Raw genomic sequence first — 115,343 nt, forward strand, 5'->3', positions numbered from 1 at the left:
GGCATTGGTTTCATGCCCCACCAGCCTGTCAATTCAGGTGCGGCTGTAGATAACAGAATGTATGTGGAATAATCAGCAACGCCGATTGGCATCTCTCCAGAACGGAAACGGTTATAGAAATCCGCTTGTTTCTGCAGCTTGTAGTTCGTAAAGAGTCCCGTCCACATTTTCATAGCTGTCAGTGCTTCTGGTGAATCCAGATCAGACAACATCCCATTATTCTTATAGAAATCCCCGCCATACTGGAATAAGAACGGCGCAAACTCATTAATTGCTAGACTTGGATTGTTCGGGGCATGTGGATAATAGAAGTCCATCCCGTTTTGTTGCAGCACAGGAATCAGTTCCATAACCTCTTGCCACGTATCCGGAATATCCTTCTCGCTAATGCCCAGCTGTGCCATAATATCTTTCCGGTAAAAGAGCATCGTGAAGTTCTGATTCTCAGGTAAGGCAAAATCTCCGTTATCATACTTATAAGGAATCAGTGCACCCGCTCTGAAACGTTCAGCAACCTCTTGATAATCTGAGAATTCATTCAGATTCACGAGTGAATTCCGCACCGCGAAGTCAATCGGCACTTCACCCTCAACCCCCAGTGCCACATCGGGAGCAAGTCCGGCAGTATTGGCTAATAACAGAATCTGCTTCTGATCCGCTGCAAGCGTAGGAATAATATTGACGTTCACCTTGATGCCCGTGTTTGGTGTAAAGTCCTCATCCACCATTTGCTTAATGATCTCCGCCCAATCACGTCCACGAGAGATCCAGACATCCAGCACCTTTTCATTTTTGTACGTATTTCCTATGCCGCTGTAATCCTTTGTAAAAGAACTAAAGAAGTCATACGTCATCGTCCCTACACGGGTATACCAAGGAGCCGCGTCTTTAGGCCATGGCTGATCTTCCGACTTCACTTCAATATAGTCCATTACAATACTCTGCTTCATTAATCCGTTGACCCATAAGCCCAGCGATGACTGCAGATCCGTAAATTGCTGAAGACGACCTGGAATACTTGAGGTATCCTTCGCCATTTCCAGGAACCGGTCACGTGCTTCATAAAGCGTACTCAGCTCAGAGCTTCCATCAGCAACGCCAAAAGCATACATATCCTGCACGGCATCATCCAACGTCCGCGCCATCAAATGTAAACGTGGCACAAGATTAGGAATGTTCTGCTCCAGCTGCCAATCCCCGTTTGGATCGGGGTTCGTTCCCGTTACCTGCGTGATTTCACGTCCCAAAAGAGACATTTTATGTGTAGTGTTCAGCACAGCTTCAATCATTCCGCCTACACCCGATACTTGAACCTCCATCCGCAACGTATGCTTGCCTTGTTCGAGATAAAAGAAGTATTCTCCGTCCTCATTCCCCAGCTTGTTTACTTGCCATTCCGCTTTGTAAGGGAATTTCAAGGCATTCAGCTCTTGGAACGGTACCTCGCCATCAATCATAATCCGGCGTTCCACCGGTATCCCGTTTAGGAACCACTGGCCGTAACGAATTGCGATATTGTAGAGCCCTGACTCAGGAATCTCGAAATCCCATTCCGCCCATTGTCCACCCGTACGCCACCCGACACCCCCAAAACTATTAAGCACAATAGCATCTTTGTTAAAAGGTTCGGTGAGTGGCTCCCGGTCCTCGATCCGCTTCAGCGTTGGATCTGAACGAAGGGAGGATTCTTCTGCCTGAATTTTAATCACTTGATTCTGAACAGGCTTGTAACCCTTATTCTCATACTCCTGCTTCACTTCCGCATAAGTCGGGAGCGGTTCTGGAGAAAATATTCTCAGTTCACTAAGTGCAGCCGGTTCCCGGATGGCTTCCAGCTTCACCGTATGCTCCCCTTTGGTCAGATAAAAGCGAAAGGGATCCGCAGTTCTGGCCTCGGCATCTCGAAACTCCCGATATTGCCAGCCTGTTACCTCTTCCCGCTTGGGATTAAATTCATTCCCTTGATTGTCCAGCCATGGCTCTGCACTTTCCTTCCACATCCGCTGGAATTCCATTTTTTTTACTTGAGAGAATAAATACTCCCCATCAATCTTTACGCTTCGAATGATCGAGGATCGTTTACCAGGAAGGGCATAATACTCCATCCCCATCTGATACAACCCATCTGCCGGAACCGTAAATTTATATTCCACCCAGCTATCCTCTGCTTTAAGCGCTAGTACCTTGCCGGGTTTTCCACCAAGATCCGTCATTACCTCTGTACCTTCAGAACTAATGGCCTTATAATCCCCCGAAGGAATAGCAAGCGTAAAATCCGATGAGTCCTTTGCTCCATCCTGCTGTTTTTCCTCGTAATAGCTTAAGTAAGAGGCTTCGAGTTTTGAATTCACACTATCGCTTTCTAAAATAGAGCTTTCATCAACATCCGCATAAACGGGGATGCCATCCATCGCTGAATTATCAAACCCTCGTGATTGATTCCACCACACTAGGGAGACTCCTAAAAGTACCAGTAACAACAAACTAATCTTATATTTTCGCAGTATGCGTAACACGCATCGGTCTCCTCCCATCTTTACGGGCCTCTCGGACTTAAGTGAATACAAGCAGGGCAGCTCTGGCAATTGCAGGCTGCCCCTCCTGTTATTAGATTTCCTTACGGCTGCATTCCCATTGCCTTTTTAAAGGCAGCAATTTCTTTGGAAGCTTGCTTCAAGACATCATCACCAATTTTTTGAATAGCCGTCTTGGAATCTGTGTTCTTAGCCAGTGCATCACCGATCGCCGTTATAAAGATTTCCCAGCCCTTGTTATCTACTGGTGTAAGGTGTTTGACAGGAATATCATTGCTTAATTGTTCATATAGTTTAAATTCCTCTTGCCCACCCAGATATTCATTTTTAGTGTTTGCGTACCAATCAAGACTGGAAATATCCTTGTAACCTGGCTGAATGGAATGTTTTGTCCAAATTTTCCAAGCATTTTCACTTCTCATGCTCCATTGAATGTAAGCCCATGCTGCTTCTTTATTTTTGCTTTGCGAAGGGATAACAAAGCTTGATCCGCCCATTCCCACGTTAATGCCTACTGGCAAACGGGTTACTTTCCACTTTCCGGAAAGCTCAGGGAATGTTTCTTGAAGTCCGCGCGCTCCGAATGAACCCGATACGACACCAACCAAATCACCTTTTAGAACTAGCTGTTTACCTTCGTCTGAGCCATAACCGATATGTGGTGCCCAGCCCAGCTGTTGTCCACGTTTTGTAATATCGAGAACCTTCACCATTTTGTCCGTATTACGTGTCCAGTTCATATCCTTATCAAAGTAACCGACTTCATCTCCTGCCCATACGATCGGGCCATCGCTCCACTCCATAAAATATTTACCGTTAGCTTTCAAAATTTGAGCCAGGTTCAAGAGATTCTCTTCATCTTGCATGTATTCACCGAGCTCAGCAGGATCACTTGGCAATCCAAGCTCTTCAAAAATGTCTGCACGGTAGTAATAAACCCCCGGGGTCATATCCCAAGGCATACCAAGCAGCTGTGAGCTGTCCGGTGTCATCCAACGTTCCCAGTTATACGGAACAACCAGATCTTTATATTTTCCAGCGTTATAAGGCTCTTCCAAAAGATTCTCCAAAACATTTCCCGCCATATAACGGTTCAACTGGTACATCTCTACTTCTGCTACGTCCGGTGCCCCGCTACCTGCGGCGATTGTGGTTTGCAGCTTGTCATGCAGGTCGCCAAAGGGCATAACTACCGTCTTCAGCTTAATACCAGGATATTCAGCCATAAATGCAGCGCCGACTTCATCAAATACTTTTTCATTAAAGGCCCAAACCGTAACCTCACCTTGAATATCTTTGCTTGGCAGGTCGTTGGCAGGATCTGTTGCTTCCGTGCCCTCTGTAGCTGTTGCATTGGTTGGCTCACTAGCATTATTGGTTTTTTCAGTGTTCGTTTTCCCGTTGTTAGCTGCATTTTGATTCGTTGTTGAGCTTCCAGCGCTGCTACAGGCTGACAGAATAAGCACAAAAACCATTAACATACATACGACTAAACTGCTCGTTTTTCTTTTCGAAATCATAACCTAACCTCCCTCTTAAATTGAACAAATAAATGCTTGTTTATAGTGAAGGAGTGAACCTCCCTCCATGACCGGCTATTTCCCCCCTTCCTTTAGTCTTAACACGGTCACGGAATATTTCGGGAATTCAAACTCCAGACTACCTTTGTCTACACTTACCTTTTGAGTTACAGGTGCCACCTTGTCAGGTTCAGCGAAGCTATTCTCAGCATTTAAATCGTCCGACTGAAGTACGGTAGCTGTTCCTCCCAGGCTTGATGTGGCAAGTCCGGCAAAAGAAACATCCGTGCGCTGAGCAGTGTCACCCGCATTAACGACTTTAACGATCAGCTCACCTGTGGCAAGATCACGGCTTGCAGTTTGGAACAGCGGCCCTGCTGGACTTTCATCGTTCACCTCTTGTATAAGCTCATCGTCGAGATAGAGCCGGATATTAGCACCTGATAATTCAATGCGGATATCATACAATTTCCCAGTCTCAATCCTTACAGGAACCGTTCTTCCGATGACTGCTCTTGTTCCACCTACTGATTTTTCAATCGCGCTCTGCGTATTTCCCCAGCCGCCAAGATTCCACCAATAGAAATTGCCTTCATCTTTAGAGCCGAACATAATGAGCATGCCTTCTGCTCCGCCAGTCTTTTTCGCCTTAAGAGAAAGTGTATAATCACTCCATGAAGCCTCACCGGCAACTGCGCGAATATCAATATCATTAGAAGTCTGCTTAAAAGTACCCTTGGATTGTTCCCAGTCCCCATTGTTTAGAGTCCAGGCTCCGGAATCCTTCTTGAAATGATCTTCAAAAAGAACGTCATCACCTTTCGCTACTCGTATATCGCTGTACTCTACCTGGGTGGCCCAAGTCCCCAAACCAATTCCACCTTGAATGGATTGCTTACCGGAGGTTTCTTCTTGTCCTAGAGCCACAAGTGAGGTTGGAAGAACTACATCCCCCTTATTGCTTCCGAACATCTGCTGCACATGATAAGAAGGTGTTCCGTAGCTAGTCGATGAATCAAATACAATAGCGTCCGGGTTCCAAGTACGATCCTTCGTATTCACAAACAACGGAGCATAGGAGGACATTTTCACGATATCAGAATTCCGTTCCATACCCATCATAAAAGCGGCCTCGCCGATTGCAGCGTTCAGATTGCCTTCTCCGGCACCCTTGGTCACCGCATACTCACCAACATAAATCTCAGGACCACTACGGTCATAAGTATCGTATCTGTTCGAGTTGCTGAGGAACCATTCAGAGGTTTCATAGTAATGCTCATCAACCAGTTCGATAGGCTCCCCTTCAACTGCCGCATTGGCAATGAGATGAATCTCTGGATACTGCTCTTTAATTGCCTTATAAAACAAGCCATAACGCTTAATATATTCACTCATCTGGAAATTGTTTTCGTTACCAATCTCTACATATTTCATATTAAAAGGCTCCGGATGACCATTGGCGGCTCTTTGTGCCCCCCATTTGCTAGTAACCGGTCCGTTTGCATATTCAATGGCGTCCAGCGCATCTTGTATCCACGGCTGAATTTCACTGACTGGAACGGTATTCTGCTTGGCTATAGGATCTCCGTTATGTGAAATCCCGATATAAGCTACATATAATGGTTCCGCTTTCAGATCTTCAGCCCATTGCAGATATTCGTGGAAGCCCAGCCCATCTGAGGAGCGATAATCCCAATATCCCTTATGACCGGGACGCGTCTCAATCGGTCCAATGGTATTCTTCCATTGATAAGCATCTGTTGGCGTTTTTCCTTCCACAAAACATCCCCCCGGAAAACGAACGAATGCGGGTTTCATCGCAGCTACCTTTTCAGCCAAATCGATGCGAAGTCCATTCTCCCTGTTGTTCCAAGTCTCAGGAAACAAAGACACCATATCGAGATAAACAGTACCTACATTTGCAGCAGAGATTACAATTCGTGCGTTTGCTACAGTACCTGTAGAAGTCAGTGTGTATGTATATGGGTTCCATCCTTCTTTTAACTTATCAACGGTCTGTTCTGCATATAGCTCTTTGCCATCCGGGCTTTCTAACGTTATACGCAGTGGCATAATGTTCCCTGGCTCTGGCCGCGCATAGAAAGACAACTTGTAACTGGCATCCTTCGTCAAAGCGATCCCCCAGTAACCGTTATTCACAGCAGATACCGAACCGCCCTCGGCAGCAGATGATACTGTTAAAGCCATTGCCTGGGTCTGAGCCTCGTTCAAAAGCTTAGTGCCGGTCAGAGCAAGCTTCCCTTTACTGCCTCCTTTTTCATCAATCCACCAATTGAACAATGTGACCGAACTATCCTCAAAGGAACGATTGGAAATCAGCTCTGCATATAGCCCTCCATCTCCCGCATGATTAATCTCTTCGAAAAAGGCTCCGTACAACATCGGGCTTATCTTAGCTCCCGGATTTTCCGTATCCACGGTCAACGTATACGCGGGTCCACTACTTGTATTAGCTGCTGTCGCCGGTGGAACAGTTTCCTTTCCCGCTTCACCCGTTGCTTCTACGGCAGATTCCTTAGACTGAGACAGTGGCGCGGTGTTTTCTCCCTTAGAAGCCCAATAATACGTCAGACCGCCAACTACAATCACGAAAATCAGCACCGTAAGCCATAGTTTTCGTCCATATTTATTCAAAGATATTTACCCCCAACTTTTTATTAGCATTTTCATTTTCTTATGAAGCGAACAAATCCTTCCATTCGTAAAAACTTAAAATCATTCCGTAAAACCTAAATGAATCCGTTTCCATTGATAAAATACCATACTAAAATCTGGTTGTAAATAAATTAAACTAAACCTTTTTATACTTTTATGAATATAATTTCCAATAGATTTGCAAGAAATTAAGAGATTTATTAGTTTTTTTAAAATAAATTCCCTCTTTTCATCTCACCATCTTTATATTCCTCTAAAATAAACGGGGGTTTACAGCTATAAGTAAGTTTATTTTTCATTTTTTCCTCCATTTATTTTACTGTTTTATTTTTCCATTCAAATAATAATGAAATTAAAATTAATTTTATTCTCACCAAAAAATCATATAAAAAAAGCTCCCCTTTGCCTAAACTCGGGCAAAGGAAAGCTATAGTTATATCTCAACTAAATTTAATTCCGCCACTTCATAAACTTGTAATCAAGAAAATCAACAAGCAAGAAGAGAATAAAACCGACCAAGCTGAACAACATAATTCCCGCATACATCTCCGGATAATCTAATCTTAACCACGCATCCATGATGAAAAAGCCCATGCCGTGCTCTGTTCCATAAATCTCCGTAAAAAACAGTACAGATATCGCTGTCCCTAGCGAAATACGAATCGTACTCAGAATCACTGACAATGCACCCGGCAGTGTCACATGCCAGAACTTCTGCACAGCGCTGGCACCTATACTAGTTAAGACATCATAGGTATTGTCCGGAATAGCCTTAACCCCATCCCTTACAGAGATGATGATCTGAAACAATAGAATCAGCATGATCATTAGGATTTTGGACGTTTCCCCAAGCCCGAAGAACAGCATCACTACTGGAAGCAGGGCAATTTTGGGAACCGGATAGGTCAAGTAAACCACAGGGTCCAGCAGTTTGTTCCAGGTCAACGAACGTCCCATTAGAAGACCTATGAGCAGTCCAATAATTAACGCCAGCACCACACCCGCAAAAATTCTGAACAAGCTATACCCCACATTTATAGCAATATCCTGCACCCCTAACTGAAACATCGCTTTATATACAGCAAAGGGACTTGGCAAAATCGAATGATTCATAAGTAAAAATGCGATATACCAGACTACATTCATACAGACAAATACAAATAGAAGCCTTACTAGATGATGAAGTCGACGTTTGTTTACCATATCTCCTGCATTACCTTTCTAATCCGCTTAGTCTGCTCAAAGAAATCTACACTGTCCCGCTTATCCTCATGCTTCATATGAAACACCAACTGATTATCAATAATTTCAGGTGTAGTTTCTTTGTTGGAAGGCATGACAATAATCTTTTGCCCCAGCAGAATCGCTTCTTCCACATCATGAGTGACAAATAACGTAGTCGTAGGGTTAGCCAGCCAGTTATCTAAAAAGAGGACCTGCAGCGTTTCCCTTGTTATCGCATCGAGTGCAGAGAATGGCTCGTCCAGCAACAGAATAGTAGGCAAAATGGCAAAAGCTCTGGCAATCGCCACTCTTTGCTGCTGGCCTCCACTAAGGGATAAGGGATAACGTTCTGCTAAATCAGAGATCGCCATCGACGAAAGCCACTGCTTAATCTGCGTCTCCCGTTCTTGCTTGGATGAACTTGCCGTATGCGTAATCTTCATCGCTATCTGAATATTATCATGTACAGTCTTCCAAGGAAGAAGCCCGTAGTTCTGCGGCACCAGCCCGATTAACGTTTCTTTCTCATGCACAGATTTCTCATTAAAAAGAATGTGTCCCTGATAGCTAGGCAGCAAACCCGCAATCGCCCGTAATAAAGTTGATTTCCCGCTGCCGGAGGGTCCGATAATGGTGTAAATCCCGTGCTCCGGCAAAGTTAAATCTACCTGACCCAAGGCCAATTGTCCGCTCTTATATTCTACTTTCAGATCCTTTATAACGAGTCCTTTATTTCTTGAATTGGACATCAGAAATCACATCTTCAGCCGAGATATTTTTGCTGAGCAAACCTTTTTCCCGTGCCCAAGCAAATGCGGCCTCTACTTCCTTCACATCCACTTGATAAGCTGGTACATAATCTGGTACCTTGATTTCATCTTTTAATGTTTCCGGATATCCTACTTCTTTGATTACAAGATCGATATATTCGGATTGCTCATGGGATTTCATATAAGCTACTGCTTCATCATATGCAGCATACATACTGCGGATAGCCTCTGCTTTGGCATCAATTGCAGTTTGCGGGAAAGCTAAAACGAACGGATTTACTCCCGCAGTTAGCGTTGAGCTCAGTACACGCAACCCTGAGGTTTTGCCCATAGTTACAAAAGGTTCCGGCAAAATAGCCGCATCCGCCTTATTATTCTTAAGCAATTCTAAACGGGTCGGAATCTGTGGAACCTCTGTGACTGTAATATCATCTTCGGTCAGGCCCGCTTGTTTCAGCATCATTGCCACTGTATATTGTGTGGAGGTATTTTTGGACAAAATCACGGTTTTACCCTTCAAATCCTTCACATCCTGGATGGATTCATTTCCAGTCAGCAAATCAAACTCTCCAAAAGTTGTACTGGCGATCTTCACATCCAGTCCAGCCTCATTGTAAATGGAGATCGCAACCAGGTCAGCGCTTAGACCATCCAGCTTGCCTGCTTGAAAAGCTACATCCCGATCTTTGGCGCTTTTAAATGTTTGGATATCCAGCTCCACACCGTGGTTTTTATCGAAACCTTGTTCATGTGCGATGATAAAAGGAATAGCATCAATCGAGGGCAATAAACCTAGCGACAAGGAGGTAACTTCTTTTGCAGCTTCTGGAGCAGCTCCCTCTGACGATTCTGTATTTGTATTATTTTTCGAACCACAACCGACTGCAAGTGCAGCGATGACAACAACCATCATAGATAACAACAACATTCTCTTTAGACCTTTATTCTTCATTTAACTCTCCTGCCTCCATTATTCTTTCTATAGTGTAATTCTCTGTAATATTCTTTGCTCACTCATAAATGTGCATGCAAAAAAATCCTTAAGCTCTACAAAAAAAGCTTTAGGCATGTTAAGTTTACCACCAATCTTTATATTTTGTATATTTATAAATTTAGATATAAGTAAATAGAAGCGACGCAAAAAAAGCTGACAGCGGAATGGTTCCGCTACCAGCCTCAATTTCAATGTTATGGAGTTAGTAGATTTGTGTGGATTTTAATGACAGCTTTTTTAATCTGCTGCCCCGGTTGACCCATACCCGGTCTGTGAACATCATGAGGGAAAAAGACCGCGAACATGCCAGGCTTCAAAGATAACAATATTTCATCTGCTGATGGGGGATAAAGCGCATATTCTCCTTCGGCATCGTAAGGCTTAATGGGTTCGATCCCTTCTTGCAGGGTTGCCCAGCCAATCGTTTCTTCACCTTCGATCAGATAATGCACATCAATATAGGCCTCATGCTTCTCTGCGACTTGTTCCTCCAGCGATTTTGCCTCAAGAGCCATAATCGAAGCATACATTTCGTTCCCGCGAATTTCGATTCGTCCAAGATCAGGATCATGTTGTAAGATTACTTTCAATTCCTCGATAGCCTCAACAATGACAGGATTCTCATACTTGATATGCTCTTCCCAAGATGACAAAGAACCTAAGATCATAGCTTTCCATTCCCCTCACATCTTAATGTACTAAACCAGTTTCTCACTGACTGCTGAAGCTGTTGTTTCTTTATTAATTATGGATTGCTCACTAGTCTTCTTGAAATATTCTACATATAAAATATCAAGCAGATAGAGCTGCGATATCTTTGCAGATAATGAACCCCCTTGCAGCGGTCCTTCATTAGCACCACATAGCAGGGTCAGATCGGAGTACGAGGTTAGCGGTGACTTTTCAAACCTAGTAATGGATATTACTTTGGCTCCTCTTTCCTTTGCTTTTCTCGCAACCTCAATGCTATCCTTGGTCGAGCCGGAATAAGAAATCACAACAGCGACATCCCGGTTAGACATCAGTGCTGCCGACATCATCTGCAGATGTGAATCCATTAAACATTCCGTTTTGTTCGTAATGCGCATAAATTTAATTTTGGCTTCCATAGCTGTGACTAGAGAAGAGCCCACACCGAAAAATAATACACGTTCTGCATTAATCAAATACTCAATAGCCTCACTGATCTTCTGTATATCAATTAAATTATAGGTCTCGTTGAGTGCACTTACATTCGTGGTCAGCACTTTAGAAGCAACAGCTTCAATCGTATCATCCATCAGAATTTGATCGGTAAGCTGCGGGATCTCATTCTCCACAGTGATGCTATGTGCCAATGCAATCTTGAACTCTTGATACCCTTTATAACTTAAAGATTTGCAAAATCGAAATATACTTGACTCCCCAACATCACATGCATCTGCAAGATCAGTAATCGACATGTAGACTACACTTCTCGTGTTCTCCAGTACGTAGTCCGCTACCTTCTTCTCCGTATTCGTCAAATTATTGTATTTAGAATGAATTGAAGAAAAAATACTGATTGTCCGCAAAAAAGCCCCTCCTTTTCAATAAATTAATGTACGAATAAGGAGGAAGCTCCCAGCAGACCTGCCTTATTCCCTAATGAGGCTTTAACAATTCTCACTCCCGCAAAGCTTTCCATAAGCAAAGACTTCGTGCGTTCTTCTACCCTTCGAACCAAATCTTCTTGTTCCATTACGCCGCCACCAATAATAATCGCGGATGGATTGAAGATATGAGTGATAGAAGCTAAACCAACAGCCACTTCAGTAATCCATAGATCTAAAATACGTTCAAGCTGCTCATTTCCGCTCTGTATTTTATCAAATAAGGCTTTTCCATCCGTGCATTCGGGATCTGCCAGTTGAGCCATCTTGACTAAAGCTGTGGTTGAAGCGTATTTTTCATAATATGGCAGTCCTTCTACTCCGGATGTGGCCGACAATGGGTGAGTAAAGATATGGCCAAATTCAGCCGCTACCCCATTAGCCCCTTTGTAGATTTGGCGATTAATGACGATTGCACCGCCAATGCCTGTGCCAAAGGTTAGACATAAGAAATTGTTAAAGCTCTGAGCAGCTCCATAATAAGCTTCGCCTAATGCAGCTGAATTCACATCGTTCTCTACCATAACAGGTTTATGAAAATGATGGGTGACAATATCCTTAATTTTCATTCCAGTATATCTAGGTATATTTTCGTTAGCATAGACAATAAATCCTTCTTCTGCATTAACTTGGCCCGCGGTGCTTATGGCAATGGCATCAAAATGATCGTATTCTGCAATCTTTTCCAGCATTCTTGAGATTACATGAGGTCCCCCCAAGTAGCTTTCTGTTGCATACTCCTTGAAGTCATGTACATTCCCCTGTTTATCGCATATACACATCTTGGTATTGGTACCGCCAATATCTACGGCTACAATCCTCATTTCCATCTACCCTCTCTGGCGTTCTACTGAATAGCGTTCACAAACCGTTTCGTAATCTCCATCGGTCTCGTGATCGCAGAGCCAACCACTGCTGAATACACACCTAAATCAAACATGGTCTTTAATTCTTCAGGAGTGGAAACCCCACCTTCAGCTATAACGGGAACAGAGAAGTTGTTGACGATTTGTTGAACCAATTCAAAATCTGGCAAGTTGCGCCCTTTAGTAGCCTCTGTATAACCGCTCAAGGTAGTTCCAATCAGATCAAATCCCAGCTCAACAGCCTTCGCAGCTTCCGCAAATGTAGAACAATCCGCCATAAACAGTTGATCTTTGTAAGTCTCTTTTAAAAGTGGAAAAAGTTCAGAAATAGTAGATCCGTCCGGGCGAATACGGTCTGTAGCATCCATAGCAATGATATCTACCCCTTCGCGGTACAGCTCATCGACTTCCTTTTGAGTGGGTGTAATAAAGACTTCAGAGCCTTCATACACCTTTTTGATTATCCCAATGATCGGCAGATCCACTTGCTTTTTGATTTCTTGAATATCCGCTACGCTGTTTGCCCGAATTCCAGAAGCCCCGCCTAAGTAAGCAGCATAAGCCATTCTCCCCATAATAAACGGGCTATGCAGCGGTTCTTCTGGTAAGGCTTGACTGGAGACGACTAATTTATGTTTTATTTTTTTAAGTACATTATTTTCAGTATTCATCAGTAACCCACTCCACATTTTTATTTATTCTTTAACTGCTCCTGCCGTAATCCCATTGGTGAAGAACCGTTGGAATAACATGAACACTAGCAACATCGGAATTGCAGCGATGGTAGCTCCGGCCATTTTATAAGCGAAATTAGGATTCAAATCCTGCATTAAGGTCGCAGTACCAACCATTAATGTTTTCATTTTGTTCTCTTGGCCTATAACCAGCTGCCACAAATAATCATTCCAGACTTGCACGAAATTTAGAATAAATAAGGCTCCAATACCAGGTTTGACAATAGGCAACATGATGCGCGTGAAGATTCTCCATTCATTTGCACCATCTATTCTCCCGGCTTCTCTTAAGGCATTAGGGGTTAAGTCGAAGAATCCCTTTAATAGGAACACTCCAAATGCACCCGCCACGTTCGGCCAAATCATACCGTTATAACTATTTACCATTCCAAATTGTTGGGTGATCCGGAATAAGGGTACAATCATAATTTCTTTAGGAATCATCAAGCTTGATATAAAGATAATGAAGATTATATTTTTACCTTTAAAATTAATCTTTGAGAATGCATAGGCGGCCATAGAGCCTACAACAATAACCAAAATAGTAGAAACACCTGATACATAAATACTATTAAACGTCCATCTTAAAGCCGGCTGGTTCTGAAATACATCCACATAGTTGGAGAATGTAATCGATTTGGGCCACCAGTCTGGAGGCATCTTCACAACATCCGAGCTGTTCTTGAGTGAACTTGTGAATAACCAATATAGTGGAAAAAGATTAAGGAGTGCGAAGAGGATAATGATCACATTCGATATCACATCAAACTTCTCTCTCTTTTTCTTGTTTTTAATCTTCGACATGTTGTATTCCCCCTCACTTCACCTTAATCATGCTTCGTAGCTGTGGCACAGACAATATCAATGTAATCACGAACATGATAACCCCTACCGCAGAAGCTACGCCGAGTTGGTTATATTTAAAGGCATTATTATAAAGGTAGTACATCAGTGTTACGGAGGAATTGTTCGGTCCGCCACCGGTCAGTAACTGAATGACTACAAAGATTTTTAATACGGCAATAATATTGATAATCGTAATATAAGTTGTTGTAGGTCCTACCGAAGGAATCAGGATCTTTGATATCACTTGCCATCTGCTAGCACCGTCGATTTCGGCTGCTTCAAAAAGCTCTTTCGAGACACCAATCATCGCAGCTATATACAGAATAATTGCCTGGCCCACGTTAGTTGCGAAGGTTACAAATATCACGACTGGCAGAACCGTCTTTGGATTTCCCAGCAGATTAATCGTCCCTAGCCCCATATCTTTATATAGATAAGAGATAAGTCCGTTAGCCGGATTCAGCAAAAAGCTCCAGACCATACTCATAACCACCATGGACACCATTACCGGGATATAATAACTTCCTCTAATAAAGGAAACGTACTTAGCATTTTTATCAAATACCGCAGAGGCTACGAACAATGCAAACCCCACTGTAAGTAGAACGATAAATATTACGAACACAACGGTGTTGATGGTAGCCTTAAAAAATACCGGATCATTAAACAATGTGGTGTAATTGGCAAAACCCACAAATTTCTCACTGTCATAATTAATCTGGTATAGACTCAGCCGCATCCCTTCTAAGATCGGATAGACAAGAAAGGCTAAGAATACTATCATCTGAGGTAAAATAAACAGATAACCTGTAATATTCTCTTTTAGGTAATTACTACGTAGTTTCATATCGTTTACCTTTCTAATTAACAGCCCCAGAGTCTCTTCAGACCCTAAAGGCTGTCAATCGTGTATTGTTTATCTGGTCTTAGATTATTGGAAAATTACAGAGCCAGCTTTATTGGTCTCAATCACCTTGTTGCCACTTGCCTGATAATCTTGCACAAACTGTTCCGGTGTCTTAGCTCCCATGTAAAGTGCTTGTAGCTCTGGATATAAGACCTCTCTTAATTGGCTGTATCCTGGAACGTTGCCTGTGAAGTTGAACAAATATTTAGAGTTGGCATCGTAAGCTGCAAACAGTGGATTCTCCGCTTTAAGTGCTTCGGCTACAGAACTTCTTACAGGAATACCATTCTTAGAGGATTTAACTAACTCAGGATCGCTTGAGAAGAACTTCACGAAATCTTTAGCTACTTCAGTCTTCTTAGCATCTTTGGACTTGAATACACTAGCGCCTACTACATAAGTAAAGGATAGAGGATCGCCGCTTTCCGACGGAATATTAGCAAGTCTCATATCAAATTTCGCTGCCGTACCATCCGCCATATTAGCTTTCGTACCATTAAACAGAATCGGATTAGTGAAACTGATCGCTAATTGCTGATTTTGGAACATAGCATTGGCATCATTAGAAGAAACAGATTCTGCTCCTGGATTTGTATATCCGCCGTCATATAGGTTTTTCAGCCAAGTTGCAGCTTTAACTCCGTTCTCATCGTTCAGGACAATGTTGCCTTGATCATCAAAGAACTTATTGCCGAACATTCTCATATAGGCAAGGTTCCATGTATCGCCCTGATTATTTACAGCGAATAATGCCATTGGATATGCATTCGAATACTTATCCTTCGGCAGATTGTTTTTCAGACCCTCAAGAATTTGTTGATATTCATCCAAGTTCCAAGTTTTGATTTCGGATTCTTCACCCACAAACTTTTCTAAGCCTGCTGCTTTAAACATGTCCGCGTTGTAAACCAAGGTGCCTGGGTTGTGCTGGAATGGATAGAAATAAATATCTTCTCCGAACGTTACAGCGTCCCAGTAGTTTTGAGCAATATCGCTTTTCGCGTCTTCATCAATGATGTCGGTCAAAGGAACCAATGCTCCACGGTGAACGTAATCCCCCATCGGGAATACACTCTCAAAGAACACATCTGGAGGTGTTCCTCCGCTTAAGTTAACGTTAAGCAATTGATCGCGCTGATCTCCAGCAATGACCTCTATTTGAATATCCGCATCATATTTATCATATTGTGCTTTGAATTTCTCAGCGGCGTGCTTTAGGAAGCTATCATAGTCCGCGCCTGCCTCCGTGGCATCCACAACACCCTTCCACTGTGGAGTCAGCCATACTCTGATCGCCACTTTTTCCTTCCCAGATGCAGAAGAATTATCGGATGTATTAGAGCTAGCAGCATTGTTACCTGAGCAACCTGAAATTAAAGAAATAATCACCATTAGCGCAACCATTGTCGAGAGTAAACGTTTTTTCTTCATTTATAAACCTCCCTAAAAGTTTTGTAAGCATTAACCTCTCTGAATCGCGTCGTACAAAACTCGCTTCGAAAGCATACGCTTAAAGTTTTGTAAGCATTATCTTCTCTGAATCGCTTCGTACAAAACTTGCTTCGAAAGCATAGAACCCTTAATTTAAAATCCGTCTGGCATGGTATTGCACCAAATCGGCCATGTTGCGATGTCCTCGCGGATCAAGATGCATATAATCAATTTCATTCATCGATACATGATCTCTGGAATCTACAAAGTGGATGCCGGTTCCCGTTAGCAAAGCTACAAGATGCTCAGCGAGCTCCGTAGACTTCTCACTACATCCGCTACCCATTGGTTTGCCAATAGGGGTATGAATATACTCTGCTCCAATCGGAGGGGGCGCGATTACTAGAACCTCTGGAGCCTTCCCCTCGGGTCCAGCACCGCTACCTTTAGCTTTAAGAGCCAACCTAACAACACCTTGTGCGATGTTATAAGAAGTTAGTCCAAACCTTTCTTTTGTATCATTGGTCCCAAGCATGATCACAACCAAGTCTAATGGCGAATGTGACATCAGGCAGGGATAGATATAGGAGATTCCAGAAAGTCCTTCAAATAGAGGGTCCTCACTGACACTTGTTCTGCCGGGAAGCCCTTCTTCGATCATTCGGTAGGCGTCACCCAATTCTGTATGAAGAATTCCCGTCCAACGAATATCATCCTTAAATCTGCGGTCTGTCTCTGCGTCGTAGCCCCAAGTATTAGAATCGCCAAAGCATACGATGGATTTCTTCATTATCTTAACCGCAATATCTTTCAATAGCTTGATCAATCAATTTCATAATGTCTGCGATCGGACCAGCATCCTCAGCGGCTACTGCCTCAAGCGGTGCTCTTACGCTGCCAATGTTTACGCCTCTTAATTTTAGAATCTCTTTTATTCCGGCATACATGGCACCTTTGAGTGAACAAAGGGCGATGATAATATCGTTGATATCGCTTTGGATTTGTCCAGCTTCTTCGAACTTACCAGCCTTAACAAATTCATTTGCTTGGAGGAACAGCTCAGGCATAACCGCATAGGTTCCACCGATTCCCGCATCCGCTCCCATGATTCTTCCCGCAACATATTGTTCATCTGGTCCATTAAATACCACTACATCTTTTCCACCCACTCTTTTGAATCTTTCAATATCCATAGTCGGCATGGAGGAGTTCTTCACACCAATCACCTTTTTGTTCGCAAGCAGCTTCTCGAATAGGGAAGGAGTCAGTGTATATCCAGTAGTCTGAGGAATGTTGTAGATAATGAAGCTAAGAGGGGTTGCCTCCATAATCTCGCTCCAATATTTATAGACTGCACTATCAGGTAATTTGAAATATATAGGCGGGATTGCGGATAATGCATCATACCCTAAGGTTGCAGCATGTTTCGCTAACTCAATACTATCTCTAGTGGAAGGGGCACCCACGTGGGCAATCAGTGTCATTTTACCTTTCAGGTTACTAGCTACGTAGCTTAGTACCGCTTTGCGTTCGTCGAGACTCTGGTAAATACATTCTCCTGAGCTGCCTCCCACATATACACCTTGAACTCCTTTTTCAAATAAGTAATCACATAAAGCATGCGTCCGGGATTCCGAAATATTTCCTTGATCGTCATAGCAGGCATAAAAGGCAGGTATAATTCCGTGGAACTTTGTGAGTGTCATTGTTAATCCCCCTTAAGTTGTGAGCGGTTTCTTTTCTACATAAACAAAATATCATTATATTTTGGTTTTGTAAATTATTTTCTCTATTTTTAGAAAAATAAAATTTATTTCCACCAATCTTATTTATGATTAGCAAAATAATGGTTTTCAGTGCAACTCGCAGCTAATAATCATTTATTTTTCCATATTCATTAGAAAATAATCCTGTAAATATTCCACCCTAAATTTATTTCTTCAGGGTAGTATTTGTTGGATATACGGATGTAAAAAAAATTAAAAAAGTGGTACTAATGAGTATCCTTTCAGCTCCACTAAAAATGTCTCCTACAGGGAGACACTTTTCTCCAGATGAAGCACAAAACCTAAATAACACACAATGTTCACTGAATAATCTGTGTTTTTCAGACGGACACACCTTTTAAAAAATGGAGTTTAGGATTATAATGAAAGCGTAAACAAAGAACTACAAAATCTATTTTGTTTCTTCGCCAAAGGAGGCTGGAGGAAATGCTAGCAGGACTTAAGGAACTTAAAAATTGGGTGACAGAAAACTGGAATCCAACATTGAATACAGGTAATGAGGACTACCGGAAAATGGAGTACTCCGTGGAGCGTCATCTGCACACTCCGCAATCTCCGAAACCACTTAGCTATGAAGAAGAGGCTCGCATCAAGACCGTTAAATTTCATTAACTAACCCTTTCAGATAAAGATTGATTCATAACGAAGACATCAGACCGCCAGATCCGGAAGCAATTCCAGTGGATGCGGTCTTTTATTATGCCTTGTAGTTGTATAACGAAAAAACCTCCCCCACCCTAAAGGGTGAAGAAGGCTAATAGGTTACTTTCGAGGACATGGCAGTAGGTTATCAATCCAAACGCCTTGTTTAGTTCATCCTTCGATAAACCTCAGCGCGCGTTCCGATTGATAATCAGCTAGGCCTTGGGCGAATTGTTGGTCAGGAAATCCTCTATGCAGCAGCTTTAATCCACCTGAAGTTAAGGAGACATGATGGTGGAATTGATAAAATAACAGCCTATCATGATCCAGAGCATCGTTCTTTAAGTACCGATAGAAATCCCCAAATCTCATCTGTAAAAAACTATGTTCATGCTCAATGTCATAGTACATTGCCCCTTCAATATCTATCAGAAAGGGCTCCAGTTTATCATTAACCATAACATGGTCAGGTCCCAGCTCCCCGTGAATAAACCCATATTGCTGTCTGGGTTGAATTTTTGATTCAAGCTCGTACAACTTATCGAGCAGTTTGCTTTGATTAGACCTGATCTTCTCAATATGTTGGGAGGCATAGGCTAGCTGCACTTTCGCATTTTCCATTTGTAATAAATGACATTCGCTCATGCTGCTCTCGTTAGCATTTGCTTTCCCAAAAACATGCCTCTCGTTGGTATGCATAGCAGTAAGCATTTCCCCCACACGCTGAAAAACTTTATCTTGAACACGTGAATCGGGATGATAAAAATAGGTTTCTGCCATTCTTCCATCTATATATTCAACTAGAGCATAATCGAAAGAGTAACGATCTCTTTCCTTATTCAGATCATAAAGAGCAGGGGTCTGAACTCCATGTTGTGTTAAGTACCTGTTATTTAATTCGAATAAATGACTTCCATAGGATTGTTCATTTATATCTTCATTTGCTTTTTCTTCTTTAAAATAATTCATAGAAAGATCCCACACATACAAAACGCAGGAAAATCCATTACTGCACTCAATCTTGTAGACCACCTTTTGTGCGCCGCCATGCATGCGCGAAACACGAGCAACGAAATAACTGCTGCCAAACACCCTACTAATATAATCCTGTAAGTCAGCCTTATCGAGATGACAAGTAACGTCCATTAACAACACTCCATTTATTAGGTTTTGCCGGCTTCACAATAGTAAATAAAATCCAGCCGAAAGTATAGACTTATTCTTTCTGATCAATTATGATGTTGAATAAGGTCTTGAAAAAAACAAGCATACAAAAAGCCGTTGGAATCAATTTCAACGGCTTTTTTTTATGAAATATCTAAACAAATATAGAGGAGTACTTTCACAACATGTTCAAACGACTAACTGCACTATTTTCGATTCCCTCTTATGGCTTACTCTTTTTATGTATGTTACTGCAGGGGATGGGGATTTCACTCAGCGCACCCTTTTTATCCATTTATTTTACGGAACAGCTTGGAGTATCTGTCGGGCTGTTTGGTGTTTTTCTGGCCACCACGTTAATTGCCGGGATATGGATCAGTACACTAATCGGAAGACGCTCTGACCTCGGCTTAAATCGAAGAAATATTTACCTTGTCTCCACGCTCTGTAATGCTCTGGCTTATAGCGGATACTTGCTCATTGGGGATTTTACGATCTTATTCATCTACATGATTGTGTTCACCGCCCTCGGTGCACCAGGGATGCCTCAATTGTTCGCCATAGCTAGAGAAGCAGTGAATAAGAGCGATTTTACGGATACTGCGTTTGCAAATTCTACCTTGCGTTCTGCTTTCTCTCTCGGCTTTATTACAGGTCCTTTAATCGGTACTCTGCTAATTGCTGCTGTTGGGTTTAAGGGGATTTTCTCGGGCACCATCGGAGTATTCCTGCTGGTTGCCTTACTTATTTCACTATTCCTGAAATCAAATACAGAAGTGAAAAGCAGTACTGCAGAAGTAAAAGTAAAAAGTTTCCGGTTGGGTCAGAACCGTAATGTTATGCTTCCTTTTCTGATTATGATACTCATGTATGTAGCCCACTGGACGAGTAGCATCAATACTGCCCTCTTTATTACCAACAATCTAGGGGGAACAACAAGCGATGTCGGTTTAGTCAGCAGTATTTGTGCTGCGCTGGAAATTCCATTTATGATCATGCTGGGACTGCTCAGTGCGAAATACAGTAACCGAATCCTGATGATGTGCGGAGCCATTTTCGGAGGAGCTTATTATCTCGTTGTTATTACTTCAGGCGCGATGTGGCAGATGCTTGCAGCCCAAATTTTGCTTGCCTTTTTTGTTGCCGTTATTTCAGCGATTGGCATTAGCTACATTCAGGATCTGCTTCCAAACATGCCTGGGTATGCATCCACGCTCTACTCTAATTCATCCACGATTGGCAGACTGATTGGCAGTCTTGTTGGCGGGTTATTAGCTAGTGTTGTTGGGTACCGGTATTCATTTGTGCTCTGTTTCATACTCGTCATTATTTCTACAATCATGCTTGCGGTAAGCGGACGTTACTCTGTAGATGATCCACAAAAACTAGCGATTTAATCTAGCGGTTTAATCCGCTTTTTCGGGCTTCATTCAGCCCTTGAAACTTCTCCATATCTTCTCGCGACTAACTAACATATCCTCAAAAAAAAGGTAGGGGTTAGATGTTAAAAACTATTGCAAGAATGGTCATGTTGATGTCTTTAATCTTTCTGGCAGCATGTGCAGGGGACGTTAAACCAATCGAGGAGCCGAGCACAGGAGCAAATACGCCAACCCAAAGTCCAGTGATTAATACGCAGAAGCCGCAAAACACAGAACCCCAGCAGCCAAATGAAACCAGCTTTAAAGCAGAATTGTCGATAAATCTGAAATCATATTCAGATCAATTGACAGAGAATGATCTCCCCGCACTTGAAGTGCTGGAAAAAAACCTAACTGCTTTGGTTGAGCATGACCACACACTTTATCAATCCGGGTTCGTAAACAAAAAACTAGCAGATGCTATGGAGCCTTATTATGACGAACATTATCAGTACAAATTCACAGACATCGAAAGCATCGATTCCATGTTACCCAACGAACATCAGGTGAATATAACGGTAATCGGACAACGCTTGGATATGGCAGCAAAGACAGTTGAAAATGTAAAAATGCTATACGCTATTCGGCCAAACGATCAAGGGGAATGGGTCATTTATATTATTGATTGATTGACTGACTGACTAGCTTATGAAAAATCGTCGTCCGATTCCTGACAGGGAATTTGAACGGCGATTTTTTTGTGAAAAAAACCAATTTCTCACCTTGCTAGCTTTGCGAGATGAGGAGAATAGAATCATGTTTGTGGTAACCTTCTAGCTACCTACCCGATCTAATATTTAAGTAACGTTACGAACATCCTAAGACTTCTAGTCAAGAAAGCAGGTAAATCTTATAGATCCTATTGTCGTCAAAGCCAAAGCTGGGGACTCTGAAGCATTCGTGCAGTTGATGCAGGAGATAGAGTTACCTTTATACAGAACTGCAAGGTCCATCGTCAACAAAGAAGAAGATTGTGCAGATGCCCTGCAGGAGACGATGCTTAAAGCCTTTAAGAACATCCATACACTCAGAGAGCCCGCTTTTTTCAAAACGTGGATCTTCCGGATTCTGATTAATGAATGCAATAAAATGCTCAAAAACAACGCAAGAGCCCTCCCTTATGGAGAGCTTCCCGAAGTCCCTTCCACTTCCAAGGATTATGAGAAAATCGAATTATGGGATGCCGTTCAACATCTTGAGGAGAACCTCCGGATTGTCATTCACCTTCATTACCTACAGGACATGCCGATCCGTCAAATTTCCGACATTCTCGAAATTTCTACGGTTGCCGTGAAGACCCGGCTGCATCGCGCCCGCAAAAAGCTAAAGCATTCATCTCAATTCAATCAAGAAATGGAGTTGCGACATGGTAAACACTAAGTTAGAAGAACAATTAAAGAACTGCCAAAGCCTACTTCCCGCTCAGTTATCGGATATTGCCCGCTCCAAGCTGAATGAGACTTACCAAATCATCAGGGATACCGATAATTCCATTTCCCCCGTTCAGAGAAAGATAGATGTATCCAAAACTTTTAATAAATGGTGGGTTTCCACTGCAGCCGCTGCAATCCTTGGAGTTACAGTCCTTGCTTCCGGCTTTGTATCGCCCGCAATGGCTGATACACTCAAGCAAATTCCGGTTTTGGGACAATTCTATTCATTATGGGGCGAAAAAAACTTAGATCCCGGTGTTCAACAAGCCGAGGATTTCATCACAAACGTAAACCAAAGCGTGACCCATGGCGATGTGACTATGAATATTCCAACGTTGTTATTTGACGGAACCCGAATTCTTATGAATATAACCACTCCTGGAAACCGTCTGGCTTCGGAGCCCAATTCGCCGCCTTCCGATGCCAATAAAGGGGCGGTGGATAAGTTTGAGGTTCTCTATAAAGGCCAACCTCTGCTCTGGAGTTACGAACACATGGATGGTGAGACTGCTTCCAGCATAATGGTTCAGGTTTTGAACACTTATTATGAGCCGAGCACAACAACACAGACTGTCCAGTTCCCTGATCAGTTTGACTTGACTGTAAATGTAACGTTAAAGGGTTACGATGTCCCGTTCGAATTCGTTCTGCCCGTTACCACATCAACGCCTGTTACCGCCCTAACTTCAGAGGAGACCAAGCATCACGATAACATTAACTTGCAGATCAGTAAGGTAGAAATCACCCCAATCACAACGCAGGTATCCATTGAGTACAAAACCAAACCGGGCCAGAGCGTAGAAGAAATGCTCACTTCTATCCCTTCGAAATATAAGGGTGCTAACGGGGGTATCGCTCTTCAGTTTGATATTGTGGATGAACGTGGCGTTCAACTGAAGCCCGTTGGTGCTCACCCCTTAAGCGAATCTTATAATATTCGTTTTGAACCCTTCAAGACTATACCGAGTACCGTAACCATCAAACCGTATTTAGTCGTTTCCGAAGGTCAAGCCCCAGCTGGGACTAAAGGACTGTGGGAAGACAACAATATGGTCAAGGAATATATCCCTGAGTTGGAGACTGTACTTTCGGTCCAATAGTTCATTTGTAAAAGGGACCTTATTTTCTAGGATGAAAAGGGTATGCAAAACTACAAAAGACGAAGCCATAATAGGCTTCGTCTTTTATTTAGATGACTTCAGGTAGGTTCAATCCAATAAGGTTATTTTGATGAAGCCAGCTTCGATAATTTGTCGGCAATATCTTCAGCTTGTAACAAGGAGGAGTATGAATCTGCTGCAAAATATTTTTCCATATCAATCTCAATAATTCGATTGTTTTTGACCGCATCCAACATCTTCCATGTTTTGTAAAATGATAGGTGGCTTGTCGAACACATTTGAATGGATCAAATCTGATGCCCCCGGAGAGTCTCCAACCAAGTCGATATAGCCAAGCCACCTCAGCTCTTATCTGCGGGATTTATCCCGTACATTTCACCGTCCCAGCCACTTCAGCTCTTTTCTACGGGATTTATACCGTACATTCCAGCATCTCAACCACCTCAACTCATTTGTACGGGATTTATACCGTACATTTCACCGTCCCAGCCACTTCAGCTCTTTTCTACGGGATTTATACCGTACATTTCACTATTCCAGCCACCTCAGCTCTTTTCTACGGGATTTATACCGTACATTCCAGCATCTCAGCCACCTCAGCTCTTTTCTACGGGATTTATACCGTACATTCCACTATTCCAGCTACCTCAGCTCTTTTCTACGGGATTTATCCCGTACATTCCAGCATCTCAGCCACCTCAACTCATTTGTACGGGATTTATACCGTACATTCCAGCATCTCAGCCACCTCAACTCATTTGTACGGGATTTATACCGTACATTCCAGCATCTCAGCCACCTCAACTCATTTGTACGGGATTTATACCGTACATTCTACCGTTCCAGCCACCTCAGCTCTTTTCTACGGGATTTATACCGTACATTCCAGCATCTCAGCCACCTCAGCTCTTTTCTACGGGATTTATACCGTACATTCCAGCATCTCAGCCACCTCAACTCATTTCTACGGGATTTATCCCGTACATTCCAGCATCTCAGCCACCTCAACTCATTTCTACGGGATTTATCCCGTACATTTCACTATTCCAGCTACCTCAGCTCTTATCTGCGGGATTTATACCGTACATTCCAGCATCTCAGCTACTCATGCAAAATAATTGTGAAGTAGGCACGCTACTCCAGTTTTCGTTGCTCTATATAATAAATTCGGCCTCTTGAATGGGAGTCCATTCCCATAGATAACCTACGCAAATTATCTATACCGAAAAGATTTAGGGCCATCCTTTTATAGGATGGCCCTCTCATTGATTAAGTTGCAATTTTGCTTACCTTAATACTCTCCTTTAATTACAAAAAACGAACCCCGAATTGTTCCAGCTAGCTTGGACTTCTGCCTAGCAAACTTAAACTTCTCTTCTAGCTCCTTTGGGATTTCCATCCCCTCAGAAAGCTTAAAACCAACGGCCCGCTTCTTAGGGTCATCAACCGTATACATAACGTTGACCGCAAGGCCATCCTCATAAAAGACATAGGCATATTTAATATTTTCCACTTGAAAACGCGACGTTTCTAAAGGATTGGCCGCAAACTCAATATCACGTTCTTCTTTTAAAATTCGGTTCACATAATCAAGGGTCTCCTGGCTTTCGCTGGCTTGTACAACCGTAAATTCATGCTTGTATTTGTTCATAAAGTAACGGGCCTCATTAGCACGCAGACCAGCAAGCGCATCTACTACAGGAGAAGACTCTAAACCAACCGTAGACACATTTTTAAAATCAACGATATAGGACATTTCCATCTCTCCTTTTCTCTCATTATTCCCAAAAAAACTTATCGTTACTTAGGATACAGTTCGCGTGCTGTCTGTAACGGCAAGTTTCTGTGTTAACTGCTGTGCTCTTTTTCTATTAAAGTGACCATCTCACGCTTCCACTTTTCTCGCTCCTGTGGCGGTATCGGCTCCCCTTTGTCATACAGAAATCTAATCATATAGAACCCATCCTTCGTAAGCAGGCTGGTAACAAGTTCATGCTCTAATACATTATTGTTCATCAACTGCGTCTCCACTACAGAGCTATTATCAGTCTGATGCAATACTTGAGCGGTCAATAAGGTCTCTTGAGAGATATAATCCGCTGTATGCTTCTCTACAGAAGATGCCTCTATCTTATCAAAATAATTAATCGTGAACGTATGCGAAGGTTCGTACCGATGGCATTCTCCTAGCGGATAATATCCGATAAATTGACTGTTACTGTAGATATGGAAGGTTGCAGGTACATAGCTATTAAGCTGAAAATACGGGATGAATCGCGCAATGCCTGAATTGATCTCTTCTCCAGGAGGAATGACCGCATCCACACCACTAAGGAAATCACCCTTCTTATCTACAAAAATCGTGCTATAAGGGCTGTACCTCGTAATCCAAATTGAACCATTCTCCTTCACAGCCTCAACGTAATAACTGATAATTTGATTTCTTTTTTCCTCACGTTCATCGGCGGGGTTGATACAGGTATGAATATGCTTCCGAGTGTATGTAAAGACTGCTTTAGTAGCATCCATTGACAGCAATTCAAATTCGAGAATTTCAGATTTTATATTATAGATTTGAAATGTCATCATTAATTGAAAGTGATTTAAAAAGGAAATTCCCCTCTTATCTGGATGAAATCTTTTGCTCAAACCTTCTTCATCCTTATCCATATAAGCCTGCTCCAAGCCTTCAACCAGGGCCTGCAGTTCCTCTTTTGTGATGCCTTTATTTTTCTTAAAGAAAAACATGTCTTCTCTCCCCTCATCATCAGTCTACTTCCAATTACTTACTCCTATTTATTATACGGGCACACCTGTGTACTTTTCTAGGAATGGTTTCTTTGAGTAGGTATACCTTACAGTCATCCCTACATTTTAAAATGTTCACGAACTAACCTAAATTGTTCTTCTACGCTCATATTTAGTGTTCTTTCTATGGTTTTGATGCCCAGCTTAGTGCAAGCGTTCTTTATTTCATTGGAGAACTTAATCATAGATTTATTACTGTGTTTAATTGTTTCTTCTGGATTTAACGTATAAGCGTTAATGCAGTCCAGAATCATCTTATGGTCTTCTCTAAAGTAATATAATCTCTCTATCTCCGCATCGGACGTATAAAAACATATCATTCTCTTTTCCGGGATAAACGGTATCTCTTCGACCACTTGAAATAACCATTGGCAATGTTCATCTACAGGTTTATTAAACCACTTATTCCCATCTAAACTAGGATTAGGGAATTGAAGGGCAGGATATTCAATAGGACTAGAGAATGGTCTATATTTTAAGAGATCATCCCCTAATGTTTGAAAACCTAATTCCTCTACAAACTTCTTGGTCATAGTAGTCTTTCCAGCACAAGGTCCACCATTTAGCCAATATACATGTTTTAATTGTTCTTTCAAATAATTATTATTTATCTTCATCCAACACACCCCGTTTATATTTAAAAAGCTTACTCTGACACGTTGGTTGTGAGGGGTTGGCGGATTCTTATCTTTCTAGACAAAAAAAGCCTTCCCCACCCTAAAGGGTGAAGAAAGCTTAAATGTGTATCCCCAAATTATGGGCAGCTATATTAGGTTTTCGTACCCGAGGGTGCCTTAGCCAACTGCTCCTCCAGCCACCTTATCGCCTCAGCCTCTCCGGAGAAAGCACCTCCGGGGCAGCCGTAGGTTCTTTTAGTGGACAACGCTGTAACTGGCTTGTAGACAGCAAGCAACTTAGCATTCTGCATTACGACCGCGATGCCTGAACAATATTGGGCGATTTCCCGCTTGTTCATCTTGCACCAGTTCATATACAGCTGTGTGACCGCACGCTCTGGACGTGTGTTTTTCTCAGCAGAATGCACCATCAGCAGGCCGAAGGCAGATCGGCGCGCGAGCAGTTCTTCCCAATAAGCGATATATTCTTCTACTGTCTCCTGATCAAACGCCTCCCCCAAACTAAGGCTTATGATCGGCCAAGCGGATTCATCCTTTGTTATAGGCATACGTTTCCCTCCTAAAATGTGCTGAGCATTGCCTAAGATGTGATGCGGAATCCAACGGACTGCTGTTGCAGCTTCCAGAGCCGGTCGTACAATCCGCCGCGCAGCAGTAAGGCATCATGTCGTCCCTGCTCTACCAGCTGACCGTCTTCCAGTACGATAATGTTGTCCGCACCGCGTATGGTTTTCAGCCGGTGAGCGATAACAATGACGGTCCTGCCCGTAATCAACGCATCAATTCCTTTCTGGATTTCGGCCTCATTCTGCGGGTCAAGCGATGCAGTAGCTTCATCCAACAGCACAATTGGAGCGTTCTTGAGAATCGCACGGGCAATGGAGATCCGCTGCTTCTCCCCTCCGGAGAGCGTGCTTCCGCCTTCGCCTACCGGCGTATCATAACCAAGCGGTAATTTCATGATGAAACCATGGCAGTGAGCCATTTCCGCTGCCTGCTGAATATCCCGCTGCGACGCCCCCGGCCGCCCAAAAGCAATATTGTTCCCAATGGTATCTTGAAACAGGTACACATCCTGAAACACCACCGATACGGATCCTAGCAGATGTTCTGGATCAATCTCCTTGATGTTGCGCCCACCTAGCAGAACACTCCCTTTTTCAGGATCATAGAAACGTGAGATCAGGCGCAGCACTGTACTCTTGCCGCTGCCTGACGGACCCACAATCGCAGTCAGTGAACCTTGCGGCATTTCCAGACTTAAATTTTTGAGAACAGGCTCCCCTCCATAGCTGAAGGTAACATTATCAAACCGAATGGTACTGCTCTTAGGAAGAGGACTCGTATTTCCTGTCATTACCGGCTGGCGCAGCAGGTCTACTATACGTTCACCCGCTTGTTCGTTGTAGCGGAATTCGGCATAATTGGCTAGCGCCGTGGTCAATGGATCATAGATTCGTGTGCCGACAATAAGGAATACTGCCAACTGCAAAATACCGAGCTCCCCGCCTAATAATAGATGAACACCTACGTATATCATTAAGGTCAGCCCCGCACGGAGAAGAGCCATAGCGGTTAGAATAACCGGACCGAACATCCCTTCCAGCTTCACACTTTCCTTCATCAAAGTTTTAAAAGAGTTATCCAAACGGACAAATCGTTCTCCCGTCAGGTTATAGGCTTTCATCACCCGTATGCCGTTCAAGTATTCTTGCAATCGGTTCGCAGCGTTCAGCTTGGCCTTCATATGATCCGCTCCGAGTCTCCGCCGCAGCTTGCCCGATAGATACATGATCAGAAGAGCAACCGGCAGCGCTACGAACATGGAAATCGCCATCCGCCAGTCCAGAAACAGTAAACCAGCAAGTGCAAATATCGGCAGTACAAAAGCCCCCGCAAGCTGTGGCAGCAGATGTGAAATGCCCGTCTCAACGAGCGTGAAATCGCCCATCATCATATTGGCTAAATCACCTGGGTCCCGGCGAGTCAGGTAACCCAGCGGAAGCTTCCGCAGATGTTCTGCTAATTCCGCACGTCCCTGTGCAGCAACATTGTATGCCCCGCGGTAAGCGGTGCGATAGGCGGGAATCTCACTTAGGAACATAAGCACCATGACGGCGACAAGCCCTGCGCAGATCCACCAAAGCCGTTCTGTCTGAAGTTCTGCGCCCACAGTAATATAAGGAGCAAAAATCAACCGCACCGCCTCAATTACAAGCGCGAACGGAAGCACACTAACTAGATTAGCCAGCAAGGAAAAAAGTACAGGCTTCAGCAACTGCTGCGGTTTGCCGGCAGTAATATTATGCAATACCTTCATAGCTGATCCCCTCCTTTTTCCATATGCCAATCTCCGGCGTCACTGTAGGCATGCCACATTTTTGCGTAAAGCCCGTCCGCCTCAATCAAACCTGCGTGCTCTCCACGTTCCACGATTTCTCCATCCCTCAGCACTAGAATTTGTGCAGCTTCACGTATAGAGGAGAGTCGGTGAGCAATGACAATAACCGTCTTGCCGCGCATAAGCTCCGTAAGTGCTAACTGCATATGAAACTCATTTTCTGGGTCGGCAAAAGCGGTCGCTTCGTCGAGCACGAGCACTGGTGCATTTTTGAGGATAGCCCGAGCTACCGCAATGCGCTGCTCCTCACCACCCGAGAGATAGACACCGCCTTCACCAATTAACGTATCGTATCCCTGCGGCAGCCGAGTAATGAACTCGTCGCATTGTGCCGCTCTGGCTGCAGCCTGGACTTCCTCCAGAGTCGCTCCCGGTTTGCCGACAGCAATATTCTCATACAAAGTGTCATAGAACAGGAAGGTTTCCTGAAATACAAAAGCAACTGTATTCATTAATTCATGGATCGCCATATGGCGAATATCGACTCCACCGATGCGGATTGCACCCACTTGCGGGTCCCAAAACCGCGGCACCAAGCTGGCCACCGTCGATTTCCCCGAACCTGACGGCCCTACCAGCGCTGTAACCTTCCCTTGTTCCGCACGGAATGAGACTTCGCTGAGCGCCGCTGCAGTCCCTGCATCTTCACTGTAGGAGAAGGTTACATCCACAAATTCAACGTCAAAAGTATGCGGGCATAGCGGTACAGCTATTTCCGGTACAGGCTGCTGTGCCAAGAGACGGTCCATCCGCTCCACGCCTTCGCCAATATCCCGAGTGCTTGAAGCCAGCAGAAGTAGCTTGTAGAGCGGAGATGAAACGCCGGGCGCCATAATCAGAAAGAACAACAGCACAAGCGCAAAAGACATGGAATCCGGTCGACCGCTTAGCATGAAGACGCCCACCGGCAAAATAAAGGTAAACGGTGACGCCAGCAATGTTTTGAATAAGATATAACCTGTTTGATAACGGTCCGTATACTCCAGACAATAATCGCGGTAGCTGGTCATATCACTGTAGAACTTTCTGAAAGAATGCACCGTCTGCCCAAACACCTTAACCGCCGGCATCCCCCGTACATACTGCACCGCCGAAGTATTGATCTGCTCCAACGAATCATGATACTGCTTCACACTGGCCTTGCCTCTGCTGCTCATCATAAGCGCTGACTGCACACCTAATCCTATAATTATCGGCAGCAGGCAAGCTACCGCCAACGGCGGACTAAGCCAAAACATCGCCACGATCATCAGCACCGTAGAAGCCAGCACGCTGACTAAATCGGGAAGCTGATGCGCTACGAAATTTTCCACCTTGTCGACATTCTGCTCTAGCGTTTTCTTGACCACGCCAGTTGATGTCCCATTCAGGAAACCGAGCGGCAATCTGCCCAAATGCTCGGTCATTCGCACACGCAAATTATATTGAATTCGAAAAGCCGCAATATGCGAGCACATAATACCACAATACGAAGTCACCAGCCCTCCGATTAACCCTCCAAGTGCAATCCACCCCCAGCGGATCATATACGTACCGTCGACCTGTCCAGGCGATGAAGCATGGCGCAGCAGCTCTGCCAAAATGAAATAAACAGACAAAAACGGAATCAGCATTAATACAGCGCTGACAGATGACAATATTCCGGACAAGAGCAGCAAACCTCGCTTCTCTCCGGCGATCTCCAGCAGCCTTGGCATGCCGGTTTTGGTTTTACTCACAGCTGTTCCCCCACTCTTGGTAATTACGCACAAAAAAAAGTGCACTGAGAATGATTCTCTGTGCACTAGTGTATAGGAACGTTGTTCACGATTGCTACCGTTTAAGGGATTATAATTAACCAAATCAGGAGCATCTGTGCAGAATACGGACTTACATCTTAATACCGAAGAGACGCTGCCTGCCGCTGATCAGATATTCTCCTGGACGCACACCGAACTTTTTGCGGAAGGCTGCCGAGAAATGACTCACATTACCGTATCCAACCCTGGAGGCTGCTTCACTTACAGTCATACTCCCTTGTTCCAGCAGCTGCTGCGCTCTCTGCATCCGTTGTTCGATAACGTAAGCATGCACGGTATAACCAAACATTTCCTTAAAGCCCTTTTTCAGCTTAAACTCATTGAGGCATATAATGCGAGAAAGGCCTGCAAGCGTTGGCGGGTGCAAATAATCACGCTGCAAAATCTCCTTAGCGAGCCGCAGGCTCTCCATATCCTCTCTGGACAGCTTGACCGAGCACGGAATCCGCTCTGCTTCATATAAAGATTCATTGAGATAGACAGCCATTAGCTCCAGCATTTTGCCCTCCAGATAAAGTTCACGCATGCCATGGCTATAGGAACAATCCGCAATCTGCGACAGAATGAAGCGGATGGATGGTGTGATGTTATTTTTTCCAAAAAACAAACCCGCACCAGCTCCAATGCGAAGCCGTGTATCTTCGGTCAGACCACTGGTCATCCGCTCAAATTGTGCCGGGCTCATATCTATGCTGATGAATCGGTACCCCGCCCCACTCAGGTATGTGCAGTTTTCACTTCTTACCCCGCCATGAAACAGCGCAATTTCTCCCGTATCTATAATAAAATAGTCCGATTTCAGCGAAGTCCCCCACTCAATGCCATGCCCTATGCAGAAAGCCAGCTCCGTACGCGGAGTGCTAAAATTGCCCTTTGCTTCGATATCCCGATTAAACCGGAGATTAAAATCTGTCATCTGGATATACCCATGGCTAAGCAGGCTGCGGCAACTGCCTTCCCCTATTTCGACTGGGGGTTTAATCTCAAAATGAGCCCCATTAAAACGGTAATTATAATCTACCCCTTCACATGTAAGCGTCTTATGGGCATCAATCGTTTCTGCTTCTTTCAGTCCATTGCTTCGCTCCATGCTCATCCCTGCTTCCTCTTACTTTGGGTTAATTATATATGCAATGAGAATGATTATCAATTAAACATTACGATTTCCTCTTCGTTCAAACTGAGCAGTTGGGCAAATAAGCTGGAATATGAACAAAAAACCTTCCCCACCCCGAAGGGTGAAAAAGGCTTACACGCATCACTTCAAAGACATATCTAGCATTCCTAGCTATTCTCGTTTCTTGCCAACTGCACCAAGATAGATAACAAATTCTTCATCGCCGTCTAATTCTAAAATCTCATCTATCAACTTTTGATCATAGATTCCAATTGCGCAAGCACCTGCACCGATGGATTCGCTGGCTAAATAAAGGTTCTGGCAGACATGTCCAACATCGATGAGGATTTTTTTGTGAGCAGAAATATCGTACTTCCATTCGGAGCGGTAGGGTGTGGTACTCCAGGCAAACAATACAGAAGCCTTTTTGGCAAAGTTAGGGACAAAGGGCTGATCCAAAGTAATAGCATCAATCTTTTGTTCAAGTTGATCTAATTCAAACATAAATAAGAGCTTATGTTCCACAGGCAGATATCTGTAGATCCCTTGCCCAATACCCTCTACACGCATAATCATTAAATAGGTTTCAAAGGTGTGCGTCGCCCCGCTGCAGGGTACAGTCCGCAGCGTAAGTCCGTTCTTATTCATACCGCTAATCCCTTGGGTAGCCCATAATAAATAGGATAACTCCTCCAGACTCACAGTATCCTCAGAATAGAACCGTGTACTTCTTCTTTGATCTATACAATCAAAAATATTTTCTTTACTCACAACGTCTTTGCTGACCTTGGGCAAATCAATAATTAGTGCATCTGAATCAAATGGCTTAACAATTGGCGGTTGTGCAATTCCCTTGATCTTATCTGTTTTGATATGTTTGAATTCATGAAAATTGGATTTCAGAAAATTTCTTTGTTGTTCATATCTGGTCATAACAGATCCTCCTGAACTACCTTAATATCTCTAATTTATCATGTCATAAAAATCATACGGTGATCTAACTCACTCTTCAGTTGTTTTGGTGAGTAAACAAAAAACCTCCCTTTGCCCCGAAGGGCAAAAGAAGGCTTAAACGCGTCACTTCCGAAGACATGGCCAGCTATATTTTCAGCTCCCCAAGCTTGATCAGCTCGACAACCGCTTGTGAACGGCCTTTAACGTTTAGTTTTTGCATTACATTGGAAATGTGGTTTCGAACTGTTTTTTCGCTGATAAATAATAAGCCAGCGATATCACGAGTCGTTTTGTCCTGCACGAGAAGCTCAAAAACTTCGCGCTCACGATGAGTCAACAGAAATTTGCTGTGGTGTTCGTTCCCCTTCAATGGTGTCACCCCTCCTTGCCCTGGGTTTGTTTGGTATAACAAGGTAAAGGGATACAGTCAAAACATATTATGTATTGTTGATGTTAATGGTGCTGTAACAATTATAAAATGGGCTTAGTTCATTCAAATGCAAAAGCCTGAAATTTTCATGAATAAGAACATCTTTTTTCAGGGTAAACTACGGTTTGTTGTTCCTTATTAAAGGAGGTGTATGTATGAGCCATTCAAAAAACAATCAACCCACCAAAGCAGAAGTACAAACTACGAAATTAAACAAATTACCACTCGTAGGTAAATTCGAACCTGAATTTTCTGCAGAGGAAGCTGCAGAAGTGTTCGAAAACCAACCCTCTGCCGATCATGAATCCCATAATGAACGATAAAAAGCAGATGACCTTTGATCTTATTCTTAAGCAGATCAAACCTTCAAAGAATGGGACTGTCGCATTAACAGCTTAATTAACTATAAATGAGACGGTTCGCTTCATTTAAACATCGTAAACAATATAGAGCAGCGATTCGCCATTAATGGGAATCGCTGCTTTATGTTGTGGACCGTCGGCTGCCCGCTCCAATAGTGTATTCATCAGCCCCTACTGAGGCTTTCGGACCCAGATGGCGTTATTTGCAAATTTATCGCCTTTTGAGCGAAGTTTCGGACTCCAGTGACGCTATTCCTTAGAAACAGGCCCATATTCGGTACTTTTCAAGTCAATAGTGACTATGCGGTCCGATAGCGACTCAAATATCGAATAATGCTGCATTTAGTGTCATCTGAGTCCTTTAGTTACTGCGTATGCCCAAAGATCAACTTGTCGGTTACTGCTGACTACGCATAAAGGTTCGCTGGGGCCTTTACTGCTGCGTACGCGCAAAGGTTCGCTGGGGCTAGAGCTGAGTTCGTTGTTGCTGAATATGCGAAGAGAATAGTTGGGCCGATTACATAGTACTGTGTACGTTCGCTTGTTCGCTGGGGCGGTTACTATTCTGCTTTTTCAATTGTAATCGGATACATTACCACAAACCATACTCCCAACCCTGGGAGTTTTTTGTCGGGCAATTATTACAATGAGATACATCACATTTTTATATTGACAGTAATTGTATACGGACTTATGATAAGTCCAGCATAATTGATAACGATTATCATTTAGATATAAAAAAGGGGTGTTTTTTTAATGAAATTTACTTATGCGGTGCCTGCAGGTCTGCTTGCAGCCTCCATACTATTTACCGGATGTGCCAATAACAACAATTCTACAAATACTGCTACCAACAGCACTACAGCCACCAACACACCGACGACTGCTGCGGCTACCAACACACCGGAGACTGCCGCCGCTGACTTCACGTCAGCTATAGATCAATATCGCACATACGTCATCCAGCAATGTGATGAATTTGTTAAGCAAACAGAGAGTTTCACCAACGCTGTAAAAGAGGACAAGATTGATGAGGCTAAGGCGCTCTATGCTCCTGCCCGCATGTATTATGAACGGATTGAGCCTATTGCAGAAGCACTTGGCGACTTGGACCCAAATATCGATGCCCGGGAAAATGATGTAGATGCGGCAGAGTGGCGCGGTTTCCACAAGCTTGAGAAAGCACTCTGGCAGGACAATACAACTAAAGATATGACAGAAGTTGCTGACCAATTGTTGAAGGATGCACAGCTGTTACGTGCGAAAGTTGAGACCGTTGAGATCGACGCGAATCTGCTCGTAACTGGTGCTGTTGAGCTTTTAAATGAAGTCTCCTCCTCCAAAGTAACCGGAGAGGAAGAACGTTACTCGCACACAGACCTGTATGATTTCGTCGCAAACGTTGAGGGCGCGCAAAAGATATACGAGCTGTTAAAACCAGAACTAGCTAAAAAGGATGCCGATCTTGAAAAAACCATTGGTGAACGATTCGCTGCCTTGCAAGCTGAGCTTGCCCCTTTCAAATCCGGAGATGGATATGTTTCCTATGAAGAGCTGAAAGAAGATGAAGTACGTAAACTGAGTCAGAATTTGGACGCCTTGGCTGAGCCATTGTCCAACATGGGAACTATTCTAGGAGTGTGACCCTCATGAATAAACATAACAAGTTCACTGGAGTACCAGGTAATCCTGAAAGTCCCCCTCTTAATGATCAATCGAAGAACCAGCCTATATTTGGTAAAAAATTAAGCCGCCGCGATATGCTGCGGCTTACTGGCGCCACTGGCCTTGGTCTTTTGTTAGGGGGCGGAGGTGTCGGTGGAATTATAGCTGCGCGTAATGCTGTAGCTGAGCCAACGAAAGCCGCAGAAGGTGATTCCAGTTCCATTCCTTTTTATGGGAGCCATCAGGCGGGAATTTTGACACCTGCACAAAACTTTATTTATTTTGCTGCCTTTGATTTCACCACAACCAAACTGGCCGATGTGAAAAAACTAATGCAAGCATGGACCACTGCCGCTGCCGCTCTTACTACTGGCGAGCTTATTGGTGACGTAAATGACAATCCCAATCTTCCGCCCTCAGACACCGGGGAAGCGGACGGGCTAAACCCTGCACGGTGTACGCTGACCTTTGGTGTTGGCCCTTCCTTTTTTGATGAAAGATTCGGCTTAGCTTCGAAACGCCCAGCCCTATTGGCCGATCTTCCGGCATTTGCGGGTGACAATCTTGATCCGAAATGGTGTGGCGGGGATATTTGTGTGCAAGCCTGTGCCGATGATCTGCAGGTTGCATTTCATGCGATCCGCAATCTGGCTCGTATTGCCCGGGGGACTGCTGTACTACGCTGGACACAGGAAGGTTTTCAACGCACTGGAGCAGCGGATCCCAAGGGGGCTACGCCACGCAATCTTTTGGGTTTCAAAGACGGCACGGGCAATCCCGATACAACTGATAACGCTGAAATGAACAAAGTGGTCTGGAACAGCAGCAGTGACGGTCCTTCTTGGATGAGCGGCGGCACTTATATGGCGGTACGCCGGGTGCGTCTGCGTATTGAAGTCTGGGATCGGTCTTCGCTAAGTGATCAGGAGGCTACCTTCGGGCGTTATCGTCACACCGGAGCTCCACTCGGAGCTAAGGATGAATTCGATGAGTTGGATCTTTCAGCGGCGGACGCTTTCGGGAAACCTGTCATTCCGGCGAATTCACACTCCGCATTGGCGCATGGTGACGGTACAGTCAAAATGCTGCGCCGCTCCTACTCTTTTTCCAGCGGTTTGGATGTCACCACGGGCCAGCTTGATGCAGGTTTGTTATTCATAAGCTTTCAACGTGATTTAATGAAACAATTCGTTGCCATTCAGCAGCGCCTCTCTAAGACTGATCTCCTGAACGAATATATGACTCACACCGGCAGCGCGGTATTTGCCTGCTTCCCGGGTATCCGCAGTGGCGGCTTTATCGGGGAAACACTACTAAGCTAAATTTATGGCTGTCCATTATTGAAGGGGGATTATCCCGATGTTATCTCTTACGCATCCTAAACGGCAAATGCCAAAGGTTGCCTTGCTGATTCTTTTTGGCTTTTTGTGTATGCTTTTGCTCTCCAGCCCCGCGGGGGCGGAGGGCGATGGCACGGTCGACGAGCTCCTGCCGCCGGTCGGCAGCGCGCTCGTCGAAGCCGGCCAGAGCCGCTGGGACGCGGCCGCCGCCGATGTAGAAGTGTTCGCTGCGCTGTGGCGCACCGCGAACACAGGCACGCCGGACCCGGCACTCGCCGGTCCGGCTGCTGCCGTTGACGCCGCGCTTGCAGACGCGGCGAAAGCCCTTGCGGCGGGCGGCGGCGAGCCCGCCAAAACCGCACTGTCCACGCTCGCGAGAAGCGTGGACGCGTACGTCACCGCCGCCTCCGGCACGGTCGGCGGTGACACTGGAGCCGCCGGACGCGAGACGGCGGCGAAGCTTTTGCCCGCGGCGGAACGCACGCGGGATGCGGCGCGCAGCGCCGACTGGAGCGCGGCAGCGGCAGCGTACCGCGACATCGTCAGCGGATGGAAGCCGGCGGAGCGCAACATCCGGGCGGACGATTCCGCCGTCTACAGCCTGCTGGAGACGCGAATAAGCCTGCTGCGGATTGCGCTGCAGGCTGAACCGCTCCGTGAGGCGTCGGCGAAATCGGAAGCAGAAGCACTATATCAGCTGCTGGCTGATTACAGTGAAGGCAAAACCATTGACGCTGGGGACACTTCCAGTGAACCAGCTTCTATAGAGGGATTAATCAACTACCTGAACAAAGCATCCTCCGCTGCCAAAGACAATAACAGCACAGAGGCCGCTAACATCATGGAGCAATTCATCGTAGCCTGGCCTTCTGCCGAAGGGCAAGTCCAGATCGCCTCACCAACAGTCTACAACAATATCGAAAACGAGAGTGCGGCTGTCACAGGTTACCTGCTCTCAAATCCACCTAAACTGGATCAAGCTTTAACCATCATGGACAATATGCTTAGTGAACTAACGCCTTTGGCTGGTGAGACCACTTATAATGCTTGGGATGCCGCTTTGATTCTGTTGCGCGAAGGACTTGAGGCTATTCTCGTCTTGTCAGCTCTTCTTGCTTACCTGAAACGTGATGGCAACGCCAAAGCGCAAAAATGGATCTGGTCCGGTGCAGCTGTCGGCCTCACTGCAAGTATCGGATTGGCTGTTGTGCTCACTTATACCATTTCTCGGGCAGCTTCCGGGGGAGCGCGGGAGATGATTGAAGGGATTACTGGTCTTGTCGCGGTAGTTATGATGCTCACCATCGGACGCTGGTTGCATAGCAAATCAAACACTGCGAACTGGAACAACTACGTGGGTAGGCAAGTTGATGGCGCGCTGGCCAAAGGAAACCTTTGGTCACTGTCCTCCGTTGCAGCGCTTGCGATTTTACGTGAAGGTGCAGAGACTACTATTTTTTATGTGGGCATGGCTCCATCCATCAAGCTGTCTCAATTACTGCTTGGGATTGGATGTGCTCTGATTATTCTTGGTATTGTAGGCTATGCAATGATTGCCTTGAGTGCAAAATTGCCGATTGCCGCCTTCTTCCGTACAGCTACAATTCTTATTTATTACCTAGTATTCCGCTTTCTTGGGGAGAGCATTCACTCGCTTCAGGTCGCTGGCAAACTTCCTGCGCATGTACAAGAGGGCTTGCCTTCAATTAACTGGCTTGGCATGTATCCAACTTGGGAAACCTTGCTTCCACAGCTGCTTGTCCTGCTGTTTATTGTGTGGGAGCTGCTTCGGAACAGATCGCCAAAAGCTTCACGAACAGCTTAGTTTTATTAATACAATAGATCTACCGGTCCGTCACGCCCTTGTGGTTACGCCGGTTTAGTCCGGTAATCTCTTGCATTTACAGTCTAATTTATGAAATGGATTCCATAGCAAGCTTTTTATTTGGGAGGTTATTTGCGGACAATATGATAAAATAAAATGATTATACACAAGCACCAAAGGGAGGCTGTTGTACTCTAATGGCTAATATTAAAGAAATTGCCCGTATGGCTGGTGTTTCCGTGACAACAGTCTCGCGGGTGCTCAATAATCACCCTTATGTAAGTGAAGTCAAACGAACCGCAGTTCTAACTACAATTGAAAAATTAAACTACACGCGTAATATGAACGCTGTGCATCTGATCACTGGGCGGACTCAAGCTATAGCTGTTATTATTCCGTATACCAACTTATTTTATTTCTCAGTCATTATAGCAGGCTTGGCTCAAGAAGCACTGCTGGCTCAATACCGGCTCGTTCTGTGCCAAACCGATTATCGTACTGAAGAAGAAATTAAGGTGCTTGAGATGCTGCGCAATAAAGAAATTGACGGTGTGGTTATGGTCTCTTCAACAATGAGCTCAGAAGCTATTGAAGAATATACAGCTTATGGCCCTATTGTGGTATGTCAGGATAGAGGAGAACGCCAATTTTCTTCTGTATATATTGAGCATTATTCTGCTTTTCGCAGCGGCCTTCAATATTTGAATGATAAAGGTTACCGCCATATTGGCTACTGTGAAGGAAGACCATACGGCAGCAGCAGCTCTATCCGACAAATTGCCTTTAGAGACTTTCTGGCGGCTACAGATCAGCCTTACATTGATGAATGGATGATCTATAACTGTGTGACCGAAGAGGACGGTGCCCGCGTACTACACCAACTGCTGCAGATGAAGAATCGTCCTGATGCCCTGATTATTTCAGCAGGCGATCATATAGCGGCCGGTTTAATCATCGAAGCTTGGAAAAAGGGTATCCGCATTCCTGAGGATCTGGCCGTCATCGGATTTGATGATCAGCCTATCGGCCGAACGTTAGGTCTGACCACTGTAGATAATCAGTTAACTGAAATGGGCATATCCGCTTTTCGGATTATCTATGATCAGATCCAGCGAAATGATGGACAACCCGTTCACCGCAAGCTTGAGTACCGTATTATAGAACGCAATACAGTATAGCATCCCTTTTATCTTATATCTCCGTAATTACATCATTTAACGGTCCACTTTGCAGCCTTCTGCGAGTAGGCCGTTTTTTATTTTTGCATATTCCCCTCAAGTATTCATTTTTATCCCTTGCTTCCGAATGGAATTTGTTTTATCCTAAGTATGAAAATAATTTTCTACATTTAGTTAATAATTATAAAAATAATTTCAATACCCCATTGAAACGAGGTGGATGAATGGATGTCCCCAATACTGCATGCACTCGAGCATGAGAAGGCCAAGCTCTCTCAAATGGAACGAAAGCTGGCTGAACGAATTCTCTCCTCACCAGGCGAAATCGTTCATATGGGCATTACAGAATTAGCAGAACAATGCGGAATAAGCCCGGCAACGATCACACGTTTCTGTAAGGTGCTTCATTTTAAAGGCTTCCCCGACTTCAAGGTGAAGCTGGCAGCAGAAATTGCTCATAGTGATGCCGCGCCGCAGGATGGTGGCTCTTCTTATCAAGATATTGTAGCAGGCAACCCACTCTCCGTGATTGTGGAAGCGATGCAGACGAACCATCTGACCTCCATCAGGGACACTACTTCCCTGTTAGATCTGGAGCGACTGCAGGCAGCAGTTAATTTATTGTGCCAAGCACGCCGCGTTGATCTATACGGGATGGCGACCTCTTCCATTGTTGCTCAGGATTTCTATCAGAAGCTGATCCGCATAGGCGTAAATTGCACTGCTTTTGCTGATTCCCATATGCAGATTACCTCTGCTTCATCACTCTCCGAAGGTGATGTCGTGTTCGCAGTATCCTATTCGGGAGAGACTCCCGAGACCATTGATGCCTTGATGTGTGCGAAGGCTAGCGGAGCAAGCACTATCGCACTAACCTCTTATGGCAGCAGCACCTTGGCTACTCTGGCGGATATCCCCCTATTCTCCTCATCTTTGGAGAAAGGTATGCGCCGGGGAGACATGGCCTCACGCATAGCTCAGCTTCACATCATTGATATTTTGTTCACTGGAATGGTCAGCACCCGTTTTGGGGATTTTATTCCTAGACTGGAGCAATCTTATCTCAATGTCCAACAATACCGAAACAAACGAGGAGGACAATCCTAATGAATATTCTAAAGTTCCATAGTGATGAAGATTTCGTACAAACGGGTGCGAATCTTATCGCCAGCCTGCTGCAAAGCAATCCTAAAGCCGTGCTCGGTCTTGCGACCGGAAGCTCCCCAGTTGGTGTTTATGCCAAATTGGTTGAAATGCACCAAAAAGGACTTGTGAGTTTCTCTAAAGCAACTTCCTTTAATCTGGATGAGTATATTGGCTTGCCTGTCGACCATCCACAGAGCTATCGCAGTTTCATGAACGAGCAATTATTTAACCATATAGATATTGATCCAGGACAGACACATATCCCTAACGGAAACGCAGCGGATATGGAAGCAGAATGCCTTGCATACGATAAAATGCTGGAAGAAAACGGACCCGTTGACTTGCAGATTCTCGGTATTGGCAGCAACGGCCACATTGGATTCAACGAACCCGATGCTAACCTCAGCAGCAAAACCCATGTCGTTGACCTGCTTGATGATACCCGGGAAGCGAATGCCAGATTCTTCGACAGTTTGGACGAGGTACCTCGGCAAGCGATCACAATGGGCATTGGAGGCATCCTAAAAGCACGCCAAATTCTCTTATTAGTTCGTGGTGCCGGCAAAGCTGAAGCCATCCGCAATGCTGTTGAAGGCCCGATTACAACCCAATGCCCTGCATCCTTGCTGCAGAGCCATCCAAATGTAATCGTTCTCGTAGATGAAGGAGCAGGCAAATGGCTGAAATAAATAAAGAACTAGAACAGTTGCTGTTCGGTAAGGTACTGACTCCCCAAGGTTTAATTGAGCATGGTGTGATTGCCGTATCTGGAGAGCAGATCCACTATGCTGGCGATGCGGCTTGGCTCCCAGAGCGTTACGCTCATTGGCCTGCCAGTGGTCAAGCAACGGATCTTCTGATCCCCGGATTTGTAGATGTACATGTTCATGGTGGAGCTGGCCACGACTTTATGTACAGTGATACTGAATCGCTGAATGCCATCACTAAGTTCCATAGTTCCCAAGGAACAACAACAATGCTGGCTACAACCATGACCGCTTCCAAGTCTGCTATTGACCAAGTATTCTCCGAAGTCAGCGCTTATCGTGCTGCTGAAATGCCTTACACACAAATTGCAGGCATGCATCTGGAAGGACCCTTCATCAGCCCGAAATGGTCCGGCGCACAAAATCCAGAGCATATTGTTCCTGCCAATATTGAGTGGCTAGCACAATGGGAGAACGATTATCCAGGAATGATCCGGCAAGTCACGCTTGCTCCGGAACGTGAAGGTGCCCTCGAAGCTATTCTCTGGCTGCGCAAGCACGGTATAACTGCAGCGCTCGGGCATACGGATGCTTCCTTTGAAGAGGTTATTGCCGCAGCAGATGCTGGACTTAACCAAGCTGTGCATATGTTCAATGCGATGACACCCCTACATCACCGTAAACCTGGAGCGGCTGGAGCTATTTTGTTCGATAAACGCATTCGCGCAGAGATTATAGCCGACGGGATTCATGTTCATCCCGCAGCCATTTCTATATTGACCCGTCTCAAGAAAGAGAACAATTTATTACTGATTACTGACGCCATGTCTGCAACTGGACTTAGTGATGGTGAATATACAATTGGTGATTTACCTGTACTCGTTCAAGATGGCATCGCCACCCTTAAAGATAATCCTGCTGCTCTAGCTGGAAGCACACTAACGATGATTCGCGGCTTCCGTTATCTGATCCAAGAGGTAGGACTCAGCTTGGAAGAAGCCTCCCGTGCTGCAAGCCTTACGCCAGCGGCGTCCATTGGAATGGAGCGTAGCATTGGTTCCTTGGAGGCTGGAAAACGCGGCGATATCCTGCGCCTTGATGCTGAATTTAATATTTGCGGCGTATGGATCGGCGGACGTCCAATCACCACTTCATAAAATTAGCTCCAAACAAAAAAGCAACAATTCTCTCCAGATGGTGAGATTGTTGCTTTTTTATTTAGATCACAAAAATCATTAATAATTACGTGTTGGAAAAATTCGTTCAACCATGGTACGGAATTCATCCACAAATCCTTTTATCGGATGACCAGCACGAGCCTCTTCAGCATAAACATTAGCGCGTTCCACGAAGTCAGGATTTGCTGATACGTATACATCCTTAATTCTCGCATCATGTTTTTTAACTTCTGCAGCAATTTTATCTTTAATTGCTTTGGTAACTGTTTCTGTTTCTCTTGTATTTATGGTGTTATTTGAGTTATTCGTGCTATTGGTGTTGTACATATGCGTCGAATTACTTCTGTAATTCGTGTCATGGGTACTAGGAGTGGTACTGCGCATGCCCATTCCAGTTCCCATACCTTTTCCCATCCCCATATCTACATCATGTTTCGAGCCATCGCTGTTCAGCAGAGGACCATTATTATAAGTATGGTTTCTTGTCGTACCTGTTCCCATAGTACCTGTACCTGTACCCAACATACCCGCTCCCAAATTACCCATACCATTGATTCCATTTCTGGTTGCCGGTCCAGTACTTGTTGTACCAGGAACTGTATTTACAGTACCTCTTAAGGCTCCGTTCATACCATTTGTTACGGCTCCAGTATCATTCATTCCATCACGGCCAATTTTCACTCTTCCTGTACCAGACATTACGCCAGTCGGTCCATAATTGTGAGGAGTGGTTGAAGATTTTGCCCGATACGATGGAGTCCCTTTGGCACGCAAGCCAGCAGTTGCATCATTTAAAGTTACTGCTACATACGCGCTTTTACCTGCAAGCATTACATTCGCTGAACGGACTTCAGGCATAGCAGCAATCCGGTCTGCAAGCTCCTGACTAACTTCCATCTTAGTGATGTTATGCGTGCCACCGCGTACGGAATTTACACCAATACGCCCATCATCTACTCCCCGGACACTATTGGTTTGCACATTAGATTTTTCTGCCGTATTGGTTCCACACCCTGTAATACTCACCAAGCCGAGAAGCAATGCAGCTGAGACTGACATACTGATCTTGGATCGCAACATGAATTCATCCTCCATCTCTAATGTTGTATGTGTGCAGTGTACGATCGTTAGGATGACCTTCTGAAGAACAAGCTATCCTGAAAGGATTTGGAACTATGCCACTTTGACCGTCACCCGCGAGTGCAGATCGGCGTATCTTATAAACAGTAAGCCATATCTCAACAAGTCGGTATTGCTCCGCAAAAGTCAGGAGGCTTGTGCATGAAAGTTCTATTTACGTTTTATGTACCGAGTGGCGGGGTGGAGACATTAAATAAGCTGCGATGTGAAAGTCTCCAGCGAAGTGGGATCGAATGCCATGTTTTATATCTAATGCCGGGTTCAGGCCAGAATACGACCAATTTTCCGGTATTTGTCTCATCTTCAGATGAAGAAATTAAAAATTTGCTGGATACCCATAATTACGATGCTATTATTGTTACATCAGATTATTTATTACTGAAACGTCTGCGTGAACTCGGTTACCGCGGTATTATGATATACGAATCTCAAGGCCTTGGAAAACGCAGTCATGCGGAAACTCTGATCAGAGATGCTGTCCCTTATTTACGTTCTTATTGTAATGCGGTACTAATCCCGCCAACCGATCATTTGTTGGAGCTGTTTATTGAAATCTGTCCCTGGCTGCATCGTTATGTAATTCCGAATATTGTTGATGTCCAGTCCTTTCAGCATATCCCTGCTGAACCTCCGGCTAATCCGGTTATCGCTTGGGTAGGCCGGCTAGAGAGCAATAAAAATTGGCGGGAATACTTGAGAATCGCCCATGAAATTCGCCTTTATAAACCAGATCTTCATTTGTGGATGTTCCATGATCCTAATTTAGCCGCAGAGGATCAAAAACAATCCTTTCAGGAGGAGCTACACGCCTTAGGGCTGAATGATCGTCTAAGTACTTTTACCAATATTCCTAATCATGTAATGCCGATTTATTATTCCTCGATAGCCAATTCTGGTGGATTCCTGTTAGCCACCTCCATTACAGAAGGATTTGGATATGCTGTTGCCGAAGCGATTTGCTGCACTTGTCCAGTACTTAGTACAGATTCCGATGGTGTCAGATCCTTTATTGTTCATAATGTCACGGGTAAATTTTACCCGCTTGGCAATATTCCAACTGCCGTCAACGAAGGACTGGAGCTTATGAACAATATTCCTCTGCGAGAGGGTCTCCGTCAGCAAGGAAGAGGATATATGGTCTCACGCTTCGGAACCGAGAAGTATGCGCAGTCTTTTCGTGAAATGATGAATTCATACGCCATCTTCTAACCGAAATCAAGCAAAAAAACCTTCAAGCCACTTCTCAAGTGGTACTGAAGGTTTTTTATATTTTAAGGACATATTACTAAGAGTTCCTCGCTACGATCTCAAACAGTGCATTCTGAAACAATTGTGTGCTTTTTTCCCAAGTGAAATGCTGTGAATCCTGCTCCCCCTTACGAGCCAGCCGCTGGCGTAAATCCGGGTCTTTAATTAAGGTTAAGATATCATCCGCGAGCCGATTCTCAAACCGGTAGGACATTAAGCAGTTGTGGCCATGCCTGCCATATTCCATATTCCCACCGGAGTAAACAGTAACGAGTGCTGCTCCACAACGCATAGCCTCGATGCCTGGTAGCGATCCCGTATCATACGTACTTGAGCTTACAAAAATATCACTCTCACTATAATGGTAACAAAGTTCAGTATCATTTGCAGGAGTCCTTATATGATATCTTTCATCCATTAATAAAGTTTGCAGTGTAGTCGACTCAGCAAATTCACCAGGAGGAATAATCAAATAAAGTTCAACTTCTGGATGAAGTCTTCTGACCCGATTTAACTGTTCAAGCAAATAATCTTGTTCACGATGACCTGAGAATCCTCCCTCCGGCTTTCGCATAACCGCGGAAACTACAAGCTTATTTTCAGGTTCACGAATGTTCAGGTTTCTAAAAACAGGATTCACACCAATGGGCACGATTGTCCCCTTAATGCCATGATTCATCTGGACGATTTCTTGCTGCCAGCGGGAAAGTACGAGCAGATTGCTGGTTAAACTATAAGATGCAAAAGAACGGCTATTGTCAGGTAAAAAAGTGGGCTCGTAGCAAAGTGCTAAGCGAATATGAATCCCTTTCCCCTCATTACTTGCCTGCTGCGATACCTCGACTGTGGTATAAAAGTTGGAGACAATCACGTCCCCCACTGGAAAATCGCTGGCCGACAAATCATCATCTGCCGCATAACGCAATTCACAATTTATCTCGTATTCAACGACACCATCGCTGGGCAAGAGGATCGTAATTTCATGACCGATCTCTGACAGACGATTAGCCAGTTCTGCCAGCATCCGTTGTGCTCCGCCCCTAGATAGAGTTAGAACAGGAAATATTAATTTCATTCCCCTCTCTCCTTTAGCAGCAGATGCGATAGAACCCCGTGATGTTTTGCTTGTACCAGTTCTATCTCTCTTTTCTGCGCCTCACTATGAATCACTGAGCCCATCTCTTGATGCACTCGATAATCAAGCTGCGGATGCTCAATATAAGACCAGCTAAAATGCGGTAAAATACGCAGCCATAAATCATAATCTTGAGTATATAACAACATTTCATCGAACGTTCCTACAGCACGAAATATATCCATATGAAGAAGAACTGTACTCCCATTCACCGGACAACCCAACATCATAGTCTCAATAAAATGGGCCCTGCTGCTAAAAAGCATACTTACCGTATCTGAGATCCGTTCTCCCTGCTCATTTATATAATAATAGGCTGTATAGTTAAACAAAGTGCCCGTACTTTTGAGCTTTTCTATTTGGTTTTTGATTTTATCCGGGTGAAATTGATCATCTGCACTGAGCCAGGCAAAATACGTTCCGGTAGCCACTTCTATCCCTTTGTTCAAAGCAGAGGCCGTCCCGCCATTATCCTTTTGTATATAAATGATCCTGTCACGGAAGGGAGTCAACTTCTCCAGCCATAGGGTAGAACCGTCGTCGACTACAATGAGTTCTATATTCGGATAGCTTTGATTCAAGACACTTTGGATGGCGAGATCCACATACGAACAGTTATAAAATGGGATGATCACCGATACTTTAGGTTCTTCACTCATACGCGCTCACCTCCTTCACCCGGAGCTCAACTTTTTATACTGTTTTACAAGCAAGCAAGGCATCTACTGGTGCATGGTCTTCACCGAACGCTTCTCGAAACGATGGGTTTTGGGCATGATGGAAGCCTTTCAGTACCGTTACCTCATACCCCAGTGCAATAAAATCCTCCGGCTCCCATCCGCTCCGGTGCTTTTGATAATGCTCCCCCTGCAAATGATAATGATCCATACCCTCCTGTGGAAAAAAGCCCCGAGGGGTAAATACAACTACTCGGTTATTGGCGATTCTTTCGGCCATCCCGAGCAGTGTCTTCGCTTCATTTTTATTAAAGTGCTCTATTGAATCAATAAAGGTAACCGCTGAAAATGTTTTGGGGAGGAACAATTTATCCATATGACTGGCATCTGCATGTACCGGAATAATATGAGGTGACTTATATTGACGATGCAGCAGGTACGGCCTGTGAATTTCTAATCCAAGCACTACTGCGGCTTCATATCGTTCAAGCAGGGTACCGGTGCCGCTGCCGATATCCAGAATACTCTCGCAGAATTTCAACTGTTCCAGTAAGACTGGCAGAAAGTCATTCACTTCAATTTCCCGGTACATTACCTTCAGCCCCCATAGAAGAAATCAAGTGCTGCAGCGAATTCTTGTAGCGGGCATTGGTCGCAGCTGCCTCTGCCATAATTACATCAAAATATTTGATCGTTCCCATGCCATCATGAGTCCGGTAAGCTGTAAGTGATTGATTCAACATCACAGGTGGATATCCGTTCAGAATGGCGCGGAACCATAAGTCATAATCATGTGTGTAAGGAAGTGATTCATCAAAAAGCCCTATGGCTCCAAACACCTCTCGTTTAAACATCACCGTACAGCCATTAATAGGATTACCGTGTAAAAAACAACGTAAGTAATCCAGGTGACTAGGAAACAATGGCGCAGCATTCAGCTGAACCAGCTGCGATTGAGCGTTAATATAATTAAAGTTGGTATAGGAGATTAACAAGTGGTTCTGCTCCATGAACAGAACCTGATTGTTGATCTTATCCCGATAAAATAAATCGTCTGAACTAAGCCAGACCACATAGTCCCCTGTTGCATTCAAAATGCCGTGATTCAGTGCGGAGGCGGTTCCCCCGTTGCCTTTGCCCAAATAATGAATTCGGGAGAGATACGGTGTAATTAGATTGCTATGAGCGTGCGAGCCGTCATCGACAATAATGATCTCGTAAGGTTCCCAAGACTGGGAGAGCGCACTTTGCAGGGCGTGTTCAATATAAGGACAATTATAAAAAGGAATCACTACCGAAACCTTCGGTCTCATAACAACCTCCCCTCCCCGTTAACTCGGTAATAATTCAAAATATCCATTAACGATTGGCTAAGCCCAATCTCCGGACGCCAGCCCAGTGAAAACACATCAGCCTCAGGGGTTGATGCTTCTGAATGAACCTTCTTATCCGCTGTGGCTGCGATCTCTGAAATAGCCCGTTCAGCATCTGCAGGTCCCCAGTCCATTGGCACTGGTCCTACAGAATGACTGAGCAGCTGCTCCGCGATCTCCCCGAGTTCCCGCTGCTTCCCCGAATCGATGCGATAGATGGTTCCATTTGTACCTTTACGCAAAATGTAGTCATAAGCTCTAACGGCATCTCTAACATCTAAAAAATCACGCAGCGCATAACGAGAAGAGAGCTTAAATGGAGGTATTTCCTCATCTGGCTGGACTTCACTTCGAACAATGTGCTGTGCTAATAAAGAGCAGAAGCCGGTGGAAGGACCGGGACCAATCAGATTACACGGCTCAGCCAGCAGAACCGGCTGTTTAAATAAGGTGCCCCAAGCGAGGGACACCAGCTCTTCTATTGTTTTGCTAAGGCTATACGGGTGTGGTGGCCCAGCCACCACACCCGGTTTGAACTTAAGTCTGGAGCCTGCCACTAGAATCCGACTGCTCGGCAAGCTTCGCATTGCCTCTAGTAAATATAAGGTGGCCATCACATTTGTCTCCATATAAAGCAAGGGATTAAGCCATGACTCGGGTACGGAGTTCTTCCCAGCCAAATGAAGGACAGCGTCCGGCGCAGTTTGCTTGATCATCTCAGCTACTGCTTTCCGGTCACTTAAATCACAAACATATATCTTTACTCCTTCTGGAAAAAGAGTGGAGGCAGCTGTCGATTGCGGCCGCAATACAGCGATAACCTCAGCCCCTCCAGCCGAAAATAATCGAACCGCATGTTGCCCGGTGAATCCACCGGCTCCGGTAATCAGAAGTCTTTGCCCTGTCATAAATACATCTCTGACTGTTTCATCCAGTCAGCCAGTTCCTGCAGCATTAAAGGATATGAAGGCAGCGGCAAGAGGACATCCGCTCTTGTATTCACTAGTGTACGATCCTGAATATGTTCATCCTCAGGGATGATCTCCACATTTTCTTTATGAAAAGCCGCCTGAATATGCTGAAGCAGCTCATATTTACTTACTGGCTCTGGATGCGCTAAATGGATCAGCCCCGATACGGAGGAATCCAGCATTACATCCACTGCTTTGGCTAATTGGAGCGTTGTGACCCCGTTCCACATCACCCGCCGGTATCCTGAAACTTTACCACTCTGCGCCAGGAACCAATCCATCAGACCAATACCGCCTGAGCGGATTTCGGGGCCAATAATGGAAGTGCGAATCGTAAGATGCCCGGGTTTTTGCACCTCACCGAGGCTTTTCGAAATTGCATATACAGAGGTTCCATCAGGAGCATCCTCTTCGGTGTACCCTCCGCGTGTTCCTTCGAACACGCAGTCGGTACTGATATGGATGAGCCTTGCCTGAACATCCTCCGCCTTTCGCCACAAGTGATGAGGGAGAAAGCCATTCACGTGGTAAGCCCCAATTTTGTCACGCTCCGCGAATTGATTGAGAACCCCCATTGCATTGATAATGCAATGAGGGGAAACGATATCGACCAGCTTCTCAACTCCGGCTATATCGTTCGCATCTACATACAGCCCGCCAAGATCGCTCTTATCCCGGGTTGTATGGAAGACGTGATGCTTGCCCTGGCGGCGAAAATAATCCGCCAGCATATGCCCCGCCATACCGTTTCCACCTAGGATAAGCAGCTTCATTGCAGGAACCCTCCCCGGATCAAGATGCTTTTGATCTCTTCCCGATCCATCAGATTCGTCTCTGAACTGAAGCTATTGAAAGAGACATGAGGATAAGCGCTATAATGTGCCTTTAATTCCGGCATGTTCAGCGTAGGGAGAATTACTAGATACTGTTCATCGTAGACAACGGTAGTTAAGCTTTCGAAATCACTCATCAGAATCTCGTGGATTTTCTCCCCCGGACGAATCCCGGTCTCGACAATACTCACATTGGACTCTCCGGAAGCTTCAATCAGCACCTCAGCAAGATCGATAATTCGGCAGGTAGGCATAGTCATGACGAAGATTTCTCCACCCAAGCTAACCTCAGAAGCTTTAAATAATAATGTAATAGCATCGCGTAGGGTAAAAAAGAAGCGGGTCATTTTCATATCCGTAATGCGTACCTGACCCTTATCCTTAATCTGCTTCATGAACAAATGCACGACGCTGCCGTTCGTTCCGAGCACATTACCTCCGCGTACAGTAACGAACCGGGTGTTTGAGCCAATCAGATTGGCATAAACGAACAATTTTTCCCCGATCGCTTTGGTCATTCCATAGAAGTTGGATGGGTTCGCAGCCTTATCGGTAGAGATGTAAATTGCTTTTTCAACGCCATTTACAATGGCAGCTTCGATCACATTTTGAGTTCCCACTACATTGGTTTTGAGTGCTTCATAAGGCTGATCTTCACAGACTGGAACATGTTTGAGCGCCGCCAGATGAAAGATGTAATCAACGCCACGGCAGGCTGCAATCAGCGCATCCTTGTCACGGATATCGCCAATGATAAAGCTGAGACGTTGATCTTCAAACTCCCGGCTCATCGCCACTTGAGCGGATTCACTGCGGGAGAATACGATGATTTCCTTAGGATTTTGTGGCAGAAGTTGCCTAATCAGCTCATGCCCCCAGGAACCAGTTCCGCCTGTGACCACAATCCTTTTATTATTGAACATGCAGGTTCCCTCCAAGCAAGAATTTAACTACCTTGACCGAAACATCCGGAGTCATGTATCCTTCCGGTGCCTCCCAATCCCGATTGAGCGCCGTCATCAGCTTGACGCTGCGAAGAATACTTTTCTGATCTACACCTGAGACTACATTGCTGCCACAATCCACTGTTTCTGGACGTTCCGTCGTTCTGCGAATCGTAACTGTTGGCACTTTCATCAAGCAGCATTCCTCCTGTACAGTCCCGCTGTCGGTGATGGCACATAAGGCGTGCTGTTCCAAATAGACAAAATCAAAAAATCCGAAAGGTTCATGAAATTCAACTAGTGGGTTCATTGGAAGGGAAAATTGCTCGGTAAGTTTGGAGCGAGTGCGAGGATGAATGCTGCATATTAAACGAATTCCAAAATGCTCAGCCACTGCGTTAAGACCCGACATAATTTGTACAAGGGACTCTGGATCGTCTACATTCTCAGCACGGTGGGCCGTGACTAGAAAATACTGTCCTGAGGTAAGCTTCAGCTGCTCCAGAATGTCGCTAGTTTGGATTTTGTGCTCAAAATGGGTCATGACCTCATGGATCGGATTTCCTGTTAACACGATACGCCTGCTGGGGAAACCTTCGCTGATTAGATGTCTTTTGCTCTGCTGCGTATAAGGCATATTAATGGTCGAAACGGCGTCGATGACACGGCGGTTTTTCTCTTCTGGTACTTGGAGGTCATAGCAACGGTTGCCCGCTTCCATATGCACCACCGGAATTCCCATACGTTCAGCCAAAATCGCGCATAACGCGCTGTTCGTATCGCCCAGAAGCAAGACACGATCTGGCTGTTCTTTTAGTAAAATGCTTTCTAACCCTCCGAACATGGCGGCAAGCTGACCGCCTAGTCCTGCTTGTTTATCCTGCAGCACATAATCCGGTGCCCGCAGTCCCAGCTCAGCAAAGAAAATACCGCTGAGACTGGCGGTGAAGTTCTGGCCTGTATGCACCAGGATGTGCCGCTCAGCATGTTCGTCGAGAAGCGGAATGATTACACTGAGGCGAATGATTTCAGGCCTCGTGCCTAAAATCGTCATGATCTTCATGAGTTCACTCCCCTGCCTGTTTAATTATGGTCTGACTTGGCTCAGTCAGCGGACTGTGCTCTGGTTGCTGGATTGAGCTCATTTAGCGGGATTTATACCGCTCATTGCGTTCAGATTGCTGGATTGAGCTCATTTTGCGGGATTTTTACCGTTCATTTGGCTCAGGTTGCTGGATTGAGCTCTTTAAACGGGATTTTTACCGTTCATTGCGCTCAAGTTGCTGGATTGAGCTCTTTTTGCGGGAAATGTACCGTTCATTTGGCTCAAGTTGCTGGATTGAGCTTGTTTTGCGGGATTTATACTGCTCATTTGGCTCTGGTTGCTGGATTGAGCTCATTTAGCGGGAATTATACCGTTCATTTGGCTCTGGTTGCTGGATTGAGCTCAATGAAGAGCATTTTTATCTCTCTTTGTACTCAGCTTGCCACTTCGCTGCAATCGAGGCATTTACGCCGCGCGCCGCCGTCCACCGCGGCGGGCCCGGCGGCGCTTGCCCCCGGCGGTGCTGCGCCGCCGGGCAGAACCTTTACGCCGCTTGCGAGCAACGCGGCGCAAAACCAACGGGCGCCCGCTTCGCCGGCGCGCCCGGGCTTTGCCGCGCCGCTTGCGGGCGACGCGGCTCGGCAGGCCCTTGCTTCGCGGCGGCAAAGCCGGCGACGCTGCGGGTAAGTCAGGCTGGACAGCGGGTGGTTCCACCACCACCACGCTGTCAGCCTCGCGCACCGCGGGTGCGCTGCAATAGCGGAGGTTCCACATCTCCGCAAGACCCTGCAGGCGGCTCCGATAAGCCGCCGGACCATAGACGGCGTCGACGCGCTCCCGCGCTTGACTGCCTATAGTTAACGCCATTCCTGGCTGCGCCAGCATGACGTTGACTCTTTCTGCCAGCGCGGAAATGTCCGATGCTGGCACGAGATTTTCGCCGCAGCCCGCTGCGTGCAGAATTTCTCGTAAACCCCCAGAGTCGTAAGCGACCACGGGTTTTCCAAAAGCCATTCCTTCCAGAGCAGTCATGCCGAAGCCTTCGCGGATCAGACTAGGAACCACTAGCACATCCATGGCGCAATAAGCGGATGGAAGGCATTCAGCATAACCAACAAATTTAAACCGGGTGTACAGTCCCTCAAGCTTCACCTTGCGGACACAACGCTCATAGTAGCTTTTATCACCAGCAGACCCAATGACAACAAATTTCGAGCTTGGATGAACCGCGTGCACAAGCACAGCCATTTTCACAAAATGTTCTAGCCCTTTTTCCTTGTTGATAAAAGAAGAAATATAACCGACCAGCTGTTCATGCGGTTTAACCCGCAATTCCCGCCGCCGTTCGCTCCGAAGCTTGCTCCAAGCCTCAATCATCATCTCTTTATCATTCCAAGAGGGAGGCAGCTGGATCACTTTTTCCGCTCTCACGTCCTCTGGAAAGCAAGCTGCAGCTGTTTGTGAAATAGCTAATATCTCATCACTATTCCGATGAATCAGCCCTACACTAATAGGTGTATATTCATTGTCTGTTATCGTCTCTGATATTTTCCATATCACCGGAATGCCCAGTGACTTTGCAGCCATTGCTGGCAGAGCATGCACACAGGTACTTGTAATAACAAACGCCGGGCGCAGGGAATTCAGCCAGTCTGTTAACTCGTGATACTCCCTGCTTTCCTGGAATTTCTGAGCATCTGCCTCCAACCCTGCATAAGGAGTGTACATTCCATATAAAAGAGGAATCGAAAGCAACTGTACACTTATTCCACAGCTTCGAGCCTGAGAAGTCAGCTTGCCGTCCTGAGGCGCAACGAGGATACAATTAAAGTACGGAGAAAGCTCCTGAGCGAAAAACAACAATAGCTTCTCCGCTCCCGTAATACTGCGTGTATTGGATACATGTGAAAAGAGGACGATTGTAGCTTTGTCAGCCATGGCGTTTCGGCGCTCCCTAACGAGGGGCCTGGAGCAGCCATTCACCTCCTTAAAAAATTTACAAACTTTGCGCTAAGTTCTATCCTTCGCAGTAAAACTCTCTTTGAAAATGGTCGCTCCTGTGACTCGCAACATCGCTTCCGCTTAGCTCTAGAATCTCGTCAGTCAATTCACTTCGCTCCCGAGCTTCGCCCCTTCGCTTCCACTCTGCTCTCGAATCTAGCCAGTCGCTTCCGCTCCGCTATACAAGCCCGCTCCAGACGTTGCTTCTTTTCATCAGGCCACAGGCATAAGCTGAGGTTCGGTTCTACAGTATATCGAGGAAAAACAGATGCCGGCACGACACCTGTCCCCTGGTAAGCGCACATTTCCATTCCATTTTCGGGCATATGACCTAGCCGTAAATTACTGTTAACAGCTGGTGTATACGTTTAGTGTAGGTGTGATCCTTAAGCGTCCGTTCAAAAGCGCGCAGTGCTATCGCACGGCGTTCTTCCTCATGAGTCAGGTAATAACGGATTTTATCCATCATTTCTTGAGGGCTTGCAAAAGTCTCAATTTCTTCACCAGGTTTGTAAAAGGATCCCATATCATCTCTGGCATCCACTAATTGCAGCGTACCCGTTGCCGCGATTTCAAAAGTACGCGGATTAGGAGATACCGCCGGAATCGAAAGCGTATTGTTGTTCACTACTTCATCAATGTGCGAGCGGTGGAGGTTGATGACGATTTTGGATCCGCTGTAAGCTACCGCGGTTTCTTGTGGTGACATCCATTTGCCAATCTCAATTCGATCTCCATAGAGTGCCGCCTCAGGCAGACGGTCCCACCAGATGCCATTAATCACCGTGTTATAGTTCATCAAATCCGGAAGAATCTCACGGAAGAAATTAACCCGGTTCCAATAGGCAGAGCCAATAAAACTAACTTCGCGATTCAATGGTGAACGTGTTGTAGTTGGACGGTAATGCTCGCGGTGAGCGGCAAAAGGAAGATAATGAACTTCAGGGCAGCCAAGTCCCTTATAAAAATCAATACAATTACGCTCAAGCGTGAACACAAAATCGTAATGTGCCACAATTTTAACTGTAAAATCAGTGTAATAAGGATCATCTGTAAGCCAAATGGCTGTCTTAATCCCGCTAGCCCGAAGAACGGAGATCTGCTCAAGCGGTAAATCCATACCGTCCAGCACAAGTACCAGATCCGGTCTTTGCGCGGCGGCTAACTCCACTAAGTTTTGGCGTACATCCGTTATCGTGACTTGTGCGGTTAATTTTTGCAGCGCGTAGAGGACTGCATCGTCTAATGGAGAGTAGGGATATCCTTTACCAGAAGCCACATACATTACATGAATATTCCGTACAGGAAATACTTCTTCTGGCCGACCATCCAAAATCGCAAGCCGCCCCCGTAAATATCCCTCATCATATCCGCCCTTAAAACCACTCAGACGACCACGAAGCTTTTCTTCCTCTGGAGGTGTCAGAGGTAGCGGTGGTGCAGGCATAATAAATTCATTGTTGTTCATCATCATCCTCGCTCCTTTGTCCCGTTATAGATTTCATACACTTGAAGCAATCACATTCAGCAAATGAGGCAAACGCGCAGTGAATGTATGGTTGCGCATGGTTGTCTGTAGTCCCCGTAAAGCGTAAATTCGGCGCTCTTTTTCATGCTTCAGATAGTACTCAATCTTCTCCTGCAATTCCTTAGCAGAGCCAAAAGTATCCAAGTCATAACCTGGTCGATAATAATTGCCCAGATCCTCACGAACATCCGTAAGCTGCATAGTACCGCAGGCACTGATCTCATAAGTACGCGGATTGATAGAGCGTGATGGTAAACGGAAGCTATTCCGGTTATCCTGCCCCTCCTCCCACGGACGGTGAATATTAATGACTAGCTTTGCGCCACTGTAATAGTTCGCAGTTTCCTCAGGCGGGATAAAGCCATTGCTAATAAAAGGGGCAAGCTGGTCATAAGTCGCAAGCCGTTCCCAGAACCCCCCAGCGATCAGCACCTTCTTATCCTTTAGATAGGGGGCAAGTTCATCAAACAGCGCTGTCCGATTATGAAATGCATTGCCAATAAACACAATGTCGTACTTATACTGCGGTGCCGTACGGCGTGGATAGAACATCTTTGGATTGACGCAAAGCGGTAAATAATGAACGGATGGAACCCCAAAGGATTGATAAAACTCCACACAACCGAGCTCATGCGTAAAGACGTGATCATAATGCCGGCAAATCACTGAAGTATCCTCTGTAAAATAAGGATCATCCACAAACCAGATCGCAGTCCGAATGCCCAGCTTTCTGATTTCTGTAATCTGTTCTAAATGATTTTCCGGAAAAACATGCAGTCCATTCATAACCAGCACTGCCCCGGGCATCTCCCGAGCCGCAGTCTCCAGCATAGCTTCTGGAGTGCTTATCACAAGCTCACTTACAAGCTGCTGAAGCGCCTCAATTACCCCAGTATCGATTGCATGGAACCCTTGAGGAACATACATTAGCTTAAATGGCCGAGAGGCTTCGACCTCTACAGTACTCCGACGCTGCACAGCCTCACACATGCCGAGACGATATCCTTCGTGATAACCGTCGCGATAATCTCGCGGACGCTTGTGTTTTCTCCTTTTTGCTTTCACGGCCTTCACCCTGCCCCGTTGTATTCTCAAGACAGTATAACTATATGCGGAGTCAGCACTCGCCTCATGGACATCTGTCATTACTAGAATTAAATTGGCAGATGTACCCTGTCTTTTGCCCGGCTTGCCCGAACTCCGTCAAGATTTCATCCACTCGCTGGATGCTGTTATACTATAAAGGTCTAGCTAGAGGCACTAAACTTGTCATCTCTGTCCAATCTGTCCGAAGATGATTATTTTTTGAAATTCACAAGGGGGGGAACTATGAATAACACCACGTTGTATTTGCGACACGCGGAGCTGCTGCGTGATCTGGTGCCATCCTTTCAAACCTATCCTTTTCATCTGCCTGCTGTTCGAACGCTGGATCGCCTGACTTTTCAAAAACCAGTGACCTTTCTTGTTGGAGAGAACGGCACGGGCAAATCAACCTTGTTAGAGGGAATTGCTGCTGCTTGGGGCTTTAACCCTGAAGGTGGAACGCTAAACTTTTCTTTTAACACTCGTTCCTCGCATTCGAGTCTCTATGAGTATTTTAGAATTGCTAGAGGGGTTAGACGGCCGAAGGACGGCTTTTTTCTACGTGCGGAGAGTTACTATAATGTGGCTTCTTATATTGATGAGTTGGATGAACAACCCGGTGGCCCACCGATCAAAGACTCCTACGGAGGCAAATCTCTGCATGAGCAGTCCCACGGAGAGTCTTTTTTAGCTACGTTCGTTCACCGTTTCGGCGGCCGCGGTCTTTATATCCTCGACGAGCCTGAAGCAGCGCTTTCCCCCTTACGTCAAATGTCTCTGCTGGTGCGTATGCATGAGCTGGTCGGGCAGGATTCACAATTTATTATTGCTACCCATTCGCCGATTCTGATGTCCTATCCCGGTGCTGAAATTTTTCTCTTGGAGGGAGAGGGAATACGTTCCGTCGCCTTGGAGGAAACTGAACATTATACCGTGACCAAAGCGTTTATGAACGATCGTCAAGGGATGCTGCGTGAGTTATTTGAGGATGAACAAGCATAAATGCCTTCGACGGCTATAAGGACGGTAAGCGTTTAAGCGAGAAATATAAGGATAATTTACAATATGGAACATATAAATTCTTATATTTTAATAAAAACAGCAAGTCTCCATAATCGGAAACTTGCTGTTTGATTTGTTCCATAAGCTAACGTCTTACAAATCCCACTACCTTGTGAACAATCCACCCAAACATGACCACGACCATCATATCGAAGCACACATTAAACAAGAATAAATGCTTACCGATGTCAGCCCTTCCGTCCCCAAGAATCGGAACCAAGAAGGAGAAAATCCCTATTAGCCCTAGCAGCATCAGCAGCTCGCCGGCAATTTTGCCGCGAATATCTCTGCTGCGGAAATACTGGAACAAGGCTCCCGCAAAATACACCAGATAGAATATGGAGAGAAATCCGAGCGTGTGCGGAATATGTTTATTTTTGAATTGGCTCCATCCACTGTAAGTATAGGATAATGCACCTGCTGGTTTATTCTCGCTTTTCTCGTAGTTTCCTAGATAATACGGGCGAATCGCCATGCTGTTGCTCGCAGCATATTTCATATTATCTATCAACCGGTCCGGATGCTTCAGATAGAAGAACAACACATCTTTATGAGATACACGGTCATAGAAGTCCGGAACCAGCGAAGGATCATCCTGCTTAATCACTGTATCGGTCTGAAAATAATTCGTACCCGCCAGTACCTCCAGCCGCTCCGGTAATCCGAGATCCTGCAAGTCGCCCTTCACATCCGGCGATTCGTTTAAAATCCCAAAAAACACCGTTTGATACAGATTAATATGCTTCAGATCTTTTGGCGCTGCCACATACAAAACGATGGATACAAGAAAGATGGCAATCGAAAAACGTAAAGCCAGCTTCCTCCATTTGCCCTCTCCGTCAAGCATCATAAACCGCAAGAAAATCAGAGCAAAGGCAATCCCAATCGGTGCATTCTGGATTTTGGAGGTGACCAGAAACAGAATCGCGATAAAAAACAAAGTTAATCCTTTAGTGGTTGGCTTCTCTTGGCTAGTTAATCTTAATCCTAATGCAAATGTCAGCAGCATAAACACCATCGACACCGGTTCTCCAAACAAGGAGTTGAAATAGGCCACATACCCGATATCGTAAAATACAAATAAGATAGCTGCACCCAACAGCAGCCCTGTAACATAAGAGCCACGAGCATTATACTTCACCAGCAGCCAAGTTGCCGCCAGTAAAAGAAGCCCATAAACTGCACCCAGCAAACGAACATCAAAAAAGCTGCCATGGATGAGCCCGCCGATCAACCTCGGCACAAGCACTATAAAAATCTGTGAGGAAGGATAAAAGCCCCTAAACAAATCCTCATACGCAAAACGAGAATGGCTAAAGCTGAAAAACTGATCGGCATACGATGCAGCAGTATCGTAGTAGTTCAGACCGATGGTATTCATCATACGCAGAAAATCTCCATTATCGGCAACACCAATAAATGGCCCTACGAATAGCAAATAAATAATGATACCGCAGCCGGCAAGGCCTACGAGATACTCCGGTTTCCAGAACTTTTTCATGATTCCCCCTATCTCTGTGGTAACAGCTTCACATATTCGTCGGACAAATTCATTAGCTTCAAAATATAATCATAATCAGTCTGATATTTTGTAAAATCCGATACTGGCTTAAGCGTATCCAGCGACACAGCTTCACCATCAGCAAAATCTTTACCAGGCACATAGAGAATATCATCATTAAAAAATGAACCGGAAGGTAAATAATACCGCATCCCTAACACGTTACGATCAATGTTCAAGAGGTCATGACCAAATGCTGTATAACCTTCTTCCCTTAAAGAAACCCCCAATAGGTTAGCTATTGTAGGAAGAATATCCAACTGTCCACCTGTTCGCTCTACTACCTTCCCTTGCTCCATTCCTGGTACATGTACAATCAATGGAATATTAAAGCGACTGATCCGGGAATCGTATGGAATCCCCAGTGCACTTTCCACTTGCTCCGGTGGAACATCCTGCGGCTGCAAGCCAAAATGATCACCATACATCACCAGCACAGTGTTATCCCACATTCCGTTTTTCTTCAAACCCTCTATTAAAGTTCCAATGGCATAATCAGTATAGTTAATAGCAGTCAAATAATCGCCAAGCATCGTGTTTTTCAACTCATCAGGCACTGAGATCTTCTTAAAAGAGTCCGGAATTTGGAAGGGATGATGGCTGGATGCCGTCACCATTTGTGCGTAGAAAGGAGTTCCTTTCTTCTGCAATTCTGCCATTTTCTCGACACCCGTAATATAAAGCTGTTCATCGGAAGCACCAAACGCATTAAAATGATCATTAGTAAAATAATCTTTGTCATAATAACCGTTAAAGCCAAGCGCTGGATATAGCTCGTTCCGATTCCAAAAGCCTACTTGATTCACGTGAAAGGTGTACGCCTCATATCCTTTATCTCTCAGCAGACGTGGTAGGCTCGGCAGTTCTCTGTCCCCGAATCCAGTGGACATTGCCAACGTCCCGATTGGATAAATCGACGTGTTGCTCATAAATTCAGCGTCAGAAGTATTGCCCGGACCAATCTGTTGGTAGACATGGGGGAAGTAAAATCCCTCATCTGCCAACTTGTTCAACACTGGAGTCAGCTCTTGACCCTTCAGGGATTGATGCAACGGGAAGTTTTGAAAAGCTTCCATTTGAATGACAATTACATTTTTGCCCTTTTGCGAGCCGAAATACTCAGGTGCTGTGCCCGCGGCCTTACTACTATAAGGATAGGAAGCTTGCAGCTCATCAATCTTCGCGATTGTATCCTTAATATCTCCGGTTCCAATGAGATTGTTATCTTCCTTGACCTTGATTGCGGCAACGACCTCATAATTCAGGAATCCGGCACTTTCTGCCTGCACAAGTTCATTTGTAATTCCCCGCGCAGAATTGACAGAATTGGCCGAAAAAGCAAAACCTCCAAGAATAGCCACCAGAATCACCATCATATGTGCCAATCGTGTGTTCCGGGAGCTGAATCGCTCACGCTCATGCGGATAGGCTTTTCCATGCTTCCATCTGCGGATCAAGACATAGATCACCATGATCACAAGATCAGCGAAAAATAAATAATCAATAGTCTGTATCGTTGATTCTACGCTTGCCTTCACTTGAAATACCTGATTCAGTTCATATAAAGCCAGATACGTCGGAACAGAACCAAAGTGATTGAAATATACACTGGCTGCGAACAGCAGCAGCGATAATATCCCGTTAAATGTCCAATAGACGGCTGTTCTCACCCGCGAAGGAGTAATGACCGTCAGAATCCCCATGATGAAGAGGACTGGAGCAACATCTGCTGCAATCCACTCCCAAGCAATTCTATCAAAGAACAGCACTCTTAGCAGGAGCAGCTTCAACCATAGCAGCAGGACAACAATATAGAACTGAGCTCGATTCGGCCCGTGCTTTTTCACGTTTTAATCCCCTCTTACCTTTTCATTTGTTCTGATTATGAAATCTATTCATCTTTTCTGTAAAATATCAGATTGTTCTAGTATAACAATACTTACTTTTTTTATCAAAAATGTGCACCGTTCGCTCCCACTACAAATAGGGAAACCCCACGCCTTTTCGGCTGTGGAACCTCCCTATTTAAGCCTATTATGTTATGCCCTTCAATCTAAGACTGGCTTGCTGGCGAATCCTCTTTCACCTTCCAGATCGTTAAATCACTATCATAATATACAGTGATCTCAGGACTGCCAAGCTTATGAAAGGTGAGATTCCCGGGCTCCTGATCTCTTTTAAGCAAGCTATATTCGCCCACATCAGCAACGCTAAATATCTTAGTCAGCAGAGGCGCGGCCTTCTCACGTAGACGATCCCCATCAATTAGAGACAGCTCACGGTCTAATACCGTTAGTTGTTTGGGATCTGTTTTATCACTAGCACGAGGATTTGTATCACTAATCTGCTCAATCCTTCTAGTAACAGTATCGAGCGTAACCGAAACCTTTGATCCGTATTGCAGCGTAAGTCTATCCTGATCCTTGTCCATAGCCCGAAATACTAAACTAAGCTCTTCATCACCTCCGTTACCTCTCAACACCTTCAATGCCTCTTCCCCAGCTTGACGCGTCTCTTCTGATACCGCCGAGGCCTCAAGCGTGGCTGATGCGTAATCGAATTCACCATTTACAAATCCGATACGCCATTTCTCCGCCCTAAAGTTATTTTCAATTTTCACGCTAGAATGTTGTGTAGCATCATATTCAACATATCTGAGCACATCATAAGCTGAATCATTCGCATAACCCAGTTTGCCCTTGATCTCTTCCGCACGGGTTTTCATTTCAGCGTCGATCTCTGCAGTTGTCAGCATCGCGCTCATCTTCGTTTGCACCAGTTCTCCTGTCTCATAATCGATCCAGATATATGCGGAGTCCTCATCTTTCTGGTAAGAGTAAAATATCTGCTGTTGCTCCTTAAGCCATTCCCGGTGATCTAGCGGATAAGTCTTTCCAAGTAAACTCTGCATCACCTGATCTGCGTTCCGCTGTAGCTCAGCCTCCGTGAAATGCGACGAAACCTCAGTTTGCGCAGGGTTGCTTGATTCATTACCAAGGAACCTTCCGTTCAGAAAGAATATGCCTAAGCCCAACAGTACAATAAAACTTGCCACAGCCCACATTTGCACAGATAGTCTTTTTCCTGAAAAAGATTTCGTTCCCTGTTGATCTTCTTGAATTCGGCGAATGACGTTGTCTGCATGCCTCATAGTAAACTTTTCATTTCCAAAAGGTCCTTTTCGGGCCTGAGCATACCATTCCGGTTGATGATCCTCCATCATTCTACCCCCTTTAATTTGTTCTGAATTTTTTGCCGCGCTCGGTGCAATCTTGATTTTACCGTTCCGTGACTCAAGTTCATCAGTTCAGCTATTTCTTTTATAGAGAGCTCATATTTCAAATCCAGGACCAATATTTCGCGCAGCTTGGGAGACAATGCCATAATTAGATCCCATATCTCACCAATGGACTGATTACCCAAATACTCCATCTCCGCAGATCGGGCTACGCCAAGAGGTTCGATAGTTTTTTCCCGCTGCTTCACATCAACCGTGGACAATGGCTGTACACCACCCCATAAGCCCGAACGAAAAAAGCGCGATTTCCGGTGCGAAAAAACAGTATTCCTGGCAATCGTAAGCAACCATGCTTTAAATGAAGAATTCCCCCGGTACGTGCCAATCCGGTAATAACATTTAATGAATACTTCTTGGGCCAGATCATCGGCCTGTTCAGAATTTTTGGTAAGATAATAGATATAATTCCATATATCCTCTCCGTAACGGCTCATGATTTCTCTAAGTTGCTGTTCATTCATCGTCTCGCTATGCTGAAGACCTTCCAGTTCCAATTAGCTTCACCTCACTTAATACGACCTCATAAAAGGCACTTTAGTTCCCTTATGTTCATATTTTCTCATAAAAAAACAGGGGGTCCAGTGATCCCCTGCAAATAAAGATATCCGAATCGCCCTCTCTCCTCAAACGATCGAGGTATGCGTAAGTAATCTTTTAATAGAACGGTTAGCTTCATTTAGTACAATTTCTTTATCCACAGTCTTTAGCAAACCTCTTTCCATCACGATCTCCCCGTCGATTATCGTTGTCTCCACATCTGCCCGCGTAGCGGAATATACAATTCTAGAGATGGGATCTACGTCATAAGAGGGAAAAGTATGAAAATTGTAGAGATTGAGGAGCACTAGATCTGCTTTTTTGCCTACCTCGATACTCCCGATCTTATCCTCCATCCCTACGGCCTTCGCCCCACCAATAGTAGCCATACGGAATACGCTGCGGGCATTCATGGTTGTGGGTCCGTGATGAGGCTTTTGAATAATCGCCGCCAATCGCATCTCATTAAACATATCCAGATTGTTATTGCATGGAGCGCCATCCGCTCCCAGACTAAGAGAAACATGCTCATGAAGCATCCCTGGTGTGTCCGCAATTCCGGAGGCCAATTTCAGATTGGAACCCGGGCAATGACTTACATGCACCCCTCGATCCCGCAAAATCCGCCGCTCCTCAGCATCCAGCCACACGCAATGCGCCAGTATAAGCCGTTCATTGGCTAATCCTAGATGATCCAGATAGACGATGTTACGCATGCCAGTCATGGCCTGCACAATCTCAATTTCCCCTAAATTCTCAGATGCATGAGTATGCACCTTCACATCGTATCTTGCGGACAGATCCCGCACCTCGGTTAATAAAGGCTCTGTACAGGAAATCACAAAACGTGGAGAAAATGCATACTGAATCCGGCCGTTTCCATAACCATTCCATTTTTCCAGTAAATCGACACTTTCCTGCAAAGAAGATGCGGTATCCTCCTGCAGCGCCTCAGGCACATCTCCCCCTTTTTGATCCATCATCACCTTGCCGGACAAGGCCCGGATTCCACTTTTAGCTATAGCCTGAAACGCAAAATCCGTATGATGGACAGTCTCCATATCCACAATCGTCGTCGTGCCGCTGGTGATCAGTTCGCCGATGCCAAGCATAGCCGAATAATATAGGGATTCTTCATCATGCGCGGCCTCTAATGGCCAGATTCGTTTGCGCAGCCAATCCATCAGCTCCAGATCGTCCCCTTTACCACGGAATAACGTCTGGCATAGATGAATATGAGTTTGGATAAAACCCGGAATTAATGTACGGTTCGTAGCATCAATGATCTTCTCGTCACCCTGCGGGATCAGGCCAGTGCCGATTTCAACGATGAGATCATCCTTAATCCGGACATCCCCGTGTAAAATTTCCTCTTGCTTGTTCATCGTAATGATTTCGGCATTTTTGATCAAAATATTTCCCATAGCCCTTCTCCCCCTCATTGAGTTAATTCCAGCACAACTTCACGCCTGTAAAGCAAAAAGGCCACAAAAATATGCCTGAGCATATTTTCGTAGCCAGAAATTTACGGTTCCCGGTAGAGACCCTTAAACCAATTATTAAGGATATACGAAAAAAGATCTATTCATTTGTAATTTGAATAGTCCAATAATAATCTAAAGACAGGTTACATGTCAACATACATGACACACAATATCGATTATGTATTTTAAATAGTGATTTATAAAAGGAAATCAGTATTACATGTTATTTTAAATAACACATAACACTTTTTGATCACGATTATTCTGTTTGAAAAGATTTGTGATTACGCTACCTTGTGAATTGTGTCATATTTACTGTCATAAAAACATAGAAAATAAGCTATCCGAGAGCTATTTCATGGCTTAAGAGACAGCCGTTTCGTACGATAAGGTCGAACATTTCGAATGATTAGATCGGCCATTTCGGACAGTATCTCTGCTTACTCTAACGCGTTGTGCTAAACCGCTGTGCATATAGCGCGGTATGGTGGACTGGTTAGAGCCCGAAAGTGTACGTCTAGCTCTATTCATCATTTGAACCTATGCCTTCCCTACTGCTACTCAACTGCTACTTCAGCACTGCTACGGCTACTACACTACTCCTACTTCCGCACTTCTGCGTTCCCCTTGTGCCTATTCCACTGCTACGTCTGGAGCTTCTGCTTCTGCTTCTGCTTCTGCTTCTGCTTCTGCTTCTGCTTCTGCTTCTGCTTCTGCTTCTGCTTCTGCTTCTGCTTCTGCTTCTGCTTCTGCTTCTGCTTCTACTGCTCTCGCTACGTCCACACCACAGGCGAGTCATAATCCTCCCAAGTACTTTCGGACCCAGATGACGCTATTTGCACATTTATCGCCTTTTGAGCAAGATTTCGGACTCCAGTGGCGCTATTTCCTCGTTACAGGTCCAAATGCAGTGTGTTTTATACCAATAGCTGCTCTGGAGTCCGATAGCATTCCAAATGTGGTGAAATGCCACGTTTAAGGTCTGCTGGGTCCGTTACTGTCGAGTCACACTCAGCCACTGATGCTTTCGGACCCAGATGACGCTATTTGCACATTTTTCGCCTTTTGAGCATGGTTTCGGTCTCCAGTGACGTTATTCCCTCGAAACAGGCCCATATGCAGTGTGTTTTATACCAATAGCTGCTCTGGAGTCCGATAGCATTCCAAATGTGGGGAAATGCTACGTTTAAGGTCATCTGGGTCCGTTACTGTCGAGTCATACTCAGCCACTGATGCTTAAGGACCCAGATGACGCTATTTGCACATTTTTCGCCTTTTGAGCATGGTTTCGGGCTCCAGTGACGTTATTCCCTCGAAACAGGCCCATATGCAGTGTGTTTTATACCAATAGCTGCTCTGGAGTCCGATAGCATTCCAAATGTGGGGAAATGCCACGTTTAAGATCTGCTGGGTCCGTTACTGTCGAGTCACAATCAGTCACTGATGCTTTCGGACCCAGATGACGCTATTTGCACATTTATCGCCTTTTGAGCAAGATTTCGGACTCCAGTGGCGCTATTCCCTCGTTACAGGCCCATATGCAGTGTGTTTTATACCAATAGCTGCTCTGGAGTCCGATAGCATTCCAAGTGTGGGGAAATTCCGCATTTAAGGTCTGCTGGGTCCGTTACTGTCGAGTCACACTCAGCCACTGATGCTTTCGGACTCCAATGACGCTATTTGCACACTTATCGCCTTTTGAGCAGGGTTTCCGTAAGCGCAAATTGCTACCTAATCAAACAAAGTTTTTGTTTAGAAAACGGTGTTATTTCCACAAAAAAAGGATATCTCAGTAGCCATTAGATGGCTCATGAGATATCCTCTGGTTCTCACTATGTTAAGCTTCCGAATTCCCGTGTTTTTCTAGAACCTTCTCGAACACCGGAAAATTAGCGGTACGCCCTGGAAAAGTTACCTCACCCCTGAGGTCATAACCCAGCTTGGGATATAGGGCGAGTGCCCCAGTGTTCTTAGCATATGTGTCCAGACGGATACTTGAATAACCATTCTGGCGAGCATGTTCTTCTGCATAAGTGCTAAGACGGCGTGCAATTCCCTTTCCTTGAACTTCAGGATGCACAGCCAATCTATGCATAATTAAATGAAGCCCTTGCGTTTCTGTCCAGTCAATCTTCCCATACTGCTCGGATTGGTGCTCGTCCAACACTAGAATGCCGGCCACCGCATTGTTCTCCTCACATACCCATAGATTGCCACGTTCAATATCAAGGGAGATGATCTCCCGGTTCGGATAATGCTCGTCCCACTGATCGCTGCCACCTGCTTGCATCACCTGTACGCATTTGACAATCAGCTCCATAATTTCATCAATCTCATCTTTGCGTGCTCTGCGAATCTCAGTATCCATGAATCATCCCTACCTTCATCTTAACCTCATATTATTTTCACTTTCATTATGAAGTTTATCACATCGGCAGCGCAGCAAACCAGTCCGCACGAAAACCCCAAGACCCGCTCACGGGCGGAGCGGATCTTGTCATCTGTGTCCCCTAGCTGAATTCCAGCTTATGCCCGTCCTCGAAGCCCTTGGCGAAACCGGCGTCGAACCCCACGTTGTATGCTTCGGTGTAGCCCTGTTGAAAGGCGTCTGCCGGGGGCGTTTCCGGCGAAACGCCCAGCTCCGGGGGGAGCGGAATTACCTGTGGAGCAGGCGGAGCCTCGCTCACGGGTACCACAAGCACCGGTGGCTGTGAAACCCTTACTTTACGAACAAGCTTACGACGAAGTCTTCTTTTCTTGCGTAGCAATAGGCCTTTTTTCGACTTCCCATAACGAGCAGTTTTCCGGGCAAGAACTCTGCGGGTTTTACGGGCTAGCCCTTTACGAACTTTTGCTCTCCGCGAGAGCAGCAATGTGCGTCTACGGGTTCTGCCTGAACGTAGCGTTCTGCGGCTTTTCTTCTTCATGCTTCTACTCCTCCTGTGCTCCATGTTCTCTGGAGGTTCCTACGGCGTATGCCTTACTCAGCCATGGCGCAGCAGGAATTCCCCGTTTAGGACGATGTAGTGAAATCCCGGACATCATCCGGCACATCGCACTCTGATACCCACTTAAAATCCTGATATTGTCGCTCAATTTGCGGGCCGTCAACTCAGATTGCTCCGTCAATTCGGCGATGCTCTCCAAGATGGCCGCCAAAGCAGCCTGACTGCGCGAAATGGAGCGAATCATCTCCAGCTTGACGGCATGTTCAGAGAGACGGTCCCCGCTCATTTGCTGTCTTCTCCAAAACTAAAGCCATCACCTGACATGTCTCCAAAACCTTCCCCGCCACCATCGTCTTCACCACTGCCCAGCACTGCTTTTAAATTGCTGTAGAGTCCGTTCTCCAGTTTGGTCAGCCCTTCGACCATCTCCACGATGACCTCGTGTATAGAGAGGGACTCCTTCAGTTGCTCACTGTGGGAATCAAAGGCTCTAGCGTGGATATGATGCTGTGCCCACTGCTTTACCTTTTCAGCTTCAACCGCCTTAGCTTCCAGAATCAACGCAACGTTCCACTGGATGGCGGCGGTGGACTCCAGCATTTGCAGATAAGCCTTTTCTCTGCTCATCTTCCGCCTCCCGCTCCTATAGCGTTACTCTTCTTCTTGACCGTTCAATTCCTTAATCACTCTGCCTACCCCATCAGCCATCGCTTCTTCCAGATCTGCAAGTGCATTCAAGTAAGCAATAATATTCTTGTTTACCTGAGTTGAGCTTTCGATCATCCCGCTGATCCCATCAAAATCAGGTTCCGCATCTGGCAGATCGTGGACAATTTGCGACATACGGACAGCCACATGGCGCTCAGCGTCTAGAATCCGCGCCATCTGTTCGTGCGTATGGGCCATGTGCTGCAGGACTTTAGTTATTTTACTCTGCACCTTCATGTCTCCTTTGCTCAAACGCCCTGCTACAGCATATGCGGCAGGAGCCGTTACGGTGCCGGGGATCCTCGACAAGTTAAGGCTCTATAAGTGACTGGATGACATAAAGATTACGTTATTGCTAAGTACATTTAAAAGGATTAAAATGTGAAATGCGCAATCCTGAGTTTACCAATGATTGGTGGGGAATATATGAAGCTTGAAAGCCAGCGGATCGATCTAATACCTTTAACTGCCCCAGAGCTCTCACTAGCAATAGATAACTATTCGGAGCTACAGCAACAGCTAGGCTTAGCCGCCATCAGTGCAGAGCTTGATGATGAAATGCAATATGCTATGCAGATCAGGCTAAAAAAGGTGCAGCAGGACCCCGACCATTACCTATGGTTAACGAACTGGGCCATCGTCCATCGGGAAGATCAATGTATTATAGGATTCATTATCCTTAAAGGTTACCCGAATGAGAAAGGCGAGGTTATTATAGGATATGGGATTGATGAGAAATATAGAAGAAAAGGGTATGCAACAGAGGCACTACGCACAATTACTGCATGGATTTTCTCCCATCCCCAAGCTGTCTATGTAATCGCTGACACTGAAAAAGATAATACAGCCTCCCACAAAGTATTGGAGCGTCTAGGCTCTGAGAGATACAAAGAAACTGAGGATTTAATCTGGTGGAGGATTTCCAACCCCCCAAGCCCTCTGAGTAACGCGTGATTTCAAAGCCCTTGCGGCTATCTATAGCAAGATTACATCAAAAAAAGCACTGCCTTATGGCAGTGCATCCTTTAACTTTTCCCCCGCCTCGTGCAAAGACTGGAACGTCCCCGCATCACTCCACCAATCCTTAAGCACATCATAACTAAGTCTGCGATCAGCGGCGTATATATTATTTACATCAGTAATCTCCAGCTCCCCCCTTTTGGAAGGTAATACCCGCCGGATGATATCAAATACAGCTTCATCGTACATATAAATACCAGTTACACAATAATTGGTCTTCGGATGCTCCGGCTTTTCTTCGATATAAGCAATCCATGCCGCATCTTGACTATCAAACACAGGTACACCGTATCTGCGCGCGTCCTCCACCGGCTTCAGCAACACCTTTGCTGTGCCCGCTGGCTGACGGAGATAACTCTCCACATAAGGCTTCAGATCATCCATAAAAAGATTATCCCCGAGCAATACAACAAATCGTTCCCCCGGGAAAATGAACCCTTCTGCTAAATCAAGCGCCTCGGCAATGCCTCCGGCAGCTTCCTGAATTTTATAGGTCAGAGATACACCAAATGCAGCACCGCTACCTAAAAAATCTGTGTACAGGCCAGCAGACTGCTTGCTAATAACCAGAAGAATGTCGGTAATTCCTGCCCGGCGAAGCCGGTCTATGCCGTAACAGACCATAGGATATTTGCCGACCGGAAGCAAATGTTTGTTCATAAGCCGGGTCAGCGGTTGAAGTCTAGATCCTGTTCCGCCCGCCAGTATGACTCCTTTCACTTACTTTCCTCCTCTTTATCTACGTCCTTTGCCTTCGGATCTGCACTTCATATGAAATTTATAGGGTCTACATTCCATTTATCTATAAAAATCTTGCGATTTCGTTCCACCAGTTCTTGCAGTCCGGTATTGTAAACTTGCTTGAAACTTGCACTTCCTTCATGGTGCACCAAGCAATCCCCGGCGATAAGCAACCGATATCCCTTTATCCTGGTACGGTAACAATAATCATCATCTTCGTAATGTCCAGGTGAGAATCTCTCATCCAGTAGACCTACGGAAGTAAGCAGCTCTCTTTTGAATAAAAAACATAATCCTACCAGCCGTCTCGTCTCCAACCATTTCTGGGGATTTGGAAGGTTCGCCCTCTCAGCAGCCTGATGAAAATCTATCAGACCTTCATAATCAGTCTTCACCTGTTGACGTCCACTAGCATAGTTTGTGACTGGCCCAACAATACCAACATCAGGAGCACTATATAGAGCTCTCTTCAGATTAGTTAACCATCCTTGAGATAACACTACATCGTTATTCAGCAGCAGTAATTCATCACCTGAAGCTAGCTGTAGCCCCATATTGCATGCAGCTGGAAAGCCGCGATTGTCAGGCAATGAAATAAACGTTATATGATTCGCACGGCAATAAGTGTCTGTTCCGTCCGTTGAAGCATTGTCCACTACGATAATCTCATAAGGCGGCGGAGTGTAGGCAAGAATAGATTCCACACAGGCCCGCAGCAAGGGCAGCGCATTGTAGGTTGGAATAATAATACTCGTCAGCGTCATATGCGATTCCTCCAAGCGGCTACCTGTCTGCGGTACTCGCGCTGAGTCTCACTACTTAGCAGACCGCCAGCTTTTCGCCGGGAAAGAACCTCATGTAGAGCCTCAGCATGATCTCCTATGATCAGTTTTTCCACAGCATTTCCAACCCCTGTATTTGCCTTGCGCAGCCGATTATGTTTAATAACATTTACCGTCCCAGCCTTCTCCACCCGTAACTTTTCTAATACAGAACGAGCTTGGGCTTTAGGTGGAACCATTAATTCACGGTAGCCTATGGTCTCAAGCGCATGCCGCGAAAGCGCATGAGGAACAGCTGTCATAGAGCTAACTCCGAGATCGTACCTATCCAGAGCATAATTCAGAAACAGTTTGCTGCGGGTGACATCATCACATAATCCAAAAGAAGGCATCAGTGAGTCTAAATCATTAAGAGCTACATCAATCCCACGATCTACAGCCGCCGTGAATGAAACGAGCTGAGAGGCCGGAATGACCATATCTCCATCCAGAAAAAGCAATATATCCCCGCGACTCAGCTTCGCACCGATAGCCCGACCCACATCATGTCCGACAGACTCTGGGCAGTGTACTACAATGGCTTGACGATGTTGTCTAGAAATAGGAAAAGAGTTATCACTGCAGCCATTAAGTACGACGATAATTTCTGCAGGTTCAAGCCGTGCAACCTGATGCAGCAGACGTGACAAGGTCTGCTCCTCATTACGCGCGGAGATAATGACTGACAAAGTCCCGCGTAACTTCGGTAACTTCAGAGTCTCCTTGCCTGCCTTCGATTGCCGAGACAGAAGCGGGCGAGTAGCAGCGTTGCCTTTTACAGAGCGATTGGCTGACCTGTGACGGATTGGGCGTTTCTTTGCCGTTCGAGCTGCTGTGCCTCGTAAAGTTGCAACCATCATCTCACCATCTCTCTGCGCCGGGCTCCGTCGCCAAAGCCCGCTCTGATCCCCCGATGTTCCAGCAACAGGGATACAGCCTCCATATGATCCGCTGTAATCAACTGCTGCAATGGATCTTTGCCGTCTTCCTTGCGTCTTACCGCATTCAATTTCCCTACAGGCACTTTGTGAGCGGCTACCACATGCAGTCCACTAAGAATTGCCTGGGCATGCGCCAGTGGAGGACGTGATAATGAATCGCTCCCTAAAATATCAAGTGCTCTGCGGCTGATTGCGTGCGGAACTGCCGTCATCGAACATCCCTTCAGATCTGGACGGCCAAGCAGAATATTCAGTGCATGTTTAGACAGCACCACCGGATGGGGGGACAGCTTCCGGACCGGACCGGAATAATCATTAAGCGCTATGTCCACTCCACCACTAACAGCAGTGACGTAAGGACGCAGCCCCGAAGCAGGTATCACCAAATCTCCATCTGTAAACAATAGGATTTCTCCCTTGGCTGCCTCAGCTCCCACACTACGGCCAGCGTCGTGTCCAAGCGGCAACTCATAGGAAATAACACGCGCACCTAGCGATTGTGCAATCCCTGCCGTTTGATCAGTGGATCCATTCACGACCACAATTACCTCGCAGCGCGGATGGACCCCTCTGGCTCCAGATATCACTCCCGCAATGGTCTGAGCTTCATTCATGGCTGGAATAATAACCGAAACATAGGGATTAGGATGGTTAACTATAGGGACTACAGCGACTTGCCGCACTGGGCGTGTAGTCCGCCGCTTCATCCGAGAGACCCGCCGTCCTGTGCGGCGGGCAGAAGTTCGTTTGGGCTTCATGCTCATCCACCTTCCTTACAGAGCCAATTCTTCAGGCTGAGGGTTACATCACAGTTTATGTACTACAACGCACAGGGTAACGGCAATTGTCTCCTGTCGTTCTGAAAACAGGACAAATGTACTCCCCACCAAACTTCAGCTTAGATACATTGCGCATAGCCAGCTGCCGCGGACACAACCTGCGATGGTAACGAACGCAGTACCGCAGCAGGTTGATTAGGTTAGGGCGGTATCGGACAAAACCGAATCTGCAACGGATGTTTAGACATTAGCGCTATCGGACACAGTTGCTCCTATTCGCCGCATTTTCACACTTTTAGATTATTAACGGACTCCGTAGCAGCTATTGGCATGAAAAGAACTCAATAATGCTCTATTTCTATACAATTGCTTCACTAGAGTCCTAAACCAGCCTCAAAAAACGACAAACCTGCAAATAACGCCATCTGGGTCCGTAAGTAGCAGCGGATGTTTAGACTACCAGGCTATCGGACAGAGCCGCAGCCACAGCGAATGTTTAGAACCCGGCGATGCTGACATGTACCGTTCCCCCCCAAAAAAACAGAGCAGCGATCTCCAATAAGGAGATTCGCTACTCTGCTATTTTTAAGAGGAACTGCTTAAGGTTCAATCAAATACGCGATCATCTGCTGCCGGCTTAGCTAAGGGAGCGCCTATAGCAATCCAAGAGATAACCCCATAGAAATGCGGAGTCTCGCGCAACCGTACTACTTGAATCACTGCTTCTCCATTGGCTCTGCTCTTTAAGGAAGCGTAGAAGTAAGGCTGATTGGTCATGGCAACAAGCACATAACCCGTATGCCCAAAGCTCTCATCAAACGATACGGTCACCTCTACACTCTCTGCATCCCCATTGAACATAAATGCTGTCATTCCAAACTGCTGTAGTGCTTCTCGCTTCCCAGCTGTTTGAATCGGACTGAAGGACAGATGATCTGTATTTACAGAGTTCGGTGCCAGATGAGTCCCGTTTACTGCACCTGGGGAAATATGATATTCCTGAACACTCTCTTCTTCCAGATGGCGGGCTTGAATCGCAAACGAAGAGATTTTGGATGCAACTACCGCTTCATCCTGAAGCTCTGTTGTCCCTACTGCACCTTCTGTCAGATGAGCGGACTCGATACTGCCTTCCTTCAGCTTAGCTCCGTTGATACTGCCATCCGGGAGCAGTGCTGAGCTGCGTGTTTCATCCGCAAGATGCTCTAATTTGATGATGCCAGGCTGCAAATGCCGATCTGCCACGATCTTGTCAGCAAGATGCTCTCCGTAAACACTCCATGGTTGTAAATGTGAAGAACTCACGGAGCCTTCGGCGAGTTTTTCTTCAGTAATACTGCCATCTGGCAACAAATCCGCACTGCGTACCTCTTCTGCCAAATGCTTCAGGGTGATGCTGTCCGATCGAATATGGCGGCCTTCCACCGCATCCCCGGCCAAATGACCTCCAGAGACGCTGCCTTGGGCCAAATGGAAAGACTGGATCGTTCCGACTTCAATCTTCTCGCCTGTAATACTGCCTTCCGGCAATAAATCAGCGCTGCGCACTTCTTCTGCCAAATGATTCAGAGTAATGCTTCCAGCACGGATATGGCGGCTATCTACCGCATTCCCCCCTAAGTGTCCCCCATAGACACTGCCAGGAGCCAAGTGGTAGGCAGTAATAGATCCACCCTCCAACTTTTTACCGGTAATGCTGCCATCCGGCAGTAACTCGGAGCTGCGTACCTCATCCGCTAGATGTGCTAGCTTGATCTCACCTTTTCCAATATGGAGACCTTCTACTGCAGACGGACTCAGATGAGTTCTATCCACACTGCCAGGCACTAGATGAATTGCTTCTACGGAGGCTTCCGCCAGCTTCTCCCCAGTAATGCTTCCGTCCGGCAGCAGCTCGGAGCTGCGTACCTCATCCGCCAGATGCGCTAGCTTGATCTCACCTTTTCCAATATGGCGTCCTTCTATTGCAGACGGACTCAGATGAGTTCCCTCCACGCTTTCAGGTACAAGGTGATTTGAATTTATGGATGCTTCCGCCAGTTTCTCCCCAGTAATGCTACCGTCTGGCAGCAAATTGGAGCTGCGTGTTTCTTCGGCCAAATGAGCCAGCGTGATCTCACCGTATCGGATATGACGTCCTTCTATTGTGTCCGGACTCAAATGACTGCCATCTACGCTTCCAGGCACCAGATGATTCGAATTTACGGATTCTTCCGCCAACTTCTCCCGAGTGATGCTACCGTCTGGCAGCAAGTCAGCGCTACGTGTTTCTTCGGCCAGATGAGCTAACGTAATCTCACCTTTTCCAATATGGCGCCCTTCGACAGAACCTGAACTTAGATGAACGCCTTCCACACTTCCAGGTACTAGATGATTTGAATTTACGGAAGCATGTGCCAGCTTTACTCCAGAAATACTACCGTCTGGCAGCAATTTAGAGCTGCGTGTTTCTTTTGCCAAATGAGCCAGCGTGATCTCACCGTATCGGATATGACGGCCTTCTACTGTGTCTGGGCCTAAATGGCTGCCATCCACACTGCCAGGCACTAGGTGAATAGAACTTACGGATTCCTCCGCCAGCTTCTCTCTAGTAATACTACCGTCTGGCAGCAGATCAGCACTTCGGGTTTCATCGGCGAGATGAGCCAGAGTAATCTCACCATTTCCAATATGACGTCCTTCGACGGAACCTGAACTCAGATGTCCGCCTTCCACACTTCCAAACACTAAATGAATAGAATCCACGGATGCTCCCGCCAGCTTCTTCCCGGTAATACTGCCTTCAGGCAGCAAGTCGGAGGTATATGCATCTGCAGCCAGATGAGCAAGCGTGACCTCACCCGGTAGGATATGTCGACCTTCGACAGAACCCGAATTCAAATGGCTTCCGTTCACACTTCCAGGCAGGAGATGGTTGGAATCTACCGATCCTTCAGCCAGCTTCTCCCCAGTTATGCAGCCGTCTGGCAGCAACTCAGAGCTACGTACCTCTTCCGCCAGATGAGCCAGCGTGATTTCACCAGGTAGGATATGACGACCTTCAATCGTATCGGTACACAAATGGCTGCCGTCTACACTACCAGGTGAAAGATGCTGAGAATCCACGGCACCTTTTACCAGCTTAGAGCTATTAATACTGCCCTCTTGGATTTGAACCGCAGAAATAGAATTCGGAAGGATATGACCATTCCCTATAGACAACGGCCGGATATGCGCCCCACTGACACTGCCGGGATTCAAATGTCTACTTTGAACGGCACTTTCGCTTATGGTTTTCGAACTTACAGCATTTACCGACAAATGCTCAGCATGAACTGCTGACGCTGCCAGTTTACTGGATTCTATGCTGCCGTCTGCAAGCTTAGCCGAAGTGACTGCTAAATCACTGATTTTATCCGTTGAGACACTTTCCGGTGAAAGCTTCAACGAGGTCACTGCATGATCGGCCAGATGATGAGGCTGCACAGCTCCTGCTGCCAGGTGAATTTCTCTCACCGCAGCGGAAGCCAGCTTATCTCCTGAAACTGAGCCCGATTGAATCGCAGCGGAAGTCACACTATTTTCACCAAGATGTCTTCGTTCCACGGCTCCCGTGGCCAAATGATCCTTATTTACCACAGCATCCTGCAATACACGGCCGCTCACACTGGCATCCGCCAGATGCTTTTCCTCCACTGTACAAAAAGCGATATGTTCACCACTGACTACTTCACGCGCAATCGTGCTCCCAATCACTGCACCTGCTGCCAGCTTAGCTGCATTTACACTTCCATCTGCCAACTTGGCAGAAGTAACGCTCTGTGCACGAAGATGCTCCCCGCCCACAGATTCTGAAGCCAGCTGTTCTCCAGTCACAGCACCGGAAGATAAATGTTGAGTCTGAATAGCTTCTTCCTTAAGCTGCTCCGAGCCGACCGCTTCCGCCGCTATATGCGAATGATTCACTGCTTCGCGTTCCAGATGAATAGAAGTTATGGCTTGCATAGCAATTTGCGGTCCGCGAATGGCGGATTTAGCAATATGTCTTGTGGTCACTACTTCGTCTGCCAGCTTATGTGGGAGAATGCTTTGGTCAGCAATTTTGGACGAGGTTACCGCTTGCTCCACTAACTGTGCAGTTCCTACTGCACCCTCAGCCAGCTTTAAAAAAGAGATGCTGCGGTCAGCCAAATGCCGACTCGATATTTCGCCATCACCGATATGATTACCATTCACACTTTCTGGGCTTAAATGGACGCTTCTCACGACATCTGTACCAAGTTGCTTGGAGCCTATAGCTCCATCAGCTAAATGCCCGCCTTCGATAATACCCGACTGCAGCTGTTCCTTACCGATCAATTTGCTGGCAAGCTGATCAGAACCAATCGCTCCCGGGGCCAGATGTCTGGCGGTTATCAAAGCGTCGCTAAGATGGCGGCCTTCAATAACAGCATCCGCTAGCTTTGAACTGCTGATTTCACCATCAGCAATTTTATCGCCAGATACCGCTGCATCGGCCAGCTTGGAACGGTCAACACTGCCGTTAGCTAGGTGGCGACTTGTGATGCTGCTGCTTCCTATTTTGTCACTAGTAACGGCTCCATCTTCCAGTAAATCCGCAGTAATAATCAAATCGCTTAAATGGCGGCTCTCAATGGCTTTATCTGCAATTTGACCGCCGCCTATAATCCGATCAGCCAGCTTCTCTGGACTAATACTGCCATTTTTCAGCTTCTCTCCACTAATCGAATGATCCAGCAGCTTACCGCCACTAACGCTTCCTTCTGCTAAATGCTCGCCCACAATCGATTCTGGTGCGATTTTTGCAGAAGTGACTGCCTTGTCCGCGATATTGATACTCTGTACAGCGTAATCTTGCAGCCAAGGTGTACCAATAATGCCGAACTTTAGCTTAGAACCGTCAATGGTACGTGGAGCGATTTTGGCTCCGGTCACCGCTGCATCCGAAAGATCATCTGTATAAACGGGCTGAAAACGTTCTTTCTCTGGAGGAGCGAACCATACGGTTTCAGGAAGATTATCCGCCTGTTTCTGAAGCTGCGCTTCCTCTATAAGCTCCGGCTCCAATTGTAGAACTGGAGCAGAAGTTGGCTCCTCTAGAACGACTTCAGCTATTGCTCCCCCACTTACCTGAACTTCCGCGATCTCTGCTTCACTGACTCCGTCACTGTTATTCCCCGAGCTTCTAGAGCTGCTTTTGGTATCCAGCATACTCAGTTCCTCTTTATTGGGATTATCTACAAAATAGAGTCGTTTCTGTGGACTGCGCGGCTGCTTTTTTTTGGAACCCCTCACAAGCAGTCTCCTCCTTCCATCTAATGTTTCTCCTAGGCATCATATGCAGCGGTATGGGCTTATGACACCCTTTTGCGATGAGGCCTTCATAAGATTATGTATAAAAAAAGGCATCTGCCTTCGCGCATTCGTCCACCCTGACACGCGGGTACAAACATACTATGACAAGAGTAGAAAAAGCAGGGATCATGTAACCGATGAAACAGGAGGAACAAACATGGGGCATAAGCTCGTTGGAATATTACTAAATGCCGATATGCACCGGGGCGTTCCCCGGCTAAAAACAGGACAGGAGTCTCTATCCAACTATGAAGAGGCCGCGGCGGCATACGGTTTAGTCCCTTGCTTCCTGAAGCTCGCGGACATCGATACGGACACAGGCTTTAGTGCCGCCTATATAAAGGGAGCCAACGGATATAAAAGCGTAGTTGTTCCTACGCCTGCTGTTATCCATAACCGGGCAATATACAGCAAAAACAGCCCTGGGATGCAGCGTCTGCTGAAGCACTATCCCCTGATTTTCAATACATGTAATCGATACGGCAAAGATGAGATCCATCAGCTGCTTGAAAAAAATACGGAGCTTCGCGAATATTTACCCGTAACAACGAGAGTCTCAGGCCTAAAAGAAATGATGAATCTTTATCCCGATCTCATTCTTAAACCTTGCCGTGGAAGTATAGGGAATGGGGTCATGCGGCTGGTCCGCAAGGGATCTCAGCGTTGGACCTTGAGCTACCTCTCCCCTTCGATGCAGCGCTGGAGAAATATTCCCGTAAATCAGGCGGCGTTGCCACAAGCGCTCCGCGCACGCCTAACCTCCGTGCCTTATCTTGTTCAAGAACGTATTCCCCTTGCTGAGATTGGAGGACGTCCCTTTGATCTACGCGTCACCGTTCAGCGCGGCTGGGGAGGAGATTGGCAGGTCACTGGGCTCTTCGCCAAACTGGCTGCCCCAGGGGGCTTTGTCTCCAATATAGCCCGCGGAGGAGAAGCGTTAAGCTCCTCCCTAGCGCTCGAAAAAGCCTTTTCAAGATCCACAGCGGCCCACATCCGTATGTCTGTCGAAATACTTAGCCTTGCAATCGCACGGTGTCTGGAGCAAGACCTTCCCGGACTGGCCGATATCGGACTGGATATAGGCATTACTAAGGACGGACGACTCTTCTTCATAGAATGTAACGGTCGCGACCAACGCTACGGATTTCATAAAGCCGGCCTTACGGAAATTTGGAAAGACAGCTATCGCAGACCTATGGGATACGCGCGTTTTTTAATAGAAACGAACAGTACGGTATATAACAGTTATTGATTTGTCTCCTATTCTATGTCAATATAATGCAGAGCAGAGACGACCCGTATACAACCGTACTGCTGCATTATGGAAGGGAGATGGGCATGGTAAAACAATTGCTACGGCTGATGACCGAGCTATCCTCACACCGGTGGCTTTCACGGTTAATGGGATCTTTTTCTCATAGTAGAATCAGCCGTTTTCTTATCCCGGCATTTATTAAGACTTATCAAATCCCCTCCGCTCAAGCGGAGAAAAATCCTGGAGAATATCTCACTCTTAATGAGTTTTTCAGCCGCCGGCTGAAGCCGGGCATGCGGCCTATTGCAACCGATGCTGACGCTTTGGTTAGTCCCGTAGACGCAACGATTACTGCTATGGGTGACATTACCGCCGGTACGATTATGAATGTAAAAGGGCAGGATTATAAGATCGAGGATCTCCTTAATCACTCCCCGCATCTGGAGCTGTACAAGAAGGGTTTTTTCTTCGTTCTTTATTTGAGTCCTACCGATTATCACCGGATTCACTCTCCCCTTACCGGACAAAAGGTGGAGAGCGATTATATTCGCGGACGGGCCTATCCTGTCAACGATTTCGGAATGCGACATATGAAGGGTGTCCTGAACCGCAACGAACGTCTCATTACGTATATTGCCGGGAGTTACGGGGAAACCGCGGTAGTAAAGGTAGGCGCAATGAACGTCAGCAGCATCCGTTATACGGATGCTACGGCTGCCGAGTGGCAAATAGGCGATGATCTGGCTTATTTTGAGTTTGGCTCCACCGTAGTGCTACTCACGGAAAGCGGTACCTTTACCCCGAGACCCAAGCTTGAGGTCGACTCGAAGGTAAAAATGGGCGAACTACTGGGAACGTTGCATCGACCTTTGTAGGGAGAGTTGGGCGAATGTAAAAAATTAGAGGGTGCCTCAAAAGCCATGAAATGGCTGCTGGGGTGCCCTCTAATTTTGGGGACTTAGTGTGGAGCACAGTTGCGGACACGAACCCTCTAGCTATCGTATACCTATCGTCTAACCATCGTGTACCTATCGTTAGCTATCGTATACCTATCGTTAGCTATCGGACCCAGCTGACCTTATACGCGGATTTTTGACACATTTGCGATTCTATCGGACTCCACCGCAGCTATTGGCATGAAAAACACCCTATTTGCGCTAGATCTTAGGCAATAGCGGCGCTGGAGTCCGAAACTCCGCTCAAATGGCGATAAATGGGCAAATAGCGGCTGCTGAGTCCGTAAGCATTTGCAGAGCGTTGGTCGAGGTTAGTCGAGCGTTAGTTGAGGATGGTCGAGATAGTGGAGGGATGGTCGAGCGTTGGTGGAAGGTGTGCGCTCGCCGCTATCGGACCCAGCTGACCTTATACGCGGATTTTTCACACATTTGCGATTCTATCGGACTCCACCGCAGCTATTGGCACCAAAAACGCCCTATTAGAGTCGATTCTTAGGCAATAGCGGCGCTGGAGTCCGAAACTCCGCTCAAATGGTGATAAATGGGCAAATAGCGGCTGCTGAGTCCGTAAGCATTTGCTAGAGCGTTGGTCGAGGTTGGTCGAAAGTTAGTTAAGGGCTGGCCGAGAGTTGGTGGAGGGATGGTCAAGAGTTAGTTGAGGATTTGAGGGCTAGTGGAGCGTTGGTCGAGGATCTACGGAGCGTTGGTCGACGGTTAACATTCAACGCTTTCGCACCCAGCTGACCTTATACGCGCCATTTTCGCACATTTGATTGGTCACAAACACACTAATAGCAAAAAGGACAGCCCCGAGGCTGTCCTTTTATCTTTTCATGTAACCCACCTAATACGCCTGTTACGCTTATTAACCTGCTACGCCCTAATGTGATTATTACGCCGCCTGTTTTGCTTACTATACCTGTACACCCGTTATACTCAATACACCTGCTACGCCTATACGCTTATTACACGCCAATTACACATGTCCCTGCTTAGCAACATCAAGCGCCTTGGCCGCTACCTGTTCCGGATCTCCTAGATAAAAGCGACTGATAGGATTCATGTCCTCATCCAGTTTGTACACGAGCGGTACTCCGGTAGGAATATTGAGCTCCAGTAATGCCGCTTCATCAATATCCTCCATAAATTTAATCAATGCACGCAGCGTATTGCCGTGGGCTGAGATAAGCACCCGTTCTTTTTTACGCAAAAGAGGTACGATCCGGTTTCCCCAGAAATCGCCTACACGATGTACAGTGTCCTCCAGGCTCTCGCCACGCGGGATATCTTCCGGACGAACACCGCTGTAGCGAATATCGTTTCTGGCATACCTAGGATCATCAAGCTCCAGCAACGGGGGTCTCGCCGATAAACTCCGCCGCCAGATATGCAGCTGCTCATCTCCATATTTTAGCGCTGTCTCGCTTTTACTTAATCCCTGCAATGCCCCGTAATGGCGTTCATTCAATTTCCAAGACTTTTGCACGGGTATCCACAGCAAATCCATCTCTTCCAGTACATAGTTAAGAGTTTTAATCGAGCGTTTGAGTACCGAAGCAAAAGCCAGATCAAATGTATACCCAGCGTCCTTCAACAGCTTGCCAGCAGTCTTTGCCTCTTGGATACCCTTCTCAGTTAAATCCGGGTCACTCCAGCCTGTGAACAAATTCTGTACATTGTACTGGCTCTCACCATGACGTATTAGTACGATTTCGTACATTTTCTCTCTCTCCTTCCAACTATGGACCTTATATATTCTACCGACGAACAACATTATGCGAAACGTATCGCGGAAAGCTCTCACCTTAGTAATAACCCAATCGTAGAAATAAATATCTACCGCTACCTCATAGTTAGACCAATTAAACATCCTCAAAGGTACGTGAATGAGGCGTGCATGGACCGTGAACGGCGTGTAGATAGTGCGGTACATGAGCTTACGCTTCATTGCAGAATGTGCAACAGAAAATCTTAACTCTCACTTGAAAATACATTACATTGTACTTTGTGCAATAGATTATCGTGATGATCTCTAGAAAGGCTGCTTCTCCTGAATTTGAATGTAAGATGTGCAACAGAATTCAAATCCGACTGCTTTTAGACTCAATCCCATTGTACAAAATACAACGTGAGGCACGATGTAATGTCCATCAGTTACTCTAGTCTTCGACTTAAGTTCATTATATATATCAATTTCTAACAACACAAAAAAACCGGATGCCTCATGGCCCCGGCTATTTATATTTTTAGTCATATCATGCGATTGTATGCTTGCTTGTTCCGTTTAGAACCAGCTGTCCACGACAAAAGCGTTCGCCTGCTTTAACCGTTTTAAGCGGTTTCTAAAAATACCTCCGCCTCCACTCTTACAATCCGTGTTGCAGATTCTGCGTCTGATGATCATGCCAAGAGTCTCCTTCCAAGAAGTTATGTAAATTCTCTGTAAACTAAACTGCAAAGTATTTACCCTTGGTTGAACAAACTGAAACAAAAAAAGTGAATCAGCGGATCTCAGATGGACTTTTTCCGGTATATTGCTTGAACTGGCGGCTGAAAAAGAAAATGTCACGATATCCGAGCGCATCTGCGACCTCAGTAACATTCATTCCTGCGTACAGCAGTAAATGCTGCGCACGCTCAATCCGGGCTCGGATGACATAAGACTGCACAGAAGAGCCCGTAAGCTCCTTAAACTTAATTGAAAAGTACCGAGGCGAAAGCCCCGCACGAGCAGCAAGATCCTCTACACGATGTGCAATCCCCGGATGCTGGCTCACATAGTTCGCTATTTCGTGAATGATTTCTGTCAAATGGTTGCTAACATAACGTTCTACTGGCTTCACACGGTCCTCCCTCAGCAGATGAATCATCAGCTGTTTCAGTACAAGCTGCCCTTCTTCCTCAGCGGCGTAAGTATCCACCAGAAATAGTCGAACGTACCTAGCAAGCAGATGTTCAAATTCAACGGTTTCTGTAAGCTCACGATAGGGCAGCGGAATATCCGTCACCTCTTCGGAGACATCAAAATGAATATATGTAAGTACAAGTGGCTTTTGCGGATTATGTGTAGCACTTGTATGGTCACCCGGACGAAAAAGGAAGCAGCTTCCCTTACCTACTTGAAAGGGTTCATCGTTACGCACAACCGTCCCTTCCCCGCTCCATACATAAAATAAATCATAATTTTGCAGCGACTTCTCTCTTTTTTGCCATTTCCAGCCCGGCTCGCATACAATCTTAGCCAGAGCCGGCAAAATAACAAAAGAGGACGGCGATGCATGCAGCATAACGTTCCCTCCTAAAAGTTTTGTTAGCATAAACTACCTTGAACCACTTCGCAAAACTTGCTTCGTAAGCATCCGCTTTGTTTTGTTAGCAAACCTACTTTGAACTTCTTCGCAAAACTCGCTTCGTAAGCATCCGCTTTGTTTTGTTAGCAAAACTTGCCTCGTAAGCATCCGCTTAGTATTGTCAACAAAATCTGCTCTGACTTCGCAGCGTCCATATAGTTTTGTTTAGCTTAATCTACTCCGAGTTTCTTCGTCAAAATTCGTAAGCATTCGCTTAGTTTTGCATTTCATCTTCTTTATCATACCTTGTCATGTTGCATTTTGTACATCTTCCCACGCCAGATGCAGGCTTGTTATCCCTTCCTCCAGCTCCGCGGCATTCAGATGGGCAAAAGAAAAACAAGCGGCAGGCGCTCCCGGTGATAGCTGATATAACGCGGCATCTCTAAAATTCGTGCCGCGCCTAAGCGCTGCCGCTCGGAAAGCAACAAACTCTTCGTTGCTGCGCAGCCAGCGGGCATATACATGCAAGCCCGCATCACCAGGCAGCAGCTCGAAGAGCTCCTTAAGCCGTTCCGACAGCAGCGTCCTGAGGATGCGTCCGCGTTCACCATAGATGCGTGTCATCCGGCGCAGATGACGGCCATAGCCGCCTGTATTCATGAACCGCGCCAAGGCACGCTGCTCCAGCAGCCCTACCGGCAAGGGCTCATATAGCGCCTTGGCGGCGATAGTCGGCTTTACCAGAGAGGGCGGAAGCACTGCAAAGCCGAGCCGAAGGCCTGAAAACATCGTGTTTGAAAAGGAGCCCACATACACGACTCGCTCTTCGCGATCCAGTGCTTTTAAGGGCTCGATGGGACGCCCAGCCCAACGGAACTCACTGTCATAATCATCTTCAATGATTACTGCATTATGCCGCTGCGCCCATTCCAACAAGGTCCGTCGTCGTTCCAAAGGCAGTACCACACCCGTAGGAAATTGACGGCTCGGCGTAACAAACAACAGCCGGGCATCCCAATCCTCCGGAATAAGGCCGTTGCCATCCAGCTTCCCTGCCAGCAATCGGCCTCCAGTGATCTCTACGGCTCGCCGGATCCCGTGAAAGCCCGGGTCCTCTACGACCGCTGAGCCCCCTGCATCCAGCAGCAGCTGCGTCAAAATAACGATGCCTTGCATCGAACCGCTGAACAATACGATATGCTCTGCATCCGCGCGAATCCCGCGGGTAATCCGCAGATGTGCAGCGATAGCTTTCCGAAGTCCTTCATCGCCTTGAGGTGGACAAGTGCTTTGCAGCAATCCACCTTCCTTCCCTCCGGCATAAGAGAGCGCACTGCGCCATTCGGAGTAAGGAAAATGTTCCATCCGCATACCACTACTCTGGAAGCTCACTGCTTTCTTATTACTCTTTTCATAAAAGGGTATCGGGCGCGCAAGCAGCCGCTTTCCCCATGCTGAAATAGGAATCGTAGTCTCGATTTCACAATCTCCTCCAGCAGCATCTGTGGCTTCACCCAAAGCCTGATTCTCACCGTCACTGCGACTGGCAGCTGAAGCAAAGCTATCTTCCGATACGAATGTCCCCCGCCCCGTTTCAGTCCTTACATAACCATCAGCGAGCAACATTTCATACACCTGCGAGACCGATCCGCGCGACAGCTCATAGTGCTTAGCAAGACTTCGTGTAGACGGCAGCGGAGTGCCTCCCGGAAGTGTTCCTTCCAATATTCCTGCGCGAAGCGCGTGATATAACGCTAAATATTTGTAGCGGTGTATCGCCAGATATTGATCGTATGCCAGCGTGATATTCATCGTTATCCTCCTTGACCAGCAAGTGGTCCATTAAAAACTATCTTAATTGGTCCTTTTTAATTGTCAACCACTCTACTATTCTTTAAAGAACAATTACATTGGAGCAGACGCTCTAGACTAAAAAGAAAGAGGACGTGATCCCTATGCGCAGAAAAGAATTTAAAGTAGATCAGGAGGAAGAATTGGTCTCTTTTCTAAACGGAATGAGTTTTGGTTTTCTCGGGACAAGCGATGGACAGGGGCAACCGCGGGTGACACCGCTGAATTTTGTATATACAGATGGTTGTTTCTATTTCCATGGCAGTCATGCTGGTGGCAAAATGAAGTCGATCCGCAATCAGCAGAAGGTCTGCTTTACGGTAGCGGATGAGTATGCTCTTATCCCGTCTTATTTTAGCGATCCCGAGCTGGCATGCCCTGCAACCGCCTATTTTAAAAGTGTGACCGCCTACGGCACAGCCGAACCTGTCGAAGACATTAATGAAAAAGCCGGCGTACTCTCCTTATTTATGAAAAAGCTCCAGCCCGAGGGGGGGTATGATTCCATCGATGCAGAGGACCCTAGATACCGTCCCCGTCTAAAAGGAGTTGCCGTTGTGCGCATTACCCCCGAGGAGATCACTGCGAAGTTTAAGTTTGGGCAAAACCTAAAAGAAGAAGAGCGCTCCGGCATCATTTCCGGCCTGTCCGAAAGAAATAATCCACGTGATGAAGAAACGATAGAAATGATGAAAAAATACTGCCCTTTCCACGCCGAATGATATTTTTTAAAAATCGTATCTTTCCAAGTGACGGTTGCAATTGGCGGTGATATAATGTTAGGCAATGTTAACAGTATGTTATCCCCAAAGAACCCTGGAAGGATGAAACTGATGAATCCACTAGCTGGACAATTAAACGAAAGTATCAAAGCAGGAAATGAACATGTGTATGATATGCTCTCTACGCTTGGCAAAGAGATTTACTTCCCAAAAGAGGGCATCCTGAGCCAATCCGCTGAAGCAGGAGCTCACGCCAAGAAATACAACGCAACCATCGGTATTGCTACTGAAGGTGGCGTACCTATGCACCTCGGCGTCATTCAGGATAAACTCTCCGCTTACAGTCCTAAGGATCTTTATAGTTACGCCCCTCCGGCAGGTAAACCAGAGCTGCGTACTGTATGGCGTGAAAAGATGCTGCGCGAAAATCCATCGCTAGAAGGTAAAACCATCAGCAATCCCGTTGTAACCAATGCCCTGACTCACGGGCTTAGCATTGTCGCTGACCTCTTCGCAGAGCCAGGTGACGCGATTATCTACCCGGACAAGAACTGGGAGAACTACGAATTAACCTTCGGAATCCGCCGCCATGGGGAGACCGTTAACTATCCGCTGTTCACAGAAGAAATGACTTTCAACAGTGCAGGTCTGGAAGACGCGCTGCTCGCTCAAAAAGAACGCGGCAAAGCGATTGTGCTGCTGAACTTCCCTAACAATCCTACCGGATATACTCCAGGAATTAAGGAAGGCGATGAGATCGTCGCAGCTATCCTTCGTGCGGCTGAGGAAGGCATCAACGTTGTTGTTGTAAGTGATGATGCATACTTCGGGTTATTCTTTGAGGATTCACTAAAAGAATCGCTGTTCGGCAAACTGGCTCATCTGCATCCTCGTGTGCTTCCAATCAAGATTGACGGTGCGACCAAAGAAGAATTTGTCTGGGGCTTCCGTGTGGGTTTCATCACTTATGCCTCGGAGGACAAAGACCTGCTGGCAGCATTGGAGCAAAAAACACTAGGTATCATCCGTGCCACCATTTCCAGCGGTGCGCATCCTTCGCAGACCTTCGTACTAGACGCCTTGAAATCTCCGGAATTCGAAGCACAGAAGGAAGAGAAGTTCCAGATCATGAAAGGCCGTGCGAATAAAGTAAAAGCACTGCTGGATAGCGGTAAATACGGCGAGGATGTATGGACGTATTATCCTTTTAACTCCGGTTACTTTATGTGTCTGAAGCTGCACACAGTTGCGGCTGAAGATCTCCGGCTTCACCTGATTCATAATTACGGACTAGGCACTATTGCTTTGGGTGAAACTGACCTACGTATTGCTTTCTCATGTATCGAAGAGGAACAGCTCGAAGATCTTTTCGATCTTGTATACGCAGGTGTTCGCGATTTAGAAAAAGCCTAACTGAACTTTATATAGCTTACAATCAGCTCCGTTTTCATGGAGCTGATTTTTTTTGTACACGACTCCGACATTGGCCTATACACGCCCCTCTCTCCGCACATACAATACGATGTACTCAAGTACAACACACACACCGAAAGGGGAATGAACATGAGCGAAGAAGTTAGAGGCGGATATGGATGTTGTGGAGGTGGCCCATTCACTAGCACTGGCGCCATCCTGGTTCTCTTTATCTTGCTGGTTATCATCAGCCGTTCACTTTTTGTCTAACCATTAATGACAGTCTCGGGAGAGAGCTTTAAGCTCTTTCCTATTTTCAATCCCTTTTTTTCACAATAGACGTGGGTGTCCAGTAGGTCATGATAATGGCTGCTGTGACGTCCGCGTCTTTTTTTATTCCACCTTGGTCTAAGCACCAACCGCACCAACCTTCGTTACCGCAGATCACATTTGCCCGCACAAAGCAGCTATCGGACACCCCTGACCCTAAAGGCAGTATAATCCCATATTTTACTTACTTACGGACCCCAAAGCCGTTATTAGCATGCCAAACCCCAAATATGAACCTCTTCATAGGGAATAACGCCACTGGTGAAGCTAGAATAAAAAGTGGACAGTAGTTAACAGACTGGCGATAATGAGTCCACGGAGGTGTGTTCACATGGGAGAACATCGACAACGGTATAACGAAGAATTTAAAAAACAGACAGTGCAGTTCATTCAAGAGCAAACAAAGACAGTGGGCGACTTGGCGGAAGAGCTCAACATCCCAAAAAGTACCCTGCATCAATGGATGAGCCAGTATCGAGAACTAAAGAATGAACCGGCAGCTAGCGTGGATCGAGTACGGGAACTCGAGGCACAGTTGAAAGAAATGAGCCGACAACTTCAAGAAAAAGATAACAAGATTGCTGATGTGGAAGAGGAATTAGCGATCGTAAAAAAAGCAGTGCACATCTTCAGCAAACCAAGGAACTGAGATTCCAGTTTATTGAAAAACATCGCTCCGAGTTTCTCTTGGAGAAGATGTGCATGACCCTACATGTGTCACGGAGCGGGTACTACAAGTGGCGGACAGAAAAAAAACAGTACGCATATGCTTCGTAAGGCTGCGATAATGAAGCGAATTCAGTATCATTTTGCAGACCATCAAAAGCGGTATGGGAGTCCGAAGATCACCCGCCTGTTGCATCAAGAAGGTTATACCGTTACCGAACGCACGGTGAGTGTGTACATGCGACATATGAAGCTTCGCTCCATTGTCTCCAAAACGTATCGCGTACAGACCACCGACTCCAATCATGACCATCCGATTGCCCCAAATACGCTGAACCAGCAATTTAAAATACTCAAACCCAATTCAGTATGGGTTACCGACATTACATACATTCCTTGCCGGGGAGGGCGCTTGTACCTGGCTAGTGTGATGGACCTTTGCACGCGTGAAATCGTGGGGTGGCGCTTGGAGAACCATATGGAAACTAGCTTAATTTCGGGCGCCTTACAAGATGCTTACGAAGCTAAACAACCGGAAAAGGGTCTATTACATCACTCCGATAGAGGTTCTCAATATACTTCTCATGAATACACGAAGCAGTTGAAAGCGTATGGCATGGAGTCCAGCATGAGCCGCAGAGGTAACTGTTATGATAACGCCTGTATCGAGTCGTGGCACAGCATTTTGAAAAAGGAGCTCATTTATTGTAATCCACGATTCAAAACTAAGGAGCAAGCCTACCAGACACTTTTTCAATATATTGAGTTTTACTATAACCGCAAGCGAATGCATGGCGCGCTGGGGTATCTTTCTCCAGTTCGTTTTGCTGAGCAATTGACTAGAATGTCTGTTGCGTAACTGTCCACTTTCTTGACAGAGGTCCATGGTGTCCGAATTTCCCCGATAAAGGTTATATATTTGCAAATAACGTCTGCGGGGTCCGTAAGCCTCCGGGGATAATTATGATCGGCGGCGAAGTTGCAGGCTTAATGTAGATCTAGCTAATGCGAACTTCTAAACTTAGATACTCACCCAATAACCACACCTAAAAAAGGCTGTCGCAAACGTAGAAAATCTACGGATGCGACAGCCCAAGAGCTAAAAGTATCTTTACAACTGATGTATTACAGATTGTACAGGTTGTAGATCAAAACCGCTGCCTCTGCACGGGTGGTAACACCTTGTGGATGAATCCGCAAGCCGTCTCCCTTGATCAGGCCAGCACGTATTAGTGCTGCCACACTGTCACGTGCAAATGCTGATACTTGCTGGCTATCCGTGAAACTGGACATTGAAGCTCCGTTGCCGGCTGGAAGCTGTCTGCCGGCTGCTGCAATCGCTTTTGCAGCCAGCGTCATCATTTCCTGCCGCGTAACAGAAGCGTTAGGATCAAAGCTTCCATCTGGACGACCAGTGGTGATCCCCAACTGCTTCGCCATAGCCAACGCTTCATATCTGTAATCGCCAGGCTGCACATCTGTGAAGCTTTCTGCACTATCTCCTTCCAAGCCAAACGCTTTTATAAGCAGGAGCACAAAATCTCCCCGCTTCACTTCCGCTTGAGGCACAAATTGATCCTCTGTCATTCCGTTGATGATGCCTTTAGAGCCAAGCACCTCAATCGCATTGCGGGCCCACTCAAATTTGCCGATATCCCGGAATGTCTTCTCCGTAAAGGTGATACTGTACGTACCAGAGAGAATTCCTGTAAAGGAAACCATCCCCGTAGCAGCGTTATATCTGCCACTTGGAACAACCGTTAGAATCCCCAACGAATTCAGACTATGAATCGTTATATGTCCTTCTTTACCACGTTCTTCTGATTGTGGAGTATACGGCAGGGACACCTTAACCCGCATGTCAGAACTGTTCCATACGGCTTCCTTGCCATTGATAGTTACGCTCAGTTTAAATTCTGGGCGAGAATCTGAATCCACCTTGGTTATCGTAATTACCCATGGGGTTCCTGCCTCTTTTGCCGCTTGTTTCAGCAGACTACCTGGCAGCTCCAGCACACCAAATTCAGTATGAACGACCAATGAAGTCTTATCATCTGCAAAGATTATACCGTTTGGCAATTGCAGCTCATAACCCTTAGCTTTAGCTACTGCCGGTATATCAACAGTAACCGCTGAAGTTGCTCCACTTAAGCCTGCTGTAGCAGCCTTTTTCAAGCTTTCCAGGTCTATACTTGCTCTTGCCGCACCGGTATTACTGTTCAGCACTGGTGCTGCTGTAAGGATGGTGCTGCCTGTTACACTGCCTGCATTTCCGCTTGAATCCCCCCCTGTTGTTCCGCTGTTGCCACCACCTGAGGTACCCCCGCTTCCGGAAGTTGGTGCTGTCGTTGGCTGAGTAGTCGGTTCAGAGGTTGGACTTGGGGTTGGTTCAGGCGTTGCTGTTGGTGTAGGTGTTGGTGTTGGTTCAGGTTTATCCGCAGAAACGATATATTCAAAACTGGAAATATCACTTGGCTTCCAGCCCTCTTTTACAGCAATCGCCTTAATCGTCTTGCTCTTGCCTACATAAATCACTCCACTATACAGTTCGCTGGCTGCTGTAGGTACAGTGCCATCCAACGTGTAGTGAATAGACGCTCCAGCTGTAGCTGTAGTTAACTTCACAGCAACCTGCCCTGTATAAGTTCCCCCGGCAGGATCAGCCTGCGGTGCTGACACCGTCTTCATATCAACCGCTCCGCTGATCACATACGTGAATGGAGCTACAAAACTGTTCTCCATGCCCTCTTTTACCGCTATCGTACGAAGAACTGTGACTCCTGCTGCGTCAATAGTTCCGGTATAAAGTGGACTGTCTGCTGTAGGCAACGACCCATCGGTTGTGTAATGAATCTCTGCTCCTGATGTCGCTGTAGTAAGGCTGATCGTTTGTAATCCGCTGTAAGCTCCCGGTTTCAAAGAAGAAACAGGTAAGGAAGTCTTTGAATGAATCGGCTGCTCTCCTTCTTCCGTCCGTTCAAGCGTGAACCAATCTAGATTGGCACCGTCATTATTGAAGTTCATCCGTACTACCTGTTTTCCTTGCGCAAGTTGTACGACACCACTCGCCAGCGTGTAATTCGACCAGCCACCTGTAGTAGGCATAGGCACTGTCGAGAGTTTTGTACCATTTACAGATAGCGTAGTGCTTACTCCGCCTTGTGCTGTAGCATACCGATATACGATTTTATAAAATCCGGCTTCAATAATATCAAGCATATAATCCATGGAACCACCTGCAACGGTAAACCCGACATTTCTAAAATCCAGCACACCGCCAGTCAAGGTACTCTGAATTCCATTGGGTGTAGCATCGTAATAATTCTCGGCTTCCACTTTCAAAGAACCAGTGCCATCCATGATTACTTCAGTATAAGGTTCTATTTTAATACCACTAAGCTCGTATCCTGCTGATCCAGCTTGCAGGCGCAGCTTCTGTTCACCAGCCTTCAATTGAAGAACGGTGCGTATGCCAACGGTTTGCGAGTAAAGATTCGGCACATCAACGGTTCTTAATGTCTTCCCATCCTCCGTTTTATAAATAATGCCCTTAGGAGCACCATTCGCGGAAGTCACGGTAAGCGTAAAAGCATAGTTTCCATCCTGCGGCACATTTACCCAGTAATCAATGCTGTCTCCAGCATCAATGCCGGTCAGCTTCGCTCCACTGCCTTGGCCGCTGACTGTGATACCTTGAAGCTGGTAGAATTGATCCAATCCGTTCAAGCTTGTGACTTCTATAGGTGCTGTAGCACTAGTTGTTCCTAAGAGCTTAACCTCCGCACGCAGCACGCCGCCACCACTTGAATCGGCATAAGCATTTGCAGGCACATTCACGGTAAGCTGCAAATCACTATAATACGGGGTATGATCATTCCATGCCAGCGTCAGCTTCACATGGGTTGGGTCAAGTAAGGCAGCTGCCCCAATACTTACATGCCCCTGATCCTTACCTGGGCCAGAGACAGAAATGCTCTGAATGGCATCAGGATTAAACGTTCCTCCTATAAGGCTAACTACCAATTCATTCCCGTTCACTTGATAAGGAAGCGTGTTCGGAGAAAGACTGATGCTCTCTTCGTCGTTGATTGCTGTAACTATAAGTGGCAATTTCAGAACATGGACGCTGCCAAAAGACTGATTTGATTCTGTCTGATACACATCAGCGGTAACCGTAAGCGTACGATCAGTGTCGAAATCAATAGCTCGCGTCCCCGCTAATACGACCTTCGCTGTATAATCATCCACCCGGTATACGCTATCCACAACCGTTCCCTCGTAACCTTCAATAGACCAATAAGCGGTATCCAGTTCAGGTGCATATTTGTCATTTACTAGCTTGACGATAACTTCTGCACCCTCCTCATTTCCTTCTACCAAAGCAGTCTCCGATTGAAGCGCGGGTCCGATCGTAAGCGACTGCAGATGAAATCCTGCTCCATTTACTTTCATGGTCAGCGTCTGCTCCCCGGCAGGCAAGGTTACCGTTCCATTAGCTATTTGCCAATTGGACCATCCCCCCGTCTTCGTCAAAGCATAAGTCGCTGTCGTTACTGTTGCTCCATCCTCTCCCGTCAGCAGTTCCAGTTCTGCATCATCCTGATTAGTAGCATAGGAGATCAAGAGTGGGTAGGTACCGCTGGCAGGTACATTAATCTTGTACTTCATCCAATCGCCGGGGTCAGTATAACCCACTGCACCACCCGTCACTAACACCCCTGAAGCTGTAGTGTAGTCTTGCGCTTGAAGCACACCAGGAAGCTCATGTGATCCGGAAGGCGCTTGGCGTAAAGTTAATGAACGGATATTATAACCGTTCCCGTTCGTCTTCAAGGTGAGCTTGTGAATGCCCTTGTTCAGAGAGATCAAGGATTGATAATCTGCAAAATCTGTCATACTCTCCGTCTGCTGCACAATTGGAAGCGTAGCGATAACCTTACCATCTTCACTAATTTCCACCGATTTTCCGGCGCCATCGCTGAATTGAGCGGCATGCTTAAATTGAAGTGAATATTTACCGCTTTCTTTAACATCAATCACATAGTCGAAGGTGGACGAGGCGTCTGGCGCGAACCCGCCAATATAACCCTGCTCATTTACAGTGTAAACCCCTTGCGCTTCTTCAAAATCAACAGCATTCACTACACCCGGCACCGTCTGTATACCATTCAGACGTTCCCAGCTATAAGTGCCCACTGATTTCGCCGGCAGCACAGCACTAATTTGCGCACCGTCCACTAGCAATTTGAACGGCTGTGGATCCGACGTCTGGTTGATCACTACCGTCACAATCTCTTTTCCATCCGGACTAGCAAAAGCTACGTTCGTTACAGTGCTGCTTGAGCCGTAGTCACTATCAATCCGCACGTACCCCGGTTTAACGAATTTCGTATATTGGCCCATCAGATAATATTCTGGCAGCAGCCAGTAATGGTTACGGTCTCCCGAATCCTGCACAATCGGGGTTGGGTCTGGCGTTCCGGTCCACTGATGAGAGGCAATATCACTGTCCAGCATCGCTACCCAGGAGTTATAGCTGCGGGCCCAATTACGGAAATATTGAGCAATGCGGTCTGCGCCTGAGGTACCCCAGACTGCGCGTTCGGTCAAATATACATTTTTGTCAGGATAGAGATTATGGAGCTGGGTCATCAGACCAAGGTCACCGCCATAATCATGAAAAGCAGTTCCGTCCACCGCATCGTAGGCACCTAATTCAGGATTGCCTAGGATTTGTGCTGGATAGGCCATCGTGTCACCAGGATTATGATCAAATGTCCACAGCTTCACGTCTTTAAAACCATGTTCATCTAATTCCTTCCGCAGCAGTTTAGCCAGCTGTGCTTCTTGCTCCCACGGCATTTTGGTGCTTGGATATTCAATTTCCAGCAAAGGTTCATTCTGCAAGGTCAGACCTTCAAAGGTAATTCCCAGCTTCTCGTACTCCTGTACGAATTTAAGATAATATTTGGCCAGTACAGGCAGATATTCATCCTTCACTTGGCCTTTGATCATACTGTCTGTAGTCTTCATCCAACCCGGTGGGCTCCAAGGTGAGGCAAAAAACTTAATATCCGGGTTGATGTTTTGAATTTTTTTAACCGTGCTGATGATATGGTAGTCAATGTCCTTTTGGATGGAGAAATGCTCCAAATTAATGTCGGTTTGTCCTGGAGGCATATCATCGTAGGTATAAAATTGTTTATCTGTAAAGTCAGCCGTCCCAATCGTCAACCGGAGCATACTCATTCCGATCCCTGATACAGGATCAATCATTTTCCGCAGCAATTCCTCCTGCTTCGCCGCAGACATCTTCGCCAGATTATTAACCGTCGATTCCTCCATGGAGGTACCGATCCCTAGAATAGATTGATATTTCCGGTCAGGATCAATATGGATCTCTGTACCTGCCTTCACGTCAGGAACCACAATATCCAGCTTCGCCTGCTCTTCCAGCTTCAAATCACCCTCTTGATAACGGTCAGCATAATACCATTTCCGATCGGAAGGATCTCGCTCACTCGATACCCAGGAGCTAACTACATCTGACTTAATAACATGTTTAGTGCTTTCCCCGCCATCTCCGGGATTTGATGGATCTACAGGCACATCACCTGTTCGAGTGAAGCTCACCCAGTTCAGGTTGATATCCCCACCGGTAAATTCCAGACGGATCTTTTGCAATCCTGCCTTCTTAAACACAACATTTTCTACAGCTTTCGTCTGCCAATTCTGCCAGCCACCTGTTGAGGTCACGCTTAATGTTCCTAGCTTGGTTCCCTCTGCTGATTTGATGTTGATGCCTGTAGTGCCACTATTAACGGAATAGCGGAAATCGGCTTGATACGTACCTGCTTGCGCCACATTCACGTTATATTCGAGCCACTGTCCAGCCGAGGTATAGCCGACATCGAGACCGCCACCTATATCCTGCGTGTTTTCAGTTTGCAGTCCTGCGCTTTTGTTCAAAAAGTCCTCTGCTTCAATTTTGCCGGGAACCGGCAGGGAAGGAATCTCTGGAGCTTCCGGATCGACAGGAGCGGTTGGAAGCTTTGGTGTTTTCTCATTTTTGGTCAAGCCATATCCCGTTTTGAACAACACATTGGTACTGTTATTGTCTGCCGGATAATTATTCAAAGTGAATGGCCAACGAATTGGATTTTTGCCTACAAAATCCTTAGTACCAAATAACACATCAGCTACTCCAGCACCCTCTGTACCTGGTAGCCAAGCTGCCACAAGCCCATCCCAATCTTCCACTTGGCTGGCTATCGTCATTGGACGTCCAGACACCAATACGACGATAAGCGGAATATTAGGATCAGCAGCACGTATATTCGCAAGTGTCGCCAGATCCTGCTCATCCAGATTCAAGCTGGTCCGGTCGCCATCGGTCTCGGCGTAAGGTGTCTCACCGATAACAGCGATCGCCGCATCATAACCCGCAGCTCCCCGCCCGTTCAGGTTATATTTGACCGTTGTAGAAGCAGGAACAGCCTCCTTTATCCCTTCGAGGATCGTCGTGCCTTCAGTTATATTGCCCGACTTCCCTTGCCAAGTGATCGACCAACCACCGGCTTGGTTACCGATATTATTAGCGTTTTTACCTGCTACGAATATTTTATCCATCCCGCTTAATTGCGATAGAATTGGACTTCCATTTACCTCATCGTTCTTCAAAAGAACAAGCGACTCCGCCACAGCTTGGCGGGCTAATTTGCGGCTTTCTGCTGAGCCAAATGCACTCAACAGATCCGGTTCGCTTTTGGGATGCTCGAACAATCCTGAAGCGATTTTGACATGCAGGATACGTTCTGCCGCATCATCTATGCGCTCAGTAGTAATTTTACCTTCGCCTACAAGTTCTGTGATGTACTTAATCGTATCCTTCCAAACGGTCGGCATCATGAACATATCGACTCCGGCGTTTACGGACACATACAGCTGGTTCTTCAATCCGCTAACTGCTTTGCCCTCGCTATCCACTGTGATTTGCTGCACAGCGTTATAATCCGAAATCACGAAACCGGTAAAGCCAAGCCCGCCATTTTTCTTGTCACCCTTCAAAACATCGGTCAGTAAATGTTTATGGGCATGCATTTTAAGACCTTGGATGCTGTGATAGGAGGCCATAACCGTCTGCACCCCTGCGTCTACAGCTGCTTTATAAATTTTCAAATCCTTATCCATGATCTCTTGCTCGGTATATTTAGTGATGTTGCCTTGATTTACACCATTATCCGTATAACCTTCACCTAGATAATGTTTTGCAGTTGCCGTGATTGTATCTGTCCCTGCCAATGCAGCAGCAGTCCGTCCTTGCAGTCCAAACACATAAGCCGCACCTAGTTCTGCTGAAATATCCTGATTATCACTAAAACCTTCATAGGTTCTACCCCATCTTGCATTATGAGGGGAGGCTATCGTTGGGGCAAATGTCCAGTTCGCTCCTGTTGCGGCTACTTCCTTAGCAGCAGCTGCACCAATAAGCTCAGTCAATGCGGGATCATTAGCAGCCCCTAGGCCAATATTATGCGGAAAAAGCGTCGCGCCTTTGACATTGTTATGTCCATGCACCGCATCCACCCCATAGAGCAGCGGAATGCCTAATCTGGTAGACAATGCACCATCCTGATAGCTATCTATCAAGTCTCTCCAGTTATCGCGGGTACTGTCACTTTCTTTTCCGTTAGGGAATGAGCCTCCCCCGCTGAGTACAGAGCCAAGAGCATATTTCTGTACCTCCTCAGGAGTGACGGCAGCTCTTTCTGCTTGAACCATCTGCCCAATCTTCTCTTCCAGCGTCATTCGGGATAATAGATCCGCAGTGCGCTCCTCCACACTTTTTGTGGGATCATAGTACACTGGAACTCCTGCGGCATCCGCTGCGGCCCGTGGTATACCCGCCTCAAGCACATTCAAGAATAAGGATGATAGTAAAAGCGCCACCATGAATATTGATAATCTTCTTTTCACGCCTGAATCCTCCCCCAATACTGTTTTGTTGGTACGGATGACTACGCCTATGAATGGAAGCGTATACATGATGTAAGATACAGGCTTATTATGCTGGAGCCATCTGGTAAAAGACATACAGCATTTTTTAAATACTCTGTTCCGTTTTTGCAAATTTAAGGACTTGCCCGGCTCAAATTATGCTTCCAGCAAAAAAAAGGCTCTCTCATTCGTAGAATTTCTCTACTGTGAGACAGCCTTTTTATTGTGACTATGAAATTGCTTTACAAATCGTCATCATCCGATCGTGCCGATTTACGGGACAAGTATCCTTTAAACAGAAAGACTACCACAACACCTGCCGCTAAGGTAAAGAGCACTGGCATCAGACGGTCACCTATGGAAGCTAAGAAAGGTAATCCAAGAATCAATGCCACAACCAGATGCGCACGGAATACAAATTGTGTCGTGTTGTCCGCCTTACTGCCTTCAGGAAAAGGATACACTGTCAGCCAAAAAGACTCGCTATGCAATTTGCGGAGTGCCGACAATTGAACACCAATGATGAACAGGAAGAACAAATAAATTCCGGTGCCAAAGTAACTATCACGGTTCCACCAATTCAGCAGCAGAGCCAGCACCGATATCCGCATAATGATTCCAAAGATATCGCCCCGGGCAAAGCTTTTGGTTAGCAGATACCGATAAGCAGTATCCTTACGCCAAGGCAGCTTAGCGCCCCATTTGGAAAGATAACGGCGGGAATACACCCGTTGCTCACGGCCCGGTACATCCACGAACCAGCCCAGAACCATCAGCGCACGTGCACCTTGATTGTTTTCCATGGCGATCAGTCTTTCCCATGGCACAGCGTGACGTCCGGGCACAGACAGTGCAGCAAGATAGGCTGCTGCCAATAACACCATAAATATCAGGCTCGGGCCGGCAGGCTGCCACAGCCAAGCGGCAATAATCAAACCTCCAACTGCCCAGCGCAAGAAAGCAAACACACCTGCCATCGGACGTGACAGCATAGCTATCTCTTTCCATAATCCATAGCTCGCGATCAGCTTCACAGCAATCAGGATCAACACTGTAAATAAAAGTCGCTTGGGAGAATCATCTGTACGTATGTACAACGGCCAAAGGGTGATCAGTACAAATAACAAACGAATGATCTTCCACACGTTTCCACTGACCCAGGAGGGTGCAAAATATTCCTTCATGCGGTGACCCTGAGGCAGCAGAAAGATCGTATCCGGGGTCTGCAAATAGGTTCGGAAGCCGCTATGCACTGTCGCAGGCAACAGTAATGCTAACATAATCCAGCGAATGGGAATGCCTTCAGGTACATTTTGTAGCAGCGATGTATACCAAGCAGAGAAGACAATCAACACGAACAGGAAAACCATGGCTACGCCGCTTTGAATGATATATCCCACATAAGGAAGCATGCTTCCCATGAATCGACCGCGCCGCGTGCGCCGCAGCTCTTTCAAATCCATATTATTTCCCTCCCTGAACCAGCTCGTAGAACAGCTGCTCCAAAGTCAGCCCCTGATGCCCGGCAGTTGCCGCTATTTCCGCCAACGTACCCTGTGCAATCACCTTACCTTTATGCAATACAATAAAACGGTCGCAATAATTCTCTATTGTGGAAAGAATATGAGAGCTTAACAGAATCGACGATCCAGAGTTCTTTAGATCCATCATGAAATCAAGCAAGGAGCGGATACCTAGCGGATCCAATCCTAAAAAGGGCTCGTCGATGACATATAATGCAGGTCGTGCAACGAAAGCGCACATGATCATAACCTTCTGTTTCATCCCTTTGGATAGATGGGTCGATAGGGTGTCCATCTTATCCTCCATATGGAACAGCTTGGCAAGATGCGAGGTGCGGGATTCATAATCCTTTTGATCTACCCCATAAGCTCTGGCAGTAAATTCAACATGCTCACGAACCGTCATTTCGTCATACAGTAGCGGCGATTCCGGTACAAAAGACAACGCATTATTGTATCCAACGGGATCTTCAGCACGCGTCTTGCCCTGTACGGTGATATCGCCCTTATGGGGCGACATCAATCCTAGAATATGCTTCATCGTCGTACTTTTTCCTGCTCCGTTTAAACCAATCAAACCAACCATTTCGCCAGGCTGCACCTGAAGTGCAATATCATGCAGCACTGGCTTATTCAGGCTGTACCCACCACTGAGACCCGTAATTTGCAATACGGGAGCATTATTCATTGACCGTCACCTCTCGGAGTTTTGTCTTTCAACCACTTTGGAGCTCCTTTATTTTTACGGTTCTTCTCACGTTCCGCATTGCTGCTGCGTTTGCTCCGTGCAGGAGTCGCATCTCCGCGTGCTCCCGCAGAAGGATTCACACTGCGCTGTGGATCGCGCTGTTGTTCTCCGCTTGTTGTTTCACTTGTGTTAATCGTAGCCATTCTTTTGGCAGGCTGCGTACCTGCTCCAACGGATGGCGACTGAACATTGGAGGCTCCAGATGTGCTTACAGGCGGCTTGCCGCTGCCTGGAGCGGATCCATCACGGCGTTGCCCACTGCCTTCACTACTCCGTCCCCGTCCATTGCGCAAAGCGCTGCGCGCTTCATCTGCTGCAAGCACCTTACCACCGACCATCTCCCGCTCCTCAAGCGCAATATCCAATTCGCGAGCGAATTTCCGCATGATAAAGGTTTGTTGCTCTGTAACAATCGTTACAGATAAGCCGCGGCGTCCCATCCGTCCCGTACGGCCTGCACGGTGTACATAATGTTCAGAATCAAAAGCCGGATCGTAGCTAACTACCAAAGAAAGATTCTCAATATCCAGTCCTCTGGCAGCTACGTCACTGGCAACAAGCACACGAAATTTACCTTCCCGGAAACCTTTTAATACATTGCTACGCGTTACCTTATCTGCATCTCCGTAAAGTGCTGCCGCAGTAAGCCCAAGATGATTCAGCTTAGCCTCAACCTCGGCAATATCGTCTGTAGCATTCACGAACACAATCGCTTTATCGGGATTGTAATGGCGAATCACCCGGCGCAGCATGTCCATTTTGTTACGCTCTTCAGCAACAACATAATGATGCTCCAAACTTTCAGCTGTCATTACACCTGGAGCAATTCCGACCTCTGCCGGGTTCTTCATTTCACGATTAGCCAGCGCTTTCGTCTCTGGTCCGATCGTTGCCGACAGCATAACGAGCTGGCGTGAACGCAGCGCACTGCTGACAATTTTTGTAACTTCGCCTGCTCCGCTAAGCTGGAACATTTGGTCCGCTTCATCCAGAACAATTGTACTGACTTCATGCATCTTTAATTTACGAAGTCCAATCAGCTCGCGGATCCGCCCAGGCGTTCCCACAACTAGCTGTGGATGCTCACGCAGCTTGTCAATCTGGCGTTTGATTGCGGCCCCGCCAATAAGACCCATAACTCGAATTCCGCGCGGTTCGCCATAACGTTCCGCCTCGCGTAAGATTTGCATCGCCAGCTCCTGTGTAGGGGCGAGCACCAGCTTTTGGACCACCTTCTGCTCCGGATTAATCGTTTGAAGCAGCGGCAATAGATAGGCCAACGTCTTACCCGTTCCAGTCTGGGAAGCTGCAATAACATCTCTTCCCTCTAGTAGAAGCGGTATAGTCTGCTCTTGTACCGGGGATGGAGCGTTAATGCCGAATTCCGACAACCGGGCAATGAGGTCTTCCTGAATGCCGATAGCCGCAAAAGAAGCTTTATTCATAAGTGTAATTCATCCTTTTCGCTTGAGATAATATCTTCATTATATGCCAAAAAGGCCTCTCCACCAAATGGAAGGCCAATAAAGCTGACAACAGGGTCTATTTTCTGTTCATCGCATTATAAGTAAGCTTGTCCGCCAGGCGAGGAAACAGCCCGTAAAGCCGTATGCCAAACCCTGCCAGACCCGGAAGATCGAGCTCTTCTTTGCCGGTCTCCATAACCTTAACGATCTTGGAAGATACATGCTCTGGGGTCATCATCATCCGGGCTACACTCTTCTCATAATTGCCAGACGGGTCAGCCGTTTTGAAAAAATCGGTGGCGATAGGCCCCGGGTTCACAGCCGAGACGATAATTCCACTCTTCCGCAGCTCCTGACGGAGCGCATTTGTGAATCCGAGAACAGCATGTTTGGTAGCTGTGTAGGCTACAGATTTGGCAGTGCCTATCTTCCCTGCCATGGAAGCCACATTTACAATCTGGCCGCTTCCCCGCTCCAGCATATGTGGAACAACAGCCTTCGTGCACCGGACAATCCCCATGTAATTAACATCCATCATATCGTCAAATTCATGAGGCTCCATCTCCGTAAAAGCAGCAAATTTGCCGTACCCTGCGTTATTTAGCAAAATATCAATTCTGCCATATGCGGCCAAAATTTGTGCGAAGGTCTTCTGAACACCCTCAGCATCTGTTACGTCGCAGGTGTACAGTCCAAAAACGCCCGGGATACCAGCCGCTGTTTCTTTCAGCTTCGCTTCGGAACGTGCTACCAAGACAGGGATTGCCCCCTTTTTACTAAGCATCTGTGCTGTTAATGCACCAATGCCGCTTGACGCTCCTGTAATCACAACAACCTTATCTTTGAGTACCATGAAAAGTATTTCAGCTCCTAACTCTTGCCTAAGAGATCATCACCTGAATATCCATCTCTCCAACCCCATCCATCAACAACGGAATACTAAGCGCTTTACGAGGCATAAAAGACATGCTTTCCATCTTCATAATCTGAGGAGGACTTATATCCACCGAAACACCTTGATTATATAGAATGGTACTGGCATTCCCACTGATCATATTGCTCAGCTCTGAAATCGCACTTTGACCCATCTCATCCATCTCGGTGATCACAAAGCCACCCATCATAATCGATACCATTCGCAAGGCTACCTGCTCCGCGATACCAAATATAATATTTCCGCTCAGTTGGCCTGTCATCCCTACTTGAATCCATATATGATTATCGATCAGTTCAATTTCTTTAATGCCTAAACTCCCCGTAGAAGGCGAGACCTGAATTACTTGTTCTATAACAGTCCGTGCAGACTCTAGAAACGGATTAATTACTTCTGCTTTCATGAATGTCTAGTCTCCCCCTTTATCGTGCTTTGGTCATATACCAAAAGTCCCAAGCAATATGGATATATTATACTTTATATATCGGCACAATTCAGCAAAAATTAATGCATATGTCGAATTCAAACCCAAGATAGTTTACGCAGCAACATTGCTCTGCCGGGTATTATCTCCTATAATTTAAACAAATGCCAACGTAGAACGTAAGATATTAACGCAATTACACATCCAATTCGATGGTCCAAAGGAGGTATTCCATGAACATCAGCCAGCTGGAGACACTAATAACAATTTCCAAAACGATGAGCTTTCGCAAGGCCGGAGAACTGCTTAATCTGACCCAACCAGCGGTTTCAGCACAGATTAAGAGCCTTGAAGAAGAGTTTAAGACTCAGCTGGTTGACCGAAACCAGCCTGTTACATTAACGGATAGAGGGACTGTCTTTCTGGAGCATGCGGAACAAATAGTGAGGATTGTCGAGGAACTTAAGGAACGGCTTGCAGATCTTGATGAAAATCCCCAAGGTCATATAGTTCTAGGCACAACTACCTCAATCGCCATTCAAATTTTACCGCGTATTCTTTCTTATTTTAAAGACCAGTTCCCCCATATCAAAACATCAATTTCCTCTATGTCCTCATCACAAATTTATCAGCATGTCGAAAACGGCATTGTTGATGTCGGCATCGGTTATTTAATTGGACGTAGCCCGGGCATGTCTACTTCCATTTTGTATTATGATACCTTCGAACTGGTGGTCTCTCCCAGACACCCTCTCGCTCAAGTGAAGACCGCTGGGATAGAAGCCTTAAGCAAGACCCCGCTAATTCTGCTCTCACCAGATACAGTGGGCCGTAAATTTGCGGATGAGGTTCTGAACAAACATGGCATTCAACCTCAGGTCATTATGGAGCTGACCAGCAGCGAGGAAGTGAAACGGATGGTCGAGCTCGATTTGGGCGCCGCCATTATTTCCAAGCAGTCAGTAACCGCTGAGGTTCGAGCCGGCACCCTCAAAATTGTGCCAATTATTGAGCTGGAAGTCACCCATCCTGTTGGCGTGATCACAAAATCAGGAAAATACGTAAACTCTGCTATGAGGCAGTTCCTAAGCGATCTTAAAGGCATGCCAGAAACCCAATTTATCGGGTCTGAATAAATCCCACCCACAAAGTGGAACCGATTACTTCTGAGCTGATTGCATAACCTTGTTTAAAGGAGATGTTCTTGATGAAATTTGATTTACACACCCATCATTTCCGCTGTGGCCATGCTGACGGAACGATTAGAGATTATATCGAAGCTGGGATTGCCGCTGGATTAGGAGTTATAGGTATTTCCGATCATACTCCCTATTTCGGAGATCCATCCGATCAGGCTTTTCCCAAAATCGCAATGGCTAAATCCGAATTTGCTAATTATGTAGATGATGTTCTCTCCCTCAAAAAAGAGTACGAAGGCGTTATCGACGTACTGTTAGGCATCGAATCAGATTACTTCCCCGAACATGCTGAGATATACCGTAAGACATTATCCGCCTACCCTTTTGATTATGTGATTGGATCGGTACATAGTGTTGGTGGAGTCAGCATTTTTAACAAAGGGCGCTGGAAAAACCTTAGCAAAAATGAGAAGATCCGCGTAAAGTCTGAATATTACCGGTTAATTGCTGATTCCGCACGCAGTGGTATGTTCCAAATACTCGGACATGTTGATGCGATGAAGGGGAATTATCCTGCTTTTTCCGAAATCCCTGCACCTCAGCCGATTGACGATTGTCTGCGTGTAATCAGTGAATGTGACGTGGCCATCGAAATCAATACCTCAGGCGGGACTAAGCTGGTCGGCGGCTGGTATCCCTCTGAAGATATTCTGGAGCGGGCACTACATTTTGGCGTAGAGGTTAGTTTTGGTTCGGATGCACATAAGCCGTCCCGGGTCGCCGAGGATCGGGACGCGGTAGCTGCACAGCTTAAAGAAATAGGCTTTACACACTGGGTTTACTACAAGCAGCGCCAAAAAGTCAAAGTTTCTCTGTAAACAAGCTTAAACGCCTTCGCCGTCCCTATAAGGACGGTAAGCGTTTAAGCGAGAAATTAAATAATGCACCAAGCGTTATTGGTTTAGGGGCAGGGTTCACCCTCCGTTAAACCAATCTCAGCTTGGTGCATTTTTTTGTTTATTTACAGATTATCACAGCTAAAACCTTGTTGTTTCAGCGTACGTTTCGCATCTCCATATTCCGGGTTGATATCATAAAAATGAGCAATCGTACTGGTCCAATCTCTCTCCGTCATCCCCTGCTGCTGCAAGAATTCACGGTGGGTTTGATTATACGCCTCCAGGAGGCCTTGTACGTCCGGATTGTATTGCTCCTCATGAAATATAGCTTCCAGTGGCAGCCGCGGCTTCTGAGAAACCTCCTCCGCTGGGTATCCCACGCAAAGGCCGACGACAGGGAATACGTACTCCGGCAGCTTCAGCAGTTCAATAACACCCGCTGTGTTGCGTCGCACACCCCCAATAGGAATGATGCCCAGTCCCATGGATTCCGCCGCTGCAATCGCGTTAGACAATGAGATTCCCACATCTGTAGCTCCAACCAAAAGTGCATCCACATCTTTCACGGCTTCAAAAGACTTGCCTTCCAGCTCACTAGCTACTTTAGCTCTATAAAAATCCATGCAAAATACCAAAAAAACCGGTGCTGCCGCTACATGCTTCTGATTTCCGCACAAAACTGAAAGCTGCTGCTTACGCGCAGGATCTTTGATGGCGATTATCGATACCTGCTGTCCATGAACCCATGACGGTGCGGCTTGAGCCGATTCAATCATAATTTGTAGCTTCTCTGGCTCCACAGGCTGGTCTGAATATTGCCGGAAAGAACGATGATTTTTTAATGTTTGTACCACTTCATTCAAAATGTTACGCCTCCTTGGTCATTCCACTCCATAGTATGTTAATCATAAACGATCGGATTCGGTACTGCCAATCACTTACGCTACTCTTTTCAATCAAAAAAAATGGACCCGAATCATCGGGTCCCAAAGCAGTATATTTTTAAAAGGGGGTCATGTACTTAGTTTAACCGCACACTGTTAGAGTTTGATAACGGCATTATTTCATTTGTGTAACAATGTGAATACTTTCATTACATCGTCCAAGGAGCCGACTTTGGGCATCACCCGCTCCAGCTTCATACCGTTCTTGAGCATCACACGTTCCGATCTAATATTATCTCCTGTGCAGCGTCCTTCGATCCTTGTTATCCCAAGGGTATGAACACTATAGTTCAAAAACAAACCCACGGCCTCCGTCGCCAGCCCGCATCCCCACCATGCCGGGTCCAGCATATATCCTAAGGTAGCTGTGCCCTCACGGCGGTTCCAATTCTGCAAAGCCACTATACCGATCAACCGCTGCTGCCCCTTTAAATAGATCCCGGCATGCAGCGCACAAGGATCGAAAGCAAATAACATCCGGTTTACCAGCTTCTCCACCTGGGCAGATGCTGATCCAGGGCCAGAGCGTACTAGAATATGGCGCTGCACATCTGGATGGGAGAGCAGCTGCCGCAAAGCTAAAACATCCTCAGGCATGATCAGCCTCAGATCAACTGCTAAACCATGTTGTGTCTCTAACAACACTGCTCCATAGGTGCTCATCTTCTCTCCCCTTCCGTGCAGCTAAAATTCCAGCCTAATCAGCTCATGGACCGATGCAGCGTCAGAACCGTTAATTCTGGCCTACACAATAACCGAAAAGGCATGTATGTCTCTCCAAACCCTCTATTCACATACACAGGCATGGCTTTGTCTTCTGTATAATACAATCCATTTATGTATTTAAGAGATCCATAAGGTGTAAATGGCGCACCTATAAAGGGCAGGCGAATTTGTCCGCCATGACTGTGCCCGGAAAGCTGTAGATCAAATGAATAGGCCTGTGCGGTATCCGCATAATCCGGCTCATGCATCAAAAGGACGTTAAAGGTTCCTTCAGGAACACCAGTAATGGCTTTCGCTGGGTCGGGTTTACCGTGTAACAGATCATCCAGACCCGTAACCGCCATGACTGCCCCGCCTCTTTTTAGAAGGTAGGATTTATTCCTCAGCACCCGGAAGCCCGCAGACTCCAGCAGCTCGGTAACCAGCTGGGTATTCTTGTAATCATGATTGCCTAATATCGCAAATTTACCCAATGGCGCACTTAACGCTGCCAGCACCGGTACGGCTTCAACAAGATCCTCAGGATCGCTGTCCACAATGTCACCCGTGAAGCAAATAAGATCCGGTTCAGCTTTGCTTATATGTTTAGCGAGTCGGGCCAGATCCCTGGCATCCTTATTAAATCCGAGATGCGTATCACTGAAATGAACAAGCTTCATCCCTGAAAAAGCGGAAGGAAGCTCCTTAAAACGCAAGTCCAGCTTAGTGACCTCAATCCAGTTCGGCTCCCCCTGCCATGCATATCCGCTTGTAAGCAATCCTGCGCCGATTACAGCAGCCGCACTCCGAGTCAGGAACTGCCGGCGGGTAATTGTAGACTCGCTACCAGAACGCCCCTTAGAGGGGTCCTGGTGGATCTTATCGCCATTCTTATTGGGAGAAGCCCCAGACGATTGTATCTTCATAGGGAGATTCTCCTTTCTTTACCTTTTCCCCGAAAAACAGACGGTCCAAATAATAACTTATATATTATTTCGGGCAGTTAGAACAATCCGGCATTCTTCTTCCGGAGTTTCGCTGTAAGCGCGTGCAATCCCTTTTTTTGCGATTTCTGATTTTTGAACTCGTCTCAGCATAAATGCTACTTCCAGGTTTTTTACAAAAGGAAACGGTTCAAGCATTAACGTTGACTTATCCTGCCACTCCGCTGTGATAACACGACCTGACGTAAAACTGAAATCTTCAGTGCCTGAGAACCCTTCACGCCACCATGGATGCTCCTCTGATTTCGGACACCCCGGCTCATTTAAGGCCAAATACAAGGACAGATCATCGCAAAATTCTAAAAGACGGGCATCATAATACAGCTCATCTTCTCCGATAGGCTTAGAAGCTTCAAGCTCCCGATGGATACGTGCTCTGCGTTCCTCTTCATGTTCTTGATATAACGTTAGTTCTGGATAATCGAGTCCCGAAATCTTAATAAGCCGCTCAAAATGCAAGCTGCACAGCAACGCTCCGTACGGTGTGTGTTCCTCGATCTCATCTAATCCACGCTTATAAAAGGTCAACTTAGGCACTACAGGAAAATCAATAAAGGTGTAGGGTGCTTGCTCCGCATCATTCCAGAAAGGGGTCTCATCGAGATCAATCCAACCCCTATCATGCTGGGCTACTGCCCACAGTACCTCTTCCCGGCGTCCTTCAGTTGGCACATGCTGCTCTTTGAACCCAATGGCCAGCTCTCCGGCAAGTTTCCCGTGATCATGCTGCTTAACCATTACAATTGCTCCATCTTGCTCCCGACAAATCAAGATTATTCCTCCTTGTTCCACAGCTAACATTACGTTAACAATGGATATTATAGCATAAATTGGTCAATATTCTGAACTTGCTCAAGCCCTGCAAGACTTTCCCGCCTCAAGCAGATAAGAGAGTCTTAACAACATAAAAAAAGCTACCCCCAGCGAATGGAATCCACTTTGAGGATAGCTCAATAGATAAACATTTGGCGGTACTATTAATTACACACCTAACCAACGTTTGAACATATGCTTCGTTGTTTGCTTGTTTATTTCTGCAATAGATGTCGTAAGAGGAATCCCCTTTGGACAAGCGCGTACACAGTTCTGTGAGTTACCACAGCCATCGATCCCGCCATCCTCCATAAGAGCGTCCAATCTTTCGTCAGCGTTCATTTCACCTGTAGGGTGAGCATTGAACAGACGTACTTGAGAAATGGCTGCCGGTCCGATGAAATCCGTCTTTTCGTTGACATTCGGACAAGCCTCCAAACATACGCCACAGGTCATACATTTGGATAATTCATAGGCCCACTGCCGTTTTTTCTCCGGCATCCGCGGTCCCGGTCCAAGATCGTACGTACCGTCAATCGGAATCCATGCTTTCACCCTTTTTAGCGCATTGAACATCCGGGTACGGTCAATGACTAAGTCACGCACCACCGGAAATGTCTTCATAGGCTCAATGCGTACAGGCTGCTCCAGATTGTCTATAAGTGCAGCGCAGGCTTGGCGGGGTTTGCCATTAATCACCATGGAGCAAGCTCCGCACACTTCTTCTAAACAGTTGGAATCCCAGCATACGGGAACTGTGCTGTCACCTTTGGCATTCACAGGGTTACGCTGAATTTCCATCAAAGCACTGATCACATTCATACCTGGACGATAAGGAAGTTCAAATTCCTCGACATACGATGAACTTTGTGGATCGTCCTGGCGGGTGATGATAAACTTTACGTTTTTGGGAGCTGCAGCTGTTTCCGCCATAATGGTTCCCTCCTCAAATTGCCTGATTTTATTTCATGAAGCTTGCCTCGCAAGCTATTCTGTTACTGGAAAGCATTAATCCTTCGAATAATCGCGTACCCGTGGAGGAATCAGCGAGACATCCACTTCATCGTAGGAGATTTGTGGACCCTCTGCAGTCCAGGCTGCTTTTGTGGTCTTCAAGAACTCCTCATCATTACGATTTGGGAATTCCGGTTTGTAATGTGCACCACGGCTCTCATTCCGCATAAGCGCTCCAAGTGTCATCGCTTCGGACAGCTCCAGCATATTCCAGAGCTGGCGAGTGAAGGCCACACCTTGGTTATTCCAGCGCGATGCATCATTCATATTGATCTTGCGATAACGCTCCTTAAGCTCTTTGATTTTGCCAATGGTCGCTTCCAGCTTCGGATTGTGCCGCACCACGGTCATGTTGGCGGTCATCCATTCGCCCAGTTCCTTGTGAATCACATAAGCATTCTCTGTACCTGACATCGCTAACAGAGATTCATATTTGTCCGTTTGCTTTTTGTGGAAGCTATCGAATACGGAAGAAGAGATATCCTGCGATGATTTCTTCAGGCCTTTAATGTATTCAACAGCCTTTGGTCCTGCGACCATACCGCCGTAAATAGCAGATACCAGTGAGTTGGCGCCTAGACGGTTCGCTCCATGATATTGATATTCACATTCTCCGGCTGCAAAAAGACCAGGAACGTTCGTCATTTGATTGTAATCAACCCACATGCCGCCCATAGAATAGTGCACAGCCGGGAAGATCTTCATTGGTATTTTACGGGGATCATCCCCCATGAATTTTTCGTAAATTTCAATAATCCCGCCAAGCTTCACGTCCAGCTCTTTCGGATCCTTGTGAGAGAGGTCCAAATACACCATGTTCTCGCCATTAATGCCCAGCCCTTGATCCACACACACATTAAAAATTTCACGTGTAGCAATATCGCGCGGCACCAAGTTACCGTAGGACGGATATTTTTCTTCGAGGAAATACCACGGTTTCCCGTCTTTATAAGTCCAGATACGGCCGCCCTCGCCACGTGCCGATTCCGACATCAGGCGGAGCTTGTCATCTCCCGGAATAGCGGTTGGGTGAATCTGGATAAATTCTCCGTTGGCATAATGTACACCCTGTTGGTACACCGCACTTGCAGCTGTCCCTGTATTAATAACGGAGTTCGTTGTTTTGCCAAAAATAATACCCGGCCCGCCGCTTGCCAAAATAACAGCATCCGCAGGAAAAGTCTCAATCTCCATCGTCTTAAGATTCTGGGCACTGATGCCGCGGCATACACCTTCGTCGTCGATGATAGCCGAAAGGAACTCCCAGTTCTCGCGTTTAGTTACGAGACCTTCAGATTCCCAGCGGCGCACCTGCTCATCCAACGCGTACAGCAGCTGTTGGCCTGTTGTCGCGCCGGCAAAAGCTGTACGGTGCCGCTTCGTTCCGCCGAAACGACGGAAATCGAGCAGACCTTCCGGTGTGCGGTTGAACATAACGCCCATCCGGTCCATAAGGTGAATGATACCTGGCGCAGCTTCACACATCGCCTTAACCGGCGGCTGATTCGCCAAAAAGTCACCGCCATAGACAGTGTCGTCAAAATGCTCCCAAGGGGAGTCGCCCTCACCTTTTGTATTTACCGCGCCATTGATGCCGCCTTGCGCGCATACGGAGTGTGATCTTTTTACAGGAACTAATGAGAATAAATGGACATGCGCACCAGCTTCCGCTGCCTTGATGGTAGCCATCAAGCCGGCCAGACCGCCGCCCACGATAATGATATCGGATGTTGCCATGATAGTTCACTCCTTTTATCGAAAATATCAGAAAGGATTCTTAAATTAAATGAAGGTCTTTATGGACTGGGCAATAGTTGCTGCAGTTTGAAATTCACTGTCACGGAAAGTAACCAGCGAAATCAGGAACATGAACGTTACTAAGACAAATATGCCAAGACAGAGGTAAGAAGATACCCGCTGTGCACGAGGACCGACGGTAATTCCCCAGCTGATTAAGAAAGACCAGAGACCGTTCGAGAAGTGGAAGCATGCAGCAACGATACCGATAATATACAGTGTCAGCAGAAGTGGCTGAGTCACGATATCGTGCATGAGACCGCCTAATTCTTCGTGCTCCACATTACCCACTGCCACCTGAACCCGTGTTTGGAACAAGTGCCAGACGATAAAGATAAAGGTAACAATACCTGTAATCCGTTGCAGGGTATAACGCCAGTTTCTTTCAATGTTGAAACGGTTCAAGTTCGGCTTGGATTGATACGCAATATAAAGTCCGTATACCCCATGGTACAGCAGAGGAAGCCATATACCGAACAATTCCAGGAAGAAGACGAGCGGTAAGCTGTTCAGCCATAACACGCTGTCAGTGAAACCGGAAGCGCCACCCTCTACAGCCGCAAAATTCGTCATCATGTGCTCAATGAAGAAGGCTCCAAGTGGGATAACGCCTAGCAAGGAATGAATCTTTCTGGAATAAAATCCTTTCATACAAAGTAACCCCTTTCCGATTAAAACAGCGTTTTCATTAATGGGTATTCACCGCCGGAACTACATTTGACACAGGATAACGTTGACAATCCAAAGACATAATTCCTTAATTTACCGTTATCCTAGAGTTTACCGGACTTAGTTTTATTTTTCACAAAATGTGAATATCTTGTGTCACTTTTCATGTTACTCTTTTTTCGCTTATAAGGGAATTGCAATCTAATTATTAAACGTTATACAATAAACGCATAAGAATAGATTTTATATGATAATAATTCTCATTTAGCGAAACAACATTTTCCGACATAACCTGATTTTCCTTATGTAATAAGAACAGTTACCCTTAAGGCTATGAATTTCATCACTACTGATCATACATCGCACTAGGAGAGGAACCTCAATATATGTTTGACGATTTAGATGTTTTTGCAGCAGTTGTGGAACATTCCAGCTTAAACCGGGCCTCACGCCAGCTCAATCTATCCCAGCCCGCCTTGTCTCGCAAAATTTCTAAACTCGAGGAACGTCTGGGGGTCGCACTATTTAATCGTTATGGCAAGCGACTGGAGTTAACCGAGGTTGGGCGTCTCACTTATTCCTATGCGCTTGAACAACGGCAGCAGCGTTCAAAGTTTCTGGAGGCTCTTTCCAAATTCAAAGAGGGGGAGCCAAGGCTTGTCACCTTGGGGGCTAGTCTTACCTCACTGCAGACCACGCTTCCGCCGCTGGTAAACGCTTATATGGACAAATATCCGACCGCAGAGCTGAAGCTGATCACAGGCCGAACGCATGAGATCGTATCCTCAGTTAGTGAGGGAAAATCAGATGTAGGTCTGATCGCTTCCTCTATTCAAGAACCTGGGTTACGCTGCATTTCTCTGTTTGAGGATCAATTGCGACTGGTCGTCTCAGAGCAGCATCCTTTAAATTTATCTTCCAAGCTAACCATGGATAATCTATCCCGGCTGCCTATGATTCTCTTCTCAAAGGGTACCTGGTACCGGCGCCTGACGGACGATCTATTCCAGCGCTGCGGGATTGATCCCGATGTGCGCATGGAGATTGACTCCTTCGAAGCCATCGTGCGGCTGCTTCCGACTGTCAAAGCGGCTGCGTTGCTGCCAAAGTCTTATCTGCGTCCAGAGCTGCTGAACGGCGGCGGACTGGTGTCCTTACATATCAAGGAGCTGGAGCAGACTCAACGGACCACCTGCCTGATTTACCGTGACGATGGAAGCATGAGCACGGCTGCTCGCAGTCTGGTGCAAGTAACCGAAGAGATGTTTCTGACAGAACGTGAGCAGTAAAGCCGGACCAAATGAATCAAGGGGCGCACCTATTGATCTCCAAATGAGGCAATAAGTGAAGCACTTATTGCGTAATTAGGGAATTTCTCCCTGAAATTTAGAGATTTCTGTTCAGCAGACTTATAATTAGGGAAAACTTCCCTAATTTTCGGCTGATTGAGTAACTAATAAAGGAATCCCACTGTTTATTAGGGAGGAATTCCCTAATGTCGTTCATTTAGAGCGAATAGCGGCTATTTTTAGGGAGGTTTTCCCTAATTAGTTACACCCACTCTGTACATCGTACAAACAAAGAACGCATATCGCCCATATTCCACCGTCACAGATACCACAAATCATCTACTACAGCCGTACGAATATCACACCTAACAACTCGTCAACCGCACAAACCAATATATTAGATCACTACGCGTGATCTATAGTCATATGGCATAGTAAAATCCATTACTTTTCCTACTCTTTACTCCATAAAAAAGAAGCTGCCCCCCAAGTAGAATTCACTACTTTTGAGTCAGCTTCTTTTACTATGATTCTTGGTTCACAACTTCACTCTCAAAACGGTCAATACTTTCATTAGGACCAATGAGTACCATAACATCGCCTTCACTTAAATAATCATGGGCAGTTGGAGCGACGATTATTCCGCTTTCCCTATTTAGGGCAACAATGCTGCAGCCATATTTAGCTCTTGTATTTAAATCGGACAAGCTTCTGCCGTTCATGCAGGATGGCACGGTCAGCTCGACAATTTTATAATCCTTGGACAGTTCAATATAATCCAGCAAATTGGGCGTCACCAGCTGGTGTGCCACACGAATCCCCATATCCCGCTCCGGAAAAATAACCCGATCAACCCCCAGCCGCGACAGTGCGCGGCCATGAAGGATGGAGATTGCCTTAGCCACCACTTGCTTGACTCCAATCTCCTTTAACAAAATGGCCGCCAGAATGCTTCTCTCCATATTGTCACCAATCGCAACAATCCCACAATCAAAGTTCCGTACACCAAGCGAGCGCATAATTCCCTCATCTGTAGCATCTGCTACTACCGTATGCGTCAGTTGATCGCTCATTTCCTCCACGCGTTCTTCATGGTGGTCAATGCCGAGCACCTCGTAGCCCATTTCCATCAGCTCAAGCGCCAGGCTTGAACCGAAGCGACCTAAGCCGATTACTACAAATTGCTGTGCTTTCATTTCTAATTAACTCCTATCCAATAATTATTTTACCTTCAGGATACTTATACAGTGGTTTACCCTGTTTGGGACCGAGTGCATACGCCAAGGTTAGTGGACCTAGCCGACCTGCAAACATCGTCAGACAGAGTAGAATCTTACCGATCGCTGACAGTTCCGGAGTTAGCCCCATAGTCAGTCCTACCGTAGCAAAGGCGGAGGTCGTCTCAAACAAGATTGCCAAGAAATTACTGTCTTCAGTTGTGGAGAGTATCATCGACACAGAGGCGATTAACAACAAAGCCAGCAGTGTGATCGTTAATGCCTTGTAGATGCGCTCCTGAGCCAGCCGATAACGGAACAACACAACATCTTCCCGTCCACGCAGCATAGCAATAACAGCACCAATCATCATCGTAAAGGTTGTTGTCTTGATCCCGCCGCCCGTTGAGCCTGGAGAAGCACCAATAAACATAAGAATCACTATAAAAAATTGTGTAGCCTGCCGAAGTCCAGCAATATCAACTGTGTTCGCGCCAGCCGTACGGGGAGACACGGATTGAAAGAAGGCTGATAATATTTTACCGCCAAAATTCAGTGAACCTAGGGTACGAGTGTTAGTAAACTCGAATATAAAAATAACCAGAGCTCCGATCAGAATCAGCCCTGTGCTGGTGGACAGGACAACTTTACTATGTAGAGACAGCCTGCGGGTTACCCGAAACTCCACCAGATCTGACATTACAATAAAACCAATCCCGCCGGAGACAATCAGAAACATCACAATAATATTCACAAGTGGATCATATACATAATCAGTTAAACTGCGAAA

General features: G+C 46.2%; 100 protein-coding genes and 1 riboswitch (2 of these 101 running past the window's edge). Of the genes, 27 read left to right on the plus strand and 73 right to left on the minus strand.

Translation table 11 applies throughout. The features are described 5' to 3' along the window. The 15 genes from NSS82_RS26865 to NSS82_RS26935 all read right to left on the minus strand — a co-directional run. Positions 1-2,450: the 5' portion of an extracellular solute-binding protein gene (locus tag NSS82_RS26865; RefSeq protein ID WP_076103671.1), read on the minus strand. The gene continues 481 nt to the left of window position 1, outside the view; only the first 2,450 of its 2,931 coding nucleotides appear in the window; it begins with the start codon at positions 2,448-2,450; the stop codon falls past the left edge of the window. A 167-nt stretch (positions 2,451-2,617) separates the two neighbouring features. Further along, entirely contained in the window at positions 2,618-4,054 is a 1,437-nt protein-coding gene (locus NSS82_RS26870) for an ABC transporter substrate-binding protein (protein ID WP_076103673.1), read from the minus strand. Positions 4,055-4,129: 75 nt separating this feature from the next. Then, on the minus strand, positions 4,130-6,709 hold the full coding sequence (locus tag NSS82_RS26875; protein WP_081386627.1) for an alpha-L-arabinofuranosidase C-terminal domain-containing protein: 2,580 nt from the start codon (positions 6,707-6,709) through the stop codon (positions 4,130-4,132). A gap of 471 nt (positions 6,710-7,180) precedes the next feature. After that, positions 7,181-7,933 (minus strand): ABC transporter permease, encoded by a 753-nt coding sequence (locus NSS82_RS26880; protein WP_081386626.1) that lies wholly within the window; start codon positions 7,931-7,933, stop codon positions 7,181-7,183. Further along, a complete protein-coding gene (locus tag NSS82_RS26885) occupies positions 7,927-8,703 on the minus strand; it encodes an ABC transporter ATP-binding protein (protein WP_038573105.1) in 777 nt (258 codons plus the stop codon). The genes NSS82_RS26880 and NSS82_RS26885 overlap by 7 nt, the downstream gene beginning before the upstream one ends. After that, on the minus strand, positions 8,684-9,676 hold the full coding sequence (locus NSS82_RS26890; protein WP_094902111.1) for an ABC transporter substrate-binding protein: 993 nt from the start codon (positions 9,674-9,676) through the stop codon (positions 8,684-8,686). Before NSS82_RS26890 ends, NSS82_RS26885 begins: the two co-directional genes overlap by 20 nt. A gap of 236 nt (positions 9,677-9,912) precedes the next feature. After that, on the minus strand, positions 9,913-10,386 hold the full coding sequence (locus NSS82_RS26895; protein ID WP_038573106.1) for a YhcH/YjgK/YiaL family protein: 474 nt from the start codon (positions 10,384-10,386) through the stop codon (positions 9,913-9,915). 30 nt (positions 10,387-10,416) lie between these two features. Beyond that, positions 10,417-11,271 carry a MurR/RpiR family transcriptional regulator gene (locus NSS82_RS26900; RefSeq protein ID WP_051491079.1) on the minus strand — a complete coding sequence of 285 codons (855 nt, stop codon included), beginning with the start codon at positions 11,269-11,271 and terminating at the stop codon, positions 10,417-10,419. 23 nt (positions 11,272-11,294) lie between these two features. Continuing rightward, entirely contained in the window at positions 11,295-12,179 is an 885-nt protein-coding gene (locus NSS82_RS26905; RefSeq protein WP_341109908.1) for an ROK family protein, read from the minus strand. A 17-nt stretch (positions 12,180-12,196) separates the two neighbouring features. Next, positions 12,197-12,886, minus strand: a complete 690-nt coding sequence (locus NSS82_RS26910) for an N-acetylmannosamine-6-phosphate 2-epimerase (protein WP_076141531.1) — start codon at positions 12,884-12,886, stop codon at positions 12,197-12,199. Positions 12,887-12,910: 24 nt separating this feature from the next. Continuing rightward, positions 12,911-13,753, minus strand: coding sequence for a carbohydrate ABC transporter permease (locus tag NSS82_RS26915; protein WP_080742596.1), 843 nt, complete (start codon positions 13,751-13,753; stop codon positions 12,911-12,913). Between the two features lie 13 nt (positions 13,754-13,766). Continuing rightward, on the minus strand, positions 13,767-14,642 hold the full coding sequence (locus NSS82_RS26920; protein WP_036679648.1) for a carbohydrate ABC transporter permease: 876 nt from the start codon (positions 14,640-14,642) through the stop codon (positions 13,767-13,769). 84 nt (positions 14,643-14,726) lie between these two features. Continuing rightward, positions 14,727-16,133 carry an ABC transporter substrate-binding protein gene (locus tag NSS82_RS26925; protein WP_076138085.1) on the minus strand — a complete coding sequence of 469 codons (1,407 nt, stop codon included), beginning with the start codon at positions 16,131-16,133 and terminating at the stop codon, positions 14,727-14,729. A 148-nt stretch (positions 16,134-16,281) separates the two neighbouring features. Continuing rightward, positions 16,282-16,959 carry a GDSL-type esterase/lipase family protein gene (locus NSS82_RS26930; protein ID WP_218641948.1) on the minus strand — a complete coding sequence of 226 codons (678 nt, stop codon included), beginning with the start codon at positions 16,957-16,959 and terminating at the stop codon, positions 16,282-16,284. Beyond that, on the minus strand, positions 16,928-17,839 hold the full coding sequence (locus NSS82_RS26935; RefSeq protein WP_038573110.1) for a dihydrodipicolinate synthase family protein: 912 nt from the start codon (positions 17,837-17,839) through the stop codon (positions 16,928-16,930). The genes NSS82_RS26930 and NSS82_RS26935 overlap by 32 nt, the downstream gene beginning before the upstream one ends. 507 nt (positions 17,840-18,346) lie before the next feature. Here NSS82_RS26935 and NSS82_RS26940 point away from each other — a divergent pair. Then, entirely contained in the window at positions 18,347-18,532 is a 186-nt protein-coding gene (locus tag NSS82_RS26940) for a hypothetical protein (protein ID WP_036679656.1), read from the plus strand. Between the two features lie 201 nt (positions 18,533-18,733). Here the strand turns inward: NSS82_RS26940 and NSS82_RS26945 are convergent, their stop codons facing one another. After that, positions 18,734-19,663, minus strand: coding sequence for a phosphotransferase (locus NSS82_RS26945; protein ID WP_076146417.1), 930 nt, complete (start codon positions 19,661-19,663; stop codon positions 18,734-18,736). Between the two features lie 248 nt (positions 19,664-19,911). Here NSS82_RS26945 and NSS82_RS26950 point away from each other — a divergent pair, with 248 nt between their 5' ends. The 4 genes from NSS82_RS26950 (at position 19,912) to NSS82_RS26965 (ending at position 23,680) form a co-directional block, all read left to right on the plus strand. Then, positions 19,912-21,123, plus strand: coding sequence for a sugar efflux transporter (locus tag NSS82_RS26950; protein ID WP_076272765.1), 1,212 nt, complete (start codon positions 19,912-19,914; stop codon positions 21,121-21,123). A 104-nt stretch (positions 21,124-21,227) separates the two neighbouring features. Next, complete coding sequence (locus tag NSS82_RS26955; protein WP_076272764.1) at positions 21,228-21,776, plus strand: hypothetical protein; 549 nt, start codon at positions 21,228-21,230, stop codon at positions 21,774-21,776. A gap of 223 nt (positions 21,777-21,999) precedes the next feature. After that, positions 22,000-22,527 (plus strand): RNA polymerase sigma factor, encoded by a 528-nt coding sequence (locus tag NSS82_RS26960; RefSeq protein WP_076272763.1) that lies wholly within the window; start codon positions 22,000-22,002, stop codon positions 22,525-22,527. Next, positions 22,514-23,680 (plus strand): DUF4179 domain-containing protein, encoded by a 1,167-nt coding sequence (locus NSS82_RS26965; protein ID WP_076272762.1) that lies wholly within the window; start codon positions 22,514-22,516, stop codon positions 23,678-23,680. The genes NSS82_RS26960 and NSS82_RS26965 overlap by 14 nt, the downstream gene beginning before the upstream one ends. Positions 23,681-23,802: 122 nt before the next feature. Here the strand turns inward: NSS82_RS26965 and NSS82_RS26970 are convergent, their stop codons facing one another. Next, a complete protein-coding gene (locus tag NSS82_RS26970; RefSeq protein WP_178944220.1) occupies positions 23,803-23,979 on the minus strand; it encodes a hypothetical protein in 177 nt (58 codons plus the stop codon). Between NSS82_RS26970 and NSS82_RS26975 the strand changes: the two genes are divergently transcribed. Next, complete coding sequence (locus tag NSS82_RS26975; RefSeq protein WP_340960830.1) at positions 23,980-24,819, plus strand: hypothetical protein; 840 nt, start codon at positions 23,980-23,982, stop codon at positions 24,817-24,819. A 173-nt stretch (positions 24,820-24,992) separates the two neighbouring features. Here the strand turns inward: NSS82_RS26975 and NSS82_RS26980 are convergent, their stop codons facing one another. The 9 genes from NSS82_RS26980 to NSS82_RS27020 all read right to left on the minus strand — a co-directional run bounded on the left by NSS82_RS26980 (position 24,993) and on the right by NSS82_RS27020 (position 33,788). Beyond that, positions 24,993-25,457: a phage tail protein gene (locus tag NSS82_RS26980; protein ID WP_076103684.1), complete on the minus strand. Its 465-nt coding sequence runs from the start codon at positions 25,455-25,457 to the stop codon at positions 24,993-24,995. Between the two features lie 92 nt (positions 25,458-25,549). Continuing rightward, positions 25,550-26,449 (minus strand): hypothetical protein, encoded by a 900-nt coding sequence (locus NSS82_RS26985; RefSeq protein WP_076272761.1) that lies wholly within the window; start codon positions 26,447-26,449, stop codon positions 25,550-25,552. A 119-nt stretch (positions 26,450-26,568) separates the two neighbouring features. Continuing rightward, complete coding sequence (locus tag NSS82_RS26990) at positions 26,569-27,126, minus strand: hypothetical protein (protein WP_076272760.1); 558 nt, start codon at positions 27,124-27,126, stop codon at positions 26,569-26,571. 152 nt (positions 27,127-27,278) lie between these two features. Further along, positions 27,279-27,695, minus strand: coding sequence for a hypothetical protein (locus NSS82_RS26995; protein WP_081386625.1), 417 nt, complete (start codon positions 27,693-27,695; stop codon positions 27,279-27,281). A 32-nt stretch (positions 27,696-27,727) separates the two neighbouring features. Next, positions 27,728-29,467 (minus strand): ABC transporter ATP-binding protein, encoded by a 1,740-nt coding sequence (locus NSS82_RS27000; RefSeq protein ID WP_076272759.1) that lies wholly within the window; start codon positions 29,465-29,467, stop codon positions 27,728-27,730. Continuing rightward, positions 29,464-31,245, minus strand: a complete 1,782-nt coding sequence (locus NSS82_RS27005; protein ID WP_076272774.1) for an ABC transporter ATP-binding protein — start codon at positions 31,243-31,245, stop codon at positions 29,464-29,466. Before NSS82_RS27005 ends, NSS82_RS27000 begins: the two co-directional genes overlap by 4 nt. Positions 31,246-31,417: 172 nt before the next feature. After that, positions 31,418-32,443 (minus strand): helix-turn-helix transcriptional regulator, encoded by a 1,026-nt coding sequence (locus NSS82_RS27010; protein WP_076103689.1) that lies wholly within the window; start codon positions 32,441-32,443, stop codon positions 31,418-31,420. Between the two features lie 192 nt (positions 32,444-32,635). Continuing rightward, on the minus strand, positions 32,636-33,397 hold the full coding sequence (locus tag NSS82_RS27015) for a SagB/ThcOx family dehydrogenase (RefSeq protein WP_036679680.1): 762 nt from the start codon (positions 33,395-33,397) through the stop codon (positions 32,636-32,638). Between the two features lie 166 nt (positions 33,398-33,563). Beyond that, positions 33,564-33,788, minus strand: coding sequence for a helix-turn-helix domain-containing protein (locus NSS82_RS27020; RefSeq protein ID WP_019908812.1), 225 nt, complete (start codon positions 33,786-33,788; stop codon positions 33,564-33,566). Between the two features lie 215 nt (positions 33,789-34,003). On the opposite strand from NSS82_RS27020, the gene NSS82_RS27025 reads away from it, so the two are divergent. From NSS82_RS27025 to nagA, 8 genes are all read left to right on the plus strand, one after another. After that, positions 34,004-34,171 carry a hypothetical protein gene (locus NSS82_RS27025; protein WP_169744806.1) on the plus strand — a complete coding sequence of 56 codons (168 nt, stop codon included), beginning with the start codon at positions 34,004-34,006 and terminating at the stop codon, positions 34,169-34,171. Between the two features lie 795 nt (positions 34,172-34,966). Further along, positions 34,967-35,854 (plus strand): iron uptake system protein EfeO, encoded by an 888-nt coding sequence (efeO, locus tag NSS82_RS27030; RefSeq protein WP_036679682.1) that lies wholly within the window; start codon positions 34,967-34,969, stop codon positions 35,852-35,854. Between the two features lie 5 nt (positions 35,855-35,859). Continuing rightward, positions 35,860-37,197 (plus strand): iron uptake transporter deferrochelatase/peroxidase subunit, encoded by a 1,338-nt coding sequence (gene efeB, locus NSS82_RS27035; protein WP_036679684.1) that lies wholly within the window; start codon positions 35,860-35,862, stop codon positions 37,195-37,197. Between the two features lie 400 nt (positions 37,198-37,597). Further along, entirely contained in the window at positions 37,598-39,040 is a 1,443-nt protein-coding gene (locus NSS82_RS27040; protein ID WP_254924636.1) for an FTR1 family iron permease, read from the plus strand. 197 nt (positions 39,041-39,237) lie between these two features. Further along, the gene (locus tag NSS82_RS27045; RefSeq protein WP_036679686.1) at positions 39,238-40,218 is read left to right on the plus strand and encodes a LacI family DNA-binding transcriptional regulator; all 981 of its coding nucleotides are present in this window, start codon (positions 39,238-39,240) and stop codon (positions 40,216-40,218) included. A 228-nt stretch (positions 40,219-40,446) separates the two neighbouring features. Then, positions 40,447-41,325 (plus strand): MurR/RpiR family transcriptional regulator, encoded by an 879-nt coding sequence (locus tag NSS82_RS27050; protein ID WP_036679688.1) that lies wholly within the window; start codon positions 40,447-40,449, stop codon positions 41,323-41,325. Next, entirely contained in the window at positions 41,325-42,053 is a 729-nt protein-coding gene (gene nagB / locus NSS82_RS27055; RefSeq protein WP_036679689.1) for a glucosamine-6-phosphate deaminase, read from the plus strand. The genes NSS82_RS27050 and nagB overlap by 1 nt, the downstream gene beginning before the upstream one ends. Beyond that, positions 42,041-43,228 (plus strand): N-acetylglucosamine-6-phosphate deacetylase, encoded by a 1,188-nt coding sequence (gene nagA, locus NSS82_RS27060; protein WP_036679691.1) that lies wholly within the window; start codon positions 42,041-42,043, stop codon positions 43,226-43,228. Before nagB ends, nagA begins: the two co-directional genes overlap by 13 nt. 78 nt (positions 43,229-43,306) lie before the next feature. Here nagA and NSS82_RS27065 read toward each other — a convergent pair whose 3' ends face one another. Continuing rightward, on the minus strand, positions 43,307-44,329 hold the full coding sequence (locus tag NSS82_RS27065; RefSeq protein WP_076272758.1) for a YhcN/YlaJ family sporulation lipoprotein: 1,023 nt from the start codon (positions 44,327-44,329) through the stop codon (positions 43,307-43,309). A gap of 201 nt (positions 44,330-44,530) precedes the next feature. Between NSS82_RS27065 and NSS82_RS27070 the strand changes: the two genes are divergently transcribed. Further along, positions 44,531-45,598, plus strand: a complete 1,068-nt coding sequence (locus NSS82_RS27070) for a glycosyltransferase family 4 protein (protein WP_036679693.1) — start codon at positions 44,531-44,533, stop codon at positions 45,596-45,598. Positions 45,599-45,674: 76 nt separating this feature from the next. Here NSS82_RS27070 and NSS82_RS27075 read toward each other — a convergent pair whose 3' ends face one another. The 12 genes from NSS82_RS27075 to NSS82_RS27130 all read right to left on the minus strand — a co-directional run bounded on the left by NSS82_RS27075 (position 45,675) and on the right by NSS82_RS27130 (position 57,218). Then, entirely contained in the window at positions 45,675-46,712 is a 1,038-nt protein-coding gene (locus NSS82_RS27075) for a glycosyltransferase family 4 protein (RefSeq protein ID WP_076272757.1), read from the minus strand. Continuing rightward, complete coding sequence (locus tag NSS82_RS27080; RefSeq protein ID WP_036679696.1) at positions 46,709-47,431, minus strand: glycosyltransferase family 2 protein; 723 nt, start codon at positions 47,429-47,431, stop codon at positions 46,709-46,711. Before NSS82_RS27080 ends, NSS82_RS27075 begins: the two co-directional genes overlap by 4 nt. 34 nt (positions 47,432-47,465) lie before the next feature. Continuing rightward, on the minus strand, positions 47,466-48,041 hold the full coding sequence (locus tag NSS82_RS27085; RefSeq protein ID WP_036679697.1) for a class I SAM-dependent methyltransferase: 576 nt from the start codon (positions 48,039-48,041) through the stop codon (positions 47,466-47,468). After that, positions 48,025-48,762 (minus strand): glycosyltransferase, encoded by a 738-nt coding sequence (locus NSS82_RS27090; RefSeq protein WP_076272756.1) that lies wholly within the window; start codon positions 48,760-48,762, stop codon positions 48,025-48,027. The genes NSS82_RS27085 and NSS82_RS27090 overlap by 17 nt, the downstream gene beginning before the upstream one ends. Next, positions 48,759-49,730, minus strand: a complete 972-nt coding sequence (locus NSS82_RS27095) for an NAD-dependent epimerase/dehydratase family protein (protein ID WP_076272755.1) — start codon at positions 49,728-49,730, stop codon at positions 48,759-48,761. Before NSS82_RS27095 ends, NSS82_RS27090 begins: the two co-directional genes overlap by 4 nt. Beyond that, positions 49,727-50,566 (minus strand): dTDP-4-dehydrorhamnose reductase family protein, encoded by an 840-nt coding sequence (locus tag NSS82_RS27100; RefSeq protein ID WP_076103694.1) that lies wholly within the window; start codon positions 50,564-50,566, stop codon positions 49,727-49,729. Before NSS82_RS27100 ends, NSS82_RS27095 begins: the two co-directional genes overlap by 4 nt. Continuing rightward, positions 50,563-51,549: a polysaccharide biosynthesis protein gene (locus tag NSS82_RS27105; RefSeq protein WP_036679704.1), complete on the minus strand. Its 987-nt coding sequence runs from the start codon at positions 51,547-51,549 to the stop codon at positions 50,563-50,565. Before NSS82_RS27105 ends, NSS82_RS27100 begins: the two co-directional genes overlap by 4 nt. Continuing rightward, complete coding sequence (gene wecB / locus NSS82_RS27110) at positions 51,539-52,633, minus strand: non-hydrolyzing UDP-N-acetylglucosamine 2-epimerase (RefSeq protein WP_076103696.1); 1,095 nt, start codon at positions 52,631-52,633, stop codon at positions 51,539-51,541. Before wecB ends, NSS82_RS27105 begins: the two co-directional genes overlap by 11 nt. Positions 52,634-53,080: 447 nt before the next feature. After that, positions 53,081-54,553, minus strand: coding sequence for a glycosyltransferase (locus tag NSS82_RS27115; protein WP_052097299.1), 1,473 nt, complete (start codon positions 54,551-54,553; stop codon positions 53,081-53,083). Between the two features lie 170 nt (positions 54,554-54,723). Then, positions 54,724-54,894: a hypothetical protein gene (locus NSS82_RS27120; RefSeq protein WP_155288192.1), complete on the minus strand. Its 171-nt coding sequence runs from the start codon at positions 54,892-54,894 to the stop codon at positions 54,724-54,726. Positions 54,895-54,947: 53 nt separating this feature from the next. Continuing rightward, positions 54,948-56,063, minus strand: a complete 1,116-nt coding sequence (locus NSS82_RS27125; protein ID WP_036679773.1) for a CgeB family protein — start codon at positions 56,061-56,063, stop codon at positions 54,948-54,950. Positions 56,064-56,117: 54 nt separating this feature from the next. Next, positions 56,118-57,218, minus strand: a complete 1,101-nt coding sequence (locus NSS82_RS27130; RefSeq protein ID WP_036679709.1) for a CgeB family protein — start codon at positions 57,216-57,218, stop codon at positions 56,118-56,120. Positions 57,219-57,473: 255 nt separating this feature from the next. On the opposite strand from NSS82_RS27130, the gene NSS82_RS27135 reads away from it, so the two are divergent. Beyond that, positions 57,474-58,232: an AAA family ATPase gene (locus NSS82_RS27135; RefSeq protein WP_036679711.1), complete on the plus strand. Its 759-nt coding sequence runs from the start codon at positions 57,474-57,476 to the stop codon at positions 58,230-58,232. A gap of 145 nt (positions 58,233-58,377) precedes the next feature. On the opposite strand, the gene wsfD is transcribed toward NSS82_RS27135, so the two are convergent. The 11 genes from wsfD to NSS82_RS27190 all read right to left on the minus strand — a co-directional run bounded on the left by wsfD (position 58,378) and on the right by NSS82_RS27190 (position 69,059). Further along, on the minus strand, positions 58,378-59,793 hold the full coding sequence (wsfD, locus tag NSS82_RS27140; protein ID WP_076103701.1) for a glycan biosynthesis hexose transferase WsfD: 1,416 nt from the start codon (positions 59,791-59,793) through the stop codon (positions 58,378-58,380). Between the two features lie 8 nt (positions 59,794-59,801). Beyond that, entirely contained in the window at positions 59,802-61,700 is a 1,899-nt protein-coding gene (locus NSS82_RS27145) for an LTA synthase family protein (protein WP_076103703.1), read from the minus strand. A 206-nt stretch (positions 61,701-61,906) separates the two neighbouring features. Next, a complete protein-coding gene (locus NSS82_RS27150) occupies positions 61,907-63,076 on the minus strand; it encodes a hypothetical protein (protein ID WP_143761267.1) in 1,170 nt (389 codons plus the stop codon). Further along, positions 63,073-63,645: an RNA polymerase sigma factor gene (locus NSS82_RS27155; protein WP_076272754.1), complete on the minus strand. Its 573-nt coding sequence runs from the start codon at positions 63,643-63,645 to the stop codon at positions 63,073-63,075. Before NSS82_RS27155 ends, NSS82_RS27150 begins: the two co-directional genes overlap by 4 nt. 129 nt (positions 63,646-63,774) lie before the next feature. Continuing rightward, positions 63,775-65,112 carry a 5'-deoxyadenosine deaminase gene (locus NSS82_RS27160; protein WP_076272753.1) on the minus strand — a complete coding sequence of 446 codons (1,338 nt, stop codon included), beginning with the start codon at positions 65,110-65,112 and terminating at the stop codon, positions 63,775-63,777. 70 nt (positions 65,113-65,182) lie between these two features. Further along, positions 65,183-65,281: riboswitch (purine riboswitch) on the minus strand. A gap of 524 nt (positions 65,282-65,805) precedes the next feature. Further along, positions 65,806-65,955, minus strand: a complete 150-nt coding sequence (locus NSS82_RS27165; RefSeq protein ID WP_341109909.1) for a hypothetical protein — start codon at positions 65,953-65,955, stop codon at positions 65,806-65,808. 1,054 nt (positions 65,956-67,009) lie between these two features. Continuing rightward, complete coding sequence (locus NSS82_RS27170; RefSeq protein ID WP_076273612.1) at positions 67,010-67,540, minus strand: GNAT family N-acetyltransferase; 531 nt, start codon at positions 67,538-67,540, stop codon at positions 67,010-67,012. A 142-nt stretch (positions 67,541-67,682) separates the two neighbouring features. Continuing rightward, a complete protein-coding gene (locus tag NSS82_RS27175; RefSeq protein WP_076103710.1) occupies positions 67,683-68,099 on the minus strand; it encodes a hypothetical protein in 417 nt (138 codons plus the stop codon). Positions 68,100-68,103: 4 nt separating this feature from the next. Continuing rightward, entirely contained in the window at positions 68,104-68,406 is a 303-nt protein-coding gene (locus NSS82_RS27180; RefSeq protein WP_051491084.1) for a hypothetical protein, read from the minus strand. Next, positions 68,403-68,747 (minus strand): hypothetical protein, encoded by a 345-nt coding sequence (locus tag NSS82_RS27185; RefSeq protein ID WP_036679724.1) that lies wholly within the window; start codon positions 68,745-68,747, stop codon positions 68,403-68,405. Before NSS82_RS27185 ends, NSS82_RS27180 begins: the two co-directional genes overlap by 4 nt. A gap of 24 nt (positions 68,748-68,771) precedes the next feature. Continuing rightward, entirely contained in the window at positions 68,772-69,059 is a 288-nt protein-coding gene (locus tag NSS82_RS27190) for a hypothetical protein (protein WP_036679726.1), read from the minus strand. A 195-nt stretch (positions 69,060-69,254) separates the two neighbouring features. Here NSS82_RS27190 and NSS82_RS27195 point away from each other — a divergent pair, with 195 nt between their 5' ends. Further along, positions 69,255-69,782, plus strand: a complete 528-nt coding sequence (locus NSS82_RS27195) for a GNAT family N-acetyltransferase (protein WP_256718589.1) — start codon at positions 69,255-69,257, stop codon at positions 69,780-69,782. A 54-nt stretch (positions 69,783-69,836) separates the two neighbouring features. Here NSS82_RS27195 and NSS82_RS27200 read toward each other — a convergent pair whose 3' ends face one another. The 5 genes from NSS82_RS27200 to NSS82_RS27220 form a co-directional block, all read right to left on the minus strand. Further along, positions 69,837-70,568 carry a sugar phosphate nucleotidyltransferase gene (locus tag NSS82_RS27200; protein ID WP_036679730.1) on the minus strand — a complete coding sequence of 244 codons (732 nt, stop codon included), beginning with the start codon at positions 70,566-70,568 and terminating at the stop codon, positions 69,837-69,839. A gap of 47 nt (positions 70,569-70,615) precedes the next feature. Next, complete coding sequence (locus NSS82_RS27205; RefSeq protein WP_076100938.1) at positions 70,616-71,353, minus strand: glycosyltransferase family 2 protein; 738 nt, start codon at positions 71,351-71,353, stop codon at positions 70,616-70,618. Then, on the minus strand, positions 71,350-72,270 hold the full coding sequence (locus NSS82_RS27210) for a glycosyltransferase family 2 protein (protein ID WP_094903705.1): 921 nt from the start codon (positions 72,268-72,270) through the stop codon (positions 71,350-71,352). The genes NSS82_RS27205 and NSS82_RS27210 overlap by 4 nt, the downstream gene beginning before the upstream one ends. Continuing rightward, positions 72,267-73,109 (minus strand): glycosyltransferase family 2 protein, encoded by an 843-nt coding sequence (locus NSS82_RS27215; protein WP_306032159.1) that lies wholly within the window; start codon positions 73,107-73,109, stop codon positions 72,267-72,269. Before NSS82_RS27215 ends, NSS82_RS27210 begins: the two co-directional genes overlap by 4 nt. 627 nt (positions 73,110-73,736) lie before the next feature. Beyond that, positions 73,737-78,425, minus strand: a complete 4,689-nt coding sequence (locus tag NSS82_RS27220; protein WP_076273614.1) for a WIAG-tail domain — start codon at positions 78,423-78,425, stop codon at positions 73,737-73,739. A 217-nt stretch (positions 78,426-78,642) separates the two neighbouring features. Here NSS82_RS27220 and NSS82_RS27225 point away from each other — a divergent pair, with 217 nt between their 5' ends. Both NSS82_RS27225 and asd read left to right on the plus strand, forming a co-directional pair. Continuing rightward, on the plus strand, positions 78,643-79,737 hold the full coding sequence (locus tag NSS82_RS27225; protein ID WP_036679737.1) for a YheC/YheD family endospore coat-associated protein: 1,095 nt from the start codon (positions 78,643-78,645) through the stop codon (positions 79,735-79,737). Between the two features lie 86 nt (positions 79,738-79,823). Then, on the plus strand, positions 79,824-80,615 hold the full coding sequence (gene asd, locus NSS82_RS27230; RefSeq protein WP_038573164.1) for an archaetidylserine decarboxylase: 792 nt from the start codon (positions 79,824-79,826) through the stop codon (positions 80,613-80,615). Positions 80,616-81,672: 1,057 nt separating this feature from the next. On the opposite strand, the gene gpmA is transcribed toward asd, so the two are convergent. From gpmA to pdxR, 3 genes are all read right to left on the minus strand, one after another. After that, on the minus strand, positions 81,673-82,416 hold the full coding sequence (gene gpmA, locus NSS82_RS27235; RefSeq protein ID WP_076273615.1) for a 2,3-diphosphoglycerate-dependent phosphoglycerate mutase: 744 nt from the start codon (positions 82,414-82,416) through the stop codon (positions 81,673-81,675). A 781-nt stretch (positions 82,417-83,197) separates the two neighbouring features. Beyond that, the gene (locus NSS82_RS27240) at positions 83,198-83,983 is read right to left on the minus strand and encodes a helix-turn-helix domain-containing protein (RefSeq protein ID WP_036679782.1); all 786 of its coding nucleotides are present in this window, start codon (positions 83,981-83,983) and stop codon (positions 83,198-83,200) included. A 312-nt stretch (positions 83,984-84,295) separates the two neighbouring features. Next, positions 84,296-85,801 (minus strand): MocR-like pyridoxine biosynthesis transcription factor PdxR, encoded by a 1,506-nt coding sequence (gene pdxR, locus NSS82_RS27245; protein WP_076101043.1) that lies wholly within the window; start codon positions 85,799-85,801, stop codon positions 84,296-84,298. 143 nt (positions 85,802-85,944) lie between these two features. Here pdxR and NSS82_RS27250 point away from each other — a divergent pair, with 143 nt between their 5' ends. The 5 genes from NSS82_RS27250 to NSS82_RS27270 all read left to right on the plus strand — a co-directional run bounded on the left by NSS82_RS27250 (position 85,945) and on the right by NSS82_RS27270 (position 89,830). Further along, on the plus strand, positions 85,945-86,562 hold the full coding sequence (locus NSS82_RS27250; RefSeq protein ID WP_076103714.1) for a pyridoxamine 5'-phosphate oxidase family protein: 618 nt from the start codon (positions 85,945-85,947) through the stop codon (positions 86,560-86,562). Between the two features lie 111 nt (positions 86,563-86,673). After that, on the plus strand, positions 86,674-87,975 hold the full coding sequence (locus tag NSS82_RS27255) for an aminotransferase class I/II-fold pyridoxal phosphate-dependent enzyme (protein WP_036679816.1): 1,302 nt from the start codon (positions 86,674-86,676) through the stop codon (positions 87,973-87,975). A gap of 150 nt (positions 87,976-88,125) precedes the next feature. After that, entirely contained in the window at positions 88,126-88,245 is a 120-nt protein-coding gene (locus NSS82_RS27260) for a YjcZ family sporulation protein (protein WP_212592220.1), read from the plus strand. Positions 88,246-88,636: 391 nt separating this feature from the next. Further along, positions 88,637-88,954 (plus strand): transposase, encoded by a 318-nt coding sequence (locus NSS82_RS27265; RefSeq protein WP_036683594.1) that lies wholly within the window; start codon positions 88,637-88,639, stop codon positions 88,952-88,954. 63 nt (positions 88,955-89,017) lie between these two features. Further along, entirely contained in the window at positions 89,018-89,830 is an 813-nt protein-coding gene (locus tag NSS82_RS27270) for an IS3 family transposase (RefSeq protein WP_340960820.1), read from the plus strand. A gap of 266 nt (positions 89,831-90,096) precedes the next feature. Here the strand turns inward: NSS82_RS27270 and NSS82_RS27275 are convergent, their stop codons facing one another. The 6 genes from NSS82_RS27275 to NSS82_RS27300 form a co-directional block, all read right to left on the minus strand. Beyond that, positions 90,097-98,064, minus strand: coding sequence for a glycoside hydrolase family 3 N-terminal domain-containing protein (locus NSS82_RS27275; RefSeq protein WP_256718529.1), 7,968 nt, complete (start codon positions 98,062-98,064; stop codon positions 90,097-90,099). A gap of 146 nt (positions 98,065-98,210) precedes the next feature. Next, complete coding sequence (locus tag NSS82_RS27280) at positions 98,211-99,431, minus strand: ABC transporter permease (protein ID WP_076103716.1); 1,221 nt, start codon at positions 99,429-99,431, stop codon at positions 98,211-98,213. A 1-nt stretch (position 99,432) separates the two neighbouring features. Next, on the minus strand, positions 99,433-100,179 hold the full coding sequence (locus tag NSS82_RS27285; protein ID WP_036679788.1) for an ABC transporter ATP-binding protein: 747 nt from the start codon (positions 100,177-100,179) through the stop codon (positions 99,433-99,435). Further along, positions 100,176-101,684 (minus strand): DEAD/DEAH box helicase, encoded by a 1,509-nt coding sequence (locus NSS82_RS27290; protein WP_076272749.1) that lies wholly within the window; start codon positions 101,682-101,684, stop codon positions 100,176-100,178. The genes NSS82_RS27285 and NSS82_RS27290 overlap by 4 nt, the downstream gene beginning before the upstream one ends. 97 nt (positions 101,685-101,781) lie before the next feature. Further along, the gene (locus NSS82_RS27295; protein WP_036679791.1) at positions 101,782-102,558 is read right to left on the minus strand and encodes an SDR family NAD(P)-dependent oxidoreductase; all 777 of its coding nucleotides are present in this window, start codon (positions 102,556-102,558) and stop codon (positions 101,782-101,784) included. A gap of 28 nt (positions 102,559-102,586) precedes the next feature. Next, on the minus strand, positions 102,587-103,042 hold the full coding sequence (locus NSS82_RS27300; protein WP_036679793.1) for a chemotaxis protein CheX: 456 nt from the start codon (positions 103,040-103,042) through the stop codon (positions 102,587-102,589). Positions 103,043-103,296: 254 nt separating this feature from the next. Between NSS82_RS27300 and NSS82_RS27305 the strand changes: the two genes are divergently transcribed. Next, the gene (locus NSS82_RS27305; protein WP_038573173.1) at positions 103,297-104,199 is read left to right on the plus strand and encodes a LysR family transcriptional regulator; all 903 of its coding nucleotides are present in this window, start codon (positions 103,297-103,299) and stop codon (positions 104,197-104,199) included. A gap of 71 nt (positions 104,200-104,270) precedes the next feature. Then, positions 104,271-105,080: a histidinol-phosphatase gene (locus tag NSS82_RS27310; protein WP_038573175.1), complete on the plus strand. Its 810-nt coding sequence runs from the start codon at positions 104,271-104,273 to the stop codon at positions 105,078-105,080. Between the two features lie 143 nt (positions 105,081-105,223). On the opposite strand, the gene NSS82_RS27315 is transcribed toward NSS82_RS27310, so the two are convergent. The 7 genes from NSS82_RS27315 to NSS82_RS27345 all read right to left on the minus strand — a co-directional run bounded on the left by NSS82_RS27315 (position 105,224) and on the right by NSS82_RS27345 (position 112,029). After that, positions 105,224-105,955 carry an NADPH-dependent oxidoreductase gene (locus NSS82_RS27315; RefSeq protein ID WP_254924580.1) on the minus strand — a complete coding sequence of 244 codons (732 nt, stop codon included), beginning with the start codon at positions 105,953-105,955 and terminating at the stop codon, positions 105,224-105,226. A 210-nt stretch (positions 105,956-106,165) separates the two neighbouring features. Beyond that, complete coding sequence (locus tag NSS82_RS27320) at positions 106,166-106,708, minus strand: GNAT family N-acetyltransferase (protein WP_051491088.1); 543 nt, start codon at positions 106,706-106,708, stop codon at positions 106,166-106,168. Between the two features lie 38 nt (positions 106,709-106,746). Beyond that, positions 106,747-107,676 (minus strand): metallophosphoesterase, encoded by a 930-nt coding sequence (locus tag NSS82_RS27325; protein WP_081386622.1) that lies wholly within the window; start codon positions 107,674-107,676, stop codon positions 106,747-106,749. A 57-nt stretch (positions 107,677-107,733) separates the two neighbouring features. Continuing rightward, complete coding sequence (locus NSS82_RS27330; RefSeq protein ID WP_051491089.1) at positions 107,734-108,525, minus strand: DUF3891 family protein; 792 nt, start codon at positions 108,523-108,525, stop codon at positions 107,734-107,736. A gap of 210 nt (positions 108,526-108,735) precedes the next feature. After that, positions 108,736-109,500 (minus strand): succinate dehydrogenase iron-sulfur subunit, encoded by a 765-nt coding sequence (gene sdhB / locus NSS82_RS27335; RefSeq protein ID WP_036679800.1) that lies wholly within the window; start codon positions 109,498-109,500, stop codon positions 108,736-108,738. A 75-nt stretch (positions 109,501-109,575) separates the two neighbouring features. Continuing rightward, complete coding sequence (sdhA, locus tag NSS82_RS27340) at positions 109,576-111,318, minus strand: succinate dehydrogenase flavoprotein subunit (RefSeq protein WP_036679802.1); 1,743 nt, start codon at positions 111,316-111,318, stop codon at positions 109,576-109,578. A 45-nt stretch (positions 111,319-111,363) separates the two neighbouring features. Next, positions 111,364-112,029 carry a succinate dehydrogenase cytochrome b558 subunit gene (locus NSS82_RS27345; RefSeq protein ID WP_036679804.1) on the minus strand — a complete coding sequence of 222 codons (666 nt, stop codon included), beginning with the start codon at positions 112,027-112,029 and terminating at the stop codon, positions 111,364-111,366. A 404-nt stretch (positions 112,030-112,433) separates the two neighbouring features. Between NSS82_RS27345 and NSS82_RS27350 the strand changes: the two genes are divergently transcribed. Beyond that, entirely contained in the window at positions 112,434-113,336 is a 903-nt protein-coding gene (locus NSS82_RS27350; RefSeq protein WP_036679806.1) for a LysR family transcriptional regulator, read from the plus strand. Between the two features lie 524 nt (positions 113,337-113,860). Here the strand turns inward: NSS82_RS27350 and NSS82_RS27355 are convergent. Both NSS82_RS27355 and NSS82_RS27360 read right to left on the minus strand, forming a co-directional pair. Then, positions 113,861-114,532, minus strand: coding sequence for a potassium channel family protein (locus NSS82_RS27355; protein WP_036679808.1), 672 nt, complete (start codon positions 114,530-114,532; stop codon positions 113,861-113,863). A 13-nt stretch (positions 114,533-114,545) separates the two neighbouring features. Next, positions 114,546-115,343, minus strand: the 3' portion of a protein-coding gene (locus tag NSS82_RS27360; RefSeq protein WP_076272748.1) for a TrkH family potassium uptake protein. Its footprint extends 561 nt past the window's final position; only the last 798 of its 1,359 coding nucleotides appear in the window; the start codon falls outside the window, past its right edge; the stop codon is at positions 114,546-114,548.

Origin of the sequence: Paenibacillus sp. FSL H7-0735 (assembly GCF_038008505.1) — a bacterium.
Lineage (GTDB): Bacteria > Bacillota > Bacilli > Paenibacillales > Paenibacillaceae > Paenibacillus_AQ > Paenibacillus_AQ odorifer.

Bases quoted from the DNA above. Each gene is read 5' to 3' on its own strand.
- NSS82_RS27160 (WP_076272753.1), bottom strand. From the start codon at position 65,112: ATGGGAAATATTTTGATCAAAAATGCCGAAATCATTACGATGAACAAG.
- NSS82_RS27085 (WP_036679697.1), bottom strand. From the start codon at position 48,041: ATGTACCGGGAAATTGAAGTGAATGACTTTCTGCCAGTCTTACTGGAA.
- NSS82_RS26920 (WP_036679648.1), bottom strand. From the start codon at position 14,642: ATGAAACTACGTAGTAATTACCTAAAAGAGAATATTACAGGTTATCTG.
- NSS82_RS27080 (WP_036679696.1), bottom strand. From the start codon at position 47,431: ATGAGTGAAGAACCTAAAGTATCGGTGATCATCCCATTTTATAACTGT.
- NSS82_RS27025 (WP_169744806.1), top strand. From the start codon at position 34,004: ATGAGCCATTCAAAAAACAATCAACCCACCAAAGCAGAAGTACAAACT.
- NSS82_RS26895 (WP_038573106.1), bottom strand. From the start codon at position 10,386: ATGATCTTAGGTTCTTTGTCATCTTGGGAAGAGCATATCAAGTATGAG.
- NSS82_RS27345 (WP_036679804.1), bottom strand. From the start codon at position 112,029: ATGAAAGGATTTTATTCCAGAAAGATTCATTCCTTGCTAGGCGTTATC.
- NSS82_RS26905 (WP_341109908.1), bottom strand. From the start codon at position 12,179: ATGGAAATGAGGATTGTAGCCGTAGATATTGGCGGTACCAATACCAAG.
- NSS82_RS27265 (WP_036683594.1), top strand. From the start codon at position 88,637: ATGGGAGAACATCGACAACGGTATAACGAAGAATTTAAAAAACAGACA.
- NSS82_RS26915 (WP_080742596.1), bottom strand. From the start codon at position 13,753: ATGTCGAAGATTAAAAACAAGAAAAAGAGAGAGAAGTTTGATGTGATA.
- NSS82_RS27090 (WP_076272756.1), bottom strand. From the start codon at position 48,762: ATGAGACCGAAGGTTTCGGTAGTGATTCCTTTTTATAATTGTCCTTAT.
- NSS82_RS27260 (WP_212592220.1), top strand. From the start codon at position 88,126: ATGAGCGAAGAAGTTAGAGGCGGATATGGATGTTGTGGAGGTGGCCCA.
- NSS82_RS27240 (WP_036679782.1), bottom strand. From the start codon at position 83,983: ATGCTGCATGCATCGCCGTCCTCTTTTGTTATTTTGCCGGCTCTGGCT.
- pdxR (WP_076101043.1), bottom strand. From the start codon at position 85,801: ATGAATATCACGCTGGCATACGATCAATATCTGGCGATACACCGCTAC.
- NSS82_RS26890 (WP_094902111.1), bottom strand. From the start codon at position 9,676: ATGAAGAATAAAGGTCTAAAGAGAATGTTGTTGTTATCTATGATGGTT.
- NSS82_RS27195 (WP_256718589.1), top strand. From the start codon at position 69,255: ATGAAGCTTGAAAGCCAGCGGATCGATCTAATACCTTTAACTGCCCCA.
- NSS82_RS26970 (WP_178944220.1), bottom strand. From the start codon at position 23,979: ATGTGTTCGACAAGCCACCTATCATTTTACAAAACATGGAAGATGTTG.
- NSS82_RS26925 (WP_076138085.1), bottom strand. From the start codon at position 16,133: ATGAAGAAAAAACGTTTACTCTCGACAATGGTTGCGCTAATGGTGATT.
- NSS82_RS27210 (WP_094903705.1), bottom strand. From the start codon at position 72,270: ATGATGGTTGCAACTTTACGAGGCACAGCAGCTCGAACGGCAAAGAAA.
- NSS82_RS27290 (WP_076272749.1), bottom strand. From the start codon at position 101,684: ATGAATAAAGCTTCTTTTGCGGCTATCGGCATTCAGGAAGACCTCATT.
- NSS82_RS27105 (WP_036679704.1), bottom strand. From the start codon at position 51,549: ATGTTCAATAATAAAAGGATTGTGGTCACAGGCGGAACTGGTTCCTGG.
- NSS82_RS26880 (WP_081386626.1), bottom strand. From the start codon at position 7,933: ATGGTAAACAAACGTCGACTTCATCATCTAGTAAGGCTTCTATTTGTA.
- NSS82_RS27125 (WP_036679773.1), bottom strand. From the start codon at position 56,063: ATGCCTGCACCACCGCTACCTCTGACACCTCCAGAGGAAGAAAAGCTT.
- NSS82_RS27180 (WP_051491084.1), bottom strand. From the start codon at position 68,406: ATGAGCGGGGACCGTCTCTCTGAACATGCCGTCAAGCTGGAGATGATT.
- NSS82_RS27320 (WP_051491088.1), bottom strand. From the start codon at position 106,708: ATGAGCACCTATGGAGCAGTGTTGTTAGAGACACAACATGGTTTAGCA.
- NSS82_RS27350 (WP_036679806.1), top strand. From the start codon at position 112,434: ATGTTTGACGATTTAGATGTTTTTGCAGCAGTTGTGGAACATTCCAGC.
- NSS82_RS27005 (WP_076272774.1), bottom strand. From the start codon at position 31,245: ATGCCAAGGCTGCTGGAGATCGCCGGAGAGAAGCGAGGTTTGCTGCTC.
- NSS82_RS27170 (WP_076273612.1), bottom strand. From the start codon at position 67,540: ATGGATACTGAGATTCGCAGAGCACGCAAAGATGAGATTGATGAAATT.
- NSS82_RS27255 (WP_036679816.1), top strand. From the start codon at position 86,674: ATGAATCCACTAGCTGGACAATTAAACGAAAGTATCAAAGCAGGAAAT.
- NSS82_RS27205 (WP_076100938.1), bottom strand. From the start codon at position 71,353: ATGACGCTGACGAGTATTATTATTCCAACCTACAATGCGCTGCCCTTG.
- efeO (WP_036679682.1), top strand. From the start codon at position 34,967: ATGAAATTTACTTATGCGGTGCCTGCAGGTCTGCTTGCAGCCTCCATA.
- NSS82_RS26955 (WP_076272764.1), top strand. From the start codon at position 21,228: ATGTTAAAAACTATTGCAAGAATGGTCATGTTGATGTCTTTAATCTTT.
- NSS82_RS26985 (WP_076272761.1), bottom strand. From the start codon at position 26,449: ATGTTTTTCTTTAAGAAAAATAAAGGCATCACAAAAGAGGAACTGCAG.
- NSS82_RS27310 (WP_038573175.1), top strand. From the start codon at position 104,271: ATGAAATTTGATTTACACACCCATCATTTCCGCTGTGGCCATGCTGAC.
- NSS82_RS27150 (WP_143761267.1), bottom strand. From the start codon at position 63,076: ATGATGGAGGATCATCAACCGGAATGGTATGCTCAGGCCCGAAAAGGA.
- NSS82_RS27275 (WP_256718529.1), bottom strand. From the start codon at position 98,064: ATGTCTTTTACCAGATGGCTCCAGCATAATAAGCCTGTATCTTACATC.
- NSS82_RS27185 (WP_036679724.1), bottom strand. From the start codon at position 68,747: ATGAGCAGAGAAAAGGCTTATCTGCAAATGCTGGAGTCCACCGCCGCC.
- NSS82_RS27250 (WP_076103714.1), top strand. From the start codon at position 85,945: ATGCGCAGAAAAGAATTTAAAGTAGATCAGGAGGAAGAATTGGTCTCT.
- NSS82_RS27065 (WP_076272758.1), bottom strand. From the start codon at position 44,329: ATGTTGCGATCCAAGATCAGTATGTCAGTCTCAGCTGCATTGCTTCTC.
- NSS82_RS26940 (WP_036679656.1), top strand. From the start codon at position 18,347: ATGCTAGCAGGACTTAAGGAACTTAAAAATTGGGTGACAGAAAACTGG.
- NSS82_RS27045 (WP_036679686.1), top strand. From the start codon at position 39,238: ATGGCTAATATTAAAGAAATTGCCCGTATGGCTGGTGTTTCCGTGACA.
- NSS82_RS27355 (WP_036679808.1), bottom strand. From the start codon at position 114,532: ATGAAAGCACAGCAATTTGTAGTAATCGGCTTAGGTCGCTTCGGTTCA.
- NSS82_RS27070 (WP_036679693.1), top strand. From the start codon at position 44,531: ATGAAAGTTCTATTTACGTTTTATGTACCGAGTGGCGGGGTGGAGACA.
- NSS82_RS26885 (WP_038573105.1), bottom strand. From the start codon at position 8,703: ATGTCCAATTCAAGAAATAAAGGACTCGTTATAAAGGATCTGAAAGTA.
- NSS82_RS27215 (WP_306032159.1), bottom strand. From the start codon at position 73,109: ATGAAGCCCAAACGAACTTCTGCCCGCCGCACAGGACGGCGGGTCTCT.
- asd (WP_038573164.1), top strand. From the start codon at position 79,824: ATGGTAAAACAATTGCTACGGCTGATGACCGAGCTATCCTCACACCGG.
- NSS82_RS27115 (WP_052097299.1), bottom strand. From the start codon at position 54,553: ATGGCTGACAAAGCTACAATCGTCCTCTTTTCACATGTATCCAATACA.
- sdhA (WP_036679802.1), bottom strand. From the start codon at position 111,318: ATGGCAACATCCGATATCATTATCGTGGGCGGCGGTCTGGCCGGCTTG.
- NSS82_RS27095 (WP_076272755.1), bottom strand. From the start codon at position 49,730: ATGACAGGGCAAAGACTTCTGATTACCGGAGCCGGTGGATTCACCGGG.
- NSS82_RS26870 (WP_076103673.1), bottom strand. From the start codon at position 4,054: ATGATTTCGAAAAGAAAAACGAGCAGTTTAGTCGTATGTATGTTAATG.
- nagA (WP_036679691.1), top strand. From the start codon at position 42,041: ATGGCTGAAATAAATAAAGAACTAGAACAGTTGCTGTTCGGTAAGGTA.
- NSS82_RS27280 (WP_076103716.1), bottom strand. From the start codon at position 99,431: ATGGATTTGAAAGAGCTGCGGCGCACGCGGCGCGGTCGATTCATGGGA.
- NSS82_RS27225 (WP_036679737.1), top strand. From the start codon at position 78,643: ATGGGGCATAAGCTCGTTGGAATATTACTAAATGCCGATATGCACCGG.
- nagB (WP_036679689.1), top strand. From the start codon at position 41,325: ATGAATATTCTAAAGTTCCATAGTGATGAAGATTTCGTACAAACGGGT.
- NSS82_RS26980 (WP_076103684.1), bottom strand. From the start codon at position 25,457: ATGTCCTATATCGTTGATTTTAAAAATGTGTCTACGGTTGGTTTAGAG.
- NSS82_RS27295 (WP_036679791.1), bottom strand. From the start codon at position 102,558: ATGGTACTCAAAGATAAGGTTGTTGTGATTACAGGAGCGTCAAGCGGC.
- NSS82_RS27325 (WP_081386622.1), bottom strand. From the start codon at position 107,676: ATGAAGATACAATCGTCTGGGGCTTCTCCCAATAAGAATGGCGATAAG.
- NSS82_RS26965 (WP_076272762.1), top strand. From the start codon at position 22,514: ATGGTAAACACTAAGTTAGAAGAACAATTAAAGAACTGCCAAAGCCTA.
- NSS82_RS27015 (WP_036679680.1), bottom strand. From the start codon at position 33,397: ATGACCAGATATGAACAACAAAGAAATTTTCTGAAATCCAATTTTCAT.
- wecB (WP_076103696.1), bottom strand. From the start codon at position 52,633: ATGAAGATCATGACGATTTTAGGCACGAGGCCTGAAATCATTCGCCTC.
- NSS82_RS27100 (WP_076103694.1), bottom strand. From the start codon at position 50,566: ATGAAGCTGCTTATCCTAGGTGGAAACGGTATGGCGGGGCATATGCTG.
- NSS82_RS27050 (WP_036679688.1), top strand. From the start codon at position 40,447: ATGTCCCCAATACTGCATGCACTCGAGCATGAGAAGGCCAAGCTCTCT.
- efeB (WP_036679684.1), top strand. From the start codon at position 35,860: ATGAATAAACATAACAAGTTCACTGGAGTACCAGGTAATCCTGAAAGT.
- NSS82_RS27135 (WP_036679711.1), top strand. From the start codon at position 57,474: ATGAATAACACCACGTTGTATTTGCGACACGCGGAGCTGCTGCGTGAT.
- NSS82_RS26910 (WP_076141531.1), bottom strand. From the start codon at position 12,886: ATGAATACTGAAAATAATGTACTTAAAAAAATAAAACATAAATTAGTC.
- NSS82_RS27075 (WP_076272757.1), bottom strand. From the start codon at position 46,712: ATGAAATTAATATTTCCTGTTCTAACTCTATCTAGGGGCGGAGCACAA.
- NSS82_RS27285 (WP_036679788.1), bottom strand. From the start codon at position 100,179: ATGAATAATGCTCCCGTATTGCAAATTACGGGTCTCAGTGGTGGGTAC.
- wsfD (WP_076103701.1), bottom strand. From the start codon at position 59,793: ATGAAAAAGTTCTGGAAACCGGAGTATCTCGTAGGCCTTGCCGGCTGC.
- NSS82_RS27000 (WP_076272759.1), bottom strand. From the start codon at position 29,467: ATGAAGGTATTGCATAATATTACTGCCGGCAAACCGCAGCAGTTGCTG.
- NSS82_RS27300 (WP_036679793.1), bottom strand. From the start codon at position 103,042: ATGAAAGCAGAAGTAATTAATCCGTTTCTAGAGTCTGCACGGACTGTT.
- NSS82_RS27175 (WP_076103710.1), bottom strand. From the start codon at position 68,099: ATGAAGAAGAAAAGCCGCAGAACGCTACGTTCAGGCAGAACCCGTAGA.
- NSS82_RS26995 (WP_081386625.1), bottom strand. From the start codon at position 27,695: ATGCCTATAACAAAGGATGAATCCGCTTGGCCGATCATAAGCCTTAGT.
- NSS82_RS26990 (WP_076272760.1), bottom strand. From the start codon at position 27,126: ATGAAGATAAATAATAATTATTTGAAAGAACAATTAAAACATGTATAT.
- gpmA (WP_076273615.1), bottom strand. From the start codon at position 82,416: ATGTACGAAATCGTACTAATACGTCATGGTGAGAGCCAGTACAATGTA.
- NSS82_RS27010 (WP_076103689.1), bottom strand. From the start codon at position 32,443: ATGAGCATGGAGCGAAGCAATGGACTGAAAGAAGCAGAAACGATTGAT.
- sdhB (WP_036679800.1), bottom strand. From the start codon at position 109,500: ATGGCGGAAACAGCTGCAGCTCCCAAAAACGTAAAGTTTATCATCACC.
- NSS82_RS26935 (WP_038573110.1), bottom strand. From the start codon at position 17,839: ATGACACTCACAAAGTTCCACGGAATTATACCTGCCTTTTATGCCTGC.
- NSS82_RS26950 (WP_076272765.1), top strand. From the start codon at position 19,912: ATGTTCAAACGACTAACTGCACTATTTTCGATTCCCTCTTATGGCTTA.
- NSS82_RS27270 (WP_340960820.1), top strand. From the start codon at position 89,018: ATGTGTCACGGAGCGGGTACTACAAGTGGCGGACAGAAAAAAAACAGT.
- NSS82_RS27305 (WP_038573173.1), top strand. From the start codon at position 103,297: ATGAACATCAGCCAGCTGGAGACACTAATAACAATTTCCAAAACGATG.